The organism is Paenibacillus sp. OAS669, from assembly GCF_014873645.1.
GTDB classification, from domain to species: domain Bacteria; phylum Bacillota; class Bacilli; order Paenibacillales; family NBRC-103111; genus Paenibacillus_S; species Paenibacillus_S vulneris.
Genome location: NZ_JADBDR010000006.1, coordinates 115,344 through 230,686, shown reverse-complemented (window position 1 = coordinate 230,686; position 115,343 = coordinate 115,344). Strand labels below are relative to the sequence as shown.

Annotated in this window: 107 protein-coding genes and 2 riboswitches (2 of these 109 cut by a window edge); of the genes, 64 read left to right on the top strand and 43 right to left on the bottom strand. The window is 52.5% G+C overall.

What is annotated here, in order from left to right; all coding sequences use genetic code 11:
* Positions 1-992, top strand: the 3' portion of a protein-coding gene (gene rlmN, locus GGC63_RS15530; RefSeq protein ID WP_079911269.1) for a 23S rRNA (adenine(2503)-C(2))-methyltransferase RlmN. It extends 73 nt beyond the left edge of the window; 992 of the gene's 1,065 nt are visible here — the last part of the coding sequence; its start codon lies off the left edge, out of view; the stop codon is at positions 990-992.
* Positions 993-1,147: 155 nt separating this feature from the next.
* Here the strand turns inward: rlmN and GGC63_RS15525 are convergent, their stop codons facing one another.
* Positions 1,148-2,395 carry a purple acid phosphatase family protein gene (locus GGC63_RS15525; RefSeq protein WP_225948237.1) on the bottom strand — a complete coding sequence of 416 codons (1,248 nt, stop codon included), beginning with the start codon at positions 2,393-2,395 and terminating at the stop codon, positions 1,148-1,150.
* 197 nt (positions 2,396-2,592) lie between these two features.
* Between GGC63_RS15525 and GGC63_RS15520 the strand changes: the two genes are divergently transcribed.
* The 13 genes from GGC63_RS15520 (at position 2,593) to GGC63_RS15460 (ending at position 14,433) form a co-directional block, all read left to right on the top strand.
* On the top strand, positions 2,593-3,306 hold the full coding sequence (locus tag GGC63_RS15520) for a polyphosphate polymerase domain-containing protein (protein ID WP_192703076.1): 714 nt from the start codon (positions 2,593-2,595) through the stop codon (positions 3,304-3,306).
* Positions 3,307-3,309: 3 nt separating this feature from the next.
* Complete coding sequence (locus tag GGC63_RS15515) at positions 3,310-4,005, top strand: DUF4956 domain-containing protein (protein WP_192703075.1); 696 nt, start codon at positions 3,310-3,312, stop codon at positions 4,003-4,005.
* A 17-nt stretch (positions 4,006-4,022) separates the two neighbouring features.
* Complete coding sequence (locus GGC63_RS15510; RefSeq protein ID WP_192703074.1) at positions 4,023-5,747, top strand: CotH kinase family protein; 1,725 nt, start codon at positions 4,023-4,025, stop codon at positions 5,745-5,747.
* A gap of 201 nt (positions 5,748-5,948) precedes the next feature.
* Positions 5,949-6,052, top strand: a riboswitch (purine riboswitch).
* Positions 6,053-6,215: 163 nt separating this feature from the next.
* Positions 6,216-6,812, top strand: coding sequence for a xanthine phosphoribosyltransferase (locus GGC63_RS15505; protein ID WP_192703073.1), 597 nt, complete (start codon positions 6,216-6,218; stop codon positions 6,810-6,812).
* 13 nt (positions 6,813-6,825) lie between these two features.
* On the top strand, positions 6,826-8,121 hold the full coding sequence (locus tag GGC63_RS15500) for a nucleobase:cation symporter-2 family protein (protein ID WP_192703072.1): 1,296 nt from the start codon (positions 6,826-6,828) through the stop codon (positions 8,119-8,121).
* A 176-nt stretch (positions 8,122-8,297) separates the two neighbouring features.
* Positions 8,298-8,561: a hypothetical protein gene (locus GGC63_RS15495; RefSeq protein ID WP_079911263.1), complete on the top strand. Its 264-nt coding sequence runs from the start codon at positions 8,298-8,300 to the stop codon at positions 8,559-8,561.
* 216 nt (positions 8,562-8,777) lie between these two features.
* On the top strand, positions 8,778-10,358 hold the full coding sequence (locus GGC63_RS15490; RefSeq protein ID WP_192703071.1) for a stalk domain-containing protein: 1,581 nt from the start codon (positions 8,778-8,780) through the stop codon (positions 10,356-10,358).
* Positions 10,359-10,578: 220 nt separating this feature from the next.
* Positions 10,579-11,022 carry a MarR family winged helix-turn-helix transcriptional regulator gene (locus GGC63_RS15485; protein WP_192703070.1) on the top strand — a complete coding sequence of 148 codons (444 nt, stop codon included), beginning with the start codon at positions 10,579-10,581 and terminating at the stop codon, positions 11,020-11,022.
* Positions 11,023-11,115: 93 nt separating this feature from the next.
* The gene (locus GGC63_RS15480) at positions 11,116-11,517 is read left to right on the top strand and encodes a DoxX family protein (RefSeq protein ID WP_192703069.1); all 402 of its coding nucleotides are present in this window, start codon (positions 11,116-11,118) and stop codon (positions 11,515-11,517) included.
* 33 nt (positions 11,518-11,550) lie between these two features.
* Positions 11,551-12,171: a nitroreductase family protein gene (locus GGC63_RS15475; protein WP_192703068.1), complete on the top strand. Its 621-nt coding sequence runs from the start codon at positions 11,551-11,553 to the stop codon at positions 12,169-12,171.
* A gap of 59 nt (positions 12,172-12,230) precedes the next feature.
* Positions 12,231-13,175, top strand: coding sequence for a ring-cleaving dioxygenase (locus tag GGC63_RS15470; protein WP_192703067.1), 945 nt, complete (start codon positions 12,231-12,233; stop codon positions 13,173-13,175).
* On the top strand, positions 13,175-13,792 hold the full coding sequence (locus tag GGC63_RS15465; RefSeq protein ID WP_192703066.1) for an alpha/beta hydrolase: 618 nt from the start codon (positions 13,175-13,177) through the stop codon (positions 13,790-13,792). Before GGC63_RS15470 ends, GGC63_RS15465 begins: the two co-directional genes overlap by 1 nt.
* Positions 13,793-13,821: 29 nt before the next feature.
* Positions 13,822-14,433, top strand: a complete 612-nt coding sequence (locus tag GGC63_RS15460) for a flavin reductase family protein (RefSeq protein ID WP_192703065.1) — start codon at positions 13,822-13,824, stop codon at positions 14,431-14,433.
* A gap of 104 nt (positions 14,434-14,537) precedes the next feature.
* Here the strand turns inward: GGC63_RS15460 and GGC63_RS15455 are convergent, their stop codons facing one another.
* On the bottom strand, positions 14,538-15,587 hold the full coding sequence (locus GGC63_RS15455) for an LLM class flavin-dependent oxidoreductase (protein ID WP_192703064.1): 1,050 nt from the start codon (positions 15,585-15,587) through the stop codon (positions 14,538-14,540).
* Between the two features lie 369 nt (positions 15,588-15,956).
* Between GGC63_RS15455 and GGC63_RS15450 the strand changes: the two genes are divergently transcribed.
* The 4 genes from GGC63_RS15450 to GGC63_RS15435 all read left to right on the top strand — a co-directional run bounded on the left by GGC63_RS15450 (position 15,957) and on the right by GGC63_RS15435 (position 18,866).
* Positions 15,957-17,024 (top strand): YeeE/YedE family protein, encoded by a 1,068-nt coding sequence (locus GGC63_RS15450; RefSeq protein ID WP_225948257.1) that lies wholly within the window; start codon positions 15,957-15,959, stop codon positions 17,022-17,024.
* A 12-nt stretch (positions 17,025-17,036) separates the two neighbouring features.
* Positions 17,037-17,261, top strand: coding sequence for a sulfurtransferase TusA family protein (locus tag GGC63_RS15445; protein ID WP_079911254.1), 225 nt, complete (start codon positions 17,037-17,039; stop codon positions 17,259-17,261).
* Between the two features lie 274 nt (positions 17,262-17,535).
* Positions 17,536-18,186: a DsbA family protein gene (locus GGC63_RS15440; protein ID WP_192703062.1), complete on the top strand. Its 651-nt coding sequence runs from the start codon at positions 17,536-17,538 to the stop codon at positions 18,184-18,186.
* Positions 18,187-18,227: 41 nt separating this feature from the next.
* Positions 18,228-18,866, top strand: a complete 639-nt coding sequence (locus GGC63_RS15435; protein WP_192703061.1) for an NAD(P)-dependent oxidoreductase — start codon at positions 18,228-18,230, stop codon at positions 18,864-18,866.
* 120 nt (positions 18,867-18,986) lie between these two features.
* Here GGC63_RS15435 and GGC63_RS15430 read toward each other — a convergent pair whose 3' ends face one another.
* Positions 18,987-19,808: a class I SAM-dependent methyltransferase gene (locus GGC63_RS15430; RefSeq protein WP_192703060.1), complete on the bottom strand. Its 822-nt coding sequence runs from the start codon at positions 19,806-19,808 to the stop codon at positions 18,987-18,989.
* Positions 19,809-20,002: 194 nt separating this feature from the next.
* Between GGC63_RS15430 and GGC63_RS15425 the strand changes: the two genes are divergently transcribed.
* Both GGC63_RS15425 and GGC63_RS15420 read left to right on the top strand, forming a co-directional pair.
* A complete protein-coding gene (locus GGC63_RS15425; RefSeq protein ID WP_192703059.1) occupies positions 20,003-20,578 on the top strand; it encodes a TetR/AcrR family transcriptional regulator in 576 nt (191 codons plus the stop codon).
* A gap of 12 nt (positions 20,579-20,590) precedes the next feature.
* Positions 20,591-23,272, top strand: coding sequence for a phosphoenolpyruvate synthase (locus GGC63_RS15420; protein WP_192703058.1), 2,682 nt, complete (start codon positions 20,591-20,593; stop codon positions 23,270-23,272).
* A gap of 131 nt (positions 23,273-23,403) precedes the next feature.
* Here GGC63_RS15420 and GGC63_RS15415 read toward each other — a convergent pair whose 3' ends face one another.
* Positions 23,404-24,618 (bottom strand): MFS transporter, encoded by a 1,215-nt coding sequence (locus GGC63_RS15415; RefSeq protein ID WP_192703057.1) that lies wholly within the window; start codon positions 24,616-24,618, stop codon positions 23,404-23,406.
* 218 nt (positions 24,619-24,836) lie between these two features.
* Between GGC63_RS15415 and GGC63_RS15410 the strand changes: the two genes are divergently transcribed.
* The 8 genes from GGC63_RS15410 (at position 24,837) to add (ending at position 32,857) form a co-directional block, all read left to right on the top strand.
* On the top strand, positions 24,837-25,412 hold the full coding sequence (locus tag GGC63_RS15410; RefSeq protein WP_079911247.1) for a TetR/AcrR family transcriptional regulator: 576 nt from the start codon (positions 24,837-24,839) through the stop codon (positions 25,410-25,412).
* A gap of 188 nt (positions 25,413-25,600) precedes the next feature.
* Positions 25,601-26,167 carry a nitroreductase gene (locus GGC63_RS15405; RefSeq protein WP_192703056.1) on the top strand — a complete coding sequence of 189 codons (567 nt, stop codon included), beginning with the start codon at positions 25,601-25,603 and terminating at the stop codon, positions 26,165-26,167.
* A gap of 13 nt (positions 26,168-26,180) precedes the next feature.
* Complete coding sequence (locus tag GGC63_RS15400; protein WP_192703055.1) at positions 26,181-27,134, top strand: ABC transporter permease; 954 nt, start codon at positions 26,181-26,183, stop codon at positions 27,132-27,134.
* A complete protein-coding gene (locus GGC63_RS15395; protein WP_079911244.1) occupies positions 27,124-28,074 on the top strand; it encodes an iron chelate uptake ABC transporter family permease subunit in 951 nt (316 codons plus the stop codon). The genes GGC63_RS15400 and GGC63_RS15395 overlap by 11 nt, the downstream gene beginning before the upstream one ends.
* On the top strand, positions 28,071-28,829 hold the full coding sequence (locus tag GGC63_RS15390) for an ABC transporter ATP-binding protein (RefSeq protein ID WP_192703054.1): 759 nt from the start codon (positions 28,071-28,073) through the stop codon (positions 28,827-28,829). The genes GGC63_RS15395 and GGC63_RS15390 overlap by 4 nt, the downstream gene beginning before the upstream one ends.
* A gap of 79 nt (positions 28,830-28,908) precedes the next feature.
* Positions 28,909-29,907, top strand: a complete 999-nt coding sequence (locus GGC63_RS15385; protein ID WP_192703053.1) for a siderophore ABC transporter substrate-binding protein — start codon at positions 28,909-28,911, stop codon at positions 29,905-29,907.
* Positions 29,908-30,715: 808 nt separating this feature from the next.
* Complete coding sequence (locus GGC63_RS15380; protein ID WP_192703052.1) at positions 30,716-31,540, top strand: leucine-rich repeat domain-containing protein; 825 nt, start codon at positions 30,716-30,718, stop codon at positions 31,538-31,540.
* A 255-nt stretch (positions 31,541-31,795) separates the two neighbouring features.
* Positions 31,796-32,857 carry an adenosine deaminase gene (gene add / locus GGC63_RS15375; protein WP_225948236.1) on the top strand — a complete coding sequence of 354 codons (1,062 nt, stop codon included), beginning with the start codon at positions 31,796-31,798 and terminating at the stop codon, positions 32,855-32,857.
* Positions 32,858-32,861: 4 nt separating this feature from the next.
* Here add and GGC63_RS15370 read toward each other — a convergent pair whose 3' ends face one another.
* From GGC63_RS15370 to GGC63_RS15360, 3 genes are read right to left on the bottom strand one after another with little or no spacing between them, the layout of a single operon-like run.
* Positions 32,862-33,089 (bottom strand): twin-arginine translocase TatA/TatE family subunit, encoded by a 228-nt coding sequence (locus GGC63_RS15370; protein ID WP_079911238.1) that lies wholly within the window; start codon positions 33,087-33,089, stop codon positions 32,862-32,864.
* Between the two features lie 52 nt (positions 33,090-33,141).
* Positions 33,142-33,690, bottom strand: a complete 549-nt coding sequence (locus GGC63_RS15365) for a RidA family protein (protein WP_192703050.1) — start codon at positions 33,688-33,690, stop codon at positions 33,142-33,144.
* Between the two features lie 21 nt (positions 33,691-33,711).
* Positions 33,712-35,322 carry a flavin monoamine oxidase family protein gene (locus GGC63_RS15360; protein ID WP_192703049.1) on the bottom strand — a complete coding sequence of 537 codons (1,611 nt, stop codon included), beginning with the start codon at positions 35,320-35,322 and terminating at the stop codon, positions 33,712-33,714.
* A 238-nt stretch (positions 35,323-35,560) separates the two neighbouring features.
* Between GGC63_RS15360 and GGC63_RS15355 the strand changes: the two genes are divergently transcribed.
* The 5 genes from GGC63_RS15355 (at position 35,561) to GGC63_RS15335 (ending at position 40,842) form a co-directional block, all read left to right on the top strand.
* Positions 35,561-35,791 (top strand): MerR family transcriptional regulator, encoded by a 231-nt coding sequence (locus tag GGC63_RS15355; protein ID WP_079911235.1) that lies wholly within the window; start codon positions 35,561-35,563, stop codon positions 35,789-35,791.
* Between the two features lie 68 nt (positions 35,792-35,859).
* Positions 35,860-36,615 carry a twin-arginine translocase subunit TatC gene (tatC, locus tag GGC63_RS15350; protein ID WP_192703048.1) on the top strand — a complete coding sequence of 252 codons (756 nt, stop codon included), beginning with the start codon at positions 35,860-35,862 and terminating at the stop codon, positions 36,613-36,615.
* A 40-nt stretch (positions 36,616-36,655) separates the two neighbouring features.
* A complete protein-coding gene (locus GGC63_RS15345) occupies positions 36,656-37,546 on the top strand; it encodes a LysR family transcriptional regulator (protein ID WP_192703047.1) in 891 nt (296 codons plus the stop codon).
* A 679-nt stretch (positions 37,547-38,225) separates the two neighbouring features.
* Positions 38,226-39,434 carry a M20 family metallopeptidase gene (locus GGC63_RS15340; RefSeq protein ID WP_192703046.1) on the top strand — a complete coding sequence of 403 codons (1,209 nt, stop codon included), beginning with the start codon at positions 38,226-38,228 and terminating at the stop codon, positions 39,432-39,434.
* The gene (locus GGC63_RS15335) at positions 39,427-40,842 is read left to right on the top strand and encodes a YfcC family protein (RefSeq protein WP_192703045.1); all 1,416 of its coding nucleotides are present in this window, start codon (positions 39,427-39,429) and stop codon (positions 40,840-40,842) included. Before GGC63_RS15340 ends, GGC63_RS15335 begins: the two co-directional genes overlap by 8 nt.
* 160 nt (positions 40,843-41,002) lie before the next feature.
* On the opposite strand, the gene GGC63_RS15330 is transcribed toward GGC63_RS15335, so the two are convergent.
* Together GGC63_RS15330 and GGC63_RS15325 are read right to left on the bottom strand one after the other, a co-directional pair.
* Complete coding sequence (locus tag GGC63_RS15330; RefSeq protein WP_192703044.1) at positions 41,003-41,659, bottom strand: cell wall hydrolase; 657 nt, start codon at positions 41,657-41,659, stop codon at positions 41,003-41,005.
* Positions 41,660-41,865: 206 nt separating this feature from the next.
* A complete protein-coding gene (locus GGC63_RS15325; RefSeq protein ID WP_192703043.1) occupies positions 41,866-42,630 on the bottom strand; it encodes a MerR family transcriptional regulator in 765 nt (254 codons plus the stop codon).
* Between the two features lie 417 nt (positions 42,631-43,047).
* Here GGC63_RS15325 and GGC63_RS15320 point away from each other — a divergent pair, with 417 nt between their 5' ends.
* The 3 genes from GGC63_RS15320 (at position 43,048) to GGC63_RS15310 (ending at position 48,358) form a co-directional block, all read left to right on the top strand.
* Positions 43,048-44,766, top strand: coding sequence for an ABC transporter ATP-binding protein (locus tag GGC63_RS15320; protein ID WP_225948256.1), 1,719 nt, complete (start codon positions 43,048-43,050; stop codon positions 44,764-44,766).
* Positions 44,763-46,646: an ABC transporter ATP-binding protein gene (locus GGC63_RS15315; protein WP_192703041.1), complete on the top strand. Its 1,884-nt coding sequence runs from the start codon at positions 44,763-44,765 to the stop codon at positions 46,644-46,646. The genes GGC63_RS15320 and GGC63_RS15315 overlap by 4 nt, the downstream gene beginning before the upstream one ends.
* Positions 46,647-46,786: 140 nt before the next feature.
* Entirely contained in the window at positions 46,787-48,358 is a 1,572-nt protein-coding gene (locus tag GGC63_RS15310; RefSeq protein ID WP_192703040.1) for a catalase, read from the top strand.
* Positions 48,359-48,522: 164 nt separating this feature from the next.
* On the opposite strand, the gene GGC63_RS15305 is transcribed toward GGC63_RS15310, so the two are convergent.
* From GGC63_RS15305 to GGC63_RS15260, 10 genes are all read right to left on the bottom strand, one after another.
* Complete coding sequence (locus GGC63_RS15305) at positions 48,523-50,298, bottom strand: RNA polymerase sigma factor (protein ID WP_225948235.1); 1,776 nt, start codon at positions 50,296-50,298, stop codon at positions 48,523-48,525.
* 26 nt (positions 50,299-50,324) lie between these two features.
* Entirely contained in the window at positions 50,325-50,504 is a 180-nt protein-coding gene (locus GGC63_RS15300) for a hypothetical protein (protein WP_192703039.1), read from the bottom strand.
* 88 nt (positions 50,505-50,592) lie between these two features.
* Positions 50,593-52,047, bottom strand: coding sequence for an aldehyde dehydrogenase (locus tag GGC63_RS15295; protein WP_192703038.1), 1,455 nt, complete (start codon positions 52,045-52,047; stop codon positions 50,593-50,595).
* A gap of 113 nt (positions 52,048-52,160) precedes the next feature.
* A complete protein-coding gene (locus tag GGC63_RS15290; RefSeq protein ID WP_192703037.1) occupies positions 52,161-52,967 on the bottom strand; it encodes an AraC family transcriptional regulator in 807 nt (268 codons plus the stop codon).
* Positions 52,968-52,975: 8 nt separating this feature from the next.
* Positions 52,976-53,965 carry an ABC transporter permease gene (locus GGC63_RS15285; RefSeq protein WP_192703036.1) on the bottom strand — a complete coding sequence of 330 codons (990 nt, stop codon included), beginning with the start codon at positions 53,963-53,965 and terminating at the stop codon, positions 52,976-52,978.
* Positions 53,966-54,022: 57 nt separating this feature from the next.
* Positions 54,023-55,069, bottom strand: coding sequence for an ABC transporter permease (locus GGC63_RS15280; RefSeq protein ID WP_192703035.1), 1,047 nt, complete (start codon positions 55,067-55,069; stop codon positions 54,023-54,025).
* Positions 55,070-55,093: 24 nt separating this feature from the next.
* On the bottom strand, positions 55,094-56,635 hold the full coding sequence (locus tag GGC63_RS15275; protein WP_192703034.1) for a sugar ABC transporter ATP-binding protein: 1,542 nt from the start codon (positions 56,633-56,635) through the stop codon (positions 55,094-55,096).
* Between the two features lie 81 nt (positions 56,636-56,716).
* The gene (locus tag GGC63_RS15270) at positions 56,717-57,796 is read right to left on the bottom strand and encodes a substrate-binding domain-containing protein (protein ID WP_192703033.1); all 1,080 of its coding nucleotides are present in this window, start codon (positions 57,794-57,796) and stop codon (positions 56,717-56,719) included.
* A 35-nt stretch (positions 57,797-57,831) separates the two neighbouring features.
* Positions 57,832-58,245 carry a gluconate 2-dehydrogenase subunit 3 family protein gene (locus tag GGC63_RS15265; protein WP_192703032.1) on the bottom strand — a complete coding sequence of 138 codons (414 nt, stop codon included), beginning with the start codon at positions 58,243-58,245 and terminating at the stop codon, positions 57,832-57,834.
* Positions 58,246-58,262: 17 nt separating this feature from the next.
* A complete protein-coding gene (locus GGC63_RS15260) occupies positions 58,263-59,807 on the bottom strand; it encodes a GMC family oxidoreductase (RefSeq protein ID WP_192703031.1) in 1,545 nt (514 codons plus the stop codon).
* A gap of 109 nt (positions 59,808-59,916) precedes the next feature.
* Here GGC63_RS15260 and GGC63_RS15255 point away from each other — a divergent pair, with 109 nt between their 5' ends.
* A complete protein-coding gene (locus GGC63_RS15255) occupies positions 59,917-60,756 on the top strand; it encodes a helix-turn-helix domain-containing protein (protein ID WP_192703030.1) in 840 nt (279 codons plus the stop codon).
* 279 nt (positions 60,757-61,035) lie between these two features.
* On the opposite strand, the gene GGC63_RS15250 is transcribed toward GGC63_RS15255, so the two are convergent.
* Both GGC63_RS15250 and GGC63_RS15245 read right to left on the bottom strand, forming a co-directional pair.
* The gene (locus tag GGC63_RS15250) at positions 61,036-61,713 is read right to left on the bottom strand and encodes an LrgB family protein (protein ID WP_192703029.1); all 678 of its coding nucleotides are present in this window, start codon (positions 61,711-61,713) and stop codon (positions 61,036-61,038) included.
* Complete coding sequence (locus tag GGC63_RS15245; protein WP_192703028.1) at positions 61,710-62,081, bottom strand: CidA/LrgA family protein; 372 nt, start codon at positions 62,079-62,081, stop codon at positions 61,710-61,712. Before GGC63_RS15245 ends, GGC63_RS15250 begins: the two co-directional genes overlap by 4 nt.
* Positions 62,082-62,189: 108 nt before the next feature.
* Here GGC63_RS15245 and cidR point away from each other — a divergent pair, with 108 nt between their 5' ends.
* Entirely contained in the window at positions 62,190-63,080 is an 891-nt protein-coding gene (gene cidR, locus GGC63_RS15240) for a cidABC operon transcriptional activator CidR (RefSeq protein ID WP_192703027.1), read from the top strand.
* A 113-nt stretch (positions 63,081-63,193) separates the two neighbouring features.
* On the opposite strand, the gene GGC63_RS15235 is transcribed toward cidR, so the two are convergent.
* Positions 63,194-63,358 carry a hypothetical protein gene (locus GGC63_RS15235; protein WP_192703026.1) on the bottom strand — a complete coding sequence of 55 codons (165 nt, stop codon included), beginning with the start codon at positions 63,356-63,358 and terminating at the stop codon, positions 63,194-63,196.
* A gap of 645 nt (positions 63,359-64,003) precedes the next feature.
* Between GGC63_RS15235 and GGC63_RS15230 the strand changes: the two genes are divergently transcribed.
* The 7 genes from GGC63_RS15230 to GGC63_RS15200 all read left to right on the top strand — a co-directional run bounded on the left by GGC63_RS15230 (position 64,004) and on the right by GGC63_RS15200 (position 73,534).
* Entirely contained in the window at positions 64,004-65,536 is a 1,533-nt protein-coding gene (locus tag GGC63_RS15230; RefSeq protein ID WP_192703025.1) for an AraC family transcriptional regulator, read from the top strand.
* Positions 65,537-65,993: 457 nt separating this feature from the next.
* On the top strand, positions 65,994-67,130 hold the full coding sequence (locus GGC63_RS15225) for an MGDG synthase family glycosyltransferase (protein ID WP_192703024.1): 1,137 nt from the start codon (positions 65,994-65,996) through the stop codon (positions 67,128-67,130).
* A 62-nt stretch (positions 67,131-67,192) separates the two neighbouring features.
* Complete coding sequence (locus GGC63_RS15220; protein WP_192703023.1) at positions 67,193-68,380, top strand: MFS transporter; 1,188 nt, start codon at positions 67,193-67,195, stop codon at positions 68,378-68,380.
* Between the two features lie 14 nt (positions 68,381-68,394).
* On the top strand, positions 68,395-69,687 hold the full coding sequence (locus tag GGC63_RS15215; RefSeq protein ID WP_192703022.1) for a polysaccharide deacetylase family protein: 1,293 nt from the start codon (positions 68,395-68,397) through the stop codon (positions 69,685-69,687).
* Positions 69,688-69,744: 57 nt separating this feature from the next.
* Positions 69,745-70,542: a delta-lactam-biosynthetic de-N-acetylase gene (gene pdaA / locus GGC63_RS15210; RefSeq protein WP_192703021.1), complete on the top strand. Its 798-nt coding sequence runs from the start codon at positions 69,745-69,747 to the stop codon at positions 70,540-70,542.
* Between the two features lie 230 nt (positions 70,543-70,772).
* A complete protein-coding gene (locus tag GGC63_RS15205) occupies positions 70,773-72,242 on the top strand; it encodes an S-layer homology domain-containing protein (RefSeq protein ID WP_192703020.1) in 1,470 nt (489 codons plus the stop codon).
* Between the two features lie 101 nt (positions 72,243-72,343).
* A complete protein-coding gene (locus tag GGC63_RS15200; protein ID WP_192703019.1) occupies positions 72,344-73,534 on the top strand; it encodes a YncE family protein in 1,191 nt (396 codons plus the stop codon).
* Positions 73,535-73,602: 68 nt separating this feature from the next.
* Here GGC63_RS15200 and GGC63_RS15195 read toward each other — a convergent pair whose 3' ends face one another.
* Together GGC63_RS15195 and aroA are read right to left on the bottom strand one after the other, a co-directional pair.
* Complete coding sequence (locus tag GGC63_RS15195) at positions 73,603-74,466, bottom strand: stalk domain-containing protein (protein ID WP_192703018.1); 864 nt, start codon at positions 74,464-74,466, stop codon at positions 73,603-73,605.
* Positions 74,467-74,695: 229 nt separating this feature from the next.
* Positions 74,696-76,051 (bottom strand): 3-phosphoshikimate 1-carboxyvinyltransferase, encoded by a 1,356-nt coding sequence (aroA, locus tag GGC63_RS15190; RefSeq protein WP_192703017.1) that lies wholly within the window; start codon positions 76,049-76,051, stop codon positions 74,696-74,698.
* 110 nt (positions 76,052-76,161) lie between these two features.
* On the opposite strand from aroA, the gene GGC63_RS15185 reads away from it, so the two are divergent.
* Positions 76,162-77,067 carry a LysR family transcriptional regulator gene (locus GGC63_RS15185; RefSeq protein ID WP_192703214.1) on the top strand — a complete coding sequence of 302 codons (906 nt, stop codon included), beginning with the start codon at positions 76,162-76,164 and terminating at the stop codon, positions 77,065-77,067.
* 58 nt (positions 77,068-77,125) lie between these two features.
* On the opposite strand, the gene GGC63_RS15180 is transcribed toward GGC63_RS15185, so the two are convergent.
* Positions 77,126-77,830, bottom strand: a complete 705-nt coding sequence (locus GGC63_RS15180) for a response regulator transcription factor (protein ID WP_192703016.1) — start codon at positions 77,828-77,830, stop codon at positions 77,126-77,128.
* Positions 77,817-80,453: an ATP-binding protein gene (locus GGC63_RS15175; RefSeq protein ID WP_192703015.1), complete on the bottom strand. Its 2,637-nt coding sequence runs from the start codon at positions 80,451-80,453 to the stop codon at positions 77,817-77,819. Before GGC63_RS15175 ends, GGC63_RS15180 begins: the two co-directional genes overlap by 14 nt.
* Positions 80,454-80,674: 221 nt before the next feature.
* On the opposite strand from GGC63_RS15175, the gene GGC63_RS15170 reads away from it, so the two are divergent.
* The 6 genes from GGC63_RS15170 to GGC63_RS15145 all read left to right on the top strand — a co-directional run bounded on the left by GGC63_RS15170 (position 80,675) and on the right by GGC63_RS15145 (position 85,922).
* On the top strand, positions 80,675-81,937 hold the full coding sequence (locus GGC63_RS15170) for a Glu/Leu/Phe/Val family dehydrogenase (protein ID WP_079911203.1): 1,263 nt from the start codon (positions 80,675-80,677) through the stop codon (positions 81,935-81,937).
* A 390-nt stretch (positions 81,938-82,327) separates the two neighbouring features.
* Positions 82,328-83,158, top strand: coding sequence for an electron transfer flavoprotein subunit beta/FixA family protein (locus GGC63_RS15165; RefSeq protein ID WP_079911202.1), 831 nt, complete (start codon positions 82,328-82,330; stop codon positions 83,156-83,158).
* Positions 83,155-84,189, top strand: coding sequence for an electron transfer flavoprotein subunit alpha/FixB family protein (locus GGC63_RS15160; RefSeq protein WP_192703014.1), 1,035 nt, complete (start codon positions 83,155-83,157; stop codon positions 84,187-84,189). Before GGC63_RS15165 ends, GGC63_RS15160 begins: the two co-directional genes overlap by 4 nt.
* Positions 84,173-85,468 (top strand): FAD-dependent oxidoreductase, encoded by a 1,296-nt coding sequence (locus tag GGC63_RS15155; protein ID WP_079911200.1) that lies wholly within the window; start codon positions 84,173-84,175, stop codon positions 85,466-85,468. Before GGC63_RS15160 ends, GGC63_RS15155 begins: the two co-directional genes overlap by 17 nt.
* Complete coding sequence (locus GGC63_RS15150; RefSeq protein ID WP_179136039.1) at positions 85,468-85,764, top strand: ferredoxin family protein; 297 nt, start codon at positions 85,468-85,470, stop codon at positions 85,762-85,764. The genes GGC63_RS15155 and GGC63_RS15150 overlap by 1 nt, the downstream gene beginning before the upstream one ends.
* A gap of 5 nt (positions 85,765-85,769) precedes the next feature.
* Positions 85,770-85,922, top strand: a complete 153-nt coding sequence (locus tag GGC63_RS15145) for a hypothetical protein (RefSeq protein WP_192703227.1) — start codon at positions 85,770-85,772, stop codon at positions 85,920-85,922.
* A 104-nt stretch (positions 85,923-86,026) separates the two neighbouring features.
* Here the strand turns inward: GGC63_RS15145 and GGC63_RS15140 are convergent, their stop codons facing one another.
* The 4 genes from GGC63_RS15140 to GGC63_RS15125 are packed head-to-tail and all read right to left on the bottom strand — an operon-like array spanning position 86,027 to position 87,761.
* A complete protein-coding gene (locus tag GGC63_RS15140) occupies positions 86,027-86,551 on the bottom strand; it encodes a GNAT family N-acetyltransferase (RefSeq protein WP_225948254.1) in 525 nt (174 codons plus the stop codon).
* A 38-nt stretch (positions 86,552-86,589) separates the two neighbouring features.
* Entirely contained in the window at positions 86,590-87,048 is a 459-nt protein-coding gene (locus tag GGC63_RS15135; RefSeq protein ID WP_192703012.1) for a GNAT family N-acetyltransferase, read from the bottom strand.
* 41 nt (positions 87,049-87,089) lie between these two features.
* The gene (locus tag GGC63_RS15130; RefSeq protein ID WP_192703011.1) at positions 87,090-87,539 is read right to left on the bottom strand and encodes an aminoacyl-tRNA deacylase; all 450 of its coding nucleotides are present in this window, start codon (positions 87,537-87,539) and stop codon (positions 87,090-87,092) included.
* A 27-nt stretch (positions 87,540-87,566) separates the two neighbouring features.
* Positions 87,567-87,761: a DUF6199 family natural product biosynthesis protein gene (locus GGC63_RS15125; protein WP_079911196.1), complete on the bottom strand. Its 195-nt coding sequence runs from the start codon at positions 87,759-87,761 to the stop codon at positions 87,567-87,569.
* 319 nt (positions 87,762-88,080) lie between these two features.
* Positions 88,081-88,180: riboswitch (purine riboswitch) on the top strand.
* Positions 88,181-88,353: 173 nt separating this feature from the next.
* Here GGC63_RS15125 and GGC63_RS15120 point away from each other — a divergent pair.
* A complete protein-coding gene (locus GGC63_RS15120; RefSeq protein WP_192703010.1) occupies positions 88,354-89,796 on the top strand; it encodes an NAD(P)/FAD-dependent oxidoreductase in 1,443 nt (480 codons plus the stop codon).
* Positions 89,797-90,011: 215 nt separating this feature from the next.
* On the opposite strand, the gene GGC63_RS15115 is transcribed toward GGC63_RS15120, so the two are convergent.
* The 4 genes from GGC63_RS15115 to GGC63_RS15100 form a co-directional block, all read right to left on the bottom strand.
* Entirely contained in the window at positions 90,012-90,485 is a 474-nt protein-coding gene (locus GGC63_RS15115) for a hypothetical protein (RefSeq protein WP_192703009.1), read from the bottom strand.
* A 246-nt stretch (positions 90,486-90,731) separates the two neighbouring features.
* Complete coding sequence (locus tag GGC63_RS15110; protein WP_192703008.1) at positions 90,732-92,600, bottom strand: ABC transporter ATP-binding protein; 1,869 nt, start codon at positions 92,598-92,600, stop codon at positions 90,732-90,734.
* Positions 92,593-94,359, bottom strand: a complete 1,767-nt coding sequence (locus GGC63_RS15105; protein ID WP_318781058.1) for an ABC transporter ATP-binding protein — start codon at positions 94,357-94,359, stop codon at positions 92,593-92,595. Before GGC63_RS15105 ends, GGC63_RS15110 begins: the two co-directional genes overlap by 8 nt.
* Before the next feature lie 29 nt (positions 94,360-94,388).
* Positions 94,389-94,838 carry a MarR family transcriptional regulator gene (locus GGC63_RS15100; RefSeq protein WP_192703007.1) on the bottom strand — a complete coding sequence of 150 codons (450 nt, stop codon included), beginning with the start codon at positions 94,836-94,838 and terminating at the stop codon, positions 94,389-94,391.
* Between the two features lie 306 nt (positions 94,839-95,144).
* On the opposite strand from GGC63_RS15100, the gene GGC63_RS15095 reads away from it, so the two are divergent.
* Positions 95,145-95,570: an Rrf2 family transcriptional regulator gene (locus tag GGC63_RS15095; RefSeq protein WP_079911192.1), complete on the top strand. Its 426-nt coding sequence runs from the start codon at positions 95,145-95,147 to the stop codon at positions 95,568-95,570.
* 76 nt (positions 95,571-95,646) lie between these two features.
* The gene (locus tag GGC63_RS15090; RefSeq protein ID WP_192703006.1) at positions 95,647-95,958 is read left to right on the top strand and encodes a hypothetical protein; all 312 of its coding nucleotides are present in this window, start codon (positions 95,647-95,649) and stop codon (positions 95,956-95,958) included.
* Between the two features lie 49 nt (positions 95,959-96,007).
* Here GGC63_RS15090 and GGC63_RS15085 read toward each other — a convergent pair whose 3' ends face one another.
* Positions 96,008-96,565 carry a GNAT family N-acetyltransferase gene (locus GGC63_RS15085; RefSeq protein WP_192703005.1) on the bottom strand — a complete coding sequence of 186 codons (558 nt, stop codon included), beginning with the start codon at positions 96,563-96,565 and terminating at the stop codon, positions 96,008-96,010.
* 163 nt (positions 96,566-96,728) lie between these two features.
* Between GGC63_RS15085 and GGC63_RS15080 the strand changes: the two genes are divergently transcribed.
* On the top strand, positions 96,729-97,766 hold the full coding sequence (locus GGC63_RS15080; protein ID WP_192703004.1) for an LLM class flavin-dependent oxidoreductase: 1,038 nt from the start codon (positions 96,729-96,731) through the stop codon (positions 97,764-97,766).
* A gap of 27 nt (positions 97,767-97,793) precedes the next feature.
* Positions 97,794-98,114: a hypothetical protein gene (locus tag GGC63_RS15075; protein ID WP_079911188.1), complete on the top strand. Its 321-nt coding sequence runs from the start codon at positions 97,794-97,796 to the stop codon at positions 98,112-98,114.
* A 194-nt stretch (positions 98,115-98,308) separates the two neighbouring features.
* Here the strand turns inward: GGC63_RS15075 and GGC63_RS15070 are convergent, their stop codons facing one another.
* Entirely contained in the window at positions 98,309-98,722 is a 414-nt protein-coding gene (locus GGC63_RS15070; protein WP_225948234.1) for a hypothetical protein, read from the bottom strand.
* A gap of 405 nt (positions 98,723-99,127) precedes the next feature.
* Between GGC63_RS15070 and GGC63_RS15065 the strand changes: the two genes are divergently transcribed.
* The 3 genes from GGC63_RS15065 (at position 99,128) to GGC63_RS15055 (ending at position 101,327) form a co-directional block, all read left to right on the top strand.
* Positions 99,128-100,102: an aldo/keto reductase gene (locus tag GGC63_RS15065; protein ID WP_192703002.1), complete on the top strand. Its 975-nt coding sequence runs from the start codon at positions 99,128-99,130 to the stop codon at positions 100,100-100,102.
* Between the two features lie 226 nt (positions 100,103-100,328).
* Positions 100,329-100,778, top strand: coding sequence for a MarR family winged helix-turn-helix transcriptional regulator (locus GGC63_RS15060; RefSeq protein ID WP_079911186.1), 450 nt, complete (start codon positions 100,329-100,331; stop codon positions 100,776-100,778).
* 3 nt (positions 100,779-100,781) lie between these two features.
* Positions 100,782-101,327: a glutathione peroxidase gene (locus GGC63_RS15055; RefSeq protein ID WP_079911185.1), complete on the top strand. Its 546-nt coding sequence runs from the start codon at positions 100,782-100,784 to the stop codon at positions 101,325-101,327.
* A gap of 130 nt (positions 101,328-101,457) precedes the next feature.
* Here the strand turns inward: GGC63_RS15055 and GGC63_RS15050 are convergent, their stop codons facing one another.
* The 5 genes from GGC63_RS15050 to GGC63_RS15030 are packed head-to-tail and all read right to left on the bottom strand — an operon-like array spanning position 101,458 to position 107,459.
* A complete protein-coding gene (locus GGC63_RS15050) occupies positions 101,458-102,570 on the bottom strand; it encodes a Ger(x)C family spore germination protein (protein ID WP_192703001.1) in 1,113 nt (370 codons plus the stop codon).
* Positions 102,567-103,667, bottom strand: a complete 1,101-nt coding sequence (locus GGC63_RS15045; protein ID WP_192703000.1) for a GerAB/ArcD/ProY family transporter — start codon at positions 103,665-103,667, stop codon at positions 102,567-102,569. The genes GGC63_RS15050 and GGC63_RS15045 overlap by 4 nt, the downstream gene beginning before the upstream one ends.
* A 38-nt stretch (positions 103,668-103,705) precedes the next feature.
* On the bottom strand, positions 103,706-104,824 hold the full coding sequence (locus tag GGC63_RS15040) for a Ger(x)C family spore germination protein (protein WP_192702999.1): 1,119 nt from the start codon (positions 104,822-104,824) through the stop codon (positions 103,706-103,708).
* Positions 104,821-105,921, bottom strand: coding sequence for a GerAB/ArcD/ProY family transporter (locus tag GGC63_RS15035; RefSeq protein WP_192702998.1), 1,101 nt, complete (start codon positions 105,919-105,921; stop codon positions 104,821-104,823). Before GGC63_RS15035 ends, GGC63_RS15040 begins: the two co-directional genes overlap by 4 nt.
* Positions 105,918-107,459 (bottom strand): spore germination protein, encoded by a 1,542-nt coding sequence (locus tag GGC63_RS15030; RefSeq protein ID WP_192702997.1) that lies wholly within the window; start codon positions 107,457-107,459, stop codon positions 105,918-105,920. Before GGC63_RS15030 ends, GGC63_RS15035 begins: the two co-directional genes overlap by 4 nt.
* Before the next feature lie 197 nt (positions 107,460-107,656).
* Between GGC63_RS15030 and GGC63_RS15025 the strand changes: the two genes are divergently transcribed.
* The gene (locus tag GGC63_RS15025; RefSeq protein ID WP_192702996.1) at positions 107,657-109,459 is read left to right on the top strand and encodes a sensor histidine kinase; all 1,803 of its coding nucleotides are present in this window, start codon (positions 107,657-107,659) and stop codon (positions 109,457-109,459) included.
* Positions 109,422-111,044, top strand: coding sequence for a response regulator (locus GGC63_RS15020; protein ID WP_192702995.1), 1,623 nt, complete (start codon positions 109,422-109,424; stop codon positions 111,042-111,044). The genes GGC63_RS15025 and GGC63_RS15020 overlap by 38 nt, the downstream gene beginning before the upstream one ends.
* Before the next feature lie 373 nt (positions 111,045-111,417).
* Here GGC63_RS15020 and GGC63_RS15015 read toward each other — a convergent pair whose 3' ends face one another.
* Positions 111,418-112,545 (bottom strand): FtsW/RodA/SpoVE family cell cycle protein, encoded by a 1,128-nt coding sequence (locus GGC63_RS15015; protein WP_225948233.1) that lies wholly within the window; start codon positions 112,543-112,545, stop codon positions 111,418-111,420.
* Positions 112,546-112,746: 201 nt separating this feature from the next.
* Here GGC63_RS15015 and murI point away from each other — a divergent pair, with 201 nt between their 5' ends.
* Positions 112,747-113,514, top strand: a complete 768-nt coding sequence (gene murI, locus GGC63_RS15010; protein ID WP_192702994.1) for a glutamate racemase — start codon at positions 112,747-112,749, stop codon at positions 113,512-113,514.
* A gap of 89 nt (positions 113,515-113,603) precedes the next feature.
* On the opposite strand, the gene GGC63_RS15005 is transcribed toward murI, so the two are convergent.
* Complete coding sequence (locus GGC63_RS15005; protein ID WP_192702993.1) at positions 113,604-113,963, bottom strand: group I truncated hemoglobin; 360 nt, start codon at positions 113,961-113,963, stop codon at positions 113,604-113,606.
* 281 nt (positions 113,964-114,244) lie between these two features.
* On the opposite strand from GGC63_RS15005, the gene GGC63_RS15000 reads away from it, so the two are divergent.
* Positions 114,245-115,343, top strand: partial view of an ABC transporter substrate-binding protein gene (locus GGC63_RS15000; protein ID WP_192702992.1) — the 5' portion only. The gene runs 260 nt beyond the window's last position; 1,099 of the gene's 1,359 nt are visible here — the first part of the coding sequence; it begins with the start codon at positions 114,245-114,247; its stop codon lies beyond the right edge, outside the window.

Genomic DNA, 115,343 nt, shown 5'->3' with positions numbered 1-115,343 from the left:
AATTCCGCGCGGCGCAGGTGTGGGATTGGCTTTACCGCAAGCGGGTAACCGACTTCGCGGAGATGAGCGACGTTCATCCGGATTGTCTTCAAGTGCTGGCGGAGCATTTCGTCATTTCTACGATGAGTGAGCACACGAGACAGGAATCCGCGGACGGAACGATTAAATTTCTGTTCAAGCTGCGCGACGGCAACTTGATTGAAACGGTACTCATGCGCCATAAGTACGGCTTGTCAGTATGCGTCACGACGCAGGTCGGCTGTAATATCGGATGCAGCTTCTGTGCAAGCGGCTTGCTTGCGAAGAGCCGTGATTTATCAAGCGGCGAAATCGTGGAGCAGATCATGAAGGTTCAGCTGCATCTCGATTCTGCGGGTCAAGGGGAGAAGGTCAGTCATATTGTCGTGATGGGCATCGGAGAGCCGTTCGACAATTACAAGAACATGTCCGACTTCATCCATGTGGTCAAGGACCACAAAGGACTGGCTATCGGGGCAAGACATATTACGGTATCGACCAGCGGTCTGGCCGATAAAATTATCGAATTCGCCGACTCGGATCTGCAGGTGAACCTGGCCATTTCGCTGCATGCGCCTAATGACGAGCTTCGCACCAGAATTATGAAAATCAACCGGGCCATTCCGCTGAACAAGCTTATGCCGGCCATTGATTACTATTTGGAGAAAACGAAGCGGAGAATTACGCTGGAATACATTTTGCTGAAGGACGTCAACGATCGCAAGGAGCATGCTCTTGAGCTGGCAGAGCTGGTCGGTCACCGTCGTCAGCTGGCTAACGTCAACCTGATTCCTTATAATCCGGTCGATGAGCACAGCCAATACCAGCGGAGCGAGCAGGAATCGATAACGGCCTTCTACGATACGTTGAAGAAGCAGGGTATCAGCTGCAGCGTCAGGCTGGAGCACGGAACCGATATCGATGCCGCCTGCGGGCAGCTGAGAAGCAAGCAATTAAAGCAATCGATCGGGTAAGCAAGAAGGAACGACAGGAGAGAGCACATCCATTAGGGGTGTGCTTTTTTGCGGTTGAAGCTCGACGCGAATCCATATGGGTTACGGATAACGTACCACCCTTAACCGAGCTCTATTAAGCCTCGGCAAGGGCATTCTTTTCGCTAAAGCAGCTCCTAGCTCTCGTGACGGATCACGAATTCGTCCCATTTTACCCCATCCGCATCAAAGGCTTGATAGGTTAATGAAGACCCCTCGATCGTAATGCCGGCAAACATCGGCTTCTGATTCTGGAAATGGACCTTATGGTAGAACAGATCCTTTTTCTTTTCATTGAACTTGGCGCCGGCAGCATTGGTGACCACGTATACGGTCCCTTCATGATTAACTATCGGCCCGTCTCCGTTCCCCGTTATTTTACCGCCGCGCAGGGGATACGATCGGGAATATTCGTGATTATGCCCCTGCAGGACAAGATCGACCTGGAATTCATCAAACAGCTCGCTCCACTTCTCCACCTTCTTATACGAATTTCCTCCGTAGACCCCTCTGTGCATGGCGACAATCTTCCATGGCTTATCGGTACGGGCCAGATCGCTCCGGAGCCATTCGGTCTGTCCGTTGATATTGGATTCCGTATTTAATACGACGATGTGGGCGCTGCCGTAATCAAACGAGTAATTGGTACCGGGAATGGAACCTTTCGCCCCGTTGGCGGGCAGCTGGAAATGGGCCAAATATCGGTCCGCATTGCCGTTCATTTCGTCGTGGTTACCCGTGACCGGCATCAGAGGAATTTGCTTCAGCCAGCTGCGGGTCTTGCCAAAGAAGGAATCCCAGCCGGTTTCCTCCTCGGGATCCTCCGTCAAATCGCCATTATGAACGATGAATCCGGCATGGGGATAGATCTTGAAGGCTTGGTCCAGCGTCCTGCCCCATTGCTCGAAATCCTTCTCCGTCTTCCCTTGGGAATCCGTAACGTTAATGAACGTGAATCCGTTCGTTCCCTCCGGCTCCGTCCTAAACGAGGAGAGCTCGCTCCAACCCGTACCTTGGCCGCTGCCAACTCGATAGGAATAAACCGTACCCGGCTCCAGTCCGGTGATTTCCACTGTATGAACCGCCTGAGACTTCTTTTTCTCCATCTGGATGACAGCCGTGGACCCTGTGAGCGTCTGGACGTTATCTCCTGTAAACTGTGAGCCTTTGACCCATTGAATGACGGCTGCATCCTCTGGATTTTCCGTGAACCAGGTGAATGCCCGGGTCGTACGGGGGTCTCCATGAAACGTAGTTGCTATCGATTTAGGGGTGCTGGACGCGTGGACCGGGCCCTGCTTTTGTGATTCCAGCCATAGAGCGGCTCCGACGACAACTACAGCCAATGCGATGAGCCAAGCGGCGCTTTGATATCGGATCATCATGGGGGCACTCCTTTCCTGCCATATCAGACTAGTGTAGCTCTATTGTAAAGGAATTGTAAACTTTCAGTTACCGCTCAGTTGCCGCTAAGCGTGAGTTCAGTTAGGGACGATACAATACTTTCTGTAATGAAGAGACAGCTGGATGGGAAATGGAAAAACCAGATACAGGGTGGATCTGATATAGAAAGAGGTGTGACATGAACAAGAGCTTGAAATACCGGCATGAACTCAAATTTTTCATTAACCAGCATCAATTTTACATTATCCGCCAAAGACTCAAAAGCTTGATGAGCCCCGACAGCAATGTCGGCTCTTCAGGGGAATATCACATTCGGAGCCTATATTTTGATGATATGAGCAATAAAGCGCTTCATGAGAAGCTGGGCGGAATCAGGGACCGGGTTAAGTACCGGATTCGCATTTATAACGTGCAGGACGATGTGATTCATTTTGAGAAAAAAATCAAATTCAACGATTACATTGCAAAAATGAAGGAGCCGTTGACCCGGGAGATGTACGAGCAGATTGCAGCCGGACAATTCGAGGTGCTGAACAATCCGGAGAAGCCACTGCTGATGGAGCTTTATCATGAAATGAACCATCATCTGCTGCGGCCCAAGGTCATCGTCGACTATGTGCGGGAGCCTTATGTATGCCATAACGGAAACGTTCGGATTACGTTCGACAAGGAGCTAAGGACCGGGCTGCACTCGACGGATCTGTTCAGCAAGCAGCTTAAGCCCGTCCGGGCTATCGACGAGAATCTGATCATTCTGGAGGTCAAGTACGATGAGTACATTCCGGATTACATTAAGTTTGCTCTGCAGCTTGAAGGACTGAACAGGCAATCGGCATCCAAATACGTGATCTGCAGAAAATTTCTGAAATACAACACTTGGGAGGATTATTGATCTATGGATACAAACACAACGACAACGAATTTTACGGATTTACTAAAAAAATCGGTCGTCAGCAATTTTGTTTCGGATATGAACCTGTCGAAAATCCTGCTGTCGCTGGCCGTCGCCTTTTTCATCGGCTTCTTTATTTACTTATTGTACAAACGGGTGTTCAGCGGCGTCCTGTATTCCAAAAGCTTCAACATCTCGTTGATCGGCATGTCTATGGTTACGGCGATGGTCATTATTGCGGTTAACTCGAACCTTGTGCTGTCGCTCGGTATGGTGGGCGCGCTGTCTATCGTTCGTTTCAGAACGCCGATTAAAGATCCGACGGACCTGATCTTTCTGTTCTGGGCTGCCGCTGCAGGGATCGTGTCCGGTGCAGGCTTCTACACGTTAGCTATCGTAGGCTCTGTCATTATCGGCTTGGTGATGTTCTTCTTTATCCAAAAGTCGTCCTTCGAAACACCGTATCTGTTAGTGGTCAATTGTGAGGGAGATGCTGCGGAACAAGAGGTCCAATCCATGGTCAGCCGCATGGTAAAAAGGTACAACGTGAAGCAAAAAACGGTGACTCACGGCAATATCGAAACGACCCTGGAAATTCGGCTTCGCGATAGCGAAGGGGCCTTTGTCAATCAAATTAACGAGCTTCAAGGCGTGAAAAATGCGGTGCTCATCAGCTACAGCGGTGATTATGTGTCCTAAGAATGGAGGTGTCAGGAATGAAAGCGAAAGCAATAACGCTTCTTCTATGCATCTGCCTGATCTTGGGATTAACCGGATGTGGAGTGACGGGCGGCAGCGGCATGGCCGGAACCGGCGGTGCTGCGGCGACAAACGGCGTCAGCTCAAGCAAGTCGGATAAGGAGAAGAGCATAGATGAGAACGTATTTCCGAAGGATAAAGTTATTGATGTAAAGATTACGCTTGACCCAAATGATTTCCAGGATATGCTGGACAATGCCAGCGCGGAGGAGTTCAAGACTGCGTCGGTGGATTATAACGGCAAGCATATAGATCATGTGGCCGTCCGGACTAAAGGAAACCTCAGTCTGCGCAGCGTCGTCAATTCAGATTCGGACCGGTACAGCTTCAAAATCGCGTTTGACGAATACATTTCAAGTCAAAGCTTGGAGGGTATTACCAAAATCAATCTGAACAATAATTACAGCGATCCCACCTATATGCGGGAGTTTCTAGCCTATGAGCTGGCCGAGCAGATGGGCCTGCCGACACCTAAATATTCCCATGTCAACTTGTACGTCAATAACGAGCTGAAAGGCTTGTACCTGGCTGTAGAGCAGCTCGGGGAGTCCTATCTCGAACGGAATTTCGGCAGCTCCAACGGAGCTTTGTACAAAGCGAACGGCGGCAACGGCAGCGAATTGAATTGGCTGGAAAAGGCGAGCGCCTATACGGGACTCGATCTGAAGTCGGGCTCTACAAAAGGAGAAGAGCTTCTGGCCATGGTCAATGAGCTGAACAATGGAACCGATTATGAAAAGGTGCTGGACGTTGAGGAGGCCCTGAAATTTATCGCTCTTAATATGGCTACCGCTAATATGGACAGCTATTTGGGAGGCAATAAGCATAATTATTATTTGTATGAAAATAAAGGGACATTCTCTATACTGCCCTGGGATTACAATATGGCGTTCGGTGGCCTTGGTGGAACGGGGATTCTGATGGATGAGCCAACCCAAGGGGCTGTAGCGGACCGGCCTTTGGTCGACAAGCTGTTGAAGGTTGATAAGTATAAGGAGCAGTACCACCAGATCGTCCAAGAGATGGTGCAAGGATACTTATCCGAGGATAAGTTTGCCGCGCGTGTCCAGGAGCTGGCCGATCTGATCTCGGATGGTGTGGCCAAGGACCCGACGGCCTTCTATACCTACGACCAATACCAGCAGGGAATCACCCAGCTCAAATCGTTTAATTCGCAAATGGTTGCCAGCCTGACGAAGCAGCTGGACGGTACAAGTCCTTCTTCCGGCGACGGTTCAGGAAACGGCGGCGGCATGGGCGGTGGTATGCCCGGCATGGGCGCCGGCAATAACAACGGAAAAAAAGGCCAGCAAGTGCAGGCCCAAGCGGCCGCCGTCAACGGGCAAGTCCAGCAGAACGGCCAAGGAGGCCAGCAGGTGCAGAATGGCCAAGGGGGCCAGCAGGTGCAGAACGGCCAAGGAGGCCAGCAGATGCAGAACGGCCAAGGAGGCCAGCAGGCGCAGAACGGCCAGGGGGGCCAGCAGATGCAGAACGGCCCCGGAGGCCGTCAGGGTGGCCCTGGAGGGGGCTTTGGAGGTCCAGGCGGCGGTGGCCCTGGGGGACCGGGAGGCCAACAGCAGCCGCAGGGAAGCGCCAGCGAAGCAATGATGGCGGGAGCAGCCTTTATAGCATTGCTTGCCGCGTGCTTTATCGTAGTGTTTTATAAGCGCAAACGACTCTAATTCCAACCAAGAAGCCAGGGGGCAAGTCTCCCTGGTTTTTTGCCGTATATTATGGCCTGTCGAGCATCAATCCGACAGGAAAACCGGCGGACGCCCCAGTTCATTCCAAGGGAAATATTCCATGCTCCGGGAGCCCGCGAATCTTGTCGATTTATGATAAATTTCCTCTTGAAACGATAGATACTAACGTGTACTATAGACAAAGATAACTTCATATGAACTCGTATAATTTTGGGGATATGGCCCATAAGTTTCTACCGGACGACCGTATGAATCGACCGACTATGAGTGAAAAGCGCATCTAGGGTTCCGTTTCTATTTCCTGATGGAGTAGAAGGGCTGGTCCGAGCGATGCGGGCACGGTTGCGTGCTACACCAACAGGGACAAAAACCCAGAAGGACAGGCTTCACTTGAGGAGTGCTCAAGGAGCCCTGTCCTTTTTTTCATGAAAAGGGGCGAACACAGTTATGAAATTACTTCAAGAACGCATACGTCAAGAGGGACTGATCCTGTCCGATACCGTATTGAAGGTGGATTCGTTTTTGAATCATCAGGTGGACACTCAGCTTGCGCTGGAGATCGGCAAGGAATTCGCGCGTATTTTCGGGGGCAAGACTATTACCAAGGTACTCACCATCGAGGCCAGCGGCATTCAGTTTGCCATGGCTGCGGCCATCGCGATAGGCGTTCCGTTTGTTTATGCCAAGAAGAAGAAAGCCGTCACTCTCGCTGAGAACGTATACTCGGCACCGGTACATTCGTTTACCCGGCAGGAAACGTATCAGGTCAGCGTTTCCCAGAAGTATCTGAATCCGGGCGATAAGGTGCTGATCGTCGACGATTTTCTGGCTACCGGCGCGGCGCTGGTCGGACTGGTCGATATCGTGAAGGAATCGGGCGCCGAGCTGATGGGCGTCGGGTGTGTCATCGAGAAGAGCTTCCAGGAAGGAAGGGGCCTTCTGGAGGAGCGGGGCGTAGAGGTTCACTCTTTGGCCCGCATTGCTTCGATGTCGCCGGGCGAGGTTCATTTTGTTGAGGATCAACCTATAATCCAAAAGGTCTAGGGGAGATTAAAGAATGCTAAGCAAACAAAAGGTAGTGACGCTAGGCTTCCAGCACGTGCTGGCCATGTACGCCGGGGCCGTTGTCGTGCCGCTGATCGTGGGGGGAGCACTGAAGCTGACTCCCGCCCAAATGGCTTACTTGATCGCTGCCGATCTGTTCACATGCGGACTCGCTACGATCCTGCAGGTCATGGGAACCCGATTTTTCGGAAGCCGTCTGCCGGTCGTGCTGGGATGTACGTTTACGGCAGTGGGACCGATTATCGCTATCGCATCAACCTCGAATTTAGCGACCACGTACGGGGCCATTATTATATCCGGCCTATTCGTCGTTCTGGCTGCGCCGCTGTACGGCAAAATGCTCAAATTTTTCCCTACCATCGTAACCGGATCGGTCGTAACGATCATCGGACTTTCGCTGATTCCGGTCGCTATGAATAATGCCGCAGGCGGACAGGGCGCTCCGGATTTCGGACAGCCCCACAACCTGCTGCTGGCTGTGATTACGCTGCTCGTAATTTTGCTGGTAAACCGGTTGGCCACAGGCTTCCTTCGCGCTATATCGGTGCTTATCGGCTTGGTGGTCGGTACCGTAATCGGTTATTTCATGGGCATCGTGCATTTCTCGTCGGTTGGCGAAGCATCCTGGTTCAGCATTGCACAGCCGTTTTACTTCGGTATTCCTCAAATTAGCATTACCGCTATCGTGACCATGATTATTGTCAACATCGTGAGCATGGTGGAGTCCACAGGCGTTTATTTCGCCGTAGGCAAAGCTACGGATCAGAAGGTCGAGCAGAAGCAAATCGTGAACGGGTTGCGTTCCGAAGGCTTGGCGATTATGCTGGGCGGTATTTTCAACGCTTTCCCTTATACCGCTTTCTCGCAAAATGTCGGCTTGATCTCTTTGACCCGTGTGAAGTCCCGGGATGTTATTTTCGCCGCGGGCGGGATCATGGTCGTACTCGGATTGCTGCCTAAGCTGGCTGCGCTGACGACCGTCATCCCGAATGCCGTACTTGGCGGAGCCATGATCGTGATGTTCGGCTCGGTTGCCGCTTCCGGTATTTCCATCTTATCCGAGGTGGATCTGCGCAAAGAGCGGAATCTGCTGATCGCCGCTTGCAGTATCGCGGTCGGTCTGGGCTCGGCAACGCTGCCTCAGATGTTCGACCAGCTGCCGGACTTTGCCAAGATGCTGCTGCAAAACGGCATCGTATCCGGCTCCCTGACAGCCATTGTATTAAATCTGTGCTTGTCCAGCTCCAAGGATGAAGCCTCATCCGGGGCGGACCCTAAAGCCGCTTAAGTTCATGGTGCTCCAAGCATTCTGTTGACCGATAATAAGCCTCCGTTTGTGTGAAAGAAGCTTCTTTTACGGACGGGGCTTTTTGCTGGTTAAGAAACCCGGAGGAATAGAAATGTAGGTCGTAAGCGCAAATTATGTTACAATGGCACTAAAAAGACAGTAAGGGGATAACGATCATGAGCGAAGCTATTAACGAACAGGAGCTTGTGCAGTTCATTGCGGATAAGACGAAGGTGGACGAAGCGAGCATCAGGCTGGTTTTGAAGCATGAGCAGACTTTTATCAATAACGCCAAGGAAGATGATATCGACAGCGATGAGATTGTGGATTATGTAATGAGCCGCAAGGATGTCAAATTGGACGAGCTGACGGTCGAAACCATTCTGGATCTGGAAATGGACTACCTGACGGAAAAGGGCATCGTCACCTATATCGATTAATTCAATGCGTACATAGAGGCTCTTATCCCTGAGGGGATGAGAGTTTTTTGCTGCTTACGCATGTATTTTCGCTTGACCTCCTCCTGTCATGATGAGGATAGTACGAAAAGAGTTAAGATTCCCTCCCGATCGGTCGATATACCAAGTAGGAGTTTCGACACCTGATGGAAGATTTTATACAATAGAGACAGGATGTACAGGGAGGGATAGCCGGGTATGAAAAAACGATACGCTATGCTATCGGCTTGTTTGCTGTGGGGCGCACTGGCGCTGCCCTATTCCGTGAATGCCGCGGCGGAACGGCCGATACGAGTCTATTTGGACAATAAGCTGGTCAAATTCGAGGTACAGCCGGTGCTGGAAAATGGGACGACACTCGTGCCTTTCCGGGCTATCTTTGAAAAGCTCGGGCTGACTGTGGGCTGGGATGCAGACACGCAGACGGTAACTGGCACCAAGGATGGCTTGACGATCGAGTTGGTTATCGATGATACGGATGCCTATGTGAATGAAGAGTTGAGTGAGCTGGAGCTGGCGCCGCGGCTGGTGGACGGCAATACGCTCGTTCCGCTCCGTTTTGTCAGTGAAGCCTCCGGCAAAGAGGTCAAATGGGTTCAGAATACATCCACCATTTATTTGACTACGCCCAAGAGCACAACCACACCGGGGAAAACCGGAAGCACCGGGGGAACGGCGAATCCGTCCAAGCCGACAGACACGACTACGGACAGCTCCAAGCCTGTAAAAGGGGAATACGTGTACCCGAATGGAGATAAGTATACGGGAATGCTCGTCGACGGATCTCCGGAAGGGAAGGGCAAGCTGGTCAATTCGATCGGGAAGGTGCTGTTTGATGGGACGATGGCGGACGGCGTACCGAAGGACGGCCGTTCCAAGAGCTATTATGACAACGGCCAGCTGGAGACCGATGCCGCTATGAAGGACGGCGTGCTGAGTGGAGCCGGGAAGCAGTATTCGGCAGCGGGAAGCCTGGTTTTCGATGGAACATTCTCAAACGGGGAGCGCTCTAACGGTACTCTGTATTACGAGAATGGGGACAAATACACGGGCCCGTTTGATAACGGACAGCCTAGCGGCCGAGGCAAGCTGGTATATAAGAACGGAGACGTCTATGAAGGCGACTTTGTTGACGGCAAACGGGACGGCAAGGGAACCTACACCACGTCCAAGGGCGAGAAGATTACAGGGGATTTCAGAAACAATATGATGGACGGCATGATCTCCTATTATGATAAGAAGGGGACGTTGCTGTCCGTCAGCGAGTACAGCAATGATGTTCTGATCCGGAAAGTCGAGATAGGGAATGATACGACGACGCTGCCCAACACCAATCCAGGCTCGCAGTCCGATCCGATAAAGCAGGAGAATGAGCGGCACGAGAAGGCTCTTTACGAGATTAAAGAGAGGTACAATCAGGACCGGAAGCAGCTGGAGGACCAGCTCGCACAGGTGCGCAAGGATAGTCCCGGGGCTTACTCCAGCCAGGCATCCTACGATAAAGCGCTTGATGAAGCGCGAACGAAGCATAAGGAGATTCTGGATAAAATCAATTCGCTCTCGGGAGACAGCTCCAAAACAGCGGAAACGGCGAGAGCCGAGCTGGAGAAGCAGCTGGCTGACGCCCAGACGCTGATCGACCAAATCTTTAAAAAAGGAGCGGCCCAGCAGCAGATCGAGTCGTTAAAAACCCGTTTGAACGAGCTGAGAGACGGTTACACGGCGGAATTGAAAAAGGAAAACGACCGCCACTCCTATGCAATCAAGCAGTTAAAATAATCAGCGTAAGAGCAAAGCCTGCGATAGCGGGCTTTTTCTTATAAGGAAAGGGAAACGACGGATGGACGCACCCAACAAAGGGCAAATTAACGGCTGCTGGAACAAATCCGAAGGAGAAATGCCGGAAGGAAATAATTTTAAAAATAACGTGTTGACAAATAGATCAAAATAAAGTATCTTAAATTTAAGACATTTGATCAACACATCGGAGGTGAGCAGGATGGCACAGGATCGCGAGGCTTCCCTGGACTTATATATCGCACTATCAAGAGCAAGCCAATGGGTGAATGCACACGCCGATCGGGATATCCGAAGTCATGGATTAAATAGAACCGAGTTCGGTGTTCTGGAGTTACTGTACCACAAGGGGGCGCAGCCCATTCAACAAATTGGCGGCAAAGTACTGATGAGCAGCGGCAACATAACCTATGTGGTAGATAAGCTGGAGAAGAAGGAATTCGTGCAGAGGAAGGCTTCTACCGAGGATCGGCGTCTTATCTTCGCTGAGATTACCGATAAAGGCAAGCAGTTCATCGACGACGTGTTTCCTCAGCATGCCGAGGTCATCGAGAAAGCGGTGGAAGGACTCACCCTCGAGGAGAAGCGGGTCGCAAGCCAGCTGCTCAAGAAGCTCGGCAAGCACGCACAGAATCATTTTAAGTAGTTCTGCACAATACTGCAGATAACTGCTTTCATTTTTACCATATATCTTAAAATTAAGATTCTTTAAATTAATAAAAAAACGGAGGGATTTCAAATGAGTATTGCATTAGGGTTATTGATTGTACGTCTGGTTGTAGGCTTGACCTTTGCGGGGCATGGAGCCCAGAAGCTGTTCGGATGGTTCGGTGGCTACGGTCCCAAAGGAACCGGGGGCTGGATGGAGTCGGTCGGCATTAAGCCGGGCGTGCTGATGGCGGTGTTATCCGGGCTGATGGAGCTGATTGGGGGCTTGCTGTTCGCTGCCGGCTTGTTCACAGAAGCAGGAGCCGCGCTGATTGTCCTCACGATGCTGGGTGCCATAGTTAAGGTCCATGGGAAAAACGGCTATTGGGCAACCTCCAACGGCTATGAATACAATCTGATGCTGATTGCTGTAGCCGTAGGCGTAGCATTGATCGGTGCAGGAGCTTATTCTTTGGATGCTTTAATCCGCTAATTTTTGAAAAACATAGGATGGAGTGAGTCTGTTATGAGCGATTTTACAACGTTATTGAAAGCACGCAGATCGGCAAATAACTTTATTCCCGGTGTGGAAATACTGGATAAGGAGCTGGAAGAACTGTTCCAGCTTGTCAAATTCGCTCCGTCCGCCTTTAATCTGCAGCATACGCATTACCTTGTCGTGAGGGATCCGGAGCTCAAAAATAAAGTATACGAGGCGGCCAACCGGCAGTATAAGGTCAAAACCGCTTCCGCGGCAATAGTCGTCCTTGGCAACAAGGATGCCTACAAGGAGGTGGCTGCGATCAACGAAGGCCTTCTCCAGCTAGGGGTCATGAGCAAGCAGGAATATGACATGACCGTCGAGTCGGTTCTTGGGTTTTATGAGGAGCGAGGGGAAACGTTCAAGCAGGAAGAAGCGATTCGCAATGCCAGCTTGTCCGCTATGCTGTTCATGCTCGCCGCGAAGGATAAGGGCTGGGATACGTGCCCGATGATCGGGTTTGATCCGGAGGCGCTTCGCAGTGAGCTTCATATCCCCGATAACTACGTCCCGGCCATGCTGATTACGATCGGCAAGGAAGCCAGTCAAAGACCGCGCGGCTACCGCAAGCCGACCGGAGAGTTTGTCAGCTACAACACCTTTTGATAGATCGCAATTTTACTAATACAACATTAATTAACCATAGATAAAGGAGAGATTTTACAATGACTAAAACAGCTGGAATTCATCATATCACCGCATTCGTAAGGAATGCACAGGAAACCGTCGATTTCTACTCTGGAGTGCTTGGTTTGAGACTGGTTAAAAAAACGATCAACTTCGATGCGCCGGAAGTGTACCACTTGTATTTCGGAGATCAGATCGGAAGTCCGGGCACGATCATTACGTTCTTCCCCTATGCAGGGTCCCGTAAAGGCCGTATCGGCGGCGGGCAGGTTGGAATTACCTCGTATGTGGTCCCTGTCGGCTCGCTGGAGTTCTGGGAAGCCCGGTTGAAAAAACTCGGCGTTTCTGTGATGAAGTCGGAACGATTCGGCGAGCAGTACCTTCAATTCTCCGATAAGGATGGGCTGCGGCTTGAAATTGTCGAGAGAGAAGAAGGAGCGCCTAGCCAATGGTCGTTCGGGGGCGTTCCGGCTGAGAAAGCCATCAAAGGGTTCGGAGGCGCGGTTCTGTTCAGTACGGCCCCGGTTCAAACCGGCCAATTGCTGGAGCAGGTCATGGGGCTTCAGAAAATCGGCCAGGAGGGGTCATATACCCGCTACAAAGCGACAGGTGACTTGGGTAACGTTATCGACGTGAACGTAACTCCGATGGAATATGGGCACGGCGGAGCAGGAACGGTTCACCATATCGCATGGCGGGCTAAAGACCATGAAGAGCATGAGCTGTGGAGAAGCAAAGTGGAGCATAGCGGCTTCCGTCCGACTCCTATCATTGACCGTCAATATTTCAATGCTATCTACTTCCGTGAAGAAGGCGGAATCCTGTTCGAGATTGCTACAGACCCTCCAGGCTTTGCACGCGACGAGACACCGGAGGAGCTGGGTGAGAAGCTGATGCTTCCCGCATGGTACGAGGCGAACCGTCCGCAAATCGAAGCGAATTTGGATCCTATCGAAGTACGTGTATTGGAGGGCGATGAATAATGAGGCATCTATTTCAAAAAGGAACTGACAGCGAAGCACCGGTGCTCGTGCTATTCCATGGTACGGGAGGGACGGAGCGCGACCTGCTGCCGATAGCTCAAGCATTGTCGCCGGGCTCCTCGGTATTAAGCCTCCGCGGCAATGTGCTCGAAAACGGAATGCCGCGCTTCTTCCGCCGGCTGGCGGAGGGAGTGTTCGATGAGGAGGATCTGATCTTCCGTACGAAGGAAGTCTATGATTTCCTCGATCAGGCTGCCGCAGAGCACGGCTTGGACCGCCGGAATTTCGTGGCAGTGGGCTATTCGAACGGCGCTAATATCGCCGGCAGCCTCTTGTTCCACTATCCGGATGCGTTCAAGGGAGCGGTCCTGCACCATCCGATGGTTCCGCGCCGTGGAATCGGATTGCCGGATATGAAGGAGGTGCCGGTCTTTATCGGGGCCGGTATGAACGACCCGATCTGCTCGCCGGAAGAGACGGAGGAGCTAACGTCGCTGCTTAAAGGAGCGGGAGCCTCCGTCACCGTCCATTGGGAGCGGGCAGGGCATCAGCTGACCCGTACTGAAGTGGAAGCAGCAGCCGAGTGGTTCCGGGAATCATTTGGATCGGCTCAATGAGGACTACTTAAACGAAACGGGGTGCTTCCTTGATAACCATCCATCCTAGTGAGATTAGTGAACGGGAAAGCTATAAGCTGCTTATCGGGAGCATCATCCCAAGGCCCATTGCCTTGGTGACGACGCTCTCCTCCCAAGGGGTAGTGAACGCGGCGCCCTTTAGCTACTTCAATATTGTTACCGCAGATCCGCCTATGATTTCGGTCTCTGTACAAAGAAAGCAGGGCCGCAGTAAGGATACGGCCCGTAATGCGGCGGCTACGGGAGCCTTCGTTGTTCATATAGCAGACGAAGCCTATATTAGCGAGATCAATCGGACGGCCGCTTCACTTCCGCCGGAAGAGAGTGAGGTGGCCTGGGCAGGGCTGTCTACTGTAAAGAGCGACATGATCCCTGTACCGGGTATTGCTGAAGCGCGAATCCGAATGGAATGCCTGCTGGAGCAGTCCATTCCACTCGGCGGCACGCCGGAGAGGCCCGCTGCCGATCTGTTAATCGGCAGGGTGGTATGCTTTCACATCGACGAGTCTGTCTACGATCACGGCCATATCAAGGCGGATGCGTTGAAGCCGGTAAGCCGGCTTGCCGGAGCCAGCTACTCGAAGCTGGGCGAGCAGTTCGTGCTGGATCGCCCGGAATAACGCCTTAAATAGAAAGAAAAAGGAGCAGCCCTAAACTGCACCTCCGTTGTTAGATAGGTGTCTAACAATTGGGGTGCAGTTCACGGGAATGCTCCTTTTTTGCATTAAGCCATGGTGTTTCCTCTAACGTCCTCGGCGATAATCTGATAAGAGCGCAGGCGCGCTTGATGGTCATAGATCTGGCCTGTAATGATAAGCTCGTCGGCCTGCGTTTGATTAAGGATCTGCTGCAGCTTATCCCGGACGGTGTCTTTGTTACCGGCAACGGAGTAGCTCAGCTGCCTGCGGACGACCGCCTTCTCCTGCTCGGTCCAAAGCGCATCCATATCCTCAACCGGCGGCTTTAATTGGCCCGTTCTGCCGCGAATGATGTTCAGGAACTGCTGCTCGTGCGAGGTAGCCAGACGTCGGGCTTCTTCGTCCGTTTCCGCCGCGACGACGTTGACGCCGACCATCGCGTAAGGCTCATCCAGCACCTCCGACGGGCGGAAGCTGCTGCGATACAGCTGCAAGGCAGCCATCAGGTAGTCCGGCGCAAAATGGCTTGCGAAGGCAAACGGCAGCCCGAGCTGACCTGCCAGCTGAGCGCTAAAGCCGCTGGAGCCGAGAAGCCAGATCGGAATATCGAGGCCTTCGCCGGGCACCGCTCTAACGCCCATAGGCCGGGAGTCGATGGCCGAAGGGTTCAGATAAGCGCGCAGCTCTGCCAGCTGCTCGGGGAAATCGCTGCCGTCGCTGCCAAGGCCGCGGCGCAAAGCGCGCATGGCGGGCTGGTCCGAGCCCGGCGCTCTGCCAAGACCAAGATCGATACGGCCCGGATACATGGACTCCAGCGTTCCGAATTGCTCTGCAATCATGAGAGGAGCATGATTCGGCAGCATGATGCCCCCGGAGCCTACCCGGATATTGGTGGTGCCGGCAGCAATATAGCCGATCACGACAGAGGTTGCAGAGCTTGCGACACCAGGCATGTTATGATGCTCTGCGAGCCAGTACCGGTGATAGCCCCATGCTTCTGCATGCCGGGCCAGATCCAGCGAATTCCGGAAGGAATCGGCCGGTGTGCCGCCCTCCCTTACCGGGGCCAAATCCAATATAGAGAAAGGGATGTCCTGCAGCCGTTTGGCAGCGGCTCCTGCAGTTGCTTCGTTCACTAGAGTCACTCTCCTTTATGTTTATCCTAAGGAACGACGCGAGTCGGGCTTAGGCTTATCGATGTGGAATCCATTTGGTAATAATAACATGATTCCCTATGGAGCCCTCAGCATGAGAGCCAATAATTTGTAAGACAGGTTCTAATAATAATTATTATATATTATATACATTAATACAAGTACCCACCTTTTTGTTAGATAGTATACTTTTTATACTAATGGGAATCGTCCGCTTCCGCTTGAAAAATATAGGGCAGGAAGGAAATATTATTCATTGACTCCCGTTCTTGATATGCTACAATGATCATACAATAAATCATATCGAATTACTCGGATATTAAACGGGAGAGGAGAATCGTTGTGGGACAAATGATATTTACCGGTCTGTTATGCGGTGCGCTGTTGGGCTTTGTGATGCAGCGTGGGCGGTTTTGCTTGACCGGCGGCTTCCGGGATATGTACTTGGCCAAAGATAACCGGATGTTCTACGCGCTGCTGATTGCTATCGCTATTCAAAGCATCGGTGTTTTTGCACTTATACAGATGGGACTTATTCAATTTAAGGCAGGGGCGTTTCCTTGGCTGGCGACGATCGTGGGCTCGTTTGTCTTCGGGATCGGGATCGTGTTGGCAGGGGGGTGCGCTACAGGGACCTGGTATCGGGCCGGTGAGGGCTTGATCGGCAGTTGGATCAGCTTATTCGGCTACATGGTAACGAGCGCCGTCATGAAAGCCGGCGTGCTGGTTCCCGTGAATGACAGCTTTAAGGTATTCGCCGCTCCGACGAATTCCATTCCGGCAACGTTCGGGATGAGCGTATGGCCGTTCATTGTGCTGCTGACGCTGATCACCGTGTTCCTTGTAGTAAGACATCTGCGCAAGCCCAAAGTGATGATCCCTTCGATGAAGGCCAAAAGATCCGGGCTTAATCATCTGCTGTTCGAGAAGCGTTGGCATCCGTTCGTTACGGCTATTCTCGTAGGGGTGATCGCGCTGAATGCGTGGCCGCTAAGTGAAGCGACCGGAAGAATGTCCGGGCTCGGGATTACGACGCCGACTGCGAATATTTTGCAATACCTGATTACCGGCGACAGCAAAAAATATTTGAACTGGGGAGTATTTCTGGTTCTCGGGATTTTCGTCGGTTCCTTCATCGCGGCCAAAGCAAGCCGTGAGTTCCGTTTTCGGGCTCCTGATGCGAAGGTGGCCGTGCGCAGTATGCTCGGCGGCGTGCTGATGGGCTTCGGCGCCAGCCTGGCCGGCGGCTGCTCCATCGGCAACGGTCTGGTCATGACCGCTATGATGACTTGGCAGGGCTGGATTTCCTTGCTGTTCATGATCCTTGGAACATGGACGGCATCCTACTTCATCTTCGTCCGTCCGCGTACGAAGACAAGCAAGCAGCCTGCGGCAGCTCTTAAAACGACTACAGCATAGGAGGAATCCGAGATGAAACATACATTGGAAGTGCTGGGCATGGTGTGCCCGTTTCCACTGATTGAAGCGAAGGAAGCGATCCAATCCCTGAACAGCGGGGATGAGCTGATCATTAATTTCGATTGCACCCAGGCGACGGAGAGCATTCCTCGTTGGGCAGCTGAAGAAGGGCATACGATTACCGAGTACGAACAAATCGATGATGCTTCCTGGACCATTACCGTTAAGAAAAAATAAAGTCGATAGCAAAAGAAGGCATCCTGTTATGATAGACGGGGTGCCTTTTGGCGTAAATAAATTTCGATGTGAAGCAAGGAGAAAAACAGGGTTGACAATATACACCGATTGTAACTATAATGGTTACAGGTTATAGTCGTTCAGCTTCATAAGCTTACATTCAAGCAATAGCAGGCGGCTGTATTTTTTTAACCACGCTTGTAACTATTATAGTTACACAACGAGATGGCTTACTTCCTTTGAATAATCCGTGAAAGGAGTTGAATACTACGTTATGACTTTGAAGATCCAAGCCTATTCGGATTTTATTTGTCCCTTTTGCTTTCTGGCTAAAGGACCGCTGGATGAAGCGGTGAAAGGAAAAGAGGTAGAGGTAGAATGGATGCCGTTCGAATTGCGGCCGAGTCCGGCACCTCCTATCGATCCTTGGCAGGACCCTTCGAAGCTGAAGGGCTGGGAATCCTACATCATTCCTACTGCGCAGCAATGGGGGGTGGACATGAAGCTTCCCCGCGTGTCACCGCACCCATATACAGGGTTGGCTTTTGAAGGCTACCATTACGCCTCGGAGCAGGGCAAGGGCAATGATTATATAGCCAAGGTGTTTCAGGCTTTTTTTCAAGAAGAGCAAGACATTGGTAGCGTGGATGTCCTGTCCCGGCTTGCATCGCAAATTGGGCTGGATGAAGAGGAGTTTCGGGAGGCTCTGGGGAGCCGCCGATACCAGCAAGCTCAAGAGCGGGCCCTCCGACACGCATACGAGGAGGCCGGTATTACGGTAGTGCCCACCTACATCATCGGGGATGAACGGCTGCAGGGGGCAGTAAGCAAGGAGGTTCTGGAGCAAGTGATCACACGCCAGCTGGCAAATGAATCGTCCGGATTTTCCGGAGGTTTGCAGTGCAAGAGCGATGGGTCTTGCTAATCATATCATTCATATAAATCATGCTATGGGAGGAAAATAAAATGAAAATCGCAGTAATCGGAGCCGCAGGGAAAGCAGGAAGCCTCATTGTGAAGGAAGCTGTAAGCAGAGGGCATCAGGTAACAGCTATCGTAAGAAATGCATCCAAATTGCAGGATAACAGTATCGCGGCAATGGAGAAGGATATATTTCAGCTTACATCGGAGGATTTGAAAGGGTTTGACGTGGTCGTGAACGCTTTCGGCGCGCCTGCCGGTCAAGAGCACTTGCACGTGGAAGCGGGAAGAGCATTGATTGAGGCGCTGAAGGGAGCGCCGCAAACAAGATTGATCGTTGTAGGGGGAGCAGGCAGCCTGTTCGTTGACGAGCAAAAAACGGTCCGCTTGCTGGATACGCCGGAGTTTCCTAAAGAGTACTTCGCTACGGCGTCGAACCAAGGCAAAAACCTTGAGGATCTGCAGCAATCCACCGGTATCCAATGGACCTTCATCAGTCCTTCGGCCTTCTTTAATCCGGAAGGAAGAAGAACCGGCGCGTATCAAAAGGGTAAGGACAATCTGCTTGTAAACTCTCAAGGACACAGTCACGTCAGCTACGCGGACTATGCGATTGCCGTTGTAGATGAAATCGAGAAGCCGCAGCATATCAACGAACGTTTTACCGTTGTTGGGGAAGCTTAAATAAACGAAGCCTCAAAGACCTTTTCGTCTTTGAGGCTTTTTGCTTGCAGCTGTCCTGTTGCCCGCCGTTATACCCGCCATTTCATCCGGCAACCGCCTCTATAATGGCTTGAATCGCGATTATTTCACGCCAAGACGCATCCGGTAGCTGAACATCACATCCAGTGTTCTTCCTTTGAAATATTCTTCGACTTCCGCTCTAAATGCAGCGATATCGGCATCGAGATCGGTTGCTCCCAGCTTGAAAACGGTTTGAAGCCCGCCTTGGCTTAATGTCAAACCGATATAACGCTCGGCATCGCATGTTTCCATGTTGTGGAACACAATTTCTTTGGAAAAGCGGAATCTGCCGCTCTCGCGGATGCTCTGCAAATGCTTATCTTTGCTCCATCTATGGGCCTGCTCCGATTGCTGGACAAGCCGGGCGATCGTGTCATCCGCTTTTTGAATCAGGTTATTGTACTTCGCCTCAATGGTCCAGGTGAGCGTCGGCGGCCAGTCGCAATCGTAAGCGGCGAACACTCCGCCTGTTACCAATACCCGTGCAATTTCATTCAAGGTGCTTACCGGCTCCATCCAGTGAAAGGACTGGGAACATGTTACAATATCAACCGAATCGGACTCCATGCTCAGTTCATTAGAGTATCCTTTCACAAAGGAGATGAGGCTCGCTCCATTCAAGGCGCTGGCCTTCTGCAGCGCTTTTCCTCTCATATCGTCATTGGGCTCGAATCCGATGACACGCTCGGCATGATCCTTCCAAATAAAAGAGGACAACCCCGTACCGCATCCAATATCGGCCACGACCGAGGGTTTACGGCCCAAGTAAGCCGTAACGATCTCAATCACTTTGAGCGGTGCCTCAGGGCGGTTGCGGTCATAAGTATCTTCATAGCCTGAAAACCGATCCACATTGCTCTTCAAATTGCCTTCCGGTATCATAGGTACCCTCCGTTCCTGACTTCGTCTTTTTTTGAAAAAAGAATCTTAAGCTGTACCTGTATTGTACCAAGCCTTTCAAAAAAGGTTCAATAGCCTGGCTTGTCCTTTATTGACGCCAGGAATCCGAAATTGTAAAATGGAAACCAAGGGGGAACCATTCGGTTTCCATGGTTTCTGGTTTGGAGGTTATCGGAATGGATGACATCATCCGTACGCGCATTGTGCACGCGGCTGCCGAGCTGTTCAAGGTGAAAGGCTACCGCAGTGCAACCTTGAGCGAGCTCGCTTCGCAGCTTGGAATGAGCAAGAAGACGTTATATATGTATTTCACAGGCAAGGAGCAGATCGCTGAAGCGGTTATAGAGCTTATGCTGTCAGCGATAGAGACGAAAGTAAAGGAAGCCAGACTTCAAGGCGGCAGCCCGCTGGAGATCTTTCGAACCGCGTTTCGAAGCATCCGGCGGGAGATTACGCAGCTGAACCCGATGTTTCTGGAAGACGTTCAGAAATTTGTCCCCGTTTTATGGGAGCGGATTGAGCAGTTTCGCGCCAGGCAGCTTTCTTTTTTGGAAGGCTTGCTCATGCAGGCCCGGCAGGAAGGCTTGATCCGGGAGCTGGATCCCAAGCTTACTTCCGTCATCATGCTGGACAGCATCCAGCGGTATGTAAGGCCGGATTTCGCAGCCAAGCACGGGGTTGCGATTATGGACGTCGCAGACACATTATTTACATTGTTATTCGAAGGAATCCGAACGAACGACAAGGAATAGGAGGCGTGCGGAATGAACGGTTTTGTGCTTGATTTTCAGCAGCTGGATAAGTCCAGTTTGCCGCTGGCAGGAGGCAAGGGGGCTAATCTGGGGGAGATGACTCGCGCCGGGTTTGCAGTTCCTCCCGGCTTTTGCGTGACGACGGCGGCCTACCGGGCTTTTATTGAACAGTGTGACCGGATGGAGGACTATTTTGCACGGCTGGATAGCGTAAAGGCCGATCAGCTGGAAGAGATCACGGAGCTCGGCAGCGCTATTCGCGGGTATTTGGTTACGGTAGATATGCCGAAGCCCGTTGAGGCAAGCATTATCAAGCACTGGCGGCAAGCAGGCGACAGCAAGGCGTATGCCGTTCGTTCCAGCGCCACGGCGGAGGATTTGCCTTCCGCATCGTTCGCGGGCCAGCAGGATACCTATCTGAACGTGCGGGGAGAGGAGCAGCTGCTTCAATCGATCCGCCGATGCTGGGCATCCTTATTCACGGCGCGCGCGATTTCCTACCGGGCGAAGAACGGCTTCGATCACCGTTCCGTTCTGCTCTCTGTCGTCGTCCAGCAGATGGTATTCCCCGAAGTGTCGGGCATTATGTTTACTGCAGACCCCGTCAGCGGTCATAGGGGGACCGTTTCGATCGATGCCAGCTTCGGGCTCGGCGAGGCTCTGGTGTCCGGCATTGTCTCGGCCGACTTGTATCAAGTCCGCTCCGGGAAAATCGTAAGCAAGAGCATTGCGAAGAAAAAGGTGGCGGTCTTTTCTTTACCGGAGGGAGGGACCGAAACGCGCCCTGTGCCGGATGAGATGCAGGAGAGGCAGGCTTTAAGCGATGAGCAGATTCAAGAGCTCGCCGCGCTGGGCCTAAGGATTAAGAACCATTATGGTACCGACCAGGATATTGAATGGTGCTATGCTGAAGGCAAGCTCTATATTGTGCAGAGCCGGCCTATTACATCACTCTATCCGCTGCCCGACGTTCCGGTTAGCCCCGGCGAATCCCCTCACCTGCTCGTCTCCTTCGGGCATCAGCAAATGATGACGGACGCGATGAAGCCTATGGGATTGTCCGTACTGCGTACGGTGGTGCCCTTCGGCAAGCCGTCGGTTCGCGAGAAGAGCGGGCTGGCTTATACCGCTGGGGGCAGACTATTTATCGATATTACGAAGCTGTTCCATGTGAAAATGGCCCGCCGGTTGTTCCCAAAGCTGCTGAGCGGAATCGATGAGCTGATGGCGAGCGGCGTGGCCGACTATATACAGAGAGAGTCCTTCGTACGCGGATTGAAGCCCGAGCCCGGACTGAAGCTTCATATTATGAAGTTTGCCGGGCCCATCCTAGTCCGAGCACTCAGGAATCTTCTGTCAGCCTCTCCTCCTCAAATGGCACAAGAAGCGACCGATTGGACGGATGCCTTCGTGAGGCAGGGAAAGGAGCGGCTGGAAGGGGCCAGCGGCGAAGAACGCATAGTGCGCGTGCAGGAATTGGCCGGGTCGATCCTTCTCACGCTATTCCCCCGCGTCATGCCTTACCCGTTGTCTGGCATCATCGCTTCCAGACTGATTAAGGTGATGGCAGAGAAGTGGCTGGGTGATAAGGAAGCGATCCATGCGCTGAACAAATCGCTGCCCGGCAATGTAACGAGCGAGCTCGGGCTGATGATCGGCGATTTGGCGGATGCGGCAAGGCTGCATCCCGAGGTCGCCGAGATCATCCGGCAGGGGGATGCCGGCGGCCTGAGGACTCGGATGGAGCAGGCTGCAGGCGGGGAGGCGTTCCTGACGCAGTGGGATCGATTTATGGAGCTGTACGGCATGCGCTGCCCCGGTGAAATTGATCTGACACGGCGGAGATGGCGCGATGAGCCGGGAGCGCTGCTGCCGGCTATCGAGAGCCATATGCGTACGATGCAGCCGGGCGAGCATAGGGAGCGCTTCGCTCAGGGAGTACGGGATGCCGAAGCCGCGGCCCGCGAGCTCGTGAACGGGGTGAGAGCCCTGCCTTTTGGCTGGTTCCGAGCGAAGATCATGTCACGCATGATCCGCGTGTTCCGGCATGCGATGGGGATCCGGGAGCATCCGAAATATACGATGATCCGCTTGTTCGGATTTATCCGGCAGGCGCTGCTGGAAGAGGCGAGTGCGCTGGTCGACCGGGGCGTGCTGCAGACGGAGGAGGACATCTTCTTCCTGACGCTGGATGAAGTGCTGGAGCTGACCCGGGGAAGGACGCTGGCCCGCTTGCAGCAGGAGATAGAAGAGCGGAAGCGCGACTATGAGCGCTTCCAGGGGCTTACTCCTCCTCGCCTCATGACGAGCGAGGGCGAGATCATCACGGGCAGCCTTCGCCGGAAGGATGTGCCCGAAGGAGCCCTGCTCGGCACGCCGGTATCGGCCGGCGTCGTGGAAGGGATCGCCCGCGTCGTGCTGCGCCCCGACGAGGCCAAGCTGAACAAGGGCGAAATCATGATCGCCCCGTTCACAGACCCGGGCTGGACGCCGTTGTTTCATTCGGCGGTCGGCCTTGTCATGGAGGTCGGCGGGCTGATGACTCACGGCGCCGTAGTGGCTCGTGAGTATGGAATTCCGGCCGTCGTCGGCATTGAAGGAGCTACCGCCCGGATTCAGGACGGCGACAGAATTCGTCTGGACGGTACCCGCGGCTATGTGCTGGTGCTGCCGCCGAACGGGAACGGGCAGTAGCTCGTTACAGCAGTACGACTGAATAAAGACGCCATTCCGGCTGCCATCGGGAGAAAGACGATGGCAGCGGAAGGCGTCCTTTTTTTGTTTCGAAGCCATGGAAATAGGTTAGCAATAGTGCGAGCGGATCGTTATCGTTGCTCTTTCGACGTGCTGTACCCTTGCCGCATCTCGGTGAAGAAGTACAGCAGCGCCGCCAGCGGCAGCACGATTCCAAGTGCCAATGCCATACTCCAGCCGCCATTGGCGTAAGACCAGCCGCCCAAGGAGGAGCCGACGGCACCGCCGATGAAGAAGAGCGCCATGAACAGGCCGTTCAGCCGTCCCCGAACTTCGCTTCCCAACGAATAAATGACACGCTGACCCAACACAAGGTTGCCCGATACGGCCATATCCAGCGTAATGGCGGAAACATAGAGCAGAACAAGGGCAAGAGTGGAGTGGTCCTGAAATACATCAATAAGCAGCAAGGATACAATGGCGATGCTGATGGCCATGCCCGTCGCTATCCTGCTCCAGCCACGATCGGCCAATCTGCCTGCAATGGGTGCTGCGACCGCTCCGCCTACGCCGACTAAGGCAAACAACGCTATGCCTTGCTGCGTCATGCCGAATGCGTCAGCCAACCGTAAAGGGACAACGGTCCAAAATAAGCTGAACGCTCCGAACAAGCTAGCTTGATAGAAGGCGCGGCGACGTAAAGCGGGAGTGTCCTTAAAAAGTCTGCCCAGCGAAGCGAGAAGCTTGCCGTAGCTGACAGAAGGTACCGGCTTGCGCTGGGGGAGCCGTCGTGCCAGAAGCACTGTCAGCAAAGCCGTCACGACCGCCGATGCGGCAAACACGGTCCGCCATCCCCATAAACCGGCGATTAAACTGGCAGCCGGTCTAGCCAGCATGATGCCTAGCAGCAATCCGCTCATCACATTCCCGATCACCCGTCCGCGATGCTCTGCCGGGGTTAAATAGGTTACAAAAGGCACGAGAATTTGGGCAACGACCGAACCTAGTCCGATGATGAGAGATGCGGTTAAAAACACCGCCGAGCTGCTGGCTCCCGCAGCCGCAAGAAGCGCCAAGACTACAATCGATAAGGAACCTGCCATGAGGCGCCGGTTTTCAATAATGTCACTTAGAGGGACGATAAACAACAGACCAAGAACGTAGCCGATCTGCGTTAGGGTGACGATGAATCCCGACGCTGAAGACGATAGGCCGGTCGCCAGGCTAATCGGACCGACAAGCGTTTGGGAATAATAAAGGTTGGCGACAATGAATCCGCATGAAATTGCGGCCAGCAGCATCAGCTTACTCTGTGTAAACCGGCTGGAATCAAGCTCTTTAGACATGAAATCATCCTCCTAAGGTTCGATTAAGGCATGTGGTGTAAAGCGCTTTATGCCTTGCAATAATAAACTAAACGTATAGTATAGAAAATGTATGACCTAATAATAAACTAAACGTTTAGTATTGTAAATAGGCAACTCATTTATTTTGCAATAAAATTTATGTATACTGAACGTATTGTTTATAAAACAAGAGAAACCAGCTGAAGGGGATGAAACGGATGCCAGGCAAAAGAGGACGTCCGCGAAATACGGAAACGCAGTCGGCTATCCTTACCGCGTCCTATGAATTGCTTGTGGAATGCGGCTTCGATGCGGTTACCGTTGAAAAAATCGCCGATCGCGCCAAGGTTAGCAAAGCTACGATCTATAAATGGTGGCCTAATAAAGCCGCGGTGGTCATGGACGGATTTTTATCCGCGGCTTCGGAAAGATTACCTGTCCCTGATACGGGATCCGCATACGAAGATGTGCGCTTGCATGCGGCGAGCGTGTCCAAGTTTATGACCAGTACAGAAGGAAACATCATCAAGGAACTAATCGCTCATGGACAATTTGATTCAGGGTTGGCGGAGGCTCTGAGAACGAGATATATCATGCCGAGGAGAAGCGAGGCGGGCGGATTGCTCGAACGCGGGATCCGGCGAGGGGAATTGAGTGAAGGCCTGGACATCGAATTATGCATCGATCTGATCTACGGACCGATATTTTACCGCTTGCTCGTAACCGGGGCGGCCATCGACGATTCCTTTATCGATAAGCTGATCCCCCTTGTCCTTAAAGGGATTAGGCAGTAATGCCGGTTTGACAGCTTCAGAGCCGAAAGGCTCTTTTTTTGTGCCCGATAGAAAAATCCAACCCAAATAACGAAAAGTCCATTCCAGTTATATTGAATTCATGTAAAAATGATTCTCAGTGATAATGATTATCAATTTCGTCAAAATGGATTTATATAGAAGAAACTCAACACAAGGGGGTAATGAGGATGGAATTGGCTCAGTTGATCCGGGATCGTCGTTCCGTTCATCAATTTGAAGATCGTCCTGTCTCTATGGAACTGGTAAAGGAGCTGCTTGATACGGCGGTATGGGTGCCGAATCACAAAATGACACAGCCGTGGCGCTTCGTCATCGTGCAAGGTGAAGGACGCCGTAGATTGGCTGATATTGCGCGATCCGGGGCAGAGAAGAGGGAGAGAGATCCTGAGAAAAGCAAGGAACTGGGGCAAAAATTTTACGACCGCTTCATGTCGGTGCCGATGTTTGTAGCTGTTGTGATGACGGAGAACACCCATCCGGTCGTCTGGGAAGAGGATTACGCTTCAACCAGCTGCATCATACATAACTTCAGCCTGCTCGCATGGGAGCAAGGACTGGGTCTGGTGTGGGAAACGTATCCGCTGCTTCATTCCCCTGAGTTCCGGGAAGCGCTAGGCGTTAAGCCGGGGGAGAAAATTATCGGAAGCCTCCATCTCGGATATCCGGTGAAAGTACCGGCTGCTCAATCAAGAATACCGGCGGCAGAGCTTCTCACCATTATCGACCAGGCTTAAGAAAGGCATTCGTATGAAACTTAGATATTTGGTCATTCTGCTTATCATTTTATCCATAGCCTCTGTCTTCATAGGAGTCAAAGATATTAAACCCTGGGATATTTTCAAGCTGAGCGATGACCAATTGCAGGTGCTCTTCATCAGCCGGCTGCCCCGTTTGATCAGCATCATCATCGCGGGAGTCAGCATGGGCGTAGTCGGACTGATTATGCAGCAGCTGAGCCGGAACAAGTTCGTATCGCCGACAACCGGAGGAACGGACGATTCGGCAAGGCTTGGGATTCTCGTTTCCTTGCTGCTGTTCACCTCCGCCACCCCGATGCAGAAGATGCTCGTAGCTTTTGTGTTTGCTCTGCTGGGCACATTCGTGTTTATGAAAATACTCGATAAGGTGAAATACAAGGATGCTATTTTTATCCCATTGGTCGGTTTGATGTTCGGGAATATTATTACGTCCTTTTCTACTTTTTTTGCGTACAAGTATGATCTGATCCAAAACATTTCTTCCTGGCTGCAAGGGAATTTCGCGTTGACGATGAAAGGCCGTTATGAGCTGCTGTACATCAGTATCCCGGTTGTTATTATTGCTTATCTGTATGCCAACAAATTCACGATAGCAGGGATGGGGGAAGAGTTCTCCATCAACCTGGGACTGAATTATAAAAGGGTAGTCAATCTGGGCTTGGTTATCGTTGCACTCGTATCCTCCGTCGTCATGCTTACGGTGGGAACCATCCCTTTCCTGGGACTGATTATTCCCAATATCGTTACGCTGTATCACGGCGATAATCTGAAGAAAAATCTTCCCCATACCGCGGTACTCGGGGCTGTATTCGTCATGTTCTGCGATATTCTCGGCCGGGTGATCATCTACCCGTTCGAAATTCCGATCGGACTGACGGTCGGAGTGCTGGGGAGCGCTATTTTTCTTTATTTACTGTTGAGGAGAAAGGCATATGACGTATAGGGCAAAGCTCGGATCACTAACTATATTCGCATTAGCGCTGATTGCCGTGTTTTTATTCATCGATGTCGGTGACAATTGGGCCTACGTACTGCCGAGAAGAGGCTGGAAGATCGCAGCTATGGTGCTGACGGGAGGATGTATAGCCTTCTCGACGGTTATCTTCCAGACCATTACGAACAACCGGATCCTGACGCCTAACATTATCGGTCTGGATTCGATGTATATGCTGGCGCAGACCGGGGTCGTATACATGTTCGGCTCCACGACGAAGCTTCTGGTAGATAACAATGTGAACTTCGTTTTGACCCTGGCCGTGATGATGCTGTTTGCGGCATTGCTGTACAAGATGATGTTCAAGAGAGAGGGAAGCCATCTTTACTTCCTTCTGCTGATCGGGATTGTTCTGGGTACATTGCTTGGCAGTCTGACCACCTTCATGCAGGTGCTGATTGACCCTAACGAATTCCTCGTGCTTCAGGGCAAAATGTTTGCCAGCTACAACAAGGTTCAAGGCAAGCTGACGATCATCTGCAGTGTGGTTATCGTTCTGGTCGCTGTCTATTATTCCCGGTTAGCGAAGTACATGGATGTCCTCTCGTTAGGCAAGGATCAGGCGATCAACCTGGGCGTCGATTACCACTACGTTGTCAAAAGGCTGTTAATTGTTATAGCAGCTCTCATCTCCGTAGCGACTGCGCTGGTGGGTCCTATTACCTTCCTCGGGCTTCTTGTCGCCAACGTGACGTACCAATTCATGAAGACCTACCGGCACGCGCTGCTGATACCGGCCTCCATACTGATCAGCATTGTGGCCTTAGTCGGCGGACAGCTCGTGGTCGAGCGGGTGTTCACATTCAACACGACGTTAAGCGTCATCGTTAACCTGATCGGTGGCGTGTACTTTCTATATCTTCTGCTGAGGGAGAGCAAATCGAAATGATTGAAGTAAGGCAAGTTTCCAAGCGATACGGTGACAAGCATGTGGTAGAGAACGTGTCGGTCCAGATCGGGAAGGGGAAAATTACATCGTTCATCGGACCTAACGGAGCGGGCAAAAGCACGCTGCTGTCGATGATCAGCCGGCTGACGACCCGGGATGCGGGAGAAATATGGATCGACGGCAAGGATATCAGCCAATGCAAGAGCGCAGACCTGGCCAAGCAGATTTCGATCCTGAAGCAGTCGAATCAGATCAATGTTCGTCTTACGGTCCGTGAGCTGGTTTCCTTCGGGAGGTTCCCGTATTCCCAAGGCAAGCTGACTAAGGAGGACTGGAAGTATGTCGACGAGGCCATCGCCTATATGGAGCTTGAAGACATGCAGCACAAATATTTGGATCAGCTGAGCGGCGGACAGAACCAGAGAGCCTATATTGCCATGGTCATCGCGCAGAATACCGAATATGTGCTGCTAGACGAGCCCTTAAACAATCTCGATATGCGGCATTCCGTGCAAATTATGAAGGTGCTGCGCCGGTTGGTCGATGAGCTGGGCAAGACGGTTGTGATCGTGATTCACGATATCAACTTTGCCTCCTGTTACTCGGACTATATAGTGGCGCTAAAAGGCGGCAAGGTCATCAAGGAAGGGACGACCGATCAAATTATCGAATCGTCGGTTCTGAGGGAAGTCTATGATATGGATATCGAGATAGAGAACATTCGCGGCAACAAGATTTGCGTTTACTTTAAATAACCGAAATTATTTGGCGGCGGGTTCTCCGTATGCCGGTTAAAAAATAATTGATTTCTATTAAATTAAAGAGGTGGTTAAGATGAAGAAAAGTTTACCTATGCTGTTGATCGTCCTTTGTTTGGCTGTGTTCATGGCAGCTTGCGGCACTAGCGGCTCGAATTCTTCTAACGGGGCGGCTCCTGCTTCAGGCGGAGGCGGAGACACACAAACGCCGGCGGCGACTCCAGCGGGCAATGAGGAATTGACCTTCAAGCATCAATTGGGCGAGACCAAGGTTAAGAAAAATCCTAAGAAAGTCATCGTATTCGACTTCGGCGCTCTGGATACCCTGGATAAGCTCGGTATCGAAGTGGCAGGCGTAGCTCAAAAGAACCTGCCTCCTTACCTGGCTAAATACAAAGACAGCAAATATCAAAACATCGGTACTCTGCAAGAGCCGGACTATGAAAAAATCAGCTCCATCAAGCCGGATTTGATTCTGATCTCCGGAAGACAGCAGGCTGCTTACCCTGAGCTCAGCAAGCTGGCTCCTACCTTGTATGTTGGCGTAGACAACTCCAAATTTTTGGAGTCATTCAAAACAAATATGAAAATGATCGGCCAAATCTTCGGCAAAGAGTCCGCCGTTGATGCAGAGGTCGCCAAAATCGAACAAACGATTAAAGATGTGAAAACGCAAGTGGCGGCAAGCAACAAGAACGCCCTGATCATCCTGGCTAACGAGGGAACGATCAGCGCTTACGGACCTGGTTCCCGGTTCGGCTTGATCCACGACGTCTTGGGCATTCCTGCCGTTGAGAAGAATCTTGAAGTGTCCACTCATGGCCAAAGCATTTCCTTCGAATTCATCGCAGAGAAAAATCCGGAGTACCTGTTCGTCGTAGACCGCGGTGCAGCCGTAGGCGGAGCAGCTCAAACAGGCGCTAAATCGCTGGTTGAAAACGAGCTTGTGAAGAAAACGAATGCATTCAAAAACAACCACATCGTGTACTTGGATCAAAACTACTGGTACCTGTCCGGCGGCGGCTTGGAATCTGTAGCTGAGATGGTTGGAGAAGTAGCAAAAGCGTATAAATAAGCATCATAATGAAGAAGCCTGTCCTTTTTTGGGGCAGGCTTTTTGGACGTTAGAGAATTTATAAATTTCGGGGCTCCCCTCATATCAATTGAATCAGCTTCGAAGCCCATTTGCACCCTCCTCCGGAAGAAAGACTTCCAGATTGGGATATTTGAAATAATTATATTACAATAGAATCATACAAGATTTATAGTTTTTTCCATTTAATAAGTTAAGGGGTTGGATGGGGATAAAAAGACCACCGGGTTTGGTCATCATCAGCGGATTGTACATGCTATACGGGTTAATGCTCCTTGTCTCGCTCTTTCTTCCTGGGGAACGAGTGTGGTTTAACCCCGGCTTGTCTGAAGCGCTTGGATTGCCATATGAATATGAGGAATGGACCAGGCTGTTGTTAATTCTTTTTTGCGTCTCGATCGGCGCCGGCGTTTATTTTCTGAAAAAATGGTCTTTCATTATTTTAATTGTCTATGTTCTGTTTCAAGTGACCGCGAAAGTAATGTTTTTTAATGGGAATGGTGTTATTTTTTCATATCCATTGGTTCTCTCACTAGTGATATTGGTATATGTTCTCAGTAAGCGAAAATACTTTTTATAATATAGCTTTGGAAGGGGAGAATTCGTCATCATACGTATTTATAATAATCCGAAAGGGCAGGCTTACCGTCATCTCATTGACTATGCCATCAGCCGGTGCCCGATGTTCGTGCTTGCCATGAGAGGGCAAATAGATCACAGCCCCAATTGTATCCGGGTTGTTCAGAGGCTAGAGCCTTTTTTAATAAAAAAACAGGCTGCGGATAGCTTAATGCGAGTTCTGGAAATTGCTTATTCTTACGGAGCTACGGTGTACTTTTACAGGAGCTGCCAAGAAGCAGCGCAGGTTCTGAAGGAAGAGGCAGACGGGCTGCTGGCCTGGCAGCATCCGAAGCTCCCGGAGGATTTATGCTTTTTGGACGATTCGGGTAAAGATTGGCTTATTAACATTGCACATGAAGAGATCATGACGCTAAATATGGATGAAGAAGAAGGCAAAGCTCTTTCGGAGCAGGTCAACGGCTTATTTTTGCAGGGGGAATTTAACGCAGAGCTGGACGCATTTCTGAACGATGCCATTCGGCATAATGCGGAGAAGCTGTACTTGTCCGGCTATGATCTGGACCATGTCCCGGAGAAGATCAGCCGGGTCACATCGTTGAAGTCGCTGACGATATTCGAAGGAAGAATCCGCAGGCTGCCGGAGAGCTTGTTCGAGCTGGAGCAGCTGGAGGAGCTCATCGTATACACTGCAGATCTGCTGCCGTTACCCAAGGAGATCGGGCGGCTTCATCGATTGAAGAGACTGCAAATAAGCTGCTGCAGCTACTATCGATGGGGAGAAGGGGAACCCTTGCCTGCGAAGGAAACAGGCTCATTCCGTGAGCTTCCTGATGAGATCGGGCAGTTGTCCCAGCTAGAGCATTTGACCATCAATGCTACCCCTCTAAGCAGGCTCCCTTCCTCCATTGTAAATCTGAAGAGGCTTAGCTTTGTCGATCTGAGCAATAATTTATTCGAATCAAGACCCATCGAGCTATCCAAGCTTCCCAGCCTTCAACATGTTATGTTTTATCAGAATCCTGTGGAGCCATAGCTCCTTTTCGTTTTGTCCAACAGATGTTAGCTTATGTTAGGTTTATATGGTAATACGTCCTTACGATGATGGGTGTCGTAGGGACTTTTTGTGTTATCCAGGTTAAAAACAGCTTGAACTTCAAATAAAGTGACAAGAAAGAATCACAAATGAATACTTTGTGTAATATATATTGACATATAAGTAACATTCATTTAAAGTAGATGAAAATTAAGCGATGAAGGATGATAACTCCGATGAAGGAAGTGGATGAGGATGGCGAACAGGGTGGATAGGGCACTGCTGCGGCTGCTGCCAAAGGTGGATCTTCATGTGCATTTGGACGGGAGTGTGCAGGCTCAGACGATTGCCGATTTGGCCAAGGAGCAGGGAATGGAGCTTCCGGTTAGCGCAGGTGGGGATCTGCTTCCCTACATTCAGGTGAATGAGGAATGCGGGAGTCTACAGGAGTATTTGAGCAAGTTTGACTTCGTGCTGCCCTTCCTTCAATCTAGGGAGGCTCTGGAAAGGGTTGCGTACGAAATGGTGCAGCAATCGGCCGAGCATAACTGTCGTTATGTGGAGGTGCGCTTTGCTCCGCAGCTTCATCGCAGGAAGGGATTAACGGTAGAGGATACGATCCGGTCGGTTGTTCAAGGCTTAAGGCGCGGGGAAGAAGAGTATGGGGTGACGGCGAGGGTGATTGCCATTTGCATGCGCAACCACTCCTATGAGGACAATTTGGAGGTAGTAGAGGCGGCGGGACGTTTTATCGGCAAAGGAGTTGCGGCCGTGGATCTGGCCGGGGATGAGGCGTCGTACCCGCCGCAATGGTTCCGCGAGGTGTTCGCCTGCTCACAGGCCAAAGGCATTCCCGTAACGATCCACGCGGGGGAGGCTGGGGGAGCCGATAACGTATACGAGGCTATTACTCATCTTGGGGCGGTGCGGATCGGCCACGGGGTCAGGCTGAAGGAGGATCGCGCCATTCTCGATATGGTAAGGGAACGCAAGGTTCCATTGGAAATGTGCCCGGTGAGCAATATTCAGACCAAGGCGGTATCCGGCTGGGATGCGTATCCGATTCGGGAATATTTTGATAGCGGCATCCTCATTACGATCAATACGGATAACCCCAGTGTCTCGGGAACCGATATTACGAAAGAATATGAGGTCGTTGCGGATCGATTCGGCTTCAGTCTGGAGGAGATCGCACAGCTGATTATGAACGGAGTAGAGGCCGCCTTCCTGGGGGAAGAGGAGAAGCTCGCCTTGAAGCGGGAGTTTGGTGAGCGGCTTCAAGAGCTGGGAATTGATCCGGTACAGGCGGCTCTTTAAGCATTTAAGCGTGGCTTCTTTCGGCGGCTTCCTTATGCTCCTTTTGCGGTGCTTCTTTGAAATCCTCGCCGCTCTCCTTGTGCTCCGAAACAAGCTCGCGCGCGGATGATTTGAATTCATGCAGAGTGCGGCCGACCGCTCTTCCAAGCTCCGGAAGCTTGGAAGGACCGAATAAGATCAAGATAACCACCAAAATCATCATGAGACCTGGAAAGCCGATGTTTTGAAGCATACACGCTCAACTCCTCATTTTGTATGTTGTGTTGTTCAAGCATCCGTTTGCCTTAATTTTGATTGTGCTTTTTCGGATAAACCGCCACGGCTTCGATCTCGATCAACCAATCTTCGTTGACCAGTCCAGCTACGCCGACAGTTGAACGGGCGGTTTTGACCGGATTGGATTCATTGTTGAAATACTCCGCATAGGCTTCGTTCCAGCCTTTGAAATCGAATTTGTTATCCTTGCTTGGATCGGCTGTAAGATAGGCGCGGAGGTAAATCACGTCCTTCAGGGTCAAGCCTTTTTCCTTCAGCTGGTTTTCAATGTTCTTCAGGACGCCCTCAGCCTGAGTCTTCGTGTCCCCGTAACGTTCATACACCGTAGCGCCGTCCTTGTTCAGAACCGGAGGTGTTGTTCCGCTGGTGTACAGGTAAGCCGAGCCTGCCGGGACCGAAACGCCTCCCGAGATGGTCGAGGTGGGATTGCCGTAAAACTCGGCTTCATTCACCGGTTCCGCCGGGTACTTGTTCGGTGTTTCCTCCGCATAGGCGCTGACTCCGATAGCTGTAGACAGCAGGCCTACCGCTAGAATGGTTTTGATTTTGCTATACATATCGATCGACCGTCCCTTCCTCTATTCTTTCATGACACGTTCGTGAATTTCGGTGACGACTTTGCGCGCGGATTCGATGCCTCCGGCCATCCAGGCCGGAATGTAGCTGATGTGCTCGCCGGCCAGGTAAATTCGGCCATCCGGCTTGCATAAGGTTGGATACAACGTCTTGCGTTCGTCGGCAGAATAGCTGCCCCAACCGCCCAGGTTATACTTGATGTTTTTCCAATGCACGGAGAAGGAGGCCTCGAATTCCTTGTGGTACTGCGGGTGGATTTTGGCCCCTTGGCTTAATGCGTAGCTTTCACGCTCCGCAAGGGACATTTTCCCGAGCTTGTCGGCGTTGGCGCCCGTTACGTAGTAACCAAGCAAAACCCCTTTTTTGCCGAAATAATTAGTCGGCGGGTAATACATCTGGGTAATATCCATATTCGTCAGGGAGCTTCCGCCGTAAATCTGCTCATCCTCCTCCCAGAAGCGGCGTTTGAACTGAAGGCCGATTTTGCCTGCGGATACGTAGTTAACTTTGGAGATGGCGTCCGCCATTTCAGGGGAGAAGTCGGCCGGGATGCTTTTTAGCACCGATAAGGGAATCGTACAAATACAGTAATCCCCGGTAATTTCCTTGGTTGCGCCGGTTTCCAGATGGGTGTACGTGATGCGCACGCCGCTTTCGTTTTGCCGAATTTCCTTGACCTCGGAATGGAATTGGATACGATTGCCCAGGCGCTTCTCGAACGCTTTGGCAATATGGTCGATCCCGCCTACCGGGTGGAACATCATCATCTGCTGGTCGTACGAATACTCGTTGCTGAAGAAATTGCCGAAGCCGGAGGTGATGATCGATTTCATGTCGAACGGGTCGCGGCGTACGCCTGCATCCAGCTTGCCACCCGGTTCCTCGATATAGCCTCCGCGCTCCGACCCCTTATAGAACAGATCGGCGTTCAAGTCGCCCTCGCGCTTCAAGTATTCAACCAGCTTCGCCTTTTCCTCCGGAGTCAGCGGGAGATCGAGTGCGTTCTGGTTGACCGCTTTGGCCAGCATTTCCGCTACATACCCTCTTACATCTGCTTTGGCTTCCCGTTTTCGGACTTTGCGCCCCGATAGCTCGCCTGCGTTCTCGTTGTAGTAGTAACCGTGCTCGTTAACATTGTTGAATGGCTCGATGGCAATTCCGAATTTGCGGCAGTATTCCATCGTGACATGGAATTGTGGAATCCGCATAGGCCCTGCGTTCAGGTACATGGCCTCTCCTTCGTCGAATCGGGCCACCTGTTTGACGCCGCCGATCTCGGTGACGGTCGTTCCCCTGCGCACGGTCCAGATCCGGCCCCCTGCACGGGCTCGCGCCTCCAGAATGGTGCAGTCATATCCGGCCAGCCCAAGCTCGTAGGCTGCGGTCATCCCTGCGATGCCCCCTCCGAGGATGATGATTTTTTTGCCGCTGCGGTGAGTGGAAGACAAATCGCCTTGATTCGGAGGGGTGAATTCGGCTGCCTTTAAAGTATCAGGCGAAAGCAGGCCCAGCGTCCCCATGACGCTAAATACGGCTGCGGACCCGCCGATTTTACCTACGGTGGTTAGAAACTGCCTTCGGGTCATTTCTTTCGTTGGTTCCTTTGTCTCCATGCTCCTCGACTCCTTTAGGGTAAAGTGGTTCAACCTCACAACGAGATCGTACCAAAAAAATTTTTATTTGACTTCAAATTTGTAAGGTTTTCTAACATTGTTTTTTTGTTTTTCGAAAATCATTGCAATTTCAAAGCGGTTTTTGTTAGAATCGACTCAAGAAATGGGGGAAAACGGTTCGTTTATCTTTTCATCGGCCATAATACTTAACATTAAAATTACGTAGGAGGTAATTATGATGGAAGAAAAAGTGATGAACATCGGAATCGTTAAGGAGTTAACGGGCTTATCGGAGAGACAAATTCGCTACTATGAGGAGCGCAAGCTCATCTTTCCCGCCAGAACGAAAGGAGGAGCTCGAAGGTATTCGTTCGAGGATGTCAAGAGGCTTCGCGAAATCAATGAAAAGCTGAGGGACGGCTTCCACACGTTCGAATTAAAAGCAATGCGCCCGTTTAAAAGCATCTAGCGGATCACACAAGGAGTTACATGCCTCGGGCTCAAGGGGCAAACCTTAAGGGAAGGTTGGTGCTGGCCATGCACGATGACAGATTGATGACCTTGACGGAGCATTTAGCCGAGCTGCGTAAGAGGATCTTGCTGGTGCTGCTGGTGACGGTTGTCACAATGGCGGCAGGACTATTTATTGCACCCCGAATTTTGGTATATTTAAAAAGCGTACCTCCAGCCTCCGCTATAGCCTGGAATGTCTTCTCCCCGTGGGATGGACTCCGGATTTATATGAGCATTGCCTTGGCATTCTCGCTGGCAGTTACGCTGCCCTTCGCGCTCTATCAGCTGTGGAAATTCGTGACGGTCGGGCTCAAGGCGAACGAGCAGGACGCCGCGTTGAAATATATTCCTTTTACAATCGTTTGCTTTGCTGCAGGCTTCAGCTTTGCTTATTTTATCGTGTTTCCCATGAGCTTTCGTTTTGCGACAGGAATCGCCCAAAGTCTGCAATTTACGGAAACGTACGGCATTTCCCAATACTTCGGCTTTATGTTTAACATTGTAATTCCGTTAGCGGTGGCTTTCGAGCTGCCGGTTGTTGTTATGTTTTTGACCAAAATTGGGATACTGAACCCAAGGCGGCTGCATTCCATGCGCCGGTACGCTTATTTGACGCTGGTTATCGTGGCCAGCTTGATTTCGCCTCCGGAATTGCTGTCGCATCTAATGGTGGCTGTGCCATTGATAGGCCTTTACGAATTCAGTGTCTGGCTGTCCGGCATGGTATACCGCAAGCAGCTGCAGCTCCGTGAAGCGGGAGGGCTGGAATCGGCGGCATAAAGCTGTCTTGGATTGTTTTGGTCATGAAAGGGGTGGAGGCATGAACGAAAAGGACTATATGATGCTTCTGTATGTGGCGGAGGAGCAGAGCTTGACCAAAGCGGCGGAGCGTCTATATATCACCCAGCCGGCCTTGACGTACCGCCTCCATCAGATGGAGCGGGAGATGGGCGTCCCCCTTATTGTGAAGAACGCCAAAGGGACGAGGCTGACTCCGGAAGGCGAATATTTGGCTGAATATGCGAAAAAGATGCTCGATGAGCTTGCCAGGATGAAAGAGTATATCGTTAACATGCGCAACGAGGTCAAGGGGAGTCTTCGGATCGGAGTGTCCAGCTACTTTGGCTTATATAAGCTGCCCCCGCTGCTGAAGAAGTTCAGAGACTTGTACCCGGAGGTTCAGCTTATTGTCACCTGCGCCTTGAGTACGGAGATTCTGGAGCTGCTGTCGCGGGATGAGATCCAGGTGGGAGTGATTCGCGGCGATTATCCTTGGTTCGAGGGCAAGCACCTGCTTCATGACGAGCATATTTGTCTTGTATCGCAAGAGGAAATTCAGTGGGAAGACCTGCCGCGTCTTCCCCAAATTTGTTACAAGCAGCCCAAAGTTCAGACAAGCAGCTATTCGCAGCTGCCGTTCAGCGAGACGATCAATGCGTGGTGGCGCGAACGCTTTCATGTTCCTCCGCTGATCACCATGCAGGTGGACAGCTATGAGACTTGCAAGGAGATGGTCAAGCATGGGCTTGGTTATTCCATCATTCCCGGGATTTTCGTGACGGAGGAGGATGGGCTGCATAAGGTCGAATTGTACCGGAAAAATGGGGAGCCGATGAAGCGCAATACATGGATGGTTTACAAGCAGTCCTCTCTGCAGGTAGCTACCGCTGAACGGTTTGTATCTTATATGAAGGAAGCGCATCCGCAATAAAATGCAGCACTCTAAGTAGATTGCAGGAGCCGCCCGTGCTAAACCCATTCATATAGAAAAATGCGAAAGGTACTAGGTGGGGTATCTCTTGGAGGAGCGATTGCGCCCGCCTTTGCTCTCGGGAAATACCCGCTGTAAAGCGAATATGATCAAAATTTGTCCGAGAACAACAGCGGCCGGGGGATGATACCCCACGGGGGTACTTATGCTATTTTCATATTTCAGGTTTTGCAACAGAATAAGGACCTAGCCACAGGCTAGGTCTTTTTAGCATTACAGGGGTTTATAAATTTTGGAGCAGCTTCGAATCCAAGGCCCCGCCTTGTGGGGCTGCTTCATTCCCCAGGCCCAGTTAACACCGGCCGCTATGCATAATTATTCTATAGCCTGTTAGACTCAGACCAACCCGAGAGAGGATGGAAATGAAGATACAGAAATTCCCACCACTTCAAGAGTAGGGAAATCTCATGAAGTGAAAGCGCGAAAATGTAAGCAAGGAAGCGGTTTAGTTGAGAGTCTCATAAAAATTTTTTAGGTCAACCGCTAAAAACTATTCATTTTACTTATTGGGGGTGCCGATTTACAATAATTCAAATAAGTTGCATAAATATTCGGTTGCATTTCAATTCGAGGAGCATCATAAAAACCATATCTTGGGACATGTTAGGTGGGAGCAGCAATGAACAATACAGAATCGAATGAAGCAAAGGCGGCCCTTCAACAAGCGGTGGACGCGAGGGATGAATTGCTCAGAGGCTTGGCGTCGCTGATTCATGCCAATCCGGAGCTGAGCTTTCATGAGCATAAGGCTCAGCAATGGCTGACCGCTCCTTTGGCGGAAGCGGGCTTTCAGGTGGAGAAGGGAATCGCCGGTTTGGAGACGTCGTTTCGCGCGACATGGGAAGGATCGGCAGGAGGGCCAACCATAGCGCTGCTTGCCGAGTACGATGCGCTTCCGGCAATAGGACATGCTTGCGGGCATAATCTGATCGGCACGGCTGCGGTTGGAGCGGCGCTGGCGTTGAAGGATGCCTGCCCCGACCTGCCGGGCAAAATCATCGTGCTGGGAACGCCGGCGGAAGAAGAGGGCGGCGGCAAAATCATCATGTGCAACGAAGGCGTGTTCGACGATATCGATGCGGTGATGATGGTTCATCCGCAGAGCAAAACGATGGTGCTGCGGGGAGCGCTGGCTTGCGTAGATGCGACCTTCACCTTCCACGGGCGGCAGGCTCATGCCTCCTCCTCGCCGGAGAAGGGAATCAGCGCACTGGATGCGATGATTAATGCTTTTGTGGCGATCAACTCGATTCGCCAGTTCGTGAAGGAGGATGTGCGCATCCACGGCATTATTACGAAGGGCGGAGATGCCCCGAATGTCGTGCCGGAGCTGTGTGAGGCTGTGTTTATCCTGAGAGCGGCCACCGTCAAAGAGCTGGAAACCGTAAGGGAGAAGGTATACAAGGCGGTTCGGAATGCAGCCGAAGGAGTGGGCGCTACCGTCGATATTGCGGAAGGGCTTATCTATGCGGAGAGAAACAACAATAAAGCGCTCGCCGCTTTATTCCGGAACAATCTGGAGCAGATGGGTATCGAGGTGTGCGATCCTCCGAAGAAAGGCGGCATCGGCTCCTCGGATATCGGCAATGTAGGCCAGGTGACGGCTACCATCCATCCGTATATCCGTCTTGGAGACGCGACGACGCATACGCCGGAGTTCTGCGAGCTGGCCGGATCGGAAGCGGGGATGATCGAGATGAATCAGGCGGCCAAGGCGATGGCGCTGACCACCTATGATCTCTGTGTCGACAAGGAAGCGCTCCGGAGCGTTCGTGAGGAGTTCGAGCAGTGGAAACAGCAAAGCGGCGGGGGGCAAGCACATGGATAACGCAATGGCAGGCAAGCGCAAATGGCTGAAAATGCCGCATACTTATGTGATTTTGATCATCCTGGTCTTCGTGGCCGCGGTATTGACCTATGCCATCCCCGCAGGGAAGTTTGAGCGGGTGAAGGATAAGGTGACAGGGAAATCGCTGCTGGTCACCGGGTCCTATCATCACGTGGATGCAAGCCCGGTAAGTCTTGTCGACATACCTAAAGCTATCGTACATGGACTTATAGATTCTGCAGATGTCGTATTTTTTATCTTTATCATCGGCGGAGCGTTCCAGATTATTTCTTCTACAGGAACGATCGAGGCGATTACGGGCCGGGTGGCCCGGACGTTCGCGAGCAAGGGAGTCTGGGTAATACCGGTCTTCTTATCTTTGTTCTCCGTAGGCGGCTTCACGATGGGGATGTCCACGGAGGTAATGGTGTTCGTGCCAATCGGCATAGCCATCGCCCGGGCGCTCGGCTACGATGCTCTGACAGGGACAGCGATGATCTCGCTTGGGGCCTCCTGCGGCTTTACTGCAGGGATTCTTAATCCGTTCAACGTCGGCTTGGCCCAGGCTATCGCTCAGATTCCTATGTTCTCCGGAATGTGGCTTCGAATTATTTTGCTCATTTGCTTGATTACCATAACCAGTCTGTACATTATCCGTTATGCAAGGAAAGTGAAGAAGGATCCAACTCAAGGACTGGTTCACGAGCTAGAGCAAGAGGCGGAAGGCACCGGGACGAAGCTGGACTTCTCCCATCTTCCGTCCATGCAGCTGAAGCATTACTTGACTATTTTGACGGTTGTCGCGGGCTTCGGGCTCTTGATCTGGGGCGTATCGAAAAAAGGCTGGTGGATGGAAGAGCTGGCTGCCTTGTTCTTAACGATGGGGGTCTTGTCCGGATTGTTCTCGGCCTACGGCCCGAGCCGGATTGCCAAAGAGTTTGTAAAAGGAGCCAGCGCAATCACCTACGGCGCCTTCATAATCGGTTTGGCCAGAGGTATTATGGTCGTACTGGATCACGGAAATGTCATCGATACGATCGTGAACAGTCTGTCCATTCTTGTAGGCGAGCTTCCGAGCTCGATTCAGGTCCTGGGCATGTATGTATTCCAAAACGTCATGAATGTCTTCATTACATCGGGAACCGGGATGGCGGTTACGACGATGCCGATCATGGTTCCGCTGTCCGATTTGCTCGGGGTAACGAGACAGACGGCTGTGCTCGCATTCCAATTAGGCGACGGATTCACCAACATGATCCTGCCTACCTCCTCCGCGTTAATGGGAAGCTTGGCCGTGTCGGGAATTCCGTATCAGAAGTGGGTCCGCTTCTTCTGGCCTCTGATGGCGACCTGGCTTGTAGTGGGAGCCATCTTCGTCATCGTTGCCAATATCATTCATTACGCATAACAAATAAAAGGTTGTTCCGCGGGTCCTTTTTCAGACTCTGGAACAACCTTTTTTAAATAATAACACCATTTGTAAATTTACGGGTTTGCACAAAGAAGATGCATCTGCTTAAAGCTAAGTTTCACTTTGCAAGGATAGTCTGGATTTAATTACCAATGGTTTATTTTGCGAAAATATGGTTCCCGATTTGAATGGTTTGCGGTCTGGTCCATATCCAAGCGCTGGTCGCTGTTTTCGGGTTAAAATAATACAAGGAGCCATTAGAAGGATCCCAGCCGCGTACGGCGTCCTGGGCAGCCAAATAAGCCGTGCTGTCAGGCATCAAATTATATTGGCCATCCGCTACTGCGGTAAAGGCGCCCTTTTGGAAAACGACGTCTTTAATACTATCTCCAAACTTGCCGGATTGAATACGATTCATAACGACGGCGCCGACGGCAACCTGACCTTCGTACGATTCACCGCGGGCCTCGCTGTAAATAACCTTAGCCAGAATGTCCAGCTCTTCACGGTTCAAGGAATGCTTCTTCAGCTCGGACCAAGTCATATCTCCTACCACTCCGTCCGGATTTAAGCCGAAATTGCTTTGAAATCCTTTGACTGCTTGGGCTGTATTAGATCCGTACAAGCCGTCCAAGGGCAGCTGGTAAAAGCCGGCCAGCTTCAAACGGAACTGCAGATCCCAGACGTCGCCGTTGGCGCTGCCTTGCTGTAGTAATGGTGCTGCTTGAGCTGTATATGGGGTAATTCCTACTATATTCGTCAACAATGCAAACCCGAATAGGAAGGCCAATATTCTCCAATTTCTTCGTTTCATACGGTATCTCCCCTTTCGGATAAAGATTATAGAGGCTGTATGAACGAAGATTCAACCAGCATTTATTGGAATATCCTAAAAAATGCTTGCCGGGCGCGGGTTTATCCCACTTTATTAGTGGGGATTAAAATCGCTTGCAGATGCGAATTCGATAGGTTCCTAGGTTTGCTATAGCGAATGGTTGGATCCAGAAAAAGGAAATAAGCTTATGCTTTTAAACGATCACAATATACGTGCATAGCCTCCCGCAAAAAGACGGACAGCCCCTCCTTATGCTTATCAATGTTGGCTGTAAATCGCTCATCCTCCACGTACAAATCTCCCAGGCCGCGGAAAATGTCCGGTGTACATTCGTAAAAGTGGCTTGTGATCCATTCTCTAAGCTCCGCCACTCCTTCCTGTACTTGCGGGTCCTCGGGTCCGTTATCCATCGCGGCAATGATCTTGGCATAAATTTGCCGTGATTGCTCCATAATATCGTTCCAATCCTGAGAGGAATAGCCGCCGGTCTTTTGCTCGACGGAGTCCATCATAGCATCTCCATACCGTTGACGCGCTTCCTTGGCGTATTTGCGTTTGTGTTCTTCTAACGGAGTCCTGTCAAAGGACTCGAATCGTTCCTGGTTGCTCATTTGTCGTTCTCCTTCCATAGCTTGAATCGTTTTGTGAACCGTTTCGATGATGCTGTCGAGCCGCCGCCTCTTCTCGAGCAATAGCTCCCGATGGGATTCCAGCGCCTCTTTCCGGTCGAAATGGGGGTGGTCCAGAATGTCTTTGATCTCCTTCAACGAAAACCCGATCTCGCGAAAAAACAATATTTGCTGTAAACGTTCCAGCTCACGATCGGTATAGGCGCGGTATCCCGCCTCATTAACTGAATCGGGAGAGAGCAGTCCGATTTCATCATAATGATGGAGTGTCCGGACGCTGATGCCGGCAAGATCGGCAACTTCCTTCGTTTTGTAGGTCATATCATCACCTCCTATTTCATCATAGGGTATTACGTTACGTGAGAGTCAACAGGCTCGCCGGTCCTTTTTGTATGATCCTGGTGGAAAAATTCGATGAAACCGCTATTAGCATTTAGTTTGGCTTTAGAAGAGCTGCTTATAGTCAGAGTCGAATCGAATACTATTGTACCGGTAAAGGTTGTGTATTGAGGCTCCGGGCTGTCTCACAGTGACAAAGTCAAGGCCCCGCTTGCGGGGCTATTCGGCATGCCGGAATCTGCGAGTCAGCTTGCCGGACTGCCTGGCTCGAGTTAGGGCTTCTTGCGATAAGGGTAAGGAATAACAAGGACTAGCCCTAGAGCAAAATAGGGAGAAGAGGATGATTATGGACTATTTCGGCTGAACGCAGCCCAAACGAGGTGATGGCGTGTGATTCGAATGCTGGGTTTTCTCCAGCCTTACCGGTGGCCGACAGCAGCTGTGCTCGTCTTGATATTTCTGCAATCCTTGTCGGATCTGTATCTCCCGACCTTAATGGCGGATATTGTGGACAAAGGGATTGTGGAAGGCGACATCCCCTACATCTTCCGAATCGGGGGATTCATGCTTCTGGTGGCGGCGGGAGGCGCAATATGCTCTGTCGCGGCAAGCTTTCTTTCCGCCAGGACGGCATCGGGCTTTGGCCTTAACGTGCGGAGCCGGGTGTTCTCCCATGTGGAAAATTTCTCCCTTCAGGAGTTCGACAGGATCGGCACGGCTTCGCTGATTACGAGAACGACCAACGATATTACCCAGGTGCAGCAAGTGCTGACCATGATGCTGCGAATGATGATCAGTGCTCCCATGATGTGCATTGGGGGCATCATCATGGCGGTGAGTAAGGATGCCACGCTGTCACTTGTTCTGGTCGTGGTTATTCCGGTGCTTGCGGCGGCCATCGCCATTATCGCAAGCCGTGGAATGCCCTTGTTCAAAGCGCTTCAGATGAAGCTGGACAAGCTGAATCTGGTGCTGCGGGAAGGGCTGACGGGAATACGCGTCATTCGTTCCTTCAACCGGATTGAGCACGAGCAGCAGCGATTTCAGGAGGCCAACCGGGATTTGACGGCTACCGCTACGAAGGTGAACCGCATTATGGCAGCCATGATGCCGGTGATGATGCTGGTCATGAACTTCTCCTCTATGGCCATTATCTGGTTCGGTAGTATCCGGATCAGCACCGGTCATATGCAGGTAGGGGATCTGATGGCTTTTTTGCAATATGCGATGCAGATTATGTTCTCACTCATTATGATGTCGATGATGTTCGTCATGATTCCTCGAGCTTCCGTCTCGGCCGGCCGCATTAACGAAGTGCTGGGCATGACCCCGACGCTGGAAAATCCTGCGCATGGCCGACAAACGGGAGAGAGGAAGGGCTACATCAAATTCGACCAGGTTTCGTTTAGCTATCCGGGGGCGGAGCAGCCGGCCCTCTCGAATATTTCCTTCAGCGCCAGCCCCGGGGAGATTACGGCGATTATCGGAGGGACAGGGTCAGGCAAATCGACGCTGATCAGCCTCATTCCCCGATTTTACGATGTAAGCAGCGGCAGCATCCGTGTGGATGGGGTGGATGTACGGGAGATGACGCAGCAGACGCTGCGCGAGAAAATCGGCTTAGTCCCGCAGAAGGCCGTGCTGTTCTCCGGAACCATCGCGGACAATATCCGCTATGGCAAGGAGGATGCTACTGACGAGGAGCTGCGGCATGCGGCAGCGGTCGCCCAGGCGACGGAGTTCATCTCCGCTATGCCGGAAGGCTTCGACTCGGTTATTGCCCAAGGAGGGACGAACGTATCGGGGGGACAAAAGCAGCGTCTCTCCATAGCCAGAGCTCTGGTCAGAAGGCCGGAAATTTACGTGTTCGACGACAGCTTTTCCGCTCTTGATTTCAAGACGGATGCTAAGCTTCGCGCTGCCCTGAAGGCGGAGACCGGCGATGCGACGGTCATTATCGTGGCCCAAAGGGTGAGCACCGTCATGGACGCGGACCGGATCATCGTGCTGGAGGACGGACGTATTGCCGGGATAGGGAATCATCAAGAGCTGATGGCTTCGTGCGGGGTGTTTAGGGAAATCGTGGCTTCACAGCTATCGGAGGAGGAACTGTCATGAGCGGACCGCATAGAGGGGGCGGCGGCCCAGGCAGAGGCCCAGGAGGAGGACACGGAGGTCCCCGAATGGGAATGCCCGTCCAAAAGGCCAAAAACTTCAAGGGCACGCTGAATCGCTTGCTTCACTATTTAAAGCCTCATCGTTATGCGCTGCTCATGGTTCTTCTTGCTGCCATACTCAGCACCGTGTTCAGCATCGTCAGCCCGAAAATTATGGGGAAGGCGACGACCAAAATTTTCGAAGGCGTCATGCTGAAGCTGAAGGGTGTTCCCGGAGCGGAAGTCGACTTTGGTTACATCAAGGATATTTTACTGCTGTTGGCCGTCTTGTATATCATTAGCGCAGCCTTCAGCTATATGCAGCAATATGTGATGGCCGGAGTCGCCCAGAAAACCGTCTATGGCTTGAGACAGCGGGTCAATGAGAAGCTGTCCAGGCTGCCGCTGTCGTTCTTCGATTCCCGCGCCCACGGCGAAATCTTGAGCCGGGTTGTCAACGACGTTGACAATATAAGCAGCACGCTGCAGCAAAGCTTGACCCAGCTGATTACCTCCTTGGTCACGCTGGTCGGCGTTATTGTCATGATGCTGACGATAAGCGGCTGGATGACGCTAATCGTATTTCTTACGCTTCCGCTCAGCTTTCTTGTTACGAAGGCGGTAGCCTCCCGTTCGCAGGCTTTCTTTGCAGGACAGCAAAAGGCGCTTGGAGAGCTGAACGGCCACGTGGAAGAAATGTATACGGGCCACCGGATCATTAAAGCGTTCGGACACGAGGAGAAATCCATCGATAAGTTCAACGAAATTAACCGCAAGCTGTATCAGTCAGGCTGGAAGGCGCAGTTTGTGTCCGGGATCATCATGCCTTTGATGAGCTTCATCAGCAATATCGGCTACGTGCTGGTCAGCGTCGTCGGCGGGATTCTCGTCACGAGAAGGGCGATTGAGATCGGCGATATCCAGGCATTTATTCAATACACGCGTCAGTTCTCACAGCCTATCACCCAGCTGGCCAATATCGCCAATATTATACAATCGACCATCGCTTCCGCAGAGCGCGTCTTCGAGCTGCTCGACGAGAAGGAGGAGGTGCAGGAGGCTTCGGAGCCCAAGCACTTGGAGCGTCCCAAGGGCGAAGTGCATTTCCAGGACGTCACGTTCGGGTACAAAGAGGGCGCCGTCTTGATCGAGCATATGAATATCGACGTCAAGCCGGGTCAGACCGTTGCCATAGTAGGCCCGACGGGAGCGGGCAAAACAACGCTTATCAATCTGCTGATGCGATTTTATGAGCTGGGAGGCGGCCGAATCACGATTGACGGAGTCGATATTACTGACCTGAAGCGGGGGAACCTGCGCAGTCTGTTCGGCATGGTGCTTCAGGACACCTGGCTGTTCAACGGCACGATTCGCGATAATATCGGCTATGGGCGTGAGGGAGCTTCTGCCGAGGACATCGTGCGGGCAGCGAAGGCAGCGCATGCCGATCATTTTATTCGGACCTTGCCGGACGGCTATGACACCGTGCTGAACGAAGAGGCTTCGAACATCTCTCAAGGGCAGAAGCAGCTTCTGACCATTGCCCGCGCCATTCTGGCCGACCCGGCGATTCTCATTCTGGATGAAGCGACGAGCAGCGTAGATACGCGAACGGAAGTATATATTCAAAAGGCGATGAACGAGCTGATGAAAGGAAGAACCAGCTTTGTCATTGCCCATAGACTCTCCACGATCCGCAACGCGGATATGATTCTCGTTATGAACAAAGGGACTGTGATCGAGAAGGGAACACATGAAGAGCTGCTGGCCGAGGGCGGCTTTTATGCCGACTTGTATCTCAGCCAATTCACGGGGAAAGACTCGCAGAAGGATATCGGGTAAAGCCGCGTGGATGTTGGGAAACGGCCGCCGGGCAAGCCTCCATTAAAGAAGGGCTATCGGCAGCAGGGATCAAGGATGAGCTCCTGATTTTGGGACAAGCTAATGCAGGATGATTTTACATAGGGACAGGAGAGAAAAGGATGCATAAAGAAACCGACTCAGGGCAGCGGACGTTGACTACCCGTCAGGGACATCCGGTAGCGGATAACCAGAATATTCGCACGGTAGGCAGCCGGGGGCCAAGTACGTTGGAGAACTACCATTATCTTGAGAAAATTACTCACTTCGACAGGGAGCGCATTCCGGAGCGCGTCGTCCATGCGCGCGGTGCAGGAGCTCACGGAGTATTTGTAGCTTACGGGAAGGTTGGAGAAGAGCCGGTATCCAAGTACACCCGGGCGAAGCTGTTTCAGGAGGCGGGCAAAGAGACGCCGGTGTTCGTAAGGTTCTCGACGGTGATTCATGGCGGTCATTCTCCCGAAACCTTAAGGGACCCGAGAGGCTTTGCCGTCAAATTTTACACGGAGGACGGGAACTGGGACTTGGTCGGGAACAATCTCAAAATTTTCTTCATCCGAGACCCGCTGAAATTCCCTGACATGGTTCATGCCTTTAGGCCCGATCCGATCACGAATGTGCAGGATATGGAGCGCTTCTTCGATTTTGTGTCGATGAGTCCAGAGGCTACCCATATGATTACGTTTGTGTACTCCCCTTGGGGAATTCCCGCTAACTACCGGCAAATGCAGGGCTCCGGCGTCAATACATATAAGTGGGTGAATGAGGCGGGAGAAGCGGTGCTGGTGAAATATCACTGGGAGCCGTTAAAGCAGGGCATTAAAAATTTGCTGCAAAAGGAAGCCAACGAAATTCAAGCGATCAATTTCAACCACGCCACGCTGGATCTGTATCAGGCCATTGAGCGGGGCGATTATCCCGAATGGGAGCTATGCGTACAAATCATGTCCGATGATGAGCATCCCGAATTGTCCTTTGACCCGCTGGATCCCACCAAACTGTGGCCGACGGATCAGTTCCCGCTGCTGCGTGTAGGCAAAATGACCTTGAACCGCAATCCGGTCGATTATTTCACGGAAGTGGAGCAGGCGGCATTCGGGACCGGGGTTCTGGTAGACGGTCTGGACTTCTCGGATGACAAGCTGCTGCAGGGCCGTACCTTCTCCTATTCGGATACGCAGCGGTACCGGGTCGGGACGAATTACTTACAGCTTCCGATCAATGCGCCTAAAACCCATGTGGCAACCAATCAAAGCGGGGGGCAGATGCAGATCCGGCCGGACCGGGCCCCGGGGCAAAATCCGCATATCAACTATGAGCCTTCCTCTCTAGGCGGGCTGGAGGAAGCGAAGCGGCATGGCAAGGAGCATGAGCCGCACTATAACGCCAAATTGACCCGCGAGGCCATTCCGCGAACGAATAACTTCGGACAAGCGGGCGATACGTACCGGGCTTTTGAAGAATGGGAGCGTGAAGAGCTGATCTCGAATCTGGTCGATGCTTTGTCGAAGTGCAGCGAAGGCATTCGCGAGAGGATGATCCGGCATTTCACGGAGGCGGATGCCGATTACGGCAGGCGAGTAGCCGAGGGGCTGTCCAATGCGGACCGGAACCGCATCGAGAGCGGTCAGACAGATCCGGCACAGGCGGTCCGCAAGGCTCAGCAAGAGGGGCACAGTGCAGGTCCATATTAAAGGAAGGCGGCGGGCTTAGGAATCGGCCCGCCGCCTTATTATTGGGGTTCCCTGCAAAGCACCTGAATCAGCCCCAAGCTAAGGCGCTATTTTGCAGGGTTATTTAGCATCAGAGGCCGAGAGAAGCTTCCATCTAATGCCAGTCATGCACACCCTAAGCAGGATTAGCTGCGCAGCTCATTATCCATCGCTTCGAGCAGGCTGACCGCTTGCCGTTCAAGGGCAAGCACCGACTCAAGAATCGGCACGGCTTGCCCCACCGCGGCAGGAGAGTTAGGGTCACCGCCGGAGGGGAAGGGAAACAGGCTGCGCAAAGGCAGGAGCCGGCGAGCAATATCCCCGTACAGAACGGCTGCCTCCCGGAACAAGCTGCGAATGCGTGCGTCCCGTTCGTCGGAGCCGTTCCATCCGTCAGCCAGCTCGTTCCAGAATGCGGCTGCAAAATGCCGGGCGTCCTGAACGAAGGCGACGTTATAGGAATGACCGTTAGGCTCGATCGCTCCGCCGCGGAACGCTTCGATCCAGGTCGAATAAGCCGCAAGTCCCCGAACCGTTCTCGGGGCTTCCTCCTCTATTCCCCTATAATGATCGAGGATCATGCGCAGCGCACCCTGCAGCATCGTACGGTCATCCGTCTCGAAGGAATCCTCAATGGCAAGAATGAATAGATCCTCCAGGATCCCCCGTCCGAGGTTGTCATAGGAAATAGCTTTCTCTCTGCACAATTCCGCAGCCATCAGCTGTCGCTGTTCATCGTCATAGCCGTAGATGACTCCGAATTCGGGGATAAATAGATCCCAGGACAGCACCGGAAGCCCACGGTCGATGGAACGGTGGATGAGCTCCAGCGCTTCGGGAAGCGCTTTGTGCAGCGCCCTTTTGTGCATCGCTTGCTCCGTTAGCAGGGACGGATCGACCAGGTTGGCATTTGGTCCCGGACCATCCTTCCGGAGCCCGTCAACGAAACGGCAGCGGAAGCCCAGATTGAGCAGCCCCTTGGTGAGAATATCTCCGAAGTTAAAGCTGGTCGGTCCGCCGATATGGACGTCTCCCGGCCCGATATTGATGCGAAAGGCGTGGCCAGTCAAGCCCATGACCATAGGAAGGGAGAAGGCTTTGTCCGTATAGCCCAGAATGCGATGAATAGCTGAGGCGGCCGATGTCCAGGTTCCTCCTTCGTGGCTTGCAGCGTTGTTAGGCAGCAGAGTCTTTTTCATAAGTCCCATATCCCTTCTGTTTTTCATGTAATGATCTACAGAAATACGGAGCTTTTCCTGAATCACTTTTTTACGGCCCCGGGAAATAAGCTGATACACATTGGCGGAAGAGAGCTGAAACAGCTTGGCAATCTCCTGAGGAGACAAGTGGTCGAAAAAATGCGATTCGAAGATTTGCCTCTCTCTGCGGTTGAGACAGCCTAATATGCCGCCGATCGTATCCATCAGCTCCCGCCGGAGCAATGCTTCTTCCGGATTCGTCTCTTGCCCGGCAGGAGGCCGTGATTGGGAGAGACGGTGCAGGATGTAATCGAGATCGCGCCAGGTATCGTCCGAGGGCTCTATGGACCCCTGGGACGGTGCCAGGGCGGAGAAGGACTGCTCTTTGGCGACGGAACGGCTCCTTAGCCTGGTGTATGCCTGGTTGCGCACGATCCGGTGCAGCCAAGGGAGGAACCGCTCGGTATCTACAAGCGTCCCGAGATGCAGAAAAGCCCGAATCAGCGCATCCTGCACGATATCCTCCGCCAGGAAGGGCTCCTGAGCTATAGAACGGGCATAGCCGTATACCTGGGCTCTATGTCTTCGTATCAATTCCCCGAAGGCCTCGCGATCCCCGGCCTTGGCCTGCTCAACCAGCAAGCGGTCATCCCTTTCATCAAGCTCTGGAACAGCCCCTTCTTCATCCCGGGGGTCCAGCGGTGTAAATGATGCAGTGCTCAAGGAAATCCTCCTTACGTAGATTCTTGTTACATTGACGCTTCAGGAGCGGGTATTCTGACAACGCCGGCCAAAAAATAAAGGTGTGGATCATGATTGACTTTATGTGAACCCAAATGGTCGGAACGGGTTGATTTATAGGGGCTATGCTCTTTGATTATTTTACCATCTATTTCAAAAATGCAGCGCGGTTTTGCTTGAACAGCCATGCGAAAAAAGCCGCCCTCGCCGTAAAGGAAGGCGGCCTGCTTAAGCTTTGCGAAGCTGCTTGCTAACCCAACAAAGAGCGCCGAAGCTTTAATACTTGATGCAGATGGTAGAAACCTCGCTGTAGAAGTCCAGGCTGAACATCCCGCCCTGACGGCCAATGCCGCTTTGCTTCTCACCGCCGTACGGCGTTCTCGGATCACGCAGGAACCAGGTATTCACCCAGGTCAGCCCGGCTTCGATCTGATGCGCTACCCGGAAGGCCCGGCTGCTGTCCTTCGTCCAGATGGATGCGCTAAGACCGTAGTGGGTATCGTTAGCGAGAGCGATGACCTCCTCCTCGGTATCAAAAGGCTGCACGGTGACGACAGGACCGAATATTTCCTCATTGACCACCCGGCATCCGGCATCGACTCCGGTTATGATGGTCGGCTCCACGTAGAAGCCCCGATCAAGTCCATCGGCGCGATTTCCGCCGGTTTCGATCACGCAGCCGTCCTCTCTTGCGGACTGGATATAATCCAGCACCCGATCGTAATGCTGCTTGCTGATGAGCGCCCCGATGTTCGTATTCGGCTGGAGGGGGTCGCCCACCGTTTGCTGTCGCGTGCGTTCGATGAATTTCTCCAGGAAGTCTTCATAGATCGGGCGCTGTACATAGATCCGCGAGCCGCACAAGCACACGGCGCCTTGGTTAATAAAGCTGCTGCGCAGCGATGTATCGACCACTTCGTCCAGATCGCAATCCGCGAAGATGATGTTCGGGTTTTTGCCGCCCAGCTCGAACGATAAGCGCTTCAGGCTGGCTGATCCGGCCTTCATAATGCTTTTTCCGGTGGTTGTTTCCCCTGTGAAGGCAATCGCGCGCACATCCGGATGCTCGGAGATCGCTTCCCCTACGGAACGACCGGCCCCGTTCACGATGTTGACGACACCGTCCGGCAAACCGGCCTCCTTGCAGATTTCCCCGAGCAGCGTTGCGGTCATAGGCGTCCAGCGGGCCGGCTTCAGTACGACGGTGTTGCCCATGGCAAGGCACGGCGCAAGCTTGGCGCTGAGCAGAAGAAGCGGCAGGTTCCAGGGATTAATCATGCCGACGACGCCGAGTGGCCGGCGTACGACGAAGTTCATGGCGCCGGCCTCGCTGGGATAAGCCTCCGTTCCCATGGTGGAGATGAAATTGGCATAGAAATGGTAGCTTCCGGCGGCACGCGGAATGTCTACATTCGTTGACAGCCACAGAGGCTTTCCTGTATCCAGCGTTTCGAGCATGGCCAGCTCGTCTTTGCGCTGCAGAATCAAATCGCCGATCCGGCGCAGTATGGCGGCGCGCTCACTCAGCTTGGAATGCTTCCATCCGCCGTCGAAGGCCCGCTTGGCAGCTTCTACGGCCAGATCGACCTCGGCTTGGCCTCCCTCAGCCACTTGACCGAGCACCTCCTCCGTTGCCGGATTGATATTATCGAAGGTTTTGGGCTCCTGGGAATGAACGTACCGGCCGTCAATGAAATGCAAGCAATCCATACCTTTCACGATAGTTTCCATTTTCAAACTCCTCCTTTAGGATCTTAGGTTATGAGGCTTTAGCCAGTATCGGCGCAGGGGACCGATCGTTCGTTATCATCCTGCGTCACCCAGCGGGCCGGACAGCGCCTGAGTCAAGCCCGCTTGGAAACGGTGCGCTCGCGATGCAGCCTCCGGTAATGATTCGGAGTCATGCGAATGCTGCTTTTGAAGGTTCTATAGAAGGTGGACAGCGTTTCAAACCCGATTTCAAAACAGATGGATGCGATATCCTTGTCGGTCTCGGCCAGAAGCTTTTGCGCGAGACGCATTCGAACGTCCGTGAGGTATTGATGCGGAGTCATCTGGTATACTTCCTTGAAAATGGTATTCAAGTGCCGCGTACTGACGCCGAGCTTGGCGGAAATATCATCCGGGCCTACAATTTCGAAGTAATGCGTATCGATATAATGGCGAAGCTTCTCGGCCCGGAGGCTGTTCACGACGGCTGCCTCGGTGGCTGGCTGATAGCGGACGAGCAGAAGCAGCAGCTCGGATAAATACATCGTATTGGCCAGCTTGTTCAGCAGGTTCTCCCGCGTCTGCTCGAACAGCATTTTGCGCGTCAGCTGCCGCAGCTCCTTGCTTCCGAAGCCGCCAAGCCGGACGAGCCTGGAACGGTCAAACTGGGAGCGCAGCAGAGCCTCACGGACGCTTTCATCCAGCATCGCTTCGTCAAATTCGAGCACCAGCACGGTCATCCGGCTTCCGGAAAGCACCGAATGGCTCGTTCGCGGGACGATGACGACGCCCTGATCCTGTTCGAAGTCGAAGCTCCGCCCATCGAGCATCACTCTTCCTTTTCCCTCCAGAACATACAGAATTTGATGGATATCATGATGGTGCTCCTGCATAATCTCGCCGTCGTTGTGACGCATTTCATACAAGTGGATTCCAACCATGAAACAAGTCAGCTCCTTGCAGTCTTGGCACGCCCGTACAAGAACAGAACGACAAGTATGACAAGACCGTAAATGATTTGTTTTCCTGCGTCCCTCATGTCCAATAACGTAAGAATACTCATCAAAATATAGAGAATGACGGCTCCGGCAATCGGCCCCGCATAGCCCCCGCGCCCTCCCATAATGGAGGTCCCTCCGATTACGACAGCGGCAATGGACGGGAGAAGCAGCGTGTCCCCCATTCCGAGGAAGGAGAGGCCGTAGAAGCCGACGGACATCATGCCTGCCAGCACGGCAAACAATCCGCTTAGCGTATACACCAGAACGAGGATCCTCTTGTTATGGATCCCTGATAGGTGCGACACGGTAGGATTCGTCCCGATAGCATACATTTTCCGTCCGAACGTGGTTTTGCCAAGCAAAAGCACAACGGCAGCGGCAAGAACCAGCCACACGAGAAGCGCCAGCTTGATCCCGAACACAGAACCCGTACCGAGATAACGCAGCCAGTCGGGTGCTGCTCCTTTAGGGTTGCCGTCGGTATAGACGTACGTTACGCTTTTCAAAATACTGCTCATGGCGAGCGTCATGATGATCGGAGAGATCTTGAGATACGCCACGCCGAGGCCGTTCAGCGCTCCAATGGCGATGCCTGCCGCCGCCATGATGATGGCTGCGGTCCCGCCGCCGTAGTTCGAGGCTGCTTGAGTCATGATGACAGCCCCCAGGTTCAGCATGTAGGCGACGGATAAATCAATGCCTCCGGTCAAGATGACCAGGGTCTGGCCCATCGCCAGAATGCCCAGAAAAGAAGAGATCACGAGCAGCTGAATCAAATGATCCGCAGAGAAGAACTGCGGCTGCATAATCCCCGATATCCCATAAAGCCCTGCGGTAGCCGCATAAATTTTCCAAACCCCTGTATGGCGAAGCGGTGAGGCAAGCGCTCCCGCCGCACCGGGGCGGGTGGAAGCCGGTTTTAACATATCCGTACTCATGAAGGCCCTCCTTATAGTTCTGACTAGAGCCAAAACCTGCTTCATAAGCCATTCCTTTTACGATGAACTGGCGGAGCCTGATGCCTGGGCAGAGTCCGCGTAGCGGGCTGCGGTCCGTTTTCTTTGCTTCTGAAGGATGCTCACGGCCAGGGCGAGAATAAGGATGATCCCTTGAACGGCATTTTGATAAAAGGACGGGACGCCCCAAAAAATCAACAGACCCAGCACGAGCGACAAAATGGCGGCTCCGGCCACCGATCCAACATATCCGCCTTTACCGCCTGACAAGGCTGTGCCTCCGAGAACGACGGCGGCGATGGAGTTCAAGGTGAACAGGCTGCTGCCGAGCGGATCGCCGGAAGCGGTTTGGGCGGTGAGCAGCAGACCGGCGCAGGCCGAGAACAAGCCGGCCATCGTATACGCCCATACTTTGGTGCGCCGAATCGGGACACCGGATATGAAGGCCGAGTATTCGCTGCCGCCGATGGCATAGATGGATTGACCGAAGCGGGAACGGCGCAGAGGCACCCAGATCAGAGCCATAAAGACGGCCAGCACGATAGCGGAGACCGGGATATAGGTAAGCACGCGCCCGGTTAGCAGGTCGGTATACGCTTCCGGCACCTTGCCTCCGGCCGTAGGGCGAATATATAACGCGATCCCGCTATAAATGGAGGCGGTCGCCAGCGTCACGATAATCGGCTGCAGCCTGCCGAATACGATGATCAGCCCGTTAAGGAGCCCTGCGGCGCATCCGATGGCCAGCACAATGAGATGGGTAAGAACAAGTCCGAAGCCGGTATGGCCTACCGATACAGAAATGGGATCCATGATCGTAGCCGCTGCGGAATTCGTCAGCCCGATGATCGCCCCGATGGACAAGTCGATCCCGGCGGTCAGCACGACGATGGTTTGCGCCAAAGCGGCAACGGCTAATGTAACGACCTGGTTACAAATGGATTGCGGTCCGTACCTTGTGAAGAAATCGTACTGATTGAAGGCGAACAATACGAGGATGGCCAATAAAATGAGATAAGCCATGGCCGCGTCCTTGTTTCTTCTTATCAGCGCGCCGAAGGGTTTGCGATGTGGAGCTGGTTTCATCCTGTCAGGTCACCTCCTGTAACGTTAGGCGATGCCAAGAGCGGCGTGAATCATCCGCTCCTCGGTAATGCTCCTACCTTCCAGTAAAGCCGCCATCCGGCCCTGCTTGAAGACGGCTACGCGATCGCATAGCCCGGCCAGCTCCGAAAGCTCGGTGGAATAAAGGAGAATCGCCATCCCTTCCTCTGCGAGCTGCCGCAGCAGCCGGTAAATTTCCGACTTGGTCCCTATGTCGATGCCTCGGGTGGGGTCAGCCAGAAGCAGGATGTCCGCTTGCGTCAGAATCGCCTTGGCAATGACGACCTTTTGCTGATTGCCTCCGCTCAAGCCGCCAACCTCGAGATCGGGGTGGGATGTCTTGATATTCAATAGCCGGATCATCTCATGAACGGCGGTCCGTTCCTTGCCGGCTTGAATGAATCCCAGCTGCTGCCGATGCTGAAGCGTCATCAAGGAGATATTCTCGCGAACGGAGCGGGACAGCAGCAGACCCTCGTGCTTGCGGTCCTCGGGAACAAGCGCAATGCCGGCCTCGATGGCGGCCGCCGGCCCGGTCAATGCGGCCCTTCGCCCGTATACTTGAACCTCTCCGCCGGCGATGGGACGTAAGCCGAACAGCGCCTCAAGAAAGGGGCCTTGCCCATGCCCCTGAAGTCCTGCGATGCCGACGATTTCTCCCTTTCGCAGCTGCAGATTTATGTCGTAAAACTGCCCTGTGCTGGTCAGATTACGGACATCTAGAGCGATTTCGTCCCGGCGCCGGGCACTTTTGGCCGGATACGTCTCGTTCACGGTCCGACCGGCAATCCAGCTTACTATCTGTTCTCCTGAGACGGTTCCCCAGTCGAAGGTGGTCACATAGCGGGCGTCCCGGAACACGGTGGCGCGATGGGCGATCCGTTCCAGCTCATCCATGCGATGGGAGATGAAGATAGCCGTTGTGCCCCGATCGGTGAGTCTCCGGATCAGGGAGAACAGCAGGTCGACCTCCTGCTGGCCCAGCGCCGAGGTGGCTTCGTCCAGCAGAATGACCTCGGGGTCGCGGGATAACGCCTTGGCGATCTCGACCAGCTGCCGTTCCGCGAGCGTCAGATCGCTGACAAGCGTTTCCGGTTGAAGGGTCAGGCCCAGATCCCGGAACAGCTCTCCGGCCATGACATTCATCCGGGCAAAATCGATCAGCCCCCATCGCGTCTTCGGTTCATGTCCCAAATACACGTTCTCCGACACGGTAAGGTCGGGAACGAGGGAAAGCTCCTGAAACACCGCGACAATCCCCCGTCGGGCGGCATCGATGGGGGAGCGAAACCGCATTTCCTCGCCTTTGAATCGGATAGAGCCTTTATCGGGGGAAACAACGCCGCACAATAGTTTGACCAGCGTGCTCTTGCCGGCGCCGTTCTCGCCGAGCAGTGCGTGCACTTCGCCTCTGCGGCAGGAAAAATCGCAATCGATCAAAGCCTGCACGCCGCCGTAGCTTTTGCTCACCTGCGATACTTCAAGCAGGACTTCCTCCGGTGACACGGGTTGGTTTGCCGGAGTCAACGGATGATTCTCGGTAGGCATCCTTGGCACCTCGCTTTGGTGTGGGTGAGGGGACCGACCGATATCTGCGTTTTGCGGTCGGCCCTTTCCCTTAATGGAAGCTTACTTTTGCAAGATTTGCTCGATTTTCAATCCGTAGCTGTTGGACGGGTCCGTCCAGTCGACGTAGAAATTGTCCGGCTGACCCGGCGCATACCATTTGTCTACATTTTTGTAGTCATCGTAAGGCAGCGGGATGATGGTCTTTTTATCGGCCTTCTCACCCTTGAGCACCTTCAGCGCAATATCGAGAGCAGCGGCGCTAAGGTAAGGAGGCTGGCCTGCGGCAATCGCCTTGACCTTGCTTTCCTTCATATGGCGGAACAGGCCGTTCAGCATCTCCCCGGTCATAGGAATGGCAGCCGGATCGAGCTTGTTCTGCTTCAGCGCCTCTACGATGGCATTCTCGCCGCCCCCTTGCGTGAGGATGCCCTGAATGCCTTTGGACTTGTGGGCCGCCAGCATGTTGTTAATCACGACAGAGGTCGTTGCATCATCGTAATTTCCGAAGCCTTCCTGAAGAATTTTGACGTCGGGGTATTTTTTGAGGACCTCCCGATGGCCCTGGTCCCGGTCGCTGTTGATCGAAATCCCGTCGATGCCTTTGATCAGGAGAATGTTGCCTTTGCCGCCGATCTGATCCATCAGCCACTGCGCCTGAACCCGGCCGAACTGCACCTGGTCGGTGTTGACGTTATATACCTTGTCGGATTCCACGGTATTGTCGAAGGCGACGACGACAATGCCCCGCTGTACGGCCTCATGGAGTACGGGCACCAGTGCCGTTGGAGAGGAAGCGTCGACGAGGATGGCGTCGTAGCCCTTGGACATCATATTGCGGATTTCATTGATCTGGGCTTGCGGATCGTTGCCCGCACTTGAGGAATAAAACTCGCTGATCTCGCCGGCGGCCTTCTTCTGCTGGGCATAGGCTTCAAAAATTTTCAGCATCTCCGAGCGCCAGGAGTTTCCGGCGAACGCATTGCTCAAAGCAATTTTATAGGCTTTCTTGGTCTTACTGCCGGCCTCTGTATCCCCGGCGCCCGCCGGATCTTTCCCGCCTGCGCAGCCTGTCAGGCTTGCACCAACCAACAAAAGAATGACGAATAACGTTGTCCATCGGATTGATCGTTTTTTCTTCATGGACTCACTTCCCTCCTGGGCCTGGGATCGGTTCCTTATTTGCTGCGCTCTTGCGGTTGATCGAAATCGGGGTAGCCCCCCGTATGCGCCGATGCACCGGGAAATCCGATTCGTTCGGAGACGCCCGGCGTGTTAAGATACAGCCCGGTGACATCGGTTCGGAGCTGCTTGTAAAACCCGGGCACCGAGGCTTTCAAGGCCATCAGCACGGCGTGTACCTGCTCGGGCCCAAGCCGGGCCAATGGCTGCCCGAACTGCTCCTTAGCCGCCGTCACGGCGGCTTCGATGCCAAGCTCATACAGCCTGGCGTGAATGCCGCGCTCGATTCTTTCGGCGAGGACCGGACCTGCATTCGCCTCGGCGGCTCCTTGGTCGGTCTCATCGGCGGGAATCACACCGCCTGCGAGCACCGCAAGCCATTCCGCCTGTTCGGCAGCATTCCTTCTCATAGGTATCAGCTCCTTCGTTACAGTTGTCCCTGCCGTGCCTGGTCGGCGATATAGTCCACGGCCCGGCTGGCGATGGCCATCGCGGTCAGCGTCGGATTAAGGCCGCTGCCGGTGACGAATACGCTCGTATCGCAGATAAACAGATTGGGAATGTCGTGCGTCTGGCCGAACTCATTGACGACGGAGGAATCGGGATCGTCTCCCATGCGGCAGGTTCCCATGGCGTGAGCCCCATAATTCAGGCCGACCCGCACCTTGCGGGCGCCGGACGCTTCCATCAGCTCCGCGGCTTTATCCCGGGCGGCGCCCGCCAATCGAATGTCGTTATCAAGCCATTCGATCGAAACTCTGGCCGCAGGAAGGCCGCGATGATCCTTGATATCGGGATCCAGCGTCACTGTGTTGTGCTCGCTCGGAAGTCCCTCGGCATGAGCCCACCAGGCGGCGGTGTACGGATAATCCTTCAGAAATTGCTTGAATTCCGGGCCTACGAAATCGCCGCTCAATGTGGCGTAGGTGACCGGGGTCATCATGTAGGACAGGAGAACATAGCCGCGCGCATAATCGTTGCGGGAATCCGGCTTGTAGTAGTCCTGCACCATGACCTGCCCCATCTGTATGCCTTTGTAAGCGTTGACCGGCTCGTCGAACGTTCCGAACACCTGCCATGTCGGATGGCTGAGCATGTATTTGCCGACGGCTCCGCTGGAGTTGGCGAGTCCGTCCGGGAAGGCGGGACACGCCGACAGGAGCAGCAGGCGGGGCGTTTCTACCGCATGAGCCGCAAGAATGACGAGCTGCGCGCTCAGCTCGTGCTCTCGCCCTTCGGCGTCCAGGTAGAGGACGCCGGTGACGCGGCCGGCGGCTTCGTCGTATAGAACGCGATGCACGAACGCCTCGCTGATGACCTTCACGCCGGCGGCCTCCGCCTTGGCCAGGTACGTGCCCTGGCTGGTTGCCTTCGCGTCCGTCGGACAGCCCGCGGCACACCAGCCGCAGTACGTACAGGCCGGCCGCCCGTCGTACTCGACGGAGTTGATGGCGATGGGCGGGGCGAACGGATGCGCCCCGGACTTATGCGCCCCGCGCGCGAGCACCTGGGCATGCCAGCTGAAGCGATGGGCCGGCATGGGGAGGGAATACGGCTCGGGCGCGAACGGCCCGCAGTCTCCGGCGACGCCGAAGTCTCTTTCCACCTTGGCGTAGTAAGGCGCAAGGTCCTCATAGCATAAGGGCCAATCGGCCCCTACGCCTTCCAGACTGTAGGTGCGGAAGTCCTCCGGATGGAACCGGGGCATGACCCCCAGCCAGGTTAACGTTCCTCCTCCTACACCGATGCCGGTTTTGGGAGCGACCTGATGCTTGCCCGCATAGACGCGCGGCTCCGTCCATTGGATTTTGGCGTGGTTGGCCTCAGCGTTGGCGAAATCCACGTTCGGGTTATACCGTTTGCCGGCTTCGATGACGGTTACGGAGAAGCCATGACCGGTTAGCTCCTTGGCGACCAGACCGCCGGTGGCCCCGGAACCGACAACGATGACATCAACGGGCAGTTTCGACATCTTGAAATACCCCTTTCTTGACTCGCATCTTCTTGGCACTTGTGAACGATTTAACGGAGAGCATATAATAAAACAAGCAGTGCATTTCAACTCTGGGAGCCTATTCCATATGAGCTTGCAAAAAATTGAGTTACCGGCTGAGGGAATCCTGATGTATGAGTTTCAGCATGTAGACGGTGAGGTGATGAAGCCGCACCATCATCAAGTTCATCAGATTTTGTACGCGTTGGAAGGTGAGGGCAAAATTACGTTGAACCAAAGGGTGGAGTCCTACGGCCAAGACCGCGTGGCGGTAATCGTTCCGAATTCGGAGCATTCCATCGTTTCCGATTCGAAGCTGACGGTGCTCGTGCTGGCTTTTGACGAGGCGATCTTTGATGCCGTGGTACGGGAAGAGCTGCTGCATGCTTTCTTCAACCAATCCCAGCTATGTAAGCCGAATCCTTTTACCGGAAGCGAATTAAGGCTCTTGCTGCGCAAGCTGCTGTTCGAGCAATCAAGCGGGAGCAGACTTGGGCTGCTTGCGATGAAGATCATCTTATCGGAGCTGATGATCCTGCTCGCCCGTTCCCAGCACTTGCTGCAGGTTTCGGATGCGAATAGCTTAAGGGCCGAGAAGATCCGGCATTATATCGACACCCATTACTTTGAAATCGTCAGCGCTGCGGATATTGCCGCCAAGCAGGGGATCAGCCTGCGGTACATCAACAATATTTTTAAAGAGCAGTACAACATGACGCCGATGCAGTATTTGGCTGACATCCGAATCGGATTGGCGAAGCAAATGCTTGCCGAGACGGACAAGGACATCGCCTCCATTTGCTTTGAGCTTGGATTTGAAACCGTTTCCACGTTTTATCGCATGTTTAAGGACGCCGTTCAAATGCCTCCGAACAAATATAGGACGCTGCATCGCATGCAAGAAGTGAGCCGGGAGGAGGAGGTCTAAAACAGAAAAGACGATCTGCTGCTCGGAGAGCAGAGCTTCCTCACGATAAAATGCCGCCGATCTGCTACGATGTAAACGCCTACATTTGAAGGTGTAGAACGTACCGGTGCTCGAAACATACCGGCTGTTCTTTTTTTCAGGAAGAACGGCTCGAGGCCGTCTGTCTGACATCCTGCGAAATAGGGGCCCGCAATCGAGGATTACAAGGCCATCATAATTCACACGGAAGCGGTTCGTCTTAGCAATCAAGGAAATGGTTTCTTAATATCGGAACTATTATTACAGCACCGCTGCCATAATCCAGGGCGTGACGAACAACGTGATGACAGCGGCCAAGATCATGGAAATGCTGGATACCGTTCCGGAGACGCTGCTGAATTCAAAGGCCTTCGACGTACCGGCGCCATGCGAGCTGGTACCGAGAAGCACGCCGCGGGCAATGTCGTTACGGATGCGGCACATGCGTATAATATAAGGTCCGACCACGGATCCGAATATTCCTGTCATCATCACGGCAACCGCCGTAATCGTTGGAATGCCGCCGATCGTTTGCGAGACATTCATGGCAATAGGGGTCGTTACGGAATGCGGGAGCAGGCTGAAGACGAGCTGATCGTTAAGCCGCAGCCCCTCAGCAAGCCAAATGGACGAGGCTACGGCTGCGCAAGAGCCGGCCAGCACGCTGACCAGGATTTCGGTCGCGTGTTTTTTTATTAACGGAAAATACTTGGACAACGGGATCGCAAAGGCGATCGTTGCCGGCTGAAGTATATCCGACAGCCAGTGGGCCCCGGTATTGTAGGATTCGAAGGAGGTTCCCGTCGATACTAACAGGATGATTAGCGCCAATGGCGTAATGATGATGGGCGATAAGATGAACATGGGTTTATACCTGTACAGCCGCTTGGCTACAATATATAGCAAGACGGTGCCGATCAAGCTGGCGGCTCCGATCATGATTGCGCACGCTCCTTACGTTTGGCGATATGCTGGGCGACGAGTCCGCTGGAGACCATAACGACGATGGTGCCTAACGCAACGACCAGCACGATCTGGAATCCGTCGCTCACCAGTAATTGGGGATAGGCAACAATGCCGACGGCCGGGGAAATAAAGAACAGCAGGAGCTCGGCAATCAGCCAGCTTGCGCCTGCCTCCAGCCATTCACGGCGCAGCACCTTGGTCTGCAGCAGCAGGAACACGACAACCATGCCAAGAATGCTGCCCGGAACAGGGATATGTAGCCACGCGACGAGCTTGTTCATAATAAACGAGATGACAATCAACAGAAGCACTTGAAGGATAATTTGAAGCATGGTTTTCATGGCTGACAGCCCCTTTCCTTTGAAAAGTGTACAGCAGCTTCTTTCATAGGTAAAATACATATACAGAATGTTTTTCATTCCATTTGTCTATGGATGGAGGGGAGCCTATTGGACATGCGGCACCTGCAGTATTTTCTCGAGGTCGCCCATTGGAAGAGCTTTACGAAGGCCGCTCAGGCGCTTTATATTACCCAGCCCACGATCAGCAAAATGATCAAAAATCTGGAGGAGGAGCTCGGTGTTGTTCTTTTCGACCGGATCGGCAGGCGCATCGAGCTGACGGATGCGGGGGCCGTGCTGCTGACTCAGGCACAGCATATGGTCAAGTCCTTCGAGGAGATGACCTCGCATCTGGACGAGCTGATGAAGGTCCAACGGGGAAGAATACGCATCGGGCTTCCTCCGATGGTAGGGTCTAACTTTTTCCCGCAGGTGATCGGCAAGTTTCGCGAGCAGTATCCGGGAATTACGCTGCAGCTGTTCGAGTACGGCTCTAAGAAGGTAGAGGCGGAGGTCGGAGCAGGGGAGCTCGATATCGGAGTCATCTTACTGCCCACCAACGAGGAGCTGTTCGACTTCTATTCCTTCGTCAAGCAGCGGCTTATGCTGGTCGTTCATTCATCTCACCCGCTGGCTGAGAAGGAAGAGGCTTCGTTAATGGACCTGAAGGATGAATCGTTCCTCCTGTTCCATGAGGATTTCGCCCTGCACGACCGGATCATAGCCGAATGTGAAAGGCTGGGCTTCTTTCCTAATGTCGTCTATAAAAGCTCCCAATGGGATTTTATTACCGAGATGGCGGCCGCTAATCTGGGGATTGCTTTATTGCCGGAGGCCATTTGCCGGGAGCTGGACACGAGACGCCTGCGGACGATTCCATTGACAAAGCCGGCGATTCCTTGGCATTTGGCCATGATATGGCGTAAGGACAGCTACCTGTCATTCGCGGCCCGGGAATGGATCGCTTTCACGCAGAGCATGCTCCGGCAGCCGGTGTGAGTCCTGCTGCGAAACAACGAAGACCGCTCCTTTTCGGTATTGCCGAAAGGAACGGTCCTTTTCATTATAAATAGGTTAGATTTTAGGGCTCCGCGCAAATTGCCGGGAGGATTTTAACGCCTTTTTTTGCGGCTCTTGTATATTTGCACGTTCACGGCATTGCTGGCAAGCACGTTGCCAGACTCTGCCTTTGCCTCAGCCGATTGGAAAATATTAATAATGATATAATGGTTTTTTCCAATTCGCTGCCGGTATGTTTTGACATGTGTCCGGAGCATGGTTCATCCCCCTAATCCAGTCTTCTTAATACGGTATGCGGGGGAGAGCCGAGCTGAGACGGCTATCGGCTTGCCGATCCGCCCTATTGCTCGCCATGAAGAAGAGGCTGCCGCAGAATGTTGCTTCTGCTGCAGCCTCTTGCCGTCCATTATGCGCTTGGTGATGGTAATGTCGCCGGTCTCGTCGATGCTCGTCTTGCCCTAGAATGCCGCTGAAGAACGAGGGGGACAAAGGTGTCTCGTTGTTCAGCGTTGACAGAGTGGGAGAATCATTCACACCCTTCTGCCGCCGCTAATGCGGAGGTCCCCGACAGGGAGACACCCAGCGCAGCGGAAGCTGTAAATCATAACCTTTTTCATATCTGTATTCATCTCTCTAGTTGTACTTCTTTCTTTGTGCCGCTTCTAAAGCTGCTTGTATGGTCTGGAATGATCAATCCGTCATAAGGTAAAACGTGTCGACATCTCCATAGACGGCGGGAGGTTGAGAAAGGTTGCATGGGAATAATAGGAATACCGTCCGAGTTGAAAAAGCGTCCTGACTAAGGCTTCGCGGCCATATCTGGACTCATTCATTTGACAATGAGAATCATTTTCATCTAATATGAAAGGAAAGATTGCATAACATTCTAGGACGTGATTATCATGCTGCAAAGGCACGAGTCCATGCGTCCTCTTCGTCTGGACTACATCGCTGCGGAGGAATTTAAGCTTCCTGTTCAGCGGCACAAGGAACTATTCACCTTGGAGGAGCATGCCTTTGGTTTTGTGCTGCAAGAAAAAGTTAAAATCCATCTGCAGGTGAGCGAACAGCAGCGAACAGGCACCGCCTTGTGCGGAGAGCTCTTTATGCTTCCTCCCCATTCCCGATGTGCGCTGGAGAACAGGAATACGGCCCCTGCGCACCTCTTGATTATCCGTTTCCAGTGCACTCCCAGGCAGCTGCTGGACGATGTCCAGCTCTACTGCTTCCGGATGCCGCAAATTCGCAGCTGGATCCAGAATTTTCTCAGCGATGGCGGAAGCATGGAGCCGGCATTGTACTACCAGCTGCAGTCCCATCTGTATGCCATGGTGGCGGCGCTCATGATGTATGTTCAGAAGCCGCGCGAAATGGAGCAGGATTTGGTCGATTACGTGGAGCAGACACGGCAGTATATGCTCCGGAGCTATCAGGACGCGATGGACATGGAGGATATCGCCCGGTTATCCGGGGCCAGCCCGAGCCGGTTCTATCAGGCGTTCCGCCGGCAAACCGGACTCAGTCCCCACAAATTCATTACGAAGATCCGGCTGGACGCTTCGCTGTCCCTGTTGGCGAACACTATGTCGCCGGTGATCGATGTCGCCCATTCGGTGGGCTATCCGGATGAATATTACTTCAGCCGCTTGTTTAAGAAGCATATGGGGATGACCCCGACGGACTATGCGGCCCGCACCAAGAAGAAAATCGCCTGTCTTTCTCCGGTCCTCCGCGGCGATTTGGCCGTCCTCGGGATCACGCCGCATCTATGCCTGGAAAGAGGCTGGATGGATGAACCGGCGCAGGCTTTGAAGGCTGTTGCTTCGAGTGAGCCGGAGCTTATTTTGACCCCGCCGGTAACAGAAGAGATCTTTCGGGCGCTGGGCGAGATAGCACCGGTAGTTAAGATCGAATGGAAGAAATACCCGTGGAAGGAACGGCTGATGGACATAAGCCAGCTGTTCGATCTGTCCAGCATCGCCGAGCGATGGTTATCATATTTCGATATGAAGGTGGAAAATGCGCGGTTTCACATACGCCAGCATCTCGGGCAAGAACCGGTTTTGCTGGTTCACGCCTCCAATGAAAGGCGCTTTCGCGTATTCGGCATGCAAATGAAGAAGATGAAGGATTTATTTTATGATGACCTTCAGGTGACCCCTCCAGATCCTGCGCACCATATAGGCGCGATGGATGTCACTTCCCTAAGCGATGTTGCCGCCCTGGATTGCGATAATGTCCTTTTCCTGGTAGGCGCCGCCAAGTCGGAGGCCTTTTGCGACCACTTGGCCGAGCATTGGAAGGAGCTCAAGCAGACCCGCAGAAGCAAGCGCTGCTTCTTCATCCGGCATGATGATCCACTGCTGTACAATGCCTCGGCGCACGATGGCCTGGTCGATCAGACGGTGCAGTACCTGCTGCGCTCCGGGACTTGAGTCTTCTCGAATCCACCGGTTTTTGAAGGGGAAGCCTCCTTTCCCGCCGTCTAATATGCAAATCGGGTGAATGCCCGCCCAAAGCGTGATACAATAAGTTTGCTGTCATCATACATCCGGTTTCAGGGTCTATGGACAGCAAGCTTTTTTTATTGTATAGAAAATAATACACCGTGTATTTTTCGGGGGGAGCTCGCTGCTTCCTGTTGGAGCTTGGTGTTAAGTTCAATTGCGTGAGCGGCTCAACGGAATGGATGAAGTTGGGCTGCGTTTATTGGGGAGGGAATTTATGCTTTCGGGCTGCCCGGGAGCATGCGGAGCCCTTGATCCACGTAGATATAACTGGGGGATACAGAGATGAATAGTTGTTGGCAGAGTGGTTTATTTTTATATGGGAAATAACTATGATGGAAGTAGGAAAAACGGTAGTGCGATTGGTTCCAGGGAGGAGGCTACCATGAATCACAGACCACGGATCCTGATCCTTACAGCGAGTTACGGTGACGGACATATACAGGCTGCCCGGGCACTGAAGCAGTCCTTTATTGCCCGAGGTGCGGACCAGATTCTTATTGTCGATCTCATGAAAGAAGCGCACCCGCTTTTGAATACAATTACAACCACCTTATATTTAAAAAGCACCCAGACCTCCAAATTCGGTCTTGATTATTACGGCTGGAGCTATTATATGACCCGGGAAACCAAGCCGGACCTGGCATGGAACCGGTATTTCAATATTATAGGCAGAAAAAAACTGAAGGAAATTATCGAGGAAGAGCGCCCGGATGCGGTCATCAATACTTTTCCCTTCGGTGCGACACCGGAGTTGTGCCGAAGCATGGGCATTCCGTGCTTTACGGTCATTACCGATTTCGCCCTTCATTCCCGTTGGATTCATCCGGAGATGGACAAATATTATGTTGCCGCGGAAGAGCTGAAGAAGCAGATGATCTCGTTGGGGCTTGCCGAACGTCAGGTGGAGGTAAGCGGCATTCCGATCCGGAGAGACTTTATCCAGTATGACCGATCCAGTCCGAATCCTTTCGAATCGAGGCTGGACCCGGGGAAGCCTACGATCCTTATTCTGGCAGGCTCCTACGGGGTGCTCGGCAACGTGGAGGAGATGATCCGCTCCATTCTCTCTATCGAGGAGTGCCAGGTAGCGGTCGTTTGCGGCAGAAATCATAAGCTGGAGCAAAAGCTGCTTATGCAGTATGCGGGACGTGATGATGTACACATTTTTGGATTTTTGGATAATATACATCAGTTAATGGCCATTTCTTCCTGTATTGTGTCCAAAGCGGGCGGTCTTACGCTGTCGGAATCGCTGGCGCTGCAAATTCCTATTTTTATATTCAAGCCTTTTGCCGGTCAAGAAAAGGAAAATGCCGTTTTCCTGGAGAGCAAGAAGGTGGCGTCCATCTCGGGCAATCTGGAGGAGCTGACGGAGCAGGTAAGACAATTTTTGTCAGAGGAATACCGATCTGTCGATATCAAGCGTCGAATGAAGCTGCTGCATCCCAAATGCGCGGCGGACTTTATCGCTGACGATGTGCTCAGCACGATAGGCCGCAAGGTGATTGTTGGCTCATAAATATTTCGCATGGAACAGGGGATAACTAACTTATAGGTTATAGGGAAGAAGGTGGAACACCGATGACAGCCTCTTCTAAACGATCCTTTGCCGCGCATATGCTATTGTACGGAATTATTTTATTTCTTGTTGAGTTCGTCCGGGGGGCCTTTCTCGTCTCCTTCCTTCCGACGTACGCGGTACATGCGCTGGGCTTTACCGTAACGACGGTGGGCTGGGCCGTCTCGGTCCATTATGTCACCGATACATTCATCAAATGCTATGCCGGATATTTGCTGGACCGGTTTCCGCTCCGATTGATCGTGCCGGCCGGGCTCGTTGTTTCCTTGGGCGGGCTGTGGCTGTTGTACAGTGTAAAGTCCTTGTGGCTCCTCATCGGGGCCTCCGCTTTGTTCGGTATCGGCATGTCGCCGATCTGGCTTGTCTGTCTAAGCAAGGTTAGACCAGAGCATCGCGCGGAGCATATGGGACTGCTGTACACCTGCTGGCTTGCCGGATTGGGGGCGGGTCCTGTCGTACTCAACTTCATTATGGACATCAGCTACTCCATTTCCTATTGGTGCATGATGATATTATGGGGAATCAGCCTGCTCTTGTCCTTTTTTATTTCGAACAAAAAAGCATCGACTCCTGCACAAATTCCTCTTCGCGATCAAATCTCCATGCTATGGGAGCGGCTTCGCACGATGAAGTCCTTACTCCCCGGCATGACTCTACAAACAACGGCAGCAGGGATGTTAGTCCCTGTATTGCCCGGCTTTGCGTCCAAGGTTCTTGGCTTCAATTATTCCCAATATTCTTATTTGCTCATTGCCGGAGGCGCGTTCACGGTTATGGCTCTGATTCCTATGGGCAAGCTGTCGGACCGGTTCGGGAAAAAGTGGTTTCTCATAGCGGGCTTCACCGCCTTTGCGGTCATCTTATTTTTGCTCACCTTTGCCAAATATTTGTGGCTCTCGCTGCTGCTTGCGGCATTATTAGGCATATCCTATGCGGCGGTACTCCCGGCATGGAATGCGCTTCTCGCCCAATATGTTCCCAAAAACAATCAGGGTATGGGATGGGGACTCTTCTCCAGCGTGGAAGGGATCGGGGTCATTATCGGGCCGGTGCTTGGAGGCTGGATTGCCGACACCTTTAGCGAGAGCTTCACCATCATGACCAGCGCCGTGCTGTTAGGCTTCATTGCGGTTTACTATTTCGTGGCTCCTCCGGAGGGAGCGGGAAAGATGGCTGCACTTAAGAAGTAGGAGGGTGAGTTCAAATGGGTTACTTCGTCTGGATGGTTGTCCTTGTGCTGGCTTTGTACACGATTATTCCGACGCTCCTGGTCCGGTTGTTCGGCTGGGGGGCCTACCGGAAAGGAAATGCGGACCGAACGGTATTCCTCACCTTCGACGATGGCCCGGACCCGGATTATACCCCCCGGCTGCTGGATTTGTTAAAGCGGTATCAGATTCGGGCGACGTTCTTCGTTCTCGGTTCGAAGGCGGTCCAGTACCCGGAGCTGATCATGCGAATGAAGGAGGAAGGCCATCTGGTCGGGATCCATAACTATTCCCATTGGACCAATGCCTTCATGACGCCAAGAAGAGTGCGCAGGCAGCTGAACCATGCCGTCGGGGCCATTGAGAGCATTACCGGCGAAAAACCGGTCTATTACCGGCCGCCCTGGGGAATTATCAATCTGTTCGATTTCTTGCTGTTAAAAGATTTTCGCCTGGTGCTGTGGTCCTTGATTGTAGGAGATTGGCGGAGCCGCGGAGGCACCGTGAAGATCAAGCACCGGCTTCTGTCGCGCTTCAAGGATGGCGCAGTGATCGTGCTTCATGATAGCGGCCAGACGATAGGAGCGAATTCGGACGCGCCGGAATATATGCTGCAAGCCCTGCATGCCTTTATTGAGGAAATGCAGCGGAAGCAGGTTACGTTCCATACCGTAGATGAGATTGGCTGGTCTAACGAGCAAATGGATAGCCTTAGCTGGTACAAGCGGCTCCCGTTATCGCTGTGGCTGAAATGGGAAGGGCTCTACCATTCCTGGTTTGAGCTGGAGCCTGTCGATCCGGACAACCGGCTGCTCTATTACCGGGTGTGCACCTATCACGGCAAACGTATCGCGCTTCCGGACGGAGAGGAGATCCGCAAAGGGGATCGGGTGATTGAGCTTCATTTCAATAATGAAATGATGTTCCGCATCGCCATGGACACCCGTTCGATGATGCAGCTGGCCGTCCAGCTGGTACGCGCGGTGCAGCAGATTATGCCCAAGATGACCGAGCGATTCATGAATGATGAGACGACGAAGGATGTCAAAGGAATATACGGCATCACGATGATCAACCGGGGACCTAAGCAATTAGGCTTTACGGTAACCGATTTGCCCCGCGGAATTTTTTTCGTACTGACTAAGCTTTATTTGCGCACGCTGCTGGTGGTCGTCCATCCTCAGGGCAAGAAGCGGCTGGAGATCAAGAAGGAGCTTCTGACACCCAAAATATTGGCCATATCGACCAAGGAGCTGCAAAAAAGATATTCCGTTTCCCCTGGTACATAACCGCGCCCTGTTAGGGCATATTATCCCTGATCTTACATTCTAGGATGAAGGGGTGACATGCTTGTGAAACGATTGGCCATGCTGACCGTTTCGCTGCTGCTGTGTGCTGTGATGGCTCCGTTCGCCGTACACGCTGCCGATGCTATCTATGGGGGAGACCCTTACCATTTCGGTTTCAAGAAAAGCAGAAATCAGCAGCTGGCGTCCATTAACGAGGAGGGCTTCAAGGATATTATCCAGAAGAATGAAGCGATCTTCCTAGGGGATGTGACCCAAAAAGAGCTGTACTTGACGTTCGATAACGGCTACGAGAACGGCTATACGGGGCGAATCCTGGACGTTCTGAAGGAGCATAAGGTTCCGGCCATCTTTTTTGTGACAGGGCACTTTGTCAAGGATCGGCCGGAGCTGGTGAAGCGGATGGTGGAGGAAGGACATCTGATTGGCAATCATTCGTGGAGTCATCCCGATATGAGCCAAATATCCAACGAGCGCTTGAGAGAAGAGCTCGAAAAGGTGCAGGCGGAGGTCGGCAAGCTGACCAGCCAGAAGGAAATGCATTACCTGCGTCCGCCGCGCGGCATATTCAACAACCGGATTCTCGCGGAGAGCAAGAGCCTCGGCTACACGAGCGTATTCTGGTCCGTTGCCTACCGCGATTGGGACCCTAAGACGCAAAAAGGCTGGAAGTACGCTTACGATAACGTCATGAGCCAGCTGCATCCGGGCGCCGTCATCCTTCTGCATTCCGTCTCCAGCGACAACGCAGAGGCGCTTGGCCGTATTATTGCTGCCGCCAAGGAGCAGGGGTATGAGTTCAAGAGCCTGGATCAAATGCAGAAGAAGACATATTAATAGCCCGACAGGCTGAGATTCCTTACGGCAATAGTCCATATTTATGAAGCTCCTGCAGAAGGAGCTTTTTTTCATTTCTAAAAGCATCGGATGAGTTCTCTCCTTTGGGCTTGTTATGTTTTTTTAATGTTTTGCCCGGTTTTTTTATTCGATTGTAACGGTCTGCGGAGTAATCTATCTCTAGAGTCTTTCAGCAAGCAACATGATGAAATCCAAAGGAGAGATAGTTGATGATAAACCGCAAAAAATTCGCAGCATGGGTCATTACAACGGCTGTCGGCTTGTCCGCCATCGTACCGGCAGCCTCCGCCGCAGTCCAATTTACCGATAATGGAGCTGCAGCAGCCTACAAAACGGCTGTAGAAGAATTGGCGAAGCAGGATGTCATTTCCGGCTATGGAGACCAGGAGTTCAAACCGAATCAAAATGTAACGCGCGCCGAGCTTGCCAAGATGGTGGCCCTCGCGCTTCACGTAGAATTGAATACGACCGGCAAGCCTGACTTGTCCGATGTAGCCTCCAGCGATTGGTACCAATCCTATGCCGCAGCCCTTGTCAGCATCGGTGCCATGAAAAGCGAGGACGGCAAATTTCAGCCTAACAAGCCTGTCACTCATGAGCAATTAGTTGAGATCACGGCAGCGGTATTGAAGGTCGACGCCGAGCAAGTGAAGGGCCAGTTCGGCAGCGCATTCGCGAGCGGCAAGTTCGCAACCCGCGGAGAAGCCGCCCTGCTTGTTTATGCAGCGCAGCAAATCGCTCCGATTCAAATTACAAGCATTACACCGCTGAATGCTATCACGCTGCAGGTTACGTTCTCTGCGCCGCTTCCCAAAGAGAACACGGATGTGGATAAAGCCAAAGCGAACATTACGTTCGACAACGGCTTGAAGATATTGAACATCCCGCAATTGAAGTCCGGAGCTACCCAGACCTACATCGTTCCCGTGACGCCGCAAAAAGAAGGCACGACCTACACGATGAGCTACAAGGGCAGCACTTCGATGACGTTTAACGCGAATACGGAAAAGCTTCCGCTTCGTTCCGCACAGCAAGTGACAGCGGATACGTTCGAGGTGGAATCCAGCCTGGAGGATGGGGTGGCCGACTACGGTTACGTGGTCGCTTCTTACAGCTCCAGCCGCAAAGGCGCGTTCATTGTGGACGAGAACAACATGTACAACGGCAAACAGTACAAAATTCTTTCTTCCATGAGAGATAAGCAGGTATACATCACTCCAGAGGGCGGAGAGACGATCGTTGCGAACTATGTGCCGTTCACCCAGGCTACGGACGGCAGACAGGCGCCTAAGTTCCGGCTGCCGAACGGTCAGAAGCTCCAGGCGGGCGTGAAATACACCGTGACCTCCGATTGGGCTACTATTGCCAGCGGCACGTTCACGGCCAAGGAAGTCGCTCCGCTGACCATCCAATCGGCGGCACAGGTGAATGAGAACTCCATTGAGGTGACATTGACACAGGATCCTAAGGATGAGCTGTTTGCACTGCGCAGCGTGACGCTGACTCCGGCAGGCGGAGGAACGCCAATTACGGCTCAATACAAGCTGACCAGCCGCAAAGGGGCGACAGGCACGTTTGATTTGCAAAACGGAGCGAAGCTGGCCGCTGGAACGACTTACACAGTAGCCCCTGCAGGAGACTGGGCAACCGCTGCGGGAGTGAGCCTGACCACGAAATAAATCACCATAGGTTAATTAAATAGGTGGAAATACGGAGCGGCCTGTCGGGAATGGGCCGCTCTTTTTTCCTATGGCGGCCCACAGAGAATAGGTTGTGCAGGATGAAAAAAGAAGAGGTGAAGCTTATGCTTAATCATCGGATGAAAAAAAGAATCATGACCGTCATTGCGGTTATCGGGGTCATGCTTGCGATCATGGGATGTTCCCCGCAGCGGGGAATGGAAGGGATGTCCGCTCCTGCAGCGGAGCCATCCCCGATGCCTGCGGAGCCTGCAGTAAAGACGCCGGGGAAGGTGGAGCCCGAGCTGCGGTACACCCTGATGATCACGCACTCCAAAAGCGACTACATCTCCTTTACGGATGGGGAGAAAGGGATAACAGACAAGGTCACGGCCGGTGCGTTTCCATTCGGGATCGCCTTGGATGAGACGCGCCGTCGTGCTTATGTGTCGACGGCGGAGGGCGTTGCGGTTATGGATACCAAGCTGCACAAACGCTTGGCTTTGGTTCCATATGAGTCCCATATTAAGGAAATAAAATTCGGGGAATATCGTCCCGGCGGAATGGGCATCGCCGTATCTTCGGATGGCCGTTATGTGTATGTCGGTGTCTACTTGCCGGGCCAGCCCAGCCGGTTGGAAATCATGGATACGGAGAAGCTTGCGATGACCGGAAGCGTTCCGGTAGGGATCCGACCGTTCGATGTGGCTGTGAGCCATGACGGAAGTGAAGTGTACAGCATTGACCATGATTCCTACACCGTCACAATAGTGAATCCGCAAAAGCTTACGGCGCGGCAGGTGAAAGCAGCGCCTTTCGGCACGGGAGGTGGGGGCTTCGAAAAGCCGCACTACGCTATCGTAAGGGAGGATGGACGGCTGCTGCTTCCTTACCAAGGAAGAGGCCTCGTCGTTCTGGACCCGGCTGCGGGAACGTCGGAGACGGAGCCTTTGACCGGGAATACGCATCAGGAGGGGGTAAGCCTGACGCCGGACGGCAAGAAGATGCTTATTGTGGGGAACGGGGCCGCCGGAAGCGCGACCGGAAAGCCGAACTTGACCGTGCTGGACATCGGGACGATGGAGGAACGGATCATTCCTTTGGACCGTCCCCACCAGATGGCGGCGAGCAGTCCGGACGGACGTCTGGCTTATTTGACGGGAGGAGTTACCCTTACCGGCACCGGCTGGGACGGGCTTACGGTGGTAGACTTTTCCGATGGGACTTCGAGGGAGCTGGCTCTGCCGGATTTACCGCTGGATATTGCCGTTATAAAGGAATCGCAAAATTGACCGGAAAAAGGAGCTGCAGAGAGCTCCTTTTTCCTTTGTGATGAGGCTAAACGAGGGGATGCCGAAGGTTATTTGACAATCGGCACATCGGTAATGGAAATGATATTCGCATCGATCAAAGGCGTAACGTCCAGAATGCGGCCTTTAGAGTCGATTTCGACGATTTTCATCACATAGCTTTTTCCATTAATTTCAAAATAGGCGTTATTTCCCGATCCCCCGCTGCTGCTTTTAATTCCCTTCTTGCTAAGCACATCCAGCAGGTCGAACAAATACACGCGAGTGACGCCATTCGTTGTTTTTGTCTCGCTATTGCTGCTCTTCTCCGGCTCTTGTTTGTTCTCCTGGGTGCTCTTCACCGATGAGGAATTCACGATTTTTATATCAGCCAGCGTTATAATTTTTGCCTCAAGCAAAGGAGTGACGTCCAGAATAAGGCCGTTCGAATCGCTGCCCATCGTCTTCAACGTGTATACCTTCCCATCGATTTCGAAGCTCGCCGTATCCCCTGAGCCGCCCCCTCTGTTTTTGATGCCTTTGTTGGCGAAGGTGTTCAATAAATCGCTTAAATAGACCGGGTGCGTTTGTGCAGTGTCCGGTGTGCTTTTCTTCTCGGGCTCCGGCTTCGCCGCAGGAGGAGCAGGCGGAGTGACAGGCGTGCTGACAGGGGCCGTGAGTTCTATGGTGCGTGTCTCTTCTTGATAGACAAGTTCATAGCCTGTCAGCTTGGCCACTTCTCTAACCGGCAAATAGGCGGTTCCTTCGTATACGAGAGGAGTCGTCTCCAGCGGTTTTTCCGCGCCATTCACCTTGAACACGAATTTGGCGAATACCGCCTGGACCTGTTTTCCGATATCTTCCGACGACGCGAAAGCAGTTGCTGCTGATCCGATCAGCATTCCGGCAGTTAGACCGGCGATTAGTTTTTTCATTGCTTAACAGCTCCTGTTCTATATGGGTTTCCATAATGTGGACGAAGGCAAATGGGATAAAGTTACATATATTACAGGTTTTTTATAAAATAAAAATGAGGCTTTATCTTCGAAGTTGATTCAGATGCCTTGTTGGAGATCCGCATAATATCAAAAAAAGGGGACCGGCTAAAGCACGGTCTCCCTTTGTATAAACCCATAGGATGAGCTGCAAGGCTTCGAGGGCCCTTTAGGAGAGGGTAACCTCCACACCCAAAGCGCTCAGCCGGTCCCAATAATCCGGGCAGGTTTTGGATACGCAGCCCGGATCGGCAATTCGGATGCCGTCCGCTTTGACGGCGATCAGCGACAGAGCCATAGCGACGCGATGATCGTCGTACGTATCAAGCAGGGCAGGCTGCGGCTTGCCCGGGTACACCGTCAAGCCGTCCGGGTGCTCCTCCACCCGGATGCCGAGCTTGCCGAGCTCGGTGCAGATAGCGGCAATCCGGTCGCATTCGTGATGCCGGATATGAGCTGCGTCTGTGAGCGTAATAGGGGCATCGGCGAAAGGAGCCAGCGCGGCGATCGTCAAGGTCTGGTCGGACCACCGCTTCATGCTGGCCGTGAACCCTCCCTTAAGCCGGGGGGGCCCGGCCACTTCGATGAACCCGTCTCCGCGGACAACGGTGCAGCCCATCCGTTCAAGCACGTCCAGGATCTCTATATCCGGCTGGCGGGTCCGGTCGGAAATGCCCTCGATGCGGACGCGTCCGTTCGTCTGTGCCGCTAACGACCAGAAGTAGCAGCACGTAGAGACATCCGGCTCCAGAGCCAGGGACTGGGCTTGATACTTGCCGGGCTGGACGAGGACGGATTGGCCGTCCGTCGACGGCTCTGCTTCGATGCCGAAGGCCCTCATCATATCGAGCGTCATTTCGACATAGTCACGCTGTACGACGGCGCCCTCGATTTGCACGGTCAACGGCTCGCGGGCATAGGGGGCCGCCAGAAGCAGCCCGCTGATGAACTGGCTCGAGACATTGCCCGCTATGCTGACGCCGCCCCCCCGAAGACCGTTCGCATGAAGGGTTAGCGGCAGCCTTCCCTGTTCTGCTTCATAGCGGATATCGGCGCCGAGCGCGGACAACGCATCCAGCAGCGGGGCGAGCGGTCTTTCGCTCAGCCGCGGATTGCCCTGCAGCTTCCACGTACCGCGGCCTGCCGCCAGCGCACCGGGCAAGAAGCGCGCGATGGTGCCTGCCGCCCCGAAGTACAGCTCGCCTTCGCGGTTCGGCCAGTCTCCGCCCGTGCCATGAATGACGGCCGTCTCTTCCTCAACCTCGATGTGAACCCCAAGCTGACGCAAGCTTTCGATGCACCAGTACGAATCATCGCTTCTAAGAATCCCTTCAAGACGGGAGCTTCCTTCTGCCAGCGCCGCAATAATAAGTGCGCGGTTGGTCAGGCTCTTGCTTCCCGGGATGGTAATATTCGCCGTTATCGCCGATTGAGGCGGAACGATGCGAACCTCTTGCTTCCCCTTGCAGCGGGACCAAGGAGAGCGAGACTCCCGCCCGTGCGGCTGACCGATCGTATGTTCCATATTTCTACATCCCCTCTACATTGAATGCTTGATGTAGTCTGATTATAATAGGGGAAATGAAATAGATGAAATTCCAATTTCTTTATAATGACATAGAGAGGATTTATATCATGATCAATCTGGAATGGTACCGCATTTTTTATCATACGGCGAAGGCGGGGAACCTGACCAAAGCGGCGCAGGAGCTGTACATCACACAGCCGTCTGTCAGCTATGCGATCAAGCAGATGGAGGAAACCTTCGGGGTCAAGCTGTTTCATCGGCAGTCCAAGGGCGTAAAACTAACGGTAGAGGGCCAGGCGCTGCTGGAATATGTGGAACCCTCCTTTTCTCTCTTGGATGCCGGAGAGGCCAAAATAAACAATCTCAAGCGGCTTACCGGAGGGGAGCTTCGCGTCGGCGCGAGCGATTCGCTGCTTAAGCATATGCTGCTTCCGCATCTGGATTCGTTCCACGCGGATTACCCGGATATACACATTCGGCTCTCACACGGCAAAACGCCGGATATTGTGCACAGGCTCAAAGAAGGGCACATCGATTTCGGCATCGTTCATATGCCGATCGCCGATCCGATGCTGGAAGTGACGGCGCTCTCCGTCATTCAGGACTGCTTCGTAGCCGGCAAAGCCTACAAGGAGCTGGGGGAGCAGCCGTTGACGGCGGAGAAGCTTGGAACACTGCCGCTTCTGCTTCTGTCGCAGGGAAGCAGCACGCGCCGGTTCGTTGAGCAGTGGTTTGCCGGCCAGGGGGTTGCTGTTGAAGCGGATATTGAGCTCGGCAGCATTGATTTGCTGGTAGAGTTTGCCCGCCGCGGCTTTGGTATCGCCTTCGTAACGCGTTCCTTCGTTCAGGATGAATTGGCTGCGGGCAGCCTGACCGAGCTCCGGACGACCGAGCCCGTTCCTTCCCGCTCGGTCGGCATAACCATTCGTAAGGACATGCCTCTGTCGTTAGCGGCTTCGCAATTTCTTATGACGCTGCGGAGCGGGTTCCCGGCGTGGAATGCTGCCCGGTAAGTCGTCCTTGTACAGTAAAGGCCCGCTGCAGGTGATATCCGCATCGGGCCCTTATGAGTTATTCCCCCGCCTTAGCCATATAGCCTACCCCCGGGTACGTGACGATCAGGCTGAGCTTCTCGTCGGCCTGCTTCAGCTTCTGGCGAATACGCGCTATCGCGACGCGCAAATATTCCACATCGTCGCGGTATTCGCTTCCCCAGATATCGCTTAGCAGCTGCTCGTGGGTCATGACCTTGCCGGCGTTTTGAAGCAGCAGAACGAACAGGTTGTATTCGGTTTCGGTGAACTTGATTTCGCTTCCGGCAAGCCAGGTCCTCCTTTGAGCCAGGTTAAGCGTCACAGGACCAAGACGAATCTCGCTGGAGCCTGCCGTCGCGGGCAGGGCCGTGCGTCCATCGATCCTCCGCAGCACCGCATTGACACGCGCGAACAGCTCGTCGAGAGAGAACGGCTTGGTCAAGTAATCGTCCGCACCTAGGTTCAGCCCCCGCACCTTGTCGCTGGAATCGCTGCGCGCTGTCAGGATGATGATAGGTACATTGGAGAAGCTGCGCAGCCGCTCAAGCGCCTCGAAACCGTCCATCCCCGGCATCATGATGTCAAGCAGGAGCAGGTCCGGATCAAAGCTGTCTATCATGTTCAGAGCCTCCGGCCCGCTGGCGCAGGCGGCGGTCTCATGGCCTAATGATTTCAGATTGGCGGAGATGAACCGGATAATCTTCGGCTCGTCGTCCACGATGAGAATTTTATGCTTCTTCATGCCCATCCCCATTCTTCCATTCGTATTTGGGTACGGAAAGGGTAAAGACGCTTCCCGAACCCGGTGTGCTTTCGACGTGAATAGTTCCTCCATGGGCTTCGATGATGCCCTTGCTTATGGCGAGGCCCAGACCGGTTCCCCCCGTATGCCGGCTGGAGGATACGTCGACCCTGTAGAATCGGTCGAAAATATGCTCCAGATGCTCAGCCTCAATCCCGATGCCGTTATCCTGGACCCGGATGTGAACGAATCTGTCATCAGTGGTCGTGGATAGGCGTATGACCGGCTGGCGCTGATTGTAACGGATCGCATTGGTGAACAGATTGACGAGCACCTGCTCCAGCCGCAGTCTATCGGCACAAAGCAGCGGCAAATCGTCGCCGAGCTCCAGCTCGAACGCGGCATGCAAGGCTCCGGTATGCTGAGGCATCCGCTCTATGGCGCTCTGTACGACGGCCTGGACGCGTACAGGCTGCAGGTGGACCCGCAGCGCCCCGGCCTCGATTTTGGAGATATCGAGCCACTCGTCGATCAGATCCTGAATGCGCCCGATATCCTCGCGGATTCCCTCCAGAAGCTCCTGCTTAAAGTCTTCATCCCAGGACGCGTCCGGCCGCAGCAGTGTTTCGACACTGCCCCGAATGCTCGTAATGGGTGTCTTGAATTCGTGCGAGGCGAGAGAAATCAGATCATTCTTGAGCGCGTCGACCTCATGCTCCTTCGTAATATCGCGCCATACGTAGCCCCGGCCGAAGCTGTTCTCCCCGCTGGACACCTGAAAGGCGGCAACCGAGATAAAGCGCTCCTTGCCGCCGGTCCCTATCGCCTTGAATTTGGCGTGGGGCCGTTGCTTCAGTGTAAAAGAGGTCCAATCCTCGTCCGGTTCAGGCAGCAAACCCGTCATGACGTGGAACAATTCCTCTTCCGGCATTTCGAGCAGCTCCGCGGGCTTCAGTCCGAACATGTCCGTCATACGGCGGTTAAAGTAGACGACCCGCCGGTTCGTATCAATAAGCACTATCGCGTCCGACATGCTCTCGAGCACGGCGTTTAACGTCGCGTGCTCATGACGTATGCTGCCGAGCAGCATGTCATTTTGGACTAGAATGGCGATGGTTCCGGACAGTGTATGCAGAAACTTGCGGTCGCTGTCGCTTAAGGTGTCCGTATCGCTGTGTACGACCAATTCGCCGAGAGCAAGGCTGCCCGTTTGAATCGGGATGACGCTGACGCTCCGGTCTGCGTCGAGGACATCTGCCGAGGCTTGCGTTTCATCCTCCCAGCCCTTAAACCGCCCCAAGCCGGAAGAGCCCGTGTGAGGGAACAGCCTCAGCTGGATTTCTAGATGAATCAGCCTGCGCAGTTGAACCATGCTGTCTTCGATGACTTCGTTTGCGTTCTTCCGGGCAGGGACGGGAGTAAGGAGCGTATTGACGATCTCCAGCTCCTGATTTTTACGCAGAAGGCTCTGGGTCCGCTCGGCGACGCGCCGTTCCAGATCAGCGTTCAGCTCGATGAGCGCACGCTGATTCTCCTTGATTTGACCCGCCATCCTGGTGAAGTGATCGGCCAGCATATGAAGCTCGTAAGGCACTCCGCGAGAGGTAATGGAGCGGTCAGGCTCGGGAAAGACCCCATCGGTTAGCCTTCGGGTATAGCCTACCAAGGCATGTATGGTATGGGTCAGCCGTTTGGCCAATAGCGTGCCTACAATGACGGTCAGCAAGAGCGTGATGACCAGCAGCAGAAAGGTCGTTCGGAGCGAATCGGTAAAAGCGGCATTCACGGCCTTGTAGGACCTTGCTACCAGCACGGTCCAATCCAGATCGGGGATCGTCGTGTAGCTTACAAGCTCGTCTGCGCGGTTGACGCCGGAGCGGTAGATTCCCTGTCCTTGCTTCTTTGCCCTGGCCTCTTGGACAGCCGGTTCATTGGATAGATCGGTCAAGGAATCGGTCAGTTCCCCGTCAGGGTGGTAAATGGCTTTCCCACTGGCATCCAGCACGACAGGATAGGCATCGGTGCCGTAGTCATATTTGGTGACCAGCTGTGCTACAGCCTGCATATCCAGCACGCCGACGATGAGACCGTCCCACTGCTTTTGCTCGTTATAGACAGGAGCTGCTATGGCTATGGCAGGTTTGTTCGCACCTTCGATACCGCGAAACAGCGGTGTGATAGTCGTTGACTCGGATGCTTTCACTTGATTAAAATAATCCCGATTCCTAACATCGATTCCGAACAGCGCCGGCTGCTGGCCGGATCCCGGGTCGGGGTATATCGAAGTAACGGCACCATTGCGATTCACAACGAACAGCCTTGAGAAGCTGGGCAGATTCGTTTTGACGGATTGCAGCTTCAGCGTCATGCTCTCGCGGGTTCGAAACGGCGGACTGGACGCGCTGATGGTAGCCGCTACCGTCTCTACGGCATTGCGATGGTAGTAGGTGTAGGTCTGCACGGCGTCTGCCAGCCGGTAGGTGGTCTGCATTTGTGTTTTATTATAATCATTCGTAATGTTTTTGATTTGCTGGACCTGGATGGTGCCAAGGACAAGGATGGGAATAAGGGCGACTATGGCAAACGTAATCGTCAGATGAAGCCGCATTGAGAGTCTTTTCACAGGTTCCTCCAAAAATTTTTTTCAAGTACCGCTTTACCCCTTTATTGTAGCATAAATGCAGTATTTTCAAGCATCGAGCTCGTGTTACTTAAAGTGACAAATTAAATACGAATGAAGGAAATATTCTCGCATCAATTGTCAAATTAACAAAAAAAATATAAACTTATGTTAGTTAGGAAAAAAAGGAATTATAAAACGATATCCAGGAGGTACATCATTCAATGCTTGAGACAACTGTGACTGAAGAGAATCTTAACCCGTTTAAGATCGCCCAACGCCAAATTGAGAAGGCCGCTTCCCTGCTGCAGCTGCCTGAAGAAGTCGTAGAGATTTTGAAACAGCCGAAACGCGTGCTGTCTGTTACTTTCCCTGTCAAAATGGATAACGGCAAAGTAAAAGTATTCGAAGGCTACCGTTCCCAGCATAACGATGCAGTAGGACCGACCAAAGGCGGCATCCGTTTTCATCCGGACGTTACTTTGGATGAGGTTAAAGCTTTGTCCATGTGGATGAGCTTCAAGTGCGGCGTTGTCGGCTTGCCGTACGGCGGCGGTAAAGGCGGAGTCATTTGCGACCCTCGCGAGATGAGCAAAGGCGAGCTAGAACGTGTCAGCCGCGCTTTCATGGAAGCTATTCATGAGATCGTTGGTCCGGAAAAAGACATTCCAGCGCCAGACGTTTACACCACTCCGCAAATCATGGGCTGGATGATGGATACTTACAGCCGCTTGAGAGGTCATAACTCTCCAGGCGTTATTACAGGTAAACCGCTTATTATCGGCGGCTCCAAAGGCAGAAACGAAGCTACGGCTCGCGGCTGCGTATTCGCTATTCAAGACGCTCTGCACGATATGGGTAAAGCGACAGAAGGCGCTACGGTAGCTATTCAAGGCTTCGGTAATGCTGGCCGTATCGCTGCCCGCTTGCTGGCTGAGCTTGGCTGCAACATTGTAGCTGTCAGCGATTCCCGCGGTGCGATTTACGATCCGGAAGGCTTGGATTTGGCAAAAGTGGAGCGCTTGAAAGACCATTCCAACATTTTGGAATATGGCGATTCCCACATCATTCCTGCAAATCAATTGCTTGAGCTGGATGTAGATATCCTGGTTCCAGCGGCATTGGAGAACGTTATTACTTCCCACAATGCATCTCAAATTAAAGCAAGCATCATTGCCGAAGCGGCAAACGGACCTACTACACCGGAAGCGGACGCTATCCTGTTCGAAAAAGGCGTGAAGGTTATTCCTGACATCCTGGCTAATGCCGGCGGTGTAACCGTTTCTTACTTCGAATGGGTACAAAACCTGATGAACTACTACTGGAGCGAAGAAGAAGTAAACGGCAAGCTGAAAGTGGCTATGTCCGATGCTTATCGCGCCGTACAATCCTTGGCTACCCGTTACAAAACCGACCTGCGTACTGCAGCTTACATGATCTCCTTGGAGCGTATCTCCAAAGCGATGGAAGCTCGCGGCTGGGTATAATCGTTCTGCACTTATTATATATTATTTCAAGGCATCCCGTACCAGGGGGTGCCTTTCGTTCGTTAAGAAGCCTTGTGATACGAGAAATAGGTTACATAGAAGGTGGTGTATGCCCCGAAGGAGTTTACGTCCGCCTTTGAAAGCCTTGAATATACCACTGTATTTACAATCAGCATTCAGGGGTTTCAACAGCGGCTGCAGGGGCATATACCACCGGAGCATCTGGCTGTCATTTCGAGTCCGCCGCAGGCTTCTCCACAAATAAGGCATCCCCGTACCAGGGGTGCCTTTTTCCGTCCCGGGAGCCAGTCTAGGCATGTTATCCGCAGCTGCCTTATATACTAAAGTATTCAGACCATCACGGATCATGAGTAAAGAGGTGCTGCGAACATGCTTCACATTGTCGCTTGTATCAAACAGGTACCGGATACGAAGATCATCAAGATGAACCCGAAGACGAACACGATGGATCGGGCCAGTGCACCGGCGATTTTGAACCCGTATGATGCGCACGCGGTAGAAGAGGCGGTCCGCCTGAAGAGAAGGTATGGAGGCAAGGTTTCCGTATTGACGATGGGCCCTCCCCCGGCGGTGAAGGCCATCAAACGCTGCATAGAAATAGGAGCAGACGAGGGGTATCTGATTACCGACCGCGCGTTCGCCGGAGCGGACACGCTGGCAACCAGCTACTCGCTCACCAAAGCATTGGAGAAAATCGGGAAGACCGAGCCGATCGATCTGGTCATCTGCGGCAAGATGACGATTGACGGGGACACCGGACAGGTAGGGCCAGGTATTGCCCGCAGGCTGGACATCCCGCCTCTGACCTCGGTGAACAAGGTGGTGGAAATCAATAAAGATGGAGGCCATATCATCATTCACCGCAAGCTGGAGGACGGCTATGAGGTGATCCAATCGACACTGCCCTGCCTGCTCTCCGTAGAAAAGGATATCAACGAGGTCCCGTATTCCCCTCTCCCCAACGTCATCAAGGCGGCCCGGTACCAGCCTCACATATGGTCGGTTAACGACTTGGAGGATGTAGACCGCTCTCAACTGGGGCTGAAGGGGTCGCCGACCATCGTTTCCTCCGTATGGGCGCCCCAGAAGCCTCAAGGCGGGGAGCTGCTGGAGGGAACAGCAAACGAGCAGGTCGAGAGGCTGCTCGGTATTTTGCTAGAGCGCAAGGAATTGTTCCAGCTTGGGGGTGGAGCTTCGTGAGCTTTGAAGATTACCGTGGCGTCTGGGTGTTTATAGAGGAGAAGGACGGGGTTATAGCTCCGGTATCGCTGGAGCTGCTGGGTGCAGGAAGACGATTGGCCGATAAACGCGGAACAGAGCTTGCGGGAGTTTTGATCGGGGATCAGGTGAAATCGCTTGCCGCAACGGCCTTTGAGTACGGGGCAGACACGATGTATGTATATGATGCTCCTGTTTTCAAGCATTACCGGACCGAGACCTTTATGCGGGCATTACTCGATTGCACGCAAAAATATAAGCCGGAAATCATTCTGTACGGGGCTACTTCCACGGGGAAGGACCTGGCAAGTGCGGTTGCGACCGACCTGCCGACCGGGCTTACGGCCGATACGACCATTCTCGATGTTGAGGAGGATACGGGCTTGCTGCTTGCCAGCCGGCCGGCGTTCGGAGGCAACATTATGGCGACGATTCTTTGCAAAAAGTACCGTCCGCAGATGGCCACTGTACGCCCGAAAGTCATGAAAGCGCTCCCCAGGGAGGCTGGCCGTACCGGCAAGCTGATCGAGGAAACGATCGCTCTTAAGGAAGAGGACGTAAGGACCAAGGTGCTGGAGATTGTCCGCGAGACGACTCATAAGGTGCGCATCGATGAAGCGGATATTATCGTGGCCGGAGGCAAAGGGCTCGGCAGCCCGAGCAGCTTCCAGCTCGTTCATCAGCTTGCCGATGCCTTAGGCGCAGCCGTCGGTGCCAGCCGGGATGTCGTCGAGGCGGGCTGGATCGGGCATCACCATCAGGTGGGGCAGACGGGGGTTACTGTCACGCCCAAAATTTATTTTGCTATCGGGATCTCGGGAGCGATTCAGCATATTGTCGGGATGCAGAATTCCGGCCTCATCATAGCGATCAACAAGGATCCGTCCGCTCCGATATTCCAGTCCTGCCACTATGGAATCGTTGGCGATGCCTTCGAGATCGTACCGTTGTTGATCGAGCAGTTCACCAAGGCACTGGGCAGAAAGGAGGACGGCTATGTCCGAAAAGTTTGATTGTATCGTCGTCGGGGCTGGGCCTGCGGGAATCGCCTGTGCCTATGAGCTTGCCAAAGCGGGGGTTAACGTTCTTCTGTTGGAGCGGGGCGAATATCCCGGCTCCAAGAACGTCATGGGCGGCGTCCTGTACCGCAAAATGATGGAGGATGTCATCCCGGGATTTTATAAAGAAGCGCCGCTCGAACGGCCCATCGTGGAGCAGCGGTTCATGATGCTCGACAAGGAATCCGCCGTCACCTTCGGCTATAAGGGGATGGAATGGGGGCGGGAGCCCTACAACAATTTTACTGTACTGCGCGCCAAGTTCGACCAATGGTTCGCTCAAAAAGCCGTTGATCAGGGCGCTCTGCTGATTAACGAGACGGTAGCGCTGGAATGTATCGTAGAGGATGGGCGGGTCATCGGGGTCCGCACGGACCGACCGGATGGAGATATTTACGCTGATGTGGTCGTACTGGCCGATGGTGTCAACTCGCTCCTGGCCAAGTCGCTAGGATTTCACAAGGAGTTCAGGCCCGATGAAGTGGCGCTGGCGACGATGGAGATCATCAAGCTGGACCGCAAAGTCATCGAAGACCGCTTCAACCTGGAGGAAGGCCAGGGCTGCACGATCGAGCTGTTCGGCGACGCGACGAAGGGGATTCTGGGCACCGGCTTCCTGTACACGAATAAAGATACGCTAAGTATAGGCGTCGGCACATTACTGTCCGGGCTCATCAAGCATAAAATAAAACCATATGAGCTGCTCGAATACGTCAAGCAGCATCCGATGATACGACCGTATTTGCAAGGAGGGGAACCGCAGGAATATTTGGCCCATCTTATCCCGGAGGGAGGCTATTACTCGATGCCGAAGGTGGTCGGCAACGGGGTCCTTGTCGTCGGGGATGCCGCACAGCTCGTGAATGCGATTCACCGCGAAGGCTCGAATATGGCGATGACATCGGGACGCTTGGCGGCAGAGACGATAGTGATGGCGAAGCAAGCGGGCAATTTCTCCGAAGAGATGCTCGATCATTACCGGCAGCGGCTGATGGAAAGCTTCGTCGGAGAGGATTTGAAGAAATACAAGGATTCTACGCATCATTTTGATAAATTCCCGCAATATTTCGAGGAATACATCCCGATGATGAACCGTGCGGCCAGCCAAATGTTCACGGTGGACGGCACCTCGAAGCGGGAGAAGCAAAAGAAAATATGGCGTGACATCGGCACCGTCAAGCAAAAGCTGAAAATAGCGCGGGATATGTACCGGGCATGGAAGGTGATCAAGTAATGAGCGATCAGGCGAAAGGCCAGTCCATCGAAGAAAAGCAGTATCTTCTTCGCTTTAACGCGGATACGAAATCTCATCTTACCGTCTTGGATGCGGATACCTGTCTGACGAAGTGCCCGGATAAAATATGCACGATCTTCTGTCCGGCAGAGGTGTACAAATGGGAGGAAATCCGGATGCATGTCGGCTATGAGGGCTGTCATGAGTGCGGCAGCTGCCGTATCGGCTGTCCCCACCAGAATATCAAATGGGAATACCCGAAAGGTGGTCACGGAATCGTCTTTAGACTGGGGTGATCCTTATGCTGTTTGAGGTTGGAGACCGGGTTGTGTTTAAGCTGGATGGAGCTCGGGGCATTATTGTGGAAGCGGAGCAGGGCATATATCACATCATATGGGAGGATCATTTCAGCAGCTGGGAGAAGGAAGAGGCGCTTGAGAGAGTGAAGGATTAAGGTTTACAGCGAGGACGCGATCACTGGGCCATTCCGTAGCAGCAGTGCTGCCGGGTGGCCCTTTTACTTTTATAACGGTGCCAACCTGAGCGGCCGAAGGGTACTTAAAAAGTTTTGATCAGGCTTACACGAATGACATCGTCCCAGATCGGCCCGCGCCGTACTTCTCTGTAGCCTAGCTTCCGGTTGAGCTCGATCACATGTTCATACTGGGTATGAGTATAGATAAGGTTAATCCCCCTGCTGCGTGCTTCCTCCTCAAGCTTGCACTTTAGCCGGGTTGCCAATCCCTGGCGTCTGTATTCAGGCTCCACCCAAAGGTTGAAAATTTCAATGAATCGTCCGTCCTCCTGAAATAAGCCACGGTCCAGCTCATGATAGATAGTCTTCCAAGGATACTCTTGATCCCGGTTAGCAACGGAATACATGATGGCAGCTGCTTGTTTCCCGGCAGCCTCATCATCCAGGATCCATGCGCCGCGTTCGGAGCTGGACACGAATTTAGATATTTTCTCCTGATGCAGCCTCATTTCTTCCGCGGACAGAGAACTCGTGTTAAAGAAGCTGACTTCGTCCTTCAAGTCGATGCGGACCAAATAATCGAGATCGGATGGAATGGCCTTTCGCATACGCACTAACAGATGCACCTCCCTCTCGTTTCCCGGACTTAGAAAGCCTTGGTCATCACAACACTATCCCCTTCGTGTCGGGATGCAGCATAACCCTTATGAGTGTAAAATCCGACCGCATCCGCCCAATGACCAAGCGTTTTGAGCATGATGGCGGTGTATCCTTTACGCCGGGCCTCTTCCTCCAGCGCTTCAATCATCCGGCTTGCATAGCCGTTTCTTCGGTAAGCCTTCTTGACCGACATGCGGACAATTCTTCCGGTAGTCTCATCATAGGGGACTAGAGCGCCGCAGCATACGGCTTCACGGTTCATAATGCCAACCAAAAAGACATGCCCCTGATTCGTATAATGGTCTATAATGTCATCCAGATCAGGGTTCAGCGTCGTATCCAGAAATCCGAAGTGCTCGGCCAATCCTTCGAGTACGAAAGCTTTCACTTCCGCTTGATAAGCCGGGGTAAAGGGTTCTATTTCCAGTAATGCGGATGGTTTCATAAAGCTTATCCCTCTCACTTTTGATTCAAATTATGATGGCTTCAGCGAACATAAGCGGTGACATGGTTCAAGCTCTCTATGTCTTTGGGGGCTATTTTTAAAGTGGCGGTCGCTATCCCTGTTCCCCCGTAAACATATGGATAACGCTGGATGTCTCTATCGATAATAGTCGGCAAGCCGTGCCCTATTAAGGGAACGCTTCCCACCGCATATCCGGTCCTTTCCTGTACCTCTTTGGGCTTGACCAGCTTAAGCTCCTCCCCGCCTGGGACAACAGCCTTGACTTCCTCGAAGTCGACTTTTCCGTAATCCCCGGACAGGATCAAAGCGTACAGGGTTGTCCCCGATTGCAGGATCAGGGTCGGAGCCGTCTGACCAAGCTCGATACCGAAATAATCGGCCCCGTCTTGAGCGGATCGTATAGGCTCGGGATGGTGAATGATTTCAAAATCCGCTTGCTGCTCCGTTAAAATGCGGGATAGTTTCTCCATAAGGGCCGCTCCTGTCAATTCTTTATTTTATAGGTTTAATGCAACGATTCCCGCAATACCTGCAAGAGAGAGCATGGCTCCTCCGAAACGGGTCGATACGATATACACCTTCGATGGTTCTGTCGCATCATTCGATTTCCAGCTTTCGGTTAGGGTCCAGATGATAGAAGGCTTGCAGATCATGAATACGCCCAGCAGGATAAGCAGCACTGAAAGTACCATTCAGTTGTCTCCTTTCGTCAGGGATAACCATATTGTAGAGACGGATGTGATTGCGTTCAGCAGGTGCATCTCATGTTATAGGTGGTATGAATTAATGTATTCGTGAAAAGAAGCCGGTTTCCTTTTTATTGGAAAAAAAGGGATCGTACAGGTATGCCTTTATATGCGGATAGGACTGACAAATGTTCGTCTTTTCACCCATAAACCGTACTTTAATTGGATCAGCGGCCCGATTTTTGCAAAAAAATACGAATGAATGGTTGAATAGTCCTTGACAATGGTAGTGATTTGCTTTACCATTCGTAGTGGCAATGAAATAGGGCTTACATTAATCACTGTTCGTATATCTTCGGCGATATGGGCTGAAGGTCTCTACAAGGAACCGATAATTCCTGACTACGAGTGGGCGGGCTTTCCGCATCCATTCGGGGTTGGGATTTTTTTATGCGCAGTGGAGCAAACTGATTCCAAAAGGATGGCGGAGTTTTCCAAATGCATGGAGCAGCCGAACGGTCTGCTTTTCTTGTGCTGGGGAACGGGTATGCCCGATAAAGGCTGGCATAAACTTTCTTAACTGTGGAGGGACAAGAACATGAGCAAGCGTTACGACGTCATTATTGTTGGGGCCGGACCGGCAGGGATTTTTGCCGCATATGAATTGCTGTTGAAAGCATCGCACTTGAAGGTGCTGTTAATTGATAAAGGCCATGATATCGATAGCCGCCGCTGTCCGATCCTGGAGGAGAAGATCAAGCTGTGCCCGCCGGCTGCGGGGAAAAAGGAATTTGCAGGCTGTCTGCCCGCCTGTTCCATTACAGCCGGGTTTGGCGGCGCGGGAGCCTACAGTGACGGCAAATTTAACATCACGACGGAGTTCGGCGGCTGGCTCACGGACTATTTGGCGCCGTCGCAGGTGCTGGATTTGATCCAATACGTCGACCGGATTAACCTGAAGCACGGGGCCCCGGAAACGATTACCGATCCCATGACGGAGGTCGTCCGTTCAATTGAGCAGCGCGGCTACGCGGCGGGCTTGAAGCTGCTGCGCGCGCAGGTGCGCCATCTGGGCACAGAGAAAAACCTGGAAATTCTCCAATCGATCAACCAATACCTGAAGCAGCATATCGATATGCTGTATAAGACGGAAGCAGCCGATATATTGACCGTAAAAGAAAACGGCAGCCACCGGGCCGCTGGCGTCGTCCTGAAGAACGGCGAGGAGATCGAAGCCGATTATGTCATCATCGCACCGGGCCGTGACGGATCGGCCTGGCTGACGGATATTTTGAAAAAACGCCGGATTCCCATGTTCAACAACCAGGTCGATGTCGGTGTCCGCGTAGAGACGTCCGATGTCGTCATGCGCGAAATAAACGAGCATTTGTATGAAGGCAAATTTATTTATAACACTTCGGTCGGAACGCGCGTCCGTACGTTCTGCAGCAATCCTTCCGGCCATGTCGTGGTTGAGAATCACAGCGGTGTTATGGCGGCTAACGGTCATGCTTACAAGGACCCGGCGCTTGGCTCCACCAATACGAATTTTGCGCTGCTTGTCTCGCACCGGTTCACGGAGCCGTTCGATAAGCCTAACGAATACGCTAGAGAAATATGCAAACGGGCTAACGATTTGTCGAATGGCGGCGTTATCGTCCAGAAGTATGGGGATATTATTCGCGGACGGCGGTCTACCGAAGGGCGTATCAAGGAAGGCTTCCTCGAGCCGACGCTCAAGGAGGCGGTTCCCGGAGATTTGGGGCTGGTGCTGCCTTACAACACGATGAAGAGCTTGATCGAGATGGTAGAAGCATTGGATAAAGTGACGCCGGGGATTGCCTCGGAGCATACGTTGTTCTACGGTGTAGAGGCTAAATTTTATTCGGCCCGGCCGAAGCTGAGCATGCATTTGGAGAGTGAAATTGCCGGTCTGTACTGCGGCGGCGACGGTGCCGGGGTAACAAGGGGGCTCGCTCAAGCGGGTGCAGCCGGCGTATGGATCGCCCGTTCGATTGTGGAGCGGACAGGAAGCAAATAAGAATTGAGAGTCGGAATCCTGGGCAGCCGGGAATCCGGCTCTTTTTTGCTGCTTGGGGGAGGTAAAGAGTGGCTAGGTCCATGCCCCGAGTAGGATTAACCGTTGTATCTGGTGGGAGGTTTGATTCTCCTATGCCGAATAAGACATCGGGATCCTGCCTGATGTCTTAACAGCGTCTCTATTTTTTTTCGCCTGTGTCAGGGTGCTGCGGGCTTTCATAGAAAGGAGAAATAACGGTCGGAATGATCGATCAGATAAGAGCGTTCGAGTCCGTTACATACTTCACTTTGACGGGAGAAGAAACGGCCGCCCTCGTATTGTGAGGCCAGGTCCATAAGCGATGCTTTGCCTGCCGTATATCGTTCCAGTCCCCAATCCGAATGGTGCTCATGAACGAAATGAATGGCGTCGGCTACAGAAGTACCCTTTAATTTTCCGAATACGGATGTCCATTTAATAAAATCAAATTGTGGCTCTCTCACGGGCAGAGCGCAGAGTCCCCAACCGTTGACCCCGGAGCTGGAGATTTTCAATAGGCAGGCGGTACGATCCTGTGCAGCAGCTGCTCCCTGGATCGTCTGGTATGCCAGCCGGTCAAGCTGGAACAGTTCGATGGATCGGATAGAGGAGTCCCTGATCCTGGAATGGTTCAAATCCAGTTCGGTATCGACGGGATGGGGCATAGACAAAATACACTCCTTTTTGTTCAGATCGTTGTATCAGCGCGGTCGCGTTATGAAAAGAAGCCCCGAATAGAGAATTCTACTCGCGGGCTTCCTATGAGGTTGTTGAACCGTATTCTACGATGAAGCAACCTGAATGTAAAATAGGGCTAAACGGTTTTGAAGCCGATTTTGGCTGGGCTAGGCTTGTGAAAACGGAATCAAAGGCCATTATCTTCGACTTTCGCTTCCACTCTCGGGGCAGGTTAAGCTTTAACCCACCCGTTTGAACTGGCTGTTATACAGGTCGTGATAGAAGCCTTTTTGATCCAACAGCTCCTGGTGGGTACCCCGTTCGATAATTTCCCCTCCGTTGATGACGAGAATTTGATCCGCCTCCCGAATGGTGCTCAGCCGATGCGCGATGACGAAGCTGGTCCGCCCTTTCATCAGCGAGTTCATCGCTTCTTGAATGTGCATCTCGGTACGGGTATCGACGCTGCTGGTCGCTTCATCGAGAATCAGAATCGCGGGATCGGCCAGAATGGCTCTCGCAATCGTAATCAGCTGCCGCTGGCCTTGACTCAGATTGCTGCCCTCAGCCGACAGGATGGTATCGTAGCCTTGCGGCAGCTTCCGTATGAAGGAATCGGCGTTAGCCAGCTTGGCTGCCGCTTCAATCTCCTCGTCGGTTGCGTCCAGCCTGCCATAGCGGATGTTCTCCCGTATCGTGTCGGAGAACAGGTAGGCGTCCTGCAGCACGATGCCGAGCTGTTGGCGAAGCTGGTCTTTATCAAGATGGTGGATCGCTTCTCCGTCGATGGTGATCGTACCCTCTTGAATATCATAGAAGCGGGTCAAGAGATTAATAATGGTGGTTTTCCCCGCGCCCGTCGGGCCTACCAAAGCTACGGTATCTCCTGGCTTGGCGGTCAGCGATACGTGCTTGAGGATAGGCACGTCTTCTTTGTAGCGGAAGGATACATGATCCAGTATGACCTCGCCCTTTACTTGGCGAAGCTCTTTATGGCCTGCCTGCTCCTCATACTCGGTCTTCGTATCCATAATTTCAAATACGCGTTCCGCACCGGCAACGCCGGATTGAATCATATTGAATTGATTGGCGAGCTCGTTAATCGGTCTGCCGAACTGCTTGGAATAGTTCAGGAAGCTGACGATGATCCCTATCGTCGTCATATCGTTCAACGCCATCCAGCCGCCGACTGCGGCTAATAAAGCAAAGCTCATATTATTCAGTACGTTCATAATAGGGCCGATCATGCCGCTGAAGATTTGCGCTTTGGAGCCTGCGCTGCGAAGCTTCCCGTTGATCACGTTAAAATCCTGGATCGCCTTCTCTTCACGGCGGAAAGCTTTGACGACCTTCTGTCCGGAGATCGTCTCCTCGATGAAGCCGTTGATTTCCCCGAGATGCTTCTGCTGACCGGAGAAATAGTTGCGGGTATAGCCGGAGATTTTCCCGGTTATGATCATCACCAGCGGGATCGTAATCAGGCTGAGCAGCGTAAGCCAAACATTCAGCTTCAGCATAAAGATCAAGGCGCCGACCACGGTGATTACGCTGGAGATGAGCTGCGTCACACTCTGGTTTAACGTATTGGATACGTTCTCGATATCGTTCGTCGTCCGGCTCATCAGCTCGCCGTGCGTCTTGCTGTCGAAGAACTGTAGCGGCAGCTTCTGTATGCGGCCGAACATATCCTCGCGGAGCTCCCGCACCGTCCGCTGCGATACGCCTGTCATGACATAAGCCTGAATCCAGGACATGACGGCGCTGAATACGTACACGCCTAACAGAGCGGTGCACAGTCCGATCAGGCCACTGTAATTGCGCGGAATAATATATTCGTCGATGGATACGCCGATTAAATAAGGACCTATCAGGGCCAAGCCGGAGCTTAGCGCGGTCAGAATAAATACGGAAATCAGTCCGGCGCGTTGTCGGCTTAAGTACTGCCACATTCTTTTCAGAGTGGCTTTCGTGTTTTTGGGCCGCACCTTGGCCATCATGCCTCGAGCGCCAGGGCCACCTCCCATAGGGCCTCCCATGCCCATAGGATGACCCATCGGTCTCGTTGCTCCGCCGTTACGCTCCCGGTCGCTGCGGTTCAGCTCAGCCATGTGCGACGGCCCCCTTTCCGATTTGGGAGTTGTAAATGTCCTGATATTCCGGACTGGTCCGGATTAATTCTTGATGAGTACCTTCTGCGACGATGCGTCCTTCCTCCAGCACCAGAATTTTATCCGCATCAAGGACAGAGGAGATCCTCTGAGCGATGAGGAAGCAGGTGCTCTCGCGCATCAGCTCTTTGATGGCCGCCTGGATGCGGGACTCGGTCCCCAGATCGACGGCGCTCGTGCTGTCGTCCAGAATGAGGATGGAAGGCCGGACGAGCAGCGCGCGGGCGATAGAGATCCGCTGCTTTTGTCCCCCGGACAGATTGACGCCCCTCTGCCCAAGCTCGGTGTCGTAGCCTTCCGGCATACTCATAATGAAATCATGAGCCTGGGCCGCCTTGGCGGCCGCTTCCACCTCTTCCTGTGAAGCATCCGGCTTGCCGAAGCGAATGTTGTCACGAATGGTTCCGGTAAACAGGATGGCCTGCTGAAGCACCATACCGACCTGATGGCGAAGCTGATCAAGCGACATTTGCCGCACATCGATACCGTCGATCAGCACGGTTCCTTTCGTTGTATCATACAGCCTGGGAATCAGGCTCACGAGCGTGGATTTACCAGAACCTGTCGCACCCAGAATCGCGACCGTCTGACCCGGACTAGCTGTAAAATGGATATCCTTCAGCACTAATTCCTTCTGCTCGGAGAGGGAGTCCTTGGGAACGGACGCATCAGTGTTATAAGCGAACGATACGTGCTCGAACGTAACCTCGCCCACTCTAACCGCACGGCTTACGGTGTGACCGTCATCCGTAATTTCGGATTGCACCTGCATTACTTCGTTAATGCGGTCGGCAGATGCTTTGGCGCGCGAGACGAACATCAGCATCATGCCTACCATCAAGAGGGAGAACAGCACTTGCGTCACATAGTTAACAAAAGCGATCAAATCACCGACAGGAAGGGACCCTTCCCAGGTCAGATTGCCTCCGTACCACAGGACCGCAACAATGCTGGCATTCAAGATCAAGGTCATGACCGGCATATTCAAGGCGACGATCCGCGTGGCCTTCATGGCAATCTCGGTGTAGTCATTATTGGCCTTGCGGAACCGCTTGTTCTCGTAATCGGAACGTACGAATGCCTTGACAACCCGGATGCCTGCCAGATTTTCCTGAAGAACGTTGTTCACCGAGTCCAGCTTGCTCTGCACAATGGAGAACAGAGGAAAGGCAAAGCGGATCAGCAGATACAATACCAGGAATAGAATCGGAATGACGACCGCCAAAATGATGGCCAGCCGGTAGCTGATCGTAACCGCCATAATCAGGCTGCCGATAGCAAGGAAAGGGGCTCTGACCAAAATGCGCAGCGTCATTTGCACCAGGTTTTGCATTTGAACCACATCATTCGTCAGGCGAGTGACAAGCGATCCGGCCTTAAACTGGTCCAGATTGCGAAAAGAAAACGATTGCACTTTTTGAAACAGGTCCTTGCGCACATCGGCCCCGAAATTCTGGGAGGCCAGGCTGGAGAAGACGGTACACCCCAGTCCGCCAATCAGACCGATAAGGGAGAAGCCGATCATCATGGCGCCAACCTTTTGAATGTGCAGCAAATCCCTTTGCAGGACCCCTTCGTTCACGATGCTGGCCATAAGCTTCGGCTGAAGCAAATCCATGTATACCTCAACGAGCATCAAGAGGGGAGCCAGCAAGGCGGATTTCCAGTAAGGCTTTAAATACCGAAACAATTTCCACACAAAGTTGCACCTCACTATTATTTTGTCGACTAAACGTTTTTCTCCAATTTTTTCAGGTTATCCTGCAGATGCAGCAGAAAGCGGCGAAGCAGCAGCTTCTCTTCGGTCGTGAAGTCCTCGAATGAGCTGACCTCCAGGGACTGCATCGTATCCTTCACCGCTTGGATCGCTTGCCGTCCTTGCTCAGTCAAATACACCCTCGAGATCCGCTGGTCCCGTTCATCCGGCCTGCGCTTTACAAGTCCGGTCTTCTCCATGCGGGTCAGCATCACGGTCAGGGTTGCAGGCTGGATGCGCAGCTTCTTGGCCAGCTCCTTCTGGCTCTGTCCGTCCTCTTCCGATAGCCGGAATAGAAGGGGAGGCTGTCCCGGATAAACTTCAATTCCCTGCTCCTGCAGCAGCAAGTGCAAGGTGTGGCGATGAAGCTTCATCACATGGGACATCAAATGGGTGAGAGATTCGGACGGATGGGGATGCAAGTCAGTCGTATCCTCCTTGTTAAATTATTTAGGCGACTAATCTAAATTGTAAAACAGTGGAAGAAGCCAGTCAACTGAAAATATGCTTAAAGCGGGAGGAAGGGAACCGGGTGCTATGGCAGATTTCCATGCGTAAGAAAACCATGCGTAAGAAACCATGCGGGAAAAGCCAAACTATAGGAAAGGCGGTCCAACCATGTAACTGTATCAATTACAGGTTAAAGAAAAATGAAACCTATGTTAAAATACATAATAGCAAAAGAGTCGAAGCTCGGTTGAGCTGCGATCAAGGAAGAGGGGAGTCGCATGACGATAAGCAGCCGTTTTGCTGTTGCCATCCACATATTATCGCTTCTTGAAGTCAACAAGGAAGGCCGGAACACCTCCGACTTTATAGCCAGCAGCGTCAACACGAATCCAGTAGTTATAAGGCGAATCATGAGCATGCTGAATAAAGCAGGACTCGTCATCACGAACCCTGGGGTGGCGGGAGCTGTTCTGGCTCGGCCGATGGAGCAAATTACCCTGCTGGAGGTGTACCGCGCCGTTCAAGCCGATCATAAGGAGGAGCTGTTCTCCGTGCATGAGAACCCGAACCCGCAATGTGCGGTAGGCCGAAATATTCAAGGTGCATTGGAGTCGACGTTCCTGCAGGCGCAAAAGGCGATGGAAGATGAATTAAGCAAAGTCACACTGAAGCATATCGTGTCTCAGATGATAGAAGAGTCTTAAAGCTGTGAGAGGGCGGCGCATGAAGTTATTGCGTACGCAGTGCAGTGTACAAACAGAACGATCAGGAGGTCGTGGGATGAGGCTGCTTCCATACAGTCTATTATGTTTTGCTGTTGCGGTTATTTGTGCTGTCATCAGCGTACTGTCATTGGAGAAAGAAGGGAGCGGGTTCCTGACTCCTTTTCTGGTTCCGTCTGTCATAGTTGGGTTCATTGGCGCTTTGGCCAGGGTACCGCTTTTGCTGTATATTTCGTTCCTTCTGGCTGCACCCCTGCTATTGTTTGTAATCAGCATGGAGTTCTGGTTCATTGCAGCCGTACCGGCATGCCTTCTGTTAAGTGCCGTGATGCTCCATCTTCCGCGCAAGAAACCCGTTCCCTCGAGATGAAGAAACGGGTTCGATTGCTTCCGGAATCAGCTGCGCCTGCTGGGAAACCTTAGAGCCGTTTGACCATATGAAAATAAGTGTGCCCGTTAATCACCGTGTTTTTGTCCGCTTCATACCCCAGCTTTTTATATAAAGCACAGGCCTTTTCGTTATATTGCTCGACGTTCAGGGCAATTTTGTCGTAGCCGAGCTGCCGCCCGTGCTCTTCTGCCGCGCGGATCAGCTCGGTACCGATGCCTCGGCCTCCCCATTCGGGGAATACGGCCAGAGCATCGATGTAATATTCATCCTCATCGGCCTCCTTATCCAGTGACAGGTTCGGATCGTTCTTTAACGAACGAAGCTGCTCTAGGATCGGTCGATCTATCGTTTCGGCATCTGAGCCGTGGTAGCACAAAATCATGCCGGCCACTACACCGTCTATTTCTTTAACGAGAAGGTTAGAGTAGCTGAACCGGTTCCCCTCGGTCTGGAAAAATTGCGTTAACCGCTCCAGCACCTCTTGTTCTGTGTCGGCTCCCATCAATTGAAAGCCAATATCCTTAATCGCTTGGTAGATTAAAGCTGCGGCTGCAGGAGCATCCGCCGGTTGAGCGAGTCTAATCATATTCATGCCTCCGGTAATAATGAAGTTGTTGTAGCAAGCTCCCATCGGAATAGAATGATGATTCCACCATTCAAAAGCTGCTTTTATTGTATACTATAAAAGAAAAAATCGGAAATGAAGGCGAAGCTCCACGTGGATTGCAAAGGAGTGCCCGTATTCGGGCATGCTCCGAATAACGAACAGGAAGGAGGGAATTGCTGTGAGGTTAAGCGTGTTGGACCAGTCTCCCATTGCGGAAGGCAGCAGTGCGTCAGAGGCATTGGCCCTGACGGCAAGGCTGGCTCAGGAGACCGAGCAGCTGGGATATTCCCGGTTTTGGGTAGCGGAGCACCATTTTACGATGAGCCTGGCCGGCTCGAGCCCTGAGGTGCTTATCAGCCATTTGGCAGCCCGGACCTCCAGCATACGTATTGGCTCGGGAGGCGTTATGCTGCCGCATTACAGCGCATTTAAAGTAGCGGAGAATTTCCGGTTATTGGAGGCGCTGTACCCCGGGAGAATCGATCTCGGGATAGGACGGGCGCCGGGAGGAATGCCGCTGTCCACCAGGGCGCTGCAGGAAGGCAAGACGTCCGCGCTGGATCTGTACCCGAAGCAAATCGAGGATTTGATCGATTATTTGCATGATTCGCTTCCGGATGATCACGCTTATGCGGGATTGCGTGCCACCCCGATCGTGGACACGGCTCCGGAGCTGTGGCTGCTCGGCTCTAGCGGTGAGAGCGCCCGGTTGGCCGCACAATTCGGTGCGGGGTTTGCGTTCGCACAGTTTATTAACGGCTTTGGCGGAGACGACGAGATGCGGGGATATCAGCGGAGGTTTCAACCGTCCGTTCTTGGAGACAAGCCGAAGTCGCTGCTCGCAGTTTTCGTCATTTGCGCGGAGACGGAGGAGGCGGCTAATGAGATAGCCTCCAGCCTGGATTTGAGGCTGCTGCTGTTTGAAAAAGGGCGCAGCTCCGTAACAGGCACGCCTTCCATTGAAAAAGCGAAGCGTTATCCGTATACGCCCTATGATCGAAACCGGATAGAGGATAACCGGAAACGGATGATCGTAGGGACACCGGAGCAGGTCAAGGCAAGGCTGTTACGCCTGGCGGAGCAGTACCGGACGGAGGAGCTTATGCTGGTGACGATCACATACGACTTTGAAGCCAAGCTGCGGTCCTACCGGCTGCTTGCGGATGCTTTCGACCTTTAAGTCCCGTTACTAACCAGGGAGGGTTCCATGAATTCACACAGCGAGAGAGAAGAGATGCTATGGTCAGTCAGCCGGGACACACTCAGCGAGCAGCTGAAGCGAACGATCGCCGAATGCAGGCGGCGTACCGATTTGCCTTTTTGGGGCGAGGTATTCTCGATCATTCAACAAATGAAAAAAATCCCTTCGGACTACATGCCGCTCTACGAGCTTCATCCGGTGGGAGGGGTGCTGTATGATGCAGATAAACGCCGGTTTGTCGTTAAAATTCCGGATATGGACATAACCCTGAAAGATGCGGAGCTGGCGGACGCTATCGTGAAGCAGGGGTTGTTTCATCCTAAATAAACCCGGAACATCGGAAGGCGGAGCGGATGCTCTGCCTTTACTTTCTCCGGTTGTATTCGTCCCCTTGGAAACCGCAGTTCTGCGAATGGTACCGTCTGGCTCTGTTTTTTCATAAATCTTGTCTCTCCCGTTGTCTCTAACAAAGACCCAACCGTTTTTAAGTAACCATCGTTCTTGGTCTCTCCAACTCGGCATTATCCGTTTAACAAACTCGCAACTGATTTAACGTCATCTTCTAACAAGACGCGAAGCATATATGGCGCATGATTCCGGGTATTGGGGGTGGCGGTATATCTCGGATAATCAGAGAAATAATCTTTTGCGTATTCAATCAAATGACGTGCTAATTCTAAGCGAAGTTCCTCTAGAGTCTCTCCGTCAGCAACAATAAAATCAACTTCTTCAATGCTGCCGGCATAGCGGCCGTCTTCGTCTTGTTCATATTCGAAATTGAACTCGTACACCTGAAGGAAAAATTTCATTTGTTCTAACGATGCAGCAACAATAACATCGCGATTTCTGCGCACAGCTTGTGGTTTCTCTCGAACAACAGAATCAATAAATCCTCCCATGTTTGCCCGCACTTGAGTGGCCAACAGAGCTTCCATAATCATCCCTCCCTACACCTCCAATCATATCATGTGTCATTCATAAATGTACATAACGTACGAAATGTACATTATGTACATTTTAAATATTTTTATTTATTTCCTTGAACGAATATGATTAAACGCGAAAAAAATATACGAAACAAAAAACTGGGATTCAGCTCCCAGTCTGCAAGTGAATGCTCAATCCAAAACTGTGAGCTCCTGGCTCTTTCGAACTTAATGTTTCACAGTGCTATAATGAAATTACCATGATCTATATGCTCCATAACAGCGCTTGGAAAAGTCAGCACAAAGGCCCGAGAATCGGCTTTCAAGCTACTTAAGCAGTACCCAGTACGGCTCGGGCCCGACGGGCTCGATCAAGAGACAACCAAATCTTATGTTGGGAAGGGAGTACATGCTATGCAATTTCGACGTTTAGGAAATAGCGGCTTGAAGGTGTCCGTTCTGGGTCTAGGGACCAATGCGTTCGGCAAACGGGCCGATCAGCAGGCTTCCACGCAGATCATTCATCATGCAATGGACAACGGAATCAATTTCATCGATACCGCCAATATTTATGCGCAGTCCGAATCGGAACGAATCATTGGTCTGGCTCTGGAGGGCAGAAGGCATGAGGTGGTTCTGGCGACCAAAGCCGGCCTGGTCCGTGGATCGGGCCCGAATGAAAGAGGCTCGTCAAGATATCATATCCAGCGGGAGCTGGAGGACAGCTTGCGCCGGTTGAAGACGGACTATGTGGATTTGTATCAAATTCATACGTTTGATCCCGATACGCCGCTTGAAGAAACGCTTCGGGCGCTGGACGATATGGTGCGGTCCGGGAAGGTGCGGTATATCGGGGCTTCGAACTACGCGGCCTGGGAGCTCATGAAGGCGCTTGGCATCAGCGAGCGTCTGGGCCTGAACCGGTTTGTTTCTACGCAAATCAGCTATTCCTTAGCCGACCGGACGCCGGAGCAGGAGCTTGTCCCGCTTTGTCTGGATCAAGGGGTAGGGATTATTCCTTATTTTCCGCTGGCCGGGGGCATTCTTACCGGTAAATACAACGCTCTTGACGCCGCTCCCGAAGGGTCACGCGCGCAAACGGATCCGAATTTCAGCCGGTTTCTTAGCGAGGACAGAATCGCGTTGGGCACGAGAGTAAGTCAGCTTGCAGCTGAAGCGGGCTGCTCCCCGAGTGCGCTTTCGATTGCTTGGCTGATGCAGCAGCCTGCCGTATCCACCGTGATTGTAGGTGCGACGCGTGTAGAACAAGTAGCGGAAAACTTGCGAAGCTTATCCGTCGATCTTACAACGGAGCATCAGCAGGAATTGCGCTCTATCAGCGAGCCGTTTCGTTATGGGGCTCCGTTCGCTTTATACCGGCTTCCATAGAACAATTCGGCTAATGGAAAAAAGTCCGAAGCCTTATGGCATCGGCTTTTTTCCATAATCCGGCTTCGAAACCAAGGAGCTGCTTTGCGGCGCCAGCCCAGTCTTGTTCTTACCCGGAACGGTAGATGCCCAAAATCCGGATTGACAAGAACAGCAGACCATGATATCTTTTAAACAAATAAATTATACACAATTTAATTTTGCAAAATGTATAGTGGAGGTGCGGATGAACAAGGATGACTGGCTGAAGCTGGAGAACCAGCTGTGCTTTGCCGTATATGCCTGCTCCAAAGAAATTACGCGGCTGTACAGGCCGCTGTTGGATGAGCTGGGTCTAACGTACACGCAGTATGTTACGCTGCTGGCCCTGTGGGAAGAGGACGGGGTCACGGTGAAGGAGCTCGGCAGCCGGCTGTATTTGGATTCCGGCACCCTGACGCCGCTATTGAAGCGTCTGGAGCAGATGGAGCTAATAAAGCGCGTGCGGGACAGCAAGGACGAACGTCAGGTCATAATCCGCCTGACAGAGCAGGGAACCAGGCTGAAGGAACAGGCTTATGACATCCCTGGCCGCTTATTTTGCCGGATGGGGATAGAGCAGGAAGAAGCAGCGGAGTGGCGTGAAAGATTAACGGCGCTCCTGCATACAATCCATCACATGCAAACGGAGGAATGAACCATGTCTATTTATGATATTTCGGCAGTAACGCTTCAAGGGAAAGAAGTATCTCTTGAGCAGTACAAGGGGAAAGTACTGGTCATTGTCAATACGGCAAGCAAATGCGGGTTTACGCCGCAGTACACCGATCTGCAAAAGCTGTACGAGCGCTATAATTCGCAAGGACTGGAAATTCTAGGCTTTCCGTGCAACCAGTTCAACGAACAAGAGCCGGGGAGCAACGAGGAAGTTCAGTCGTTTTGCCAAGTGAACTATGGCGTCCAATTCCCGATGTTTGAAAAAACAGATGTGCGCGGCAGGGACGCTCACCCATTGTTCCGCTATTTGACGGAGCAGGCTCCTTTCGAGGGCTTCGATCTGAGCAATGCCAGCGGACGGCTGCTCCACGCTTTTCTGCAGGAGAAGCAGCCTGAGCTGCTGGTCGGGGACGAAGTGAAATGGAACTTTACGAAATTCCTTGTGGACCGCGACGGCCATATCGTAGAACGGTTTGAGCCGGCAGTGGAGCCGATGGACATGGAGCCCGCAATCGAATCGCTGCTATAATGAATCCTTTATCCAAATCAGGAAAAGACTGCATGGACGATTAGGCTATACGTCCTGCAGTTTTTTCATATCATGACCATAGTTCAACCTCAACAGGATTTTCTACGGATTCGCCCTGCTTGTGGGGGTATTAGCGCATAGGACCCAGCTTCGTGATTTCCGTTTGGAAGGAGATATGGACATCAGCGCGGGACAACGCCTCTTCCCACTGGTCCTGCACCTCTTTCCACTGGGCATTATGATAGGCTCGGGCATACAATCCGAGTCCGATGGGGTCAATCCGGGCCTTCTGGAATTTCCCGATCAAATCGGCGCACCTCTTTTGTAAATCCTCGTTAACAATGGTCTCGAGTTTGGTGGAAGGAACCGACGCAGCAAACCGAGGGAGCTGCTTCTCAAGCAGGTTGAAGCTGATTCCTACACGGATATGGAACTCGAACCGGTCCTTGTTGTATGCGCTGCGGATACGCAGCTTCAGCTGCTCGGGCAGAATGCCCAGCTTTTTTTTAAGGATACCTCCATCAGACTGCTCTTGCGGAACATGTATCGTCAGAGAGAGATCTTCACCGGTCTTGCGCTGTAGGATTTGCAGCAGGGCATTCTCCTCTTTGGATAGTGATGCGACATATTTTCCCTGCTTATTCAGCAGGGCGGTGCCCTGAACCTCGATGTTTTTCTCTTTTTTAATTTCCGATATAACAGGTGTTGTTCCTTTCTCGAACATTTGACGGTGCAGCTCTTGCAGGGTCGTTTTCACTGTAATGTTTCTTTCGTATGCCGTATCTATAAGCTTGGACAAAAATACCGGCAGCCTCGGTTTGTCTTTGGGCTGAAATTGAAAAATCTCCATGAGGGGACCATCCACCGCAACGACTCTCGCGTTTACCGTGAATTTGGCATCCCGGAACACCACATCCAGCAAGGGGAACCAGTCCTCATGCTGCAGCAGCCGTTTGCCGAGCAGGAGCACCTGTACTTTCCCACGAACCGTCAGAGCATTAGTCAAGCTGTCCAATTTCCTCTCGGATTGAACGACCGTGGATGTGAAGGCCTGGGTTTCTTCCTCTCGTTTTCTGGCTTGCTTATTGAATACGGGACTCGATAAATAATAGACGAGACGGTCATCCCCCTCCAAATCAATCCCCATCAAAAGTCCTATCGCCATATTCTCAAGATCCAGACGATCGTTACAGCCCGGAAGCAAAAGCAGCAAAACGATACATAGGCAGAAAAGCCGCTTCAAGGAGCTCTCCTCCTTCGGATGAGCCTGTGCCCCGCCATATACAGCCATAAGGTGACGGGGAGAACGAAGGCTATCACAACGCCCACCATACCGATAATACGCTGTAACTGGTCGTTTTTATCGAATGAGAGCTTGTAGAAGATTGTTGTGGCAATAGATAGAAGCAGAAAGATGACCAGATGACGGTGATGATTCTGCTTGCCTAGCAGCTGGCTGGTACAGAAGATAGACCAGTACACGTTAGGCATCCAGGTGGTGGAAATGATCACCAGGTAAAAGGCGAGAAACACGATCTCCGGACGTTCCAGGAAGCTTAGCTGAATGGCCTTTAATATATTGAGGGTAGGCTCGTTAAATTGCAGGATGCCTTCAGGACTGAAATAGACAAAGCAGGCAAGGGTCACGAAAAGAAACACAAGCATGGACAATGTATTGGCGATCACGATTCCCGGAACGGCGGTCTCCTTGTTCTTCAAAAAAGGATACAGAAACAAGGCGGTTTCAAATCCGAGAAAGGAATTGACCGTCAGGGAAGTCGTCTGCACAATGGGACTCCATCCGTCCTTGACCAGTGGCAGCAGGTAATTCCAATGGGCATCCTTCAGAGGGACCAGATAAAACAACGGCATCCACAAGGAGAGGAAGAACACCAGCTCCGAGTATCGGCCCTGCACGCGTAAGCCGTTTCTAACCACCAGGTAAGTAGGGAGGCAGAAGAGAAGCATCAGGACATAGTCCGCCGTTTGAGGCAGAATCCACGAAGTGATGAACAGGATGGCACGGCTCATAATGGTATTAGCCAAAATTCCAAAATAGATTGCAAAAGCCAGGGTGAACAGCCTGCCGATCCATACACCGAAATATCGCGGCAGCAAATCGATGATCGTATCCCCGGGATGCTTCTTCATCACCTGGATCAGGACAAGGCTGGCCGCTACGGATAAAGCCCATCCGATAAGGATGGACATCCACCCGGCAGTCCCGGCAGACGCGGCAATTTGGCGAGGCAGCTGAAGGATGCCTATACCGACCTGTGAGCTGTGAATGAAAAGGGTGTACTGCATAAACGTGATATCGTTATAGGCATATTTGTTCACTCCCTGGCGGCCCTCCTTCTACTATATGTCTTTGGGCCTCAAAGGATGGGGCCGCTGCTTTTGATTTTTACCTTGACCGATACATTCACTTCAGCCTTGGACCAGGCTTCGCCCCACTGCTGTCCGAACTTGGACCAAGCTTGATATTGATAAGCTCTGGCCAAGTCACCGTAGCCTACAGGGTCGGCTTTATGCTTTTGCATTTTTTTAATGAGATTTTGCAGCTGCTTTTGCAGCTCCTTCTCCATCATTTGCTCCAGCTTGCGGCTTTCGGTTCTCATGTTATAGGGAAAGAGCCGCTCCGTCAGTGTAACCGTCATATTGACCTGGGTATCAAAACGAAAGCGTCCCTGTTCGTAAGCCGTTTTCGTTTTATTGGAAAGATGCTGAATGAGGAAGCTCAGCTTGTTTTGTTCAATGGGTCCCTTTTTTTGACCGGCGGGAATGGAAAGGGTAACGGTCTGCTCCCCGCGCCGATGCTGTTGAAGAATGCGCAGGAGCGTGGTTTGCTGCAAATTAAGCGAGTCGGCGTACTTTCCATCCTTTTGCAGCAAGGTCGTCCCGGTAAGCTCAACCTCCTTATTTTTCTTGATTTCCGAAATAAAGGGGGTCATCCCCCTATCGGTCATTTGCCGGTGCAAATCCAGCAGGTTTGTACTTACCGTAATATTGCGCCGATGGTTTTGCTCGATAAGGCTTGTAATAAACATGGGAAGCAGCGGCTTATCTTTCGGAGTGAAGTGGATAATGTCCGAGACGGGTCCGTCAACGGCAACTACCTTCGGCGACAGGCTGTTCTTGGTATCACGGTAAAACGTATCGAAAAGCGGGAACCAGTCCCCTCTTTTCAGAAGCCGATGGCTGAGCAAGATGATTTGGACCTTCCCTTCCACCGTCAGGGCCGTAACCATGGCATCGAACACTTCCCTGGCTTCATGAAACGTGGCGACCTTGACTCCATACTCCTCTTCCTTGTCCTTCGCTTCTTTATTAAAGACTGGGCTTGATTCATAGAACACCAGGTTGTTATTGCCGTCTACATCGATCCCTAGCATAAGGATGACGGTAAGATCCTCCAGATTGTGCCGGTCTCTGCAGCCGGTAAGAAGGGCAGCGAGCAGGGCGATGATTACCGCCAATTGGATGGGCTTCCTCATGGGCGTCTCCTTCCTTGAGACAGCTCTTTTCCCCTCAGGTACAGCCACAAGCCTACCGGCATGACAAAGGCGTACAGAAAGCCCGTTTTGTTCAACAAGCTATACCAATCCTCCAGTTGATTCGTAGAAGGATCGAGGAAATAAGCCGACAGGATGATTAGGACCAGCAGGACGAGCACGTGGTTTTGATGATCTTGTTTGCCTAGAAGCCAGCTGGTGCAAAAGACGGTATTGTACATCAGAGTGATCCATGTCGCGGAAATGACGGTCAAAAATCCGGACAAGAATACAATCTCCAGCCGCTCGACAAATCGGAATTCGACCACCTTCAGCAAATCGAGGGTAGGCTGTTGATAGTACGTGATTTCATCCGGACTGAAGAAAACAAAGCAGGATAGCACAGTAATTAGAAAAACGAGCATCGATAAGGTGTTGGCTATAATAATCCCTGCAGCGGCAGCTTGTTTTTTTTGCAGAAAGGGATACGCGATCAGGGCGGAATCGAAGCCAAGGAACGAAAATACCGTAACCAGGGCACCCTGAAGCAAGGGGCCCCATCCTTCTCCAAGGATCGGCAGAAGATGCAGCGGGTGCCCGTTCTTTAACGGGGCCACCATGAAGAAGACCATCCCTATCGTCAGAAAAAAAATCAGCTCTGTGTACCGGCTTATGACCCGAAGACCGTTACGGGCGATCAGATACGTCGGTATCGAGAACAAAATGATTAAAACGTACAGCGGTGTATGGGGGAGGATCCACTGCTGAATCATCAAACCCGTTGAGGTAATGCTGGTCAGGCTGGAAAAGGCGTAAAATATCGTCATCATCAATACCGCTATTTTGCCGATAGTTTTGCCGAAATAATGTACCAGCAAATCGGGAAAGGCTCCATCAGGGTATCTTTTCATGATAGAGACGATGAGTAGGCTGACGGCTACGGACCCGAACCAGCCCATCAGAAGCGATATCCATCCGCTGACGCCGGCCTTTTCGGCCAACAAGCGGGGGAGAGCTAACTGACCGCTCCCCAGCTGAGTACCATGAATGAAAAAGATATACTGCATCAGGGTGATTTCGTTGTATTGGTATTTCTTCATTTGCCGTCACCTCTAGGGTGATTGGGGCCCAGCCGCTTATCCTGCACAGGCCGCGCGCTCACCGGACGTTTGGTCATTTTCCAAAGCGGCACCCGAATAAACGTATCCTTCCAATCTGCGAAACGCATCGGAGCGAGCGGGCTTCCATAGGGAGTACCGAGCGATTCGAGAGAAATGAGATGGGCGATGAGAGTCATTAACCCGATAACGATTCCGACAATGCCGAACATGGAGGCAATGATCATTATGGGGAATCGGATCAAACGAATGGCGGAAGCCATATCGTAATTCGGGATAATGAATGAAGCGATCGCCGTCGCCGCCACAACGATAACCATAACGTTGCTTACAATGCCGGCCTGTACGGCGGCCTGGCCTATGACGATACCTCCGACGATGCCTACGGTTTGCCCGATCGGCGAAGGCAGCCGAATCCCGGCCTCCCGCAGCATCTCCAGCGTAATTTCCATCAGTAAAGCTTCCACGATAGGGGGAAAAGGAACCCGCTCCCGGGATTCCCCGATCGATAAGATCAGCTTTATCGGTATGACCTCGTAATTAAATGAAATGGCCGCGATGTACAGAGCGGGCAGAAAGGCGGCGACGAGGAAGCCGACGAAACGCAGAAGCCGGATAAACGTGGCAAGGAGCCAGCGCGTACTGTAATCGTCCAAGCTTTGAAAGAAGGACGTAAAGGTAGTAGGGCCGATCAGCACGCTTGGAGAGCGATCGACGACAACGGCGAACCTGCCCTGCAATATTTGGGAAGCCGCGGCGTCCGGACGCTCCGTCGATAAGAACTGGGGGAAAGGAGAGTACGGGTTGTCTTCTATGAACCCTTCCAGCTCCCCGGTGTTCAATATCGCGTCTACATCCAGCCTCCGAATGCGGTCTTCCAGCTCCTTCAGAACCTCCGGATGGGCGACATCGGCCAAATAGAGAATGGATAAGGTTGTTCTGCCTCTTCGGCCAACCGTAATTTCCCTTATTTTGAGCTCACGGTTCGGAATATACCGGCGAATCATGGCGATATTCTGGGTTCCCGTTTCTACAAATCCCTGGTGAGCCCCCTTCAGGGAAGCCTCTATCTGAGGGTCTTCGATGGACCGCTGCGGCCAGCCTTGGGTGTCGAAGGTTTGAACCTCCGTCAGCCCTTCCGTAAACAGAATACTGTAGCCTTGGAAAAGAGCCTGTTCAATGTCCTCCCAACGCGTCAGCTTCATAATGTATCCAATAGTGACGGCCGGGGATGAGCCGGAGCTTCCGCCGGATGTTCCCGTCTGAAGCGAACGGATCACATTATTGTTAATGGAGTTTTTGTCGCTAAGCCCGTTCAAGTATACGAGCGCCGCTTCGTCACCTGTCGATTGGACGACAAGATGACGGATGACAAGATCGGGAGCCAGACAGAAGAGAGCGCTGAGCTCCGCTATATTTGCTGCCAGCGAGGGGCTTATGGTGCCAGTCAGCTTCTCGTACGTTGGATGGGCCGACGGATTCTGAGGACTTTTCCATTTCAACCAGTGAAGAAAGCTCATGATGACTCCATTCCGATCCTTCATTTATTGTTTAATATGGCATGGGATGAAAAATTTATGCGGAAATCGCTCATTTATCCGGCCAGGCTGCATCAGGCTTGTTTTTGCAATCCGACACGAGCGTGGTATGATTTATAGCATAAACTTGGCCTAGGGAAAGAAGGCCGGAGTGACTGCAGGAAGGGAACGAACCGGATTTGATTCGTCATTTTTTACATAAATACCCGTTCAAGCATCGGCTTCGTATTGCCTTTGCCTTGATGATTATTTTATCCGTCCTGACCGTAGGGTGGACCACTTACCAAATCTCAGCGAAGGTTGTACAGGACAACGCCCTGAAGCTGAGTCAGGATGCATTGAATAAATCTTCCCAAGCATTCGATGAGAAGCTGAACCATGTTGCTCTGTCCCTAATGACGCTGGTGATCAGCAGCTCCTATGAGCAGGCGATGAAAGATGTCGTTACGGGAAATAATTCGAACTATTTTGCTCATTATGCGGCTTTGCAAACGCCGTTTATGCAGCTGAGGCTGAATGAACCGCTGATGCAATCGGTGCTGCTTACAACGCCGATAGGCGACTTTTACCCTGCGGATGCGCCAAGACAAGCGCAGAATCATTTTGTCGACACGTCGATGTACGACAGAATCCGGGAGGAGCGGCATGCGATATGGATTGCGGGGCATAAAGACCCCTTTTTCGCCGGGGAGGTTCCGGTTTTATCTCTGGTCATCAACGCGATTTCAAGCTTTGTGGTCCCCGAATCCTATATTATTGTGAATTTGAGGGAGGACGGACTGCTTCATTTTTTAACCGATAATATTAACGAATGGCGTGAAGGCGTTACGATCATGAAGGAAGATGGAACGCCGGTATTCATGCAAAAGCCGTATCTGTACGGGGATATGCTCAAAGAGCCGGAGTTCCGGGAGCGAATCGGGTCCAAGGCGCAGGGAGCTTTTAATTATGCCTTTCAAGGCGAGACGTACTTGGTGAACTTCGTCAAATCCACCGTCGACAACAAGTGGACCTACATCAGCGTTAAACCGACCGATGAGCTGATGAGCCAGGCGAACGGCATCAAATGGGCAACCTTGCTCGTCATGATTGTCTGCATTATCATAGGCTTTCTTGTGTCCAACGCCTTAAGTACGCTGCTGGCGAATCCGCTGACCAAGCTTCAAAAGCTGATGCGGCGCGCGGGGGATAACGACTTGGGCGTACGCTTCGAAAGCGGGGGTAATGATGAGGTGGCCCAGGTAGGCAAGCAGTTCAACCGGATGCTGGAGCAGATCGCACAATTAATTGAGGCGAACCACCGGGTGGAAAAGGACAAGCACAAGGCGGAAATCAAGGCGCTGCAGGCGCAGATTGACCCGCATTTTCTATACAACACATTGAACACCATTTATTGGAAGACACAGCTAAAAAAATCGGATGAGGTCGGCCGGATGGTCATGTCGTTGTCGCGGATGTTCCAGCTGGGTCTGAATAACGGCAAAGAACTGACAACAATCAAGAAAGAATTGTTGCACGTGGAGCAATATTTGTCGCTTCAGCAGAGATGCTACGAGAATTTGTTTGAATATCGGATCGAAGCTCCGCAGGACGAGGACATTCAACAGCATTCGATATTGAAGGTGCTGCTTCAGCCGCTGGTCGAAAATTCGATCCTTCATGGCTTCAAGGACAAGCAGACCGGGGGCCTCATTATAGTGAGGCTGGAGCCAGTGGAAGATCACCTGATATTCATTATCGAAGATAACGGCCACGGCATGGACGAGGAGCAGCTGCGCGCGATACGACAGGCCGCCGAATCGTCGGACAGCTACGCGCTTCATAACATTGTCGAGCGTCTCAAGCTGTATTATGAGGACGAAGCGAGCATGACGATCCACAGCACGCCGGGCTTGGGAACGATCGTAACCTTGAGGATACCTTGGGACAGAGGAGGGGCAGACGATGGATTCGACGATGATCAGAATGATCGTTATAGATGATATCAAGGACGTTGTAGACGGACTTGTTAACGGGATCTCGTGGGAGCAATACGGCATTGCCATTGCGGGAGCCTGTCTCAATGGCGAAGACGGCTTGAAGCTGGCTTTGCAGGAAAAGCCGGATATCATCGTGACCGATATCCGGATGCCGAAGATGGACGGGCTGACGATGACGCGCGCTATTGTCGAAGCGCTGCCGCAATGCAAGATCATCCTGATCAGCGGCTACAGCGATTTCGAATATGCTCAGGAGGCCGTTCGGCTTGGCGCCTTTGATTTCGTGACCAAGCCGTTCTCGCTGGAGGACATCGTCGAGACGGTACAGAAGGCGCGGCTGGCGGTCTTGGAACTGAAGCGGCAGCAATCCAATATTCAGGAAATGGAGCGGCGGGTGAAGGAGAGCTTGCCGGTGCTGCGGCAGGAGTTTTTCAATTTGCTCATTCATCACAAAGCTCATGAGAACAAAATTCGTGAACGATGGGATTTTCTCCAGGTCGGACTGGACCGGGAGAACTTCGTCGTCATGGTGCTCGAGATCGACCGGTTCCAGGAGCTGAGCAAGGATTGGCCGGTCAGCGAAATCGAGCTGCTGCGGTTCACTATGCAAAATATATTGGAGGAAACGATCCATGCCTATACCAAAGGCGTGGTCTTTCGCGATTCGGACGGAAGGTTCGTAGTCATCCATAACGAATACGAGGCGGAAAGTCCGTCCGCACTGGCGGAACGCTGCTGTGATCATATCGCCCGTTACGCCAAGTACACGGTCTCCATCGGGGTCGGCAGTCGGGTAAGCAGAATCCATGAGCTGCCGCTGTCGTATCAGCAGGCGACCACGGCTATGTCGTACCATTTCTACACCGGCGGCAATGGCGTCGTATGCTACGGCGACGTGATAGAGGACAAGCAGCGGCTCCCCAAATATCCGGCGGACCGGGTGCAGGACATTGCCTTTGCGCTGCTGTCGGGCAACAGGGAGCGGACGCTCGTCATACTCGAAGAGGTGTACGAGGAGCTAGTTCACTTTCAACCGCGGCCGCAGCCGCGGTATCTGGCCTTGCTGCTCCATGGATTTGCCAACATGCTGGTGCGGGTGCTGCTCGAGAAGCTTTCCTATGAGGATATCGAGCCTCTGGAGGAGCTGCTGCAGGAAATGGAGGCGAGCAGCGGTCGTACCGTTCACGATATTTACGGGCTGCTGAAGCAAATTTGCGAGCGGGGCTGCAGCATCGTGGAGGAGCGCAGCGCTTCGCAGGCACACTTGATCATTGAGCAGGCGATAGCCTATATCAAGCAGCATCTGTCTGCAGAGCTGACCGTGGCCCATTGCGCTTCGCAGGTGCATTTGAGCGGGAGCTATTTCGCCAATCTGTTCAAGAAGGTGACCGGGATGAGCTTCAGCCAGTATGTCACTGCTATGCGGATGGACAAGGCGAAGGAGATGCTGCTTCAGAACAAGCAGATCCAGGAGGTGGCTTCCGCGCTGGGATACGAAGAGCGTCGCTACTTCAGCGACGTGTTCAAGAAAGTGACGGGGATGACGCCTTCGGAATTTCGTCAGAGCGCAGGGCTTGCGGAAACTTGAGGCAAACGTGTGCCGATGCTTTGGGCGAATGGCGCAGCCCGCGTTCATCGGAGGATGCACATCGATAGGTAGGCGCCGTGCTCCGATAAGCTGGCGCTTGCCTATCCCCCAAAAAGCCCTCTAGAAGATTTAGAGGGCGTGGATTGTTGTGATGCCTTGTTTGGTGTGAAATTCGCTAAATAAGGAGGTGAGGTATACCTCGGAGGAGTTTACGTCCGCCTTTGAAGTCCGTGAAGTTACCGCTATAGTTAATCATGCTTCACGGGCTTCAACAGCGGCCGGAGGGGGATACCTCACCGGATTTGTTGGCGATATTTCAAACGCTTAGCTTCACAACCGTCGCAGCCTTCTACATTAATTAGAGGGCTGCGCCTTAATCTCTATGAATCTGAGCACTAAGGATAAGACCGATAGAGAACATATTGATAATTATCGAGGTGCCTCCGTAGCTGATGAAGGGCAGCGTTATCCCCGTCAACGGCATCAGGCCCATGAGCATCCCGATGTTCTCGAAGATTTGAAACAGGAGGACGGCGGACACGCCTACCGCCATAATTCCTGCTATATAAGCAGAGCCGGTGTTCATGAACAGCAGCCTGCTGATCAGGATCAGATAGAGGGCAATGAGTGCCGAGCAGCCGATAAAGCCGAATTCCTCTCCGATGACGGCGAAGATGGAATCGGAGTACGCGAACGGAATGCGTCCGCGGTTCTTGGAGCTGCCCTGCATGAAGCCTTCTCCGCTCAGTTGGCCCGAGCCGATGGCGGTAATCGTTTTTTTGACATGATAGGCTGCATCGTCCGAGGCTTGATCCGGCATTAAATACGTGTCGATCCTTTCCGACCAGTGACCGAGCTTCTTGTCCAGCAAATACCGCTCTATCGAATCATGATAATGAATATAGCTGTAGACAAACGCAATCAGAGAAGCCGCGATGAGGAGAATCAGGAGAAGCATGTGCCTGTATTTCATATTCCCCATCCACAGCATGGCGAAAAGAATAACCAAATAAATGACGGCATTTCCGAGATCCGGCTGCTTCAGTACCAGAATGAAGGGAATTAGAGTCATCAAAGCCATAGGAACGACATCGCGGGTGATTTGCAGAGGGTCATAGTTTTTTTTCTCAAGCAGCTTTACAATAGATAGGATCAGTACGATTTTCATCAGCTCAGCCGGCTGAAAGTTAAACCCGAACGGCAGCTCGAACCAGCCTGTAGCTCCGTTAATTTTGCTGCCCAGCTTATAGACGGCAACCAGCAGGAGCAAGGCAATGCCATAGATGTAGTACGACATCTTGACGACCAAGCGGTAATCCCACAGCGCGGTCACGATGAGCACCACGAAGCCTATGGCGTAATTGATCATATTTTTGATATAAAGATTATGATACTGTTCATCATACGTGGTGGCGCTCTTAATGAGCAGGGTGCTGATGATCATGAACAAGAAAAGAAGAATGAGTATGTGATAGTCCAGTTTTTTGATATTACGAATCATGGCTGTTGCAAATCTCCTTTTGCTGCTTGCTGGTAACCAGCGATCTCCTGAAACGGATAAATTAGTAAGGACGGTTTATTCAGTGTAACATATTATGAAGCGATTATACATTTTTACGCGGGTAGCCCGCGGGCTGAAGGAAAAGGCTGTTCGAAGCCGAAACCATAGAATAAGAACTTGTGACAGGAAAGAGTGAATGTCTTGAAAATCGGCATTTTTGACTCAGGTATCGGTGGAGTCACGGTACTTCACCAGGCGTTGAAGCAGCTGCCTAATGAAGATTATATTTATTACGCGGATACACAGAACGTTCCATATGGCGAGAAGCCGAAGGAAGAAGTCAAACGATATATATTCGAAGCGGTAGATTTTATTGCCCGGCAAGGAGTGAAGGCGGTTGTGATCGCCTGCAATACAGCAACCAGCGTAGCGGTGGAGGACCTAAGGGCGAAGTATGCGTTTCCGGTGCTTGGCATCGAGCCTGCGGTCAAGCCGGCTGTGCAAGCTAGCGAAGCTATGGGCAAAAGGGTGCTGGTGCTGGCCACCTCGCTAACGCTCAAGGAGAAGAAGTTCCATGACCTGGTGGATCGGATTGACAGCCATGCCATTGTCGACAAGCTGCCGCTGCCGAATCTGGTCCAGTTTGCCGAGAGGTATCAATTTCAGGAGGATGACGTCATCCGTTATCTGGAGGATCAGCTCACTCCGTTTGACCTGAAGCAGTACGGTACGGTCGTTCTGGGCTGTACGCATTTTCCTTTCTTTAAAGCAGCCATCAGGAAGCTGTTTCCGGACGATGTGGTGCTGATGGACGGGAGCGTCGGTACGGTGAAGCATTTGAAAAGGGTGCTGGAAGCAAGCGGCCAAACCGGGGATGGAACAGGTCAGGTCACCTTTTATACTTCCGGTGTAAAGGTTGAGGACGGGGTCTTATTGTCCCAATATCATCGGCTGCTGGAAATGCTGTAAACGGGAATAAAATGGAAAGCCCTTAGTCTTTTCCCTGTGTGGGGAAGGCTAAGGGCTTTGCTTTTTGGCATGCGGCATGCGGCATGCGGCTACTTATAAAGAATACTGTCCTTAAGCGTGGCTACATGGGTCAATACTTCATCGATTTTTTCCTCGCCGACGCCAAAATGGGCAAGCGCATCATGAAGATGGCCGACCACGGCATTGAAGTGCTCCGGTTGAAGGTTCATTCCTTCATGGGCTTTTTCCATAGACTTGCCGGAGTATTGATTCGGACCGCCCAACGCAAAGCTGATAAACTTCGCCTGATGCTTCCGCTGCTTTTCCATATCGGTTTTGGTGAAGAAGGAGTTGATCGAATCATCGGCCAAAATTCGGTTGTAAAATTCGTCTACGACCTTGGAAATCGCGTCTTCTCCGCCTAATTGTTCATAAAGTGTGGTTGTCACCTGGCAGTACCTCCCGGTTATTCATTATGTACTTACCAATTCTAGCATTATTAGGACTGGCTGATCTATAGGATAACCTGGCCTCAGCCCATTTATCATGAGCGGTTAGTCCATGCTTTATCCGCGTTATTTCACAGCAAACCAAAGGGAGAAAATATCGATCTAGGTCCATCGTCGGATTTTATCCCTTTGTCATCGTTTCACCGCACTCCATTTTCGACAAAAATCGCATATCCTATATTCATAAGAGAAACCTATGATTTGAACAGGAGGGTTACACCATGGTAAAAAAATCAATGGCAGCCTTGCTTTGCTTGTCATTAGCCTTTACGGCAGCGGCTTGCGGAAACAAGGAGGACGGCGCTAATGGCGGAGGAGCCAGCAGCGGCGGCAAAACGAAACTGACATTCTGGACAGCAGACCGTCATGATGCGGATTATATTAAAGGTCTTGTAGAAAAGTTCAATACGGATAACCCGGATATCGAAGTGGAAATGAGCGTGATGTCGGAGAACTACGTTCAATCCGTCGATCTGGCTTATGCCAGCGGACAAGCTCCTGATATTCTGAATGCCAAATTTGATTTCGTGAACATGGCTCGCAAGCAATACTTCGAACCGCTCGATTCGTTCATGAAGGATGATATGAAAAAACGTTTTGAAGGCACGCTTCGTGACAGCGCCAACATGTATGACGGCAAAATCTACACGCTGCCTAACTACGGAACAACGATTCGTCTCGTGTATAACCAAGAGCTGTTCGAAAAGGCCGGCATCGCGAACCCGCCGAAAACGCTTCAGGAAATGGTGGATGCGGCCAAGAAAATTACGGACATGGGTAAAAAGGACGGCATCTATGGCTTTGCCGAGAACTTCAAAAACCCTACAAGCGCTATGGAGCGTTCCGTACGTAACATTCTCCAAGTTAGCGGCTACGGCGTAGACGGCTACAACTTCAAAACAGGCAAATACGATTTTGCAGGCTATAAAGAGGTTATCTCCGCATTCAAGAAAATGAAGGATGACGGAAGCATGCTGCCAGGCGTGGAATCGATGGATATCGACCCGCTGCGCGCGCAATTTGCCGCAGGTAAAATCGGGATGTACTTGTCCTACTCTGCGGAAATCGGCGTGTACCAGACTCAATTCCCTACCAAAATCAAATGGGCTGCAGCACCGGTACCATCCATTGACGGTACCATCAAAGGTCTTAACGGGATGAACGGAGCTCAATGGCTCGCTATCAGCAGCAGCTCCAAGAATAAAGAAGCGGCATGGAAGTTCGTGAACTACATGTACAGCGAAGAGAACCTGGTGAAATATGCAGAAACAGGTCTTGGTATGCCAGTGCTGCAATCCGTTGCGGAAAAAATGAAAACTC

Excerpts from the sequence above, each read along its gene's own strand:
- GGC63_RS15525 (WP_225948237.1), bottom strand. The coding sequence starts at position 2,395 with ATGATGATCCGATATCAAAGCGCCGCTTGGCTCATCGCATTGGCTGTA.
- GGC63_RS15520 (WP_192703076.1), top strand. The coding sequence starts at position 2,593 with ATGAACAAGAGCTTGAAATACCGGCATGAACTCAAATTTTTCATTAAC.
- GGC63_RS15515 (WP_192703075.1), top strand. The coding sequence starts at position 3,310 with ATGGATACAAACACAACGACAACGAATTTTACGGATTTACTAAAAAAA.
- GGC63_RS15510 (WP_192703074.1), top strand. The coding sequence starts at position 4,023 with ATGAAAGCGAAAGCAATAACGCTTCTTCTATGCATCTGCCTGATCTTG.
- GGC63_RS15505 (WP_192703073.1), top strand. The coding sequence starts at position 6,216 with ATGAAATTACTTCAAGAACGCATACGTCAAGAGGGACTGATCCTGTCC.
- GGC63_RS15500 (WP_192703072.1), top strand. The coding sequence starts at position 6,826 with ATGCTAAGCAAACAAAAGGTAGTGACGCTAGGCTTCCAGCACGTGCTG.
- GGC63_RS15495 (WP_079911263.1), top strand. The coding sequence starts at position 8,298 with ATGAGCGAAGCTATTAACGAACAGGAGCTTGTGCAGTTCATTGCGGAT.
- GGC63_RS15490 (WP_192703071.1), top strand. The coding sequence starts at position 8,778 with ATGAAAAAACGATACGCTATGCTATCGGCTTGTTTGCTGTGGGGCGCA.
- GGC63_RS15485 (WP_192703070.1), top strand. The coding sequence starts at position 10,579 with ATGGCACAGGATCGCGAGGCTTCCCTGGACTTATATATCGCACTATCA.
- GGC63_RS15480 (WP_192703069.1), top strand. The coding sequence starts at position 11,116 with ATGAGTATTGCATTAGGGTTATTGATTGTACGTCTGGTTGTAGGCTTG.
- GGC63_RS15475 (WP_192703068.1), top strand. The coding sequence starts at position 11,551 with ATGAGCGATTTTACAACGTTATTGAAAGCACGCAGATCGGCAAATAAC.
- GGC63_RS15470 (WP_192703067.1), top strand. The coding sequence starts at position 12,231 with ATGACTAAAACAGCTGGAATTCATCATATCACCGCATTCGTAAGGAAT.
- GGC63_RS15465 (WP_192703066.1), top strand. The coding sequence starts at position 13,175 with ATGAGGCATCTATTTCAAAAAGGAACTGACAGCGAAGCACCGGTGCTC.
- GGC63_RS15450 (WP_225948257.1), top strand. The coding sequence starts at position 15,957 with ATGATATTTACCGGTCTGTTATGCGGTGCGCTGTTGGGCTTTGTGATG.
- GGC63_RS15445 (WP_079911254.1), top strand. The coding sequence starts at position 17,037 with ATGAAACATACATTGGAAGTGCTGGGCATGGTGTGCCCGTTTCCACTG.
- GGC63_RS15440 (WP_192703062.1), top strand. The coding sequence starts at position 17,536 with ATGACTTTGAAGATCCAAGCCTATTCGGATTTTATTTGTCCCTTTTGC.
- GGC63_RS15435 (WP_192703061.1), top strand. The coding sequence starts at position 18,228 with ATGAAAATCGCAGTAATCGGAGCCGCAGGGAAAGCAGGAAGCCTCATT.
- GGC63_RS15430 (WP_192703060.1), bottom strand. The coding sequence starts at position 19,808 with ATGATACCGGAAGGCAATTTGAAGAGCAATGTGGATCGGTTTTCAGGC.
- GGC63_RS15425 (WP_192703059.1), top strand. The coding sequence starts at position 20,003 with ATGGATGACATCATCCGTACGCGCATTGTGCACGCGGCTGCCGAGCTG.
- GGC63_RS15420 (WP_192703058.1), top strand. The coding sequence starts at position 20,591 with ATGAACGGTTTTGTGCTTGATTTTCAGCAGCTGGATAAGTCCAGTTTG.
- GGC63_RS15415 (WP_192703057.1), bottom strand. The coding sequence starts at position 24,618 with ATGTCTAAAGAGCTTGATTCCAGCCGGTTTACACAGAGTAAGCTGATG.
- GGC63_RS15410 (WP_079911247.1), top strand. The coding sequence starts at position 24,837 with ATGCCAGGCAAAAGAGGACGTCCGCGAAATACGGAAACGCAGTCGGCT.
- GGC63_RS15405 (WP_192703056.1), top strand. The coding sequence starts at position 25,601 with ATGGAATTGGCTCAGTTGATCCGGGATCGTCGTTCCGTTCATCAATTT.
- GGC63_RS15400 (WP_192703055.1), top strand. The coding sequence starts at position 26,181 with ATGAAACTTAGATATTTGGTCATTCTGCTTATCATTTTATCCATAGCC.
- GGC63_RS15395 (WP_079911244.1), top strand. The coding sequence starts at position 27,124 with ATGACGTATAGGGCAAAGCTCGGATCACTAACTATATTCGCATTAGCG.
- GGC63_RS15390 (WP_192703054.1), top strand. The coding sequence starts at position 28,071 with ATGATTGAAGTAAGGCAAGTTTCCAAGCGATACGGTGACAAGCATGTG.
- GGC63_RS15385 (WP_192703053.1), top strand. The coding sequence starts at position 28,909 with ATGAAGAAAAGTTTACCTATGCTGTTGATCGTCCTTTGTTTGGCTGTG.
- GGC63_RS15380 (WP_192703052.1), top strand. The coding sequence starts at position 30,716 with ATGCGAGTTCTGGAAATTGCTTATTCTTACGGAGCTACGGTGTACTTT.
- add (WP_225948236.1), top strand. The coding sequence starts at position 31,796 with ATGGCGAACAGGGTGGATAGGGCACTGCTGCGGCTGCTGCCAAAGGTG.
- GGC63_RS15370 (WP_079911238.1), bottom strand. The coding sequence starts at position 33,089 with ATGCTTCAAAACATCGGCTTTCCAGGTCTCATGATGATTTTGGTGGTT.
- GGC63_RS15365 (WP_192703050.1), bottom strand. The coding sequence starts at position 33,690 with ATGTATAGCAAAATCAAAACCATTCTAGCGGTAGGCCTGCTGTCTACA.
- GGC63_RS15360 (WP_192703049.1), bottom strand. The coding sequence starts at position 35,322 with ATGGAGACAAAGGAACCAACGAAAGAAATGACCCGAAGGCAGTTTCTA.
- GGC63_RS15355 (WP_079911235.1), top strand. The coding sequence starts at position 35,561 with ATGGAAGAAAAAGTGATGAACATCGGAATCGTTAAGGAGTTAACGGGC.
- tatC (WP_192703048.1), top strand. The coding sequence starts at position 35,860 with ATGCACGATGACAGATTGATGACCTTGACGGAGCATTTAGCCGAGCTG.
- GGC63_RS15345 (WP_192703047.1), top strand. The coding sequence starts at position 36,656 with ATGAACGAAAAGGACTATATGATGCTTCTGTATGTGGCGGAGGAGCAG.
- GGC63_RS15340 (WP_192703046.1), top strand. The coding sequence starts at position 38,226 with ATGAACAATACAGAATCGAATGAAGCAAAGGCGGCCCTTCAACAAGCG.
- GGC63_RS15335 (WP_192703045.1), top strand. The coding sequence starts at position 39,427 with ATGGATAACGCAATGGCAGGCAAGCGCAAATGGCTGAAAATGCCGCAT.
- GGC63_RS15330 (WP_192703044.1), bottom strand. The coding sequence starts at position 41,659 with ATGAAACGAAGAAATTGGAGAATATTGGCCTTCCTATTCGGGTTTGCA.
- GGC63_RS15325 (WP_192703043.1), bottom strand. The coding sequence starts at position 42,630 with ATGACCTACAAAACGAAGGAAGTTGCCGATCTTGCCGGCATCAGCGTC.
- GGC63_RS15320 (WP_225948256.1), top strand. The coding sequence starts at position 43,048 with ATGCTGGGTTTTCTCCAGCCTTACCGGTGGCCGACAGCAGCTGTGCTC.
- GGC63_RS15315 (WP_192703041.1), top strand. The coding sequence starts at position 44,763 with ATGAGCGGACCGCATAGAGGGGGCGGCGGCCCAGGCAGAGGCCCAGGA.
- GGC63_RS15310 (WP_192703040.1), top strand. The coding sequence starts at position 46,787 with ATGCATAAAGAAACCGACTCAGGGCAGCGGACGTTGACTACCCGTCAG.
- GGC63_RS15300 (WP_192703039.1), bottom strand. The coding sequence starts at position 50,504 with ATGGCTGTTCAAGCAAAACCGCGCTGCATTTTTGAAATAGATGGTAAA.
- GGC63_RS15295 (WP_192703038.1), bottom strand. The coding sequence starts at position 52,047 with ATGGAAACTATCGTGAAAGGTATGGATTGCTTGCATTTCATTGACGGC.
- GGC63_RS15290 (WP_192703037.1), bottom strand. The coding sequence starts at position 52,967 with ATGGTTGGAATCCACTTGTATGAAATGCGTCACAACGACGGCGAGATT.
- GGC63_RS15285 (WP_192703036.1), bottom strand. The coding sequence starts at position 53,965 with ATGAGTACGGATATGTTAAAACCGGCTTCCACCCGCCCCGGTGCGGCG.
- GGC63_RS15280 (WP_192703035.1), bottom strand. The coding sequence starts at position 55,069 with ATGAAACCAGCTCCACATCGCAAACCCTTCGGCGCGCTGATAAGAAGA.
- GGC63_RS15275 (WP_192703034.1), bottom strand. The coding sequence starts at position 56,635 with ATGCCTACCGAGAATCATCCGTTGACTCCGGCAAACCAACCCGTGTCA.
- GGC63_RS15270 (WP_192703033.1), bottom strand. The coding sequence starts at position 57,796 with ATGAAGAAAAAACGATCAATCCGATGGACAACGTTATTCGTCATTCTT.
- GGC63_RS15265 (WP_192703032.1), bottom strand. The coding sequence starts at position 58,245 with ATGAGAAGGAATGCTGCCGAACAGGCGGAATGGCTTGCGGTGCTCGCA.
- GGC63_RS15260 (WP_192703031.1), bottom strand. The coding sequence starts at position 59,807 with ATGTCGAAACTGCCCGTTGATGTCATCGTTGTCGGTTCCGGGGCCACC.
- GGC63_RS15255 (WP_192703030.1), top strand. The coding sequence starts at position 59,917 with ATGAGCTTGCAAAAAATTGAGTTACCGGCTGAGGGAATCCTGATGTAT.
- GGC63_RS15250 (WP_192703029.1), bottom strand. The coding sequence starts at position 61,713 with ATGATCGGAGCCGCCAGCTTGATCGGCACCGTCTTGCTATATATTGTA.
- GGC63_RS15245 (WP_192703028.1), bottom strand. The coding sequence starts at position 62,081 with ATGAAAACCATGCTTCAAATTATCCTTCAAGTGCTTCTGTTGATTGTC.
- GGC63_RS15235 (WP_192703026.1), bottom strand. The coding sequence starts at position 63,358 with ATGCTCCGGACACATGTCAAAACATACCGGCAGCGAATTGGAAAAAAC.
- GGC63_RS15230 (WP_192703025.1), top strand. The coding sequence starts at position 64,004 with ATGCTGCAAAGGCACGAGTCCATGCGTCCTCTTCGTCTGGACTACATC.
- GGC63_RS15225 (WP_192703024.1), top strand. The coding sequence starts at position 65,994 with ATGAATCACAGACCACGGATCCTGATCCTTACAGCGAGTTACGGTGAC.
- GGC63_RS15220 (WP_192703023.1), top strand. The coding sequence starts at position 67,193 with ATGACAGCCTCTTCTAAACGATCCTTTGCCGCGCATATGCTATTGTAC.
- GGC63_RS15215 (WP_192703022.1), top strand. The coding sequence starts at position 68,395 with ATGGGTTACTTCGTCTGGATGGTTGTCCTTGTGCTGGCTTTGTACACG.
- pdaA (WP_192703021.1), top strand. The coding sequence starts at position 69,745 with ATGCTTGTGAAACGATTGGCCATGCTGACCGTTTCGCTGCTGCTGTGT.
- GGC63_RS15205 (WP_192703020.1), top strand. The coding sequence starts at position 70,773 with ATGATAAACCGCAAAAAATTCGCAGCATGGGTCATTACAACGGCTGTC.
- GGC63_RS15200 (WP_192703019.1), top strand. The coding sequence starts at position 72,344 with ATGAAAAAAGAAGAGGTGAAGCTTATGCTTAATCATCGGATGAAAAAA.
- GGC63_RS15195 (WP_192703018.1), bottom strand. The coding sequence starts at position 74,466 with ATGAAAAAACTAATCGCCGGTCTAACTGCCGGAATGCTGATCGGATCA.
- aroA (WP_192703017.1), bottom strand. The coding sequence starts at position 76,051 with ATGGAACATACGATCGGTCAGCCGCACGGGCGGGAGTCTCGCTCTCCT.
- GGC63_RS15185 (WP_192703214.1), top strand. The coding sequence starts at position 76,162 with ATGATCAATCTGGAATGGTACCGCATTTTTTATCATACGGCGAAGGCG.
- GGC63_RS15180 (WP_192703016.1), bottom strand. The coding sequence starts at position 77,830 with ATGAAGAAGCATAAAATTCTCATCGTGGACGACGAGCCGAAGATTATC.
- GGC63_RS15170 (WP_079911203.1), top strand. The coding sequence starts at position 80,675 with ATGCTTGAGACAACTGTGACTGAAGAGAATCTTAACCCGTTTAAGATC.
- GGC63_RS15165 (WP_079911202.1), top strand. The coding sequence starts at position 82,328 with ATGCTTCACATTGTCGCTTGTATCAAACAGGTACCGGATACGAAGATC.
- GGC63_RS15155 (WP_079911200.1), top strand. The coding sequence starts at position 84,173 with ATGTCCGAAAAGTTTGATTGTATCGTCGTCGGGGCTGGGCCTGCGGGA.
- GGC63_RS15150 (WP_179136039.1), top strand. The coding sequence starts at position 85,468 with ATGAGCGATCAGGCGAAAGGCCAGTCCATCGAAGAAAAGCAGTATCTT.
- GGC63_RS15145 (WP_192703227.1), top strand. The coding sequence starts at position 85,770 with ATGCTGTTTGAGGTTGGAGACCGGGTTGTGTTTAAGCTGGATGGAGCT.
- GGC63_RS15140 (WP_225948254.1), bottom strand. The coding sequence starts at position 86,551 with ATGCGAAAGGCCATTCCATCCGATCTCGATTATTTGGTCCGCATCGAC.
- GGC63_RS15135 (WP_192703012.1), bottom strand. The coding sequence starts at position 87,048 with ATGAAACCATCCGCATTACTGGAAATAGAACCCTTTACCCCGGCTTAT.
- GGC63_RS15130 (WP_192703011.1), bottom strand. The coding sequence starts at position 87,539 with ATGGAGAAACTATCCCGCATTTTAACGGAGCAGCAAGCGGATTTTGAA.
- GGC63_RS15125 (WP_079911196.1), bottom strand. The coding sequence starts at position 87,761 with ATGGTACTTTCAGTGCTGCTTATCCTGCTGGGCGTATTCATGATCTGC.
- GGC63_RS15120 (WP_192703010.1), top strand. The coding sequence starts at position 88,354 with ATGAGCAAGCGTTACGACGTCATTATTGTTGGGGCCGGACCGGCAGGG.
- GGC63_RS15110 (WP_192703008.1), bottom strand. The coding sequence starts at position 92,600 with ATGGCTGAGCTGAACCGCAGCGACCGGGAGCGTAACGGCGGAGCAACG.
- GGC63_RS15095 (WP_079911192.1), top strand. The coding sequence starts at position 95,145 with ATGACGATAAGCAGCCGTTTTGCTGTTGCCATCCACATATTATCGCTT.
- GGC63_RS15090 (WP_192703006.1), top strand. The coding sequence starts at position 95,647 with ATGAGGCTGCTTCCATACAGTCTATTATGTTTTGCTGTTGCGGTTATT.
- GGC63_RS15085 (WP_192703005.1), bottom strand. The coding sequence starts at position 96,565 with ATGATTAGACTCGCTCAACCGGCGGATGCTCCTGCAGCCGCAGCTTTA.
- GGC63_RS15080 (WP_192703004.1), top strand. The coding sequence starts at position 96,729 with ATGCTCCGAATAACGAACAGGAAGGAGGGAATTGCTGTGAGGTTAAGC.
- GGC63_RS15075 (WP_079911188.1), top strand. The coding sequence starts at position 97,794 with ATGAATTCACACAGCGAGAGAGAAGAGATGCTATGGTCAGTCAGCCGG.
- GGC63_RS15070 (WP_225948234.1), bottom strand. The coding sequence starts at position 98,722 with ATGGAAGCTCTGTTGGCCACTCAAGTGCGGGCAAACATGGGAGGATTT.
- GGC63_RS15065 (WP_192703002.1), top strand. The coding sequence starts at position 99,128 with ATGCAATTTCGACGTTTAGGAAATAGCGGCTTGAAGGTGTCCGTTCTG.
- GGC63_RS15060 (WP_079911186.1), top strand. The coding sequence starts at position 100,329 with ATGAACAAGGATGACTGGCTGAAGCTGGAGAACCAGCTGTGCTTTGCC.
- GGC63_RS15055 (WP_079911185.1), top strand. The coding sequence starts at position 100,782 with ATGTCTATTTATGATATTTCGGCAGTAACGCTTCAAGGGAAAGAAGTA.
- GGC63_RS15040 (WP_192702999.1), bottom strand. The coding sequence starts at position 104,824 with ATGAGGAAGCCCATCCAATTGGCGGTAATCATCGCCCTGCTCGCTGCC.
- GGC63_RS15035 (WP_192702998.1), bottom strand. The coding sequence starts at position 105,921 with ATGAAGAAATACCAATACAACGAAATCACCCTGATGCAGTATATCTTT.
- GGC63_RS15030 (WP_192702997.1), bottom strand. The coding sequence starts at position 107,459 with ATGAGCTTTCTTCACTGGTTGAAATGGAAAAGTCCTCAGAATCCGTCG.
- GGC63_RS15020 (WP_192702995.1), top strand. The coding sequence starts at position 109,422 with ATGGATTCGACGATGATCAGAATGATCGTTATAGATGATATCAAGGAC.
- GGC63_RS15015 (WP_225948233.1), bottom strand. The coding sequence starts at position 112,545 with ATGATTCGTAATATCAAAAAACTGGACTATCACATACTCATTCTTCTT.